The 114,358-nt window shown below is 61.1% G+C and carries 105 protein-coding genes (2 of these 105 cut by a window edge); 47 read left to right on the top strand and 58 right to left on the bottom strand.

Translation table 11 applies throughout. From position 1 onward, the window contains the following. From ACM6JM_RS17125 to ACM6JM_RS17095, 7 genes are all read right to left on the bottom strand, one after another. A protein-coding gene (locus ACM6JM_RS17125) for a chemotaxis response regulator protein-glutamate methylesterase (RefSeq protein ID WP_103386450.1) crosses the window boundary here: on the bottom strand, positions 1 to 979 show its 5' portion. The gene continues 32 nt to the left of window position 1, outside the view; 979 of the gene's 1,011 nt are visible here — the first part of the coding sequence; it begins with the start codon at positions 977 to 979; its stop codon lies beyond the left edge, outside the window. Further along, on the bottom strand, positions 976 to 3,270 hold the full coding sequence (locus ACM6JM_RS17120) for a hybrid sensor histidine kinase/response regulator (protein WP_414882244.1): 2,295 nt from the start codon (positions 3,268 to 3,270) through the stop codon (positions 976 to 978). The genes ACM6JM_RS17125 and ACM6JM_RS17120 overlap by 4 nt, the downstream gene beginning before the upstream one ends. After that, positions 3,267 to 3,950, bottom strand: a complete 684-nt coding sequence (locus ACM6JM_RS17115) for a chemotaxis protein CheW (protein WP_007954679.1) — start codon at positions 3,948 to 3,950, stop codon at positions 3,267 to 3,269. The genes ACM6JM_RS17120 and ACM6JM_RS17115 overlap by 4 nt, the downstream gene beginning before the upstream one ends. Further along, entirely contained in the window at positions 3,947 to 5,224 is a 1,278-nt protein-coding gene (locus tag ACM6JM_RS17110; RefSeq protein ID WP_414882243.1) for a CheR family methyltransferase, read from the bottom strand. Before ACM6JM_RS17110 ends, ACM6JM_RS17115 begins: the two co-directional genes overlap by 4 nt. Further along, positions 5,221 to 5,757 (bottom strand): chemotaxis protein CheW, encoded by a 537-nt coding sequence (locus ACM6JM_RS17105; RefSeq protein ID WP_074691249.1) that lies wholly within the window; start codon positions 5,755 to 5,757, stop codon positions 5,221 to 5,223. The genes ACM6JM_RS17110 and ACM6JM_RS17105 overlap by 4 nt, the downstream gene beginning before the upstream one ends. Next, positions 5,757 to 7,379, bottom strand: a complete 1,623-nt coding sequence (locus tag ACM6JM_RS17100) for a methyl-accepting chemotaxis protein (protein WP_039769604.1) — start codon at positions 7,377 to 7,379, stop codon at positions 5,757 to 5,759. The genes ACM6JM_RS17105 and ACM6JM_RS17100 overlap by 1 nt, the downstream gene beginning before the upstream one ends. Positions 7,380 to 7,638: 259 nt before the next feature. After that, positions 7,639 to 8,361, bottom strand: coding sequence for a tellurite resistance TerB family protein (locus ACM6JM_RS17095; protein WP_039769602.1), 723 nt, complete (start codon positions 8,359 to 8,361; stop codon positions 7,639 to 7,641). Between the two features lie 176 nt (positions 8,362 to 8,537). Here ACM6JM_RS17095 and ACM6JM_RS17090 point away from each other — a divergent pair, with 176 nt between their 5' ends. The 8 genes from ACM6JM_RS17090 to ACM6JM_RS17055 all read left to right on the top strand — a co-directional run bounded on the left by ACM6JM_RS17090 (position 8,538) and on the right by ACM6JM_RS17055 (position 18,460). Then, a complete protein-coding gene (locus ACM6JM_RS17090) occupies positions 8,538 to 9,452 on the top strand; it encodes a LysR family transcriptional regulator (RefSeq protein ID WP_007954670.1) in 915 nt (304 codons plus the stop codon). Between the two features lie 99 nt (positions 9,453 to 9,551). Continuing rightward, positions 9,552 to 11,039: a gamma-aminobutyraldehyde dehydrogenase gene (locus ACM6JM_RS17085; protein WP_039769600.1), complete on the top strand. Its 1,488-nt coding sequence runs from the start codon at positions 9,552 to 9,554 to the stop codon at positions 11,037 to 11,039. 111 nt (positions 11,040 to 11,150) lie between these two features. Further along, on the top strand, positions 11,151 to 12,302 hold the full coding sequence (gene ydcS / locus ACM6JM_RS17080; protein ID WP_074691241.1) for a putative ABC transporter substrate-binding protein YdcS: 1,152 nt from the start codon (positions 11,151 to 11,153) through the stop codon (positions 12,300 to 12,302). Between the two features lie 212 nt (positions 12,303 to 12,514). After that, the gene (locus ACM6JM_RS17075; protein ID WP_074691239.1) at positions 12,515 to 13,552 is read left to right on the top strand and encodes an ABC transporter ATP-binding protein; all 1,038 of its coding nucleotides are present in this window, start codon (positions 12,515 to 12,517) and stop codon (positions 13,550 to 13,552) included. A 1-nt stretch (position 13,553) separates the two neighbouring features. After that, positions 13,554 to 14,489 carry an ABC transporter permease gene (locus ACM6JM_RS17070; protein WP_039769593.1) on the top strand — a complete coding sequence of 312 codons (936 nt, stop codon included), beginning with the start codon at positions 13,554 to 13,556 and terminating at the stop codon, positions 14,487 to 14,489. Then, positions 14,479 to 15,288 carry an ABC transporter permease gene (locus tag ACM6JM_RS17065; protein ID WP_074691237.1) on the top strand — a complete coding sequence of 270 codons (810 nt, stop codon included), beginning with the start codon at positions 14,479 to 14,481 and terminating at the stop codon, positions 15,286 to 15,288. Before ACM6JM_RS17070 ends, ACM6JM_RS17065 begins: the two co-directional genes overlap by 11 nt. 50 nt (positions 15,289 to 15,338) lie before the next feature. Next, positions 15,339 to 16,763 carry a gamma-aminobutyraldehyde dehydrogenase gene (locus tag ACM6JM_RS17060; RefSeq protein WP_103386444.1) on the top strand — a complete coding sequence of 475 codons (1,425 nt, stop codon included), beginning with the start codon at positions 15,339 to 15,341 and terminating at the stop codon, positions 16,761 to 16,763. Between the two features lie 212 nt (positions 16,764 to 16,975). After that, on the top strand, positions 16,976 to 18,460 hold the full coding sequence (locus tag ACM6JM_RS17055; protein WP_039769589.1) for an APC family permease: 1,485 nt from the start codon (positions 16,976 to 16,978) through the stop codon (positions 18,458 to 18,460). Positions 18,461 to 18,518: 58 nt separating this feature from the next. Here ACM6JM_RS17055 and ACM6JM_RS17050 read toward each other — a convergent pair whose 3' ends face one another. Together ACM6JM_RS17050 and ACM6JM_RS17045 are read right to left on the bottom strand one after the other, a co-directional pair. After that, the gene (locus tag ACM6JM_RS17050; RefSeq protein ID WP_039769587.1) at positions 18,519 to 19,076 is read right to left on the bottom strand and encodes a hypothetical protein; all 558 of its coding nucleotides are present in this window, start codon (positions 19,074 to 19,076) and stop codon (positions 18,519 to 18,521) included. Positions 19,077 to 19,081: 5 nt separating this feature from the next. Next, positions 19,082 to 19,663: a ComF family protein gene (locus tag ACM6JM_RS17045; RefSeq protein ID WP_414882242.1), complete on the bottom strand. Its 582-nt coding sequence runs from the start codon at positions 19,661 to 19,663 to the stop codon at positions 19,082 to 19,084. A 488-nt stretch (positions 19,664 to 20,151) separates the two neighbouring features. On the opposite strand from ACM6JM_RS17045, the gene ACM6JM_RS17040 reads away from it, so the two are divergent. Continuing rightward, a complete protein-coding gene (locus ACM6JM_RS17040) occupies positions 20,152 to 20,658 on the top strand; it encodes a Bro-N domain-containing protein (RefSeq protein WP_085666857.1) in 507 nt (168 codons plus the stop codon). Positions 20,659 to 20,758: 100 nt separating this feature from the next. Beyond that, positions 20,759 to 20,962 (top strand): hypothetical protein, encoded by a 204-nt coding sequence (locus ACM6JM_RS17035; RefSeq protein WP_085611443.1) that lies wholly within the window; start codon positions 20,759 to 20,761, stop codon positions 20,960 to 20,962. Positions 20,963 to 20,972: 10 nt separating this feature from the next. Here ACM6JM_RS17035 and ACM6JM_RS17030 read toward each other — a convergent pair whose 3' ends face one another. Continuing rightward, entirely contained in the window at positions 20,973 to 21,158 is a 186-nt protein-coding gene (locus ACM6JM_RS17030) for a hypothetical protein (RefSeq protein WP_039769577.1), read from the bottom strand. Positions 21,159 to 21,561: 403 nt separating this feature from the next. On the opposite strand from ACM6JM_RS17030, the gene ACM6JM_RS17025 reads away from it, so the two are divergent. Next, the gene (locus tag ACM6JM_RS17025; protein ID WP_064593655.1) at positions 21,562 to 23,190 is read left to right on the top strand and encodes a glucan biosynthesis protein D; all 1,629 of its coding nucleotides are present in this window, start codon (positions 21,562 to 21,564) and stop codon (positions 23,188 to 23,190) included. 12 nt (positions 23,191 to 23,202) lie between these two features. Here the strand turns inward: ACM6JM_RS17025 and ACM6JM_RS17020 are convergent, their stop codons facing one another. From ACM6JM_RS17020 to ACM6JM_RS17005, 4 genes are all read right to left on the bottom strand, one after another. Next, on the bottom strand, positions 23,203 to 23,736 hold the full coding sequence (locus ACM6JM_RS17020) for a GNAT family N-acetyltransferase (RefSeq protein WP_074691231.1): 534 nt from the start codon (positions 23,734 to 23,736) through the stop codon (positions 23,203 to 23,205). Between the two features lie 91 nt (positions 23,737 to 23,827). Further along, a complete protein-coding gene (locus tag ACM6JM_RS17015) occupies positions 23,828 to 24,934 on the bottom strand; it encodes an NADH:flavin oxidoreductase/NADH oxidase (RefSeq protein ID WP_039769573.1) in 1,107 nt (368 codons plus the stop codon). A gap of 225 nt (positions 24,935 to 25,159) precedes the next feature. Then, positions 25,160 to 26,869, bottom strand: a complete 1,710-nt coding sequence (recJ, locus tag ACM6JM_RS17010; protein WP_039769572.1) for a single-stranded-DNA-specific exonuclease RecJ — start codon at positions 26,867 to 26,869, stop codon at positions 25,160 to 25,162. Positions 26,870 to 26,923: 54 nt separating this feature from the next. After that, on the bottom strand, positions 26,924 to 27,466 hold the full coding sequence (locus ACM6JM_RS17005; protein WP_064593644.1) for a YaeQ family protein: 543 nt from the start codon (positions 27,464 to 27,466) through the stop codon (positions 26,924 to 26,926). Positions 27,467 to 27,612: 146 nt separating this feature from the next. On the opposite strand from ACM6JM_RS17005, the gene ACM6JM_RS17000 reads away from it, so the two are divergent. Both ACM6JM_RS17000 and ACM6JM_RS16995 read left to right on the top strand, forming a co-directional pair. Further along, positions 27,613 to 28,812 carry a CaiB/BaiF CoA transferase family protein gene (locus ACM6JM_RS17000; protein ID WP_039769570.1) on the top strand — a complete coding sequence of 400 codons (1,200 nt, stop codon included), beginning with the start codon at positions 27,613 to 27,615 and terminating at the stop codon, positions 28,810 to 28,812. 13 nt (positions 28,813 to 28,825) lie between these two features. Beyond that, the gene (locus ACM6JM_RS16995; protein WP_178082859.1) at positions 28,826 to 29,719 is read left to right on the top strand and encodes a TIGR02285 family protein; all 894 of its coding nucleotides are present in this window, start codon (positions 28,826 to 28,828) and stop codon (positions 29,717 to 29,719) included. 174 nt (positions 29,720 to 29,893) lie between these two features. Here ACM6JM_RS16995 and ACM6JM_RS16990 read toward each other — a convergent pair whose 3' ends face one another. The 7 genes from ACM6JM_RS16990 to xerD form a co-directional block, all read right to left on the bottom strand. Next, positions 29,894 to 30,175 carry a DUF3509 domain-containing protein gene (locus ACM6JM_RS16990; protein WP_064382409.1) on the bottom strand — a complete coding sequence of 94 codons (282 nt, stop codon included), beginning with the start codon at positions 30,173 to 30,175 and terminating at the stop codon, positions 29,894 to 29,896. 163 nt (positions 30,176 to 30,338) lie between these two features. After that, the gene (locus ACM6JM_RS16985) at positions 30,339 to 30,746 is read right to left on the bottom strand and encodes a response regulator (protein WP_039769567.1); all 408 of its coding nucleotides are present in this window, start codon (positions 30,744 to 30,746) and stop codon (positions 30,339 to 30,341) included. 118 nt (positions 30,747 to 30,864) lie between these two features. After that, positions 30,865 to 32,235 (bottom strand): transporter substrate-binding domain-containing protein, encoded by a 1,371-nt coding sequence (locus tag ACM6JM_RS16980; RefSeq protein ID WP_039769565.1) that lies wholly within the window; start codon positions 32,233 to 32,235, stop codon positions 30,865 to 30,867. Positions 32,236 to 32,354: 119 nt separating this feature from the next. Further along, a complete protein-coding gene (gene thrC / locus ACM6JM_RS16975; RefSeq protein WP_007954636.1) occupies positions 32,355 to 33,764 on the bottom strand; it encodes a threonine synthase in 1,410 nt (469 codons plus the stop codon). Positions 33,765 to 33,873: 109 nt separating this feature from the next. After that, on the bottom strand, positions 33,874 to 35,178 hold the full coding sequence (locus ACM6JM_RS16970; protein ID WP_074691229.1) for a homoserine dehydrogenase: 1,305 nt from the start codon (positions 35,176 to 35,178) through the stop codon (positions 33,874 to 33,876). A 132-nt stretch (positions 35,179 to 35,310) separates the two neighbouring features. Continuing rightward, positions 35,311 to 36,042 carry a bifunctional protein-disulfide isomerase/oxidoreductase DsbC gene (gene dsbC, locus ACM6JM_RS16965; protein ID WP_039769559.1) on the bottom strand — a complete coding sequence of 244 codons (732 nt, stop codon included), beginning with the start codon at positions 36,040 to 36,042 and terminating at the stop codon, positions 35,311 to 35,313. Between the two features lie 143 nt (positions 36,043 to 36,185). Then, complete coding sequence (xerD, locus tag ACM6JM_RS16960; protein WP_074691227.1) at positions 36,186 to 37,082, bottom strand: site-specific tyrosine recombinase XerD; 897 nt, start codon at positions 37,080 to 37,082, stop codon at positions 36,186 to 36,188. A 107-nt stretch (positions 37,083 to 37,189) separates the two neighbouring features. Here xerD and ACM6JM_RS16955 point away from each other — a divergent pair, with 107 nt between their 5' ends. Further along, positions 37,190 to 39,001 (top strand): cation:proton antiporter, encoded by a 1,812-nt coding sequence (locus ACM6JM_RS16955; RefSeq protein ID WP_039769556.1) that lies wholly within the window; start codon positions 37,190 to 37,192, stop codon positions 38,999 to 39,001. A 24-nt stretch (positions 39,002 to 39,025) separates the two neighbouring features. On the opposite strand, the gene ACM6JM_RS16950 is transcribed toward ACM6JM_RS16955, so the two are convergent. The 6 genes from ACM6JM_RS16950 to ffh form a co-directional block, all read right to left on the bottom strand. After that, a complete protein-coding gene (locus ACM6JM_RS16950) occupies positions 39,026 to 39,439 on the bottom strand; it encodes an acyl-CoA thioesterase (RefSeq protein ID WP_011332614.1) in 414 nt (137 codons plus the stop codon). 91 nt (positions 39,440 to 39,530) lie between these two features. Then, positions 39,531 to 39,881 (bottom strand): 50S ribosomal protein L19, encoded by a 351-nt coding sequence (rplS, locus tag ACM6JM_RS16945; protein WP_003175895.1) that lies wholly within the window; start codon positions 39,879 to 39,881, stop codon positions 39,531 to 39,533. A 45-nt stretch (positions 39,882 to 39,926) separates the two neighbouring features. Further along, positions 39,927 to 40,679 carry a tRNA (guanosine(37)-N1)-methyltransferase TrmD gene (trmD, locus tag ACM6JM_RS16940; protein ID WP_039769553.1) on the bottom strand — a complete coding sequence of 251 codons (753 nt, stop codon included), beginning with the start codon at positions 40,677 to 40,679 and terminating at the stop codon, positions 39,927 to 39,929. Positions 40,680 to 40,682: 3 nt separating this feature from the next. Further along, complete coding sequence (gene rimM, locus ACM6JM_RS16935) at positions 40,683 to 41,219, bottom strand: ribosome maturation factor RimM (protein ID WP_011332613.1); 537 nt, start codon at positions 41,217 to 41,219, stop codon at positions 40,683 to 40,685. Positions 41,220 to 41,224: 5 nt separating this feature from the next. Continuing rightward, complete coding sequence (gene rpsP / locus ACM6JM_RS16930; RefSeq protein ID WP_003185073.1) at positions 41,225 to 41,476, bottom strand: 30S ribosomal protein S16; 252 nt, start codon at positions 41,474 to 41,476, stop codon at positions 41,225 to 41,227. A gap of 249 nt (positions 41,477 to 41,725) precedes the next feature. Further along, complete coding sequence (ffh, locus tag ACM6JM_RS16925; protein WP_039769551.1) at positions 41,726 to 43,102, bottom strand: signal recognition particle protein; 1,377 nt, start codon at positions 43,100 to 43,102, stop codon at positions 41,726 to 41,728. A 209-nt stretch (positions 43,103 to 43,311) separates the two neighbouring features. Here ffh and ACM6JM_RS16920 point away from each other — a divergent pair, with 209 nt between their 5' ends. The 3 genes from ACM6JM_RS16920 to ACM6JM_RS16910 all read left to right on the top strand — a co-directional run bounded on the left by ACM6JM_RS16920 (position 43,312) and on the right by ACM6JM_RS16910 (position 46,930). Beyond that, entirely contained in the window at positions 43,312 to 44,124 is an 813-nt protein-coding gene (locus ACM6JM_RS16920) for an inner membrane protein YpjD (RefSeq protein ID WP_039769548.1), read from the top strand. 12 nt (positions 44,125 to 44,136) lie between these two features. After that, positions 44,137 to 45,378 (top strand): transporter associated domain-containing protein, encoded by a 1,242-nt coding sequence (locus tag ACM6JM_RS16915; RefSeq protein WP_414882241.1) that lies wholly within the window; start codon positions 44,137 to 44,139, stop codon positions 45,376 to 45,378. A 235-nt stretch (positions 45,379 to 45,613) separates the two neighbouring features. Continuing rightward, complete coding sequence (locus ACM6JM_RS16910; protein WP_414882240.1) at positions 45,614 to 46,930, top strand: MFS transporter; 1,317 nt, start codon at positions 45,614 to 45,616, stop codon at positions 46,928 to 46,930. Positions 46,931 to 46,972: 42 nt separating this feature from the next. Here the strand turns inward: ACM6JM_RS16910 and purT are convergent, their stop codons facing one another. The 5 genes from purT to ACM6JM_RS16885 form a co-directional block, all read right to left on the bottom strand. Then, positions 46,973 to 48,154 carry a formate-dependent phosphoribosylglycinamide formyltransferase gene (purT, locus tag ACM6JM_RS16905; protein WP_039769540.1) on the bottom strand — a complete coding sequence of 394 codons (1,182 nt, stop codon included), beginning with the start codon at positions 48,152 to 48,154 and terminating at the stop codon, positions 46,973 to 46,975. 100 nt (positions 48,155 to 48,254) lie between these two features. Beyond that, positions 48,255 to 48,722, bottom strand: a complete 468-nt coding sequence (locus ACM6JM_RS16900) for a preQ0 transporter (RefSeq protein WP_074691220.1) — start codon at positions 48,720 to 48,722, stop codon at positions 48,255 to 48,257. A gap of 65 nt (positions 48,723 to 48,787) precedes the next feature. Continuing rightward, entirely contained in the window at positions 48,788 to 49,003 is a 216-nt protein-coding gene (locus ACM6JM_RS16895; protein ID WP_007954618.1) for a DUF1289 domain-containing protein, read from the bottom strand. Continuing rightward, positions 49,000 to 49,524 carry a gamma carbonic anhydrase family protein gene (locus tag ACM6JM_RS16890; protein WP_025112181.1) on the bottom strand — a complete coding sequence of 175 codons (525 nt, stop codon included), beginning with the start codon at positions 49,522 to 49,524 and terminating at the stop codon, positions 49,000 to 49,002. The genes ACM6JM_RS16895 and ACM6JM_RS16890 overlap by 4 nt, the downstream gene beginning before the upstream one ends. A 47-nt stretch (positions 49,525 to 49,571) precedes the next feature. Further along, on the bottom strand, positions 49,572 to 50,171 hold the full coding sequence (locus ACM6JM_RS16885) for a CoA pyrophosphatase (RefSeq protein WP_039769535.1): 600 nt from the start codon (positions 50,169 to 50,171) through the stop codon (positions 49,572 to 49,574). 147 nt (positions 50,172 to 50,318) lie between these two features. Between ACM6JM_RS16885 and ACM6JM_RS16880 the strand changes: the two genes are divergently transcribed. From ACM6JM_RS16880 to nagE, 7 genes are all read left to right on the top strand, one after another. Next, on the top strand, positions 50,319 to 50,870 hold the full coding sequence (locus tag ACM6JM_RS16880; RefSeq protein WP_039769534.1) for an NUDIX hydrolase: 552 nt from the start codon (positions 50,319 to 50,321) through the stop codon (positions 50,868 to 50,870). Positions 50,871 to 50,972: 102 nt separating this feature from the next. Then, on the top strand, positions 50,973 to 51,488 hold the full coding sequence (locus ACM6JM_RS16875) for a L,D-transpeptidase family protein (protein ID WP_039769532.1): 516 nt from the start codon (positions 50,973 to 50,975) through the stop codon (positions 51,486 to 51,488). Positions 51,489 to 51,818: 330 nt separating this feature from the next. Continuing rightward, positions 51,819 to 52,550: a GntR family transcriptional regulator gene (locus ACM6JM_RS16870; RefSeq protein WP_039769530.1), complete on the top strand. Its 732-nt coding sequence runs from the start codon at positions 51,819 to 51,821 to the stop codon at positions 52,548 to 52,550. 30 nt (positions 52,551 to 52,580) lie between these two features. Then, positions 52,581 to 53,687: an N-acetylglucosamine-6-phosphate deacetylase gene (gene nagA / locus ACM6JM_RS16865; RefSeq protein ID WP_414882239.1), complete on the top strand. Its 1,107-nt coding sequence runs from the start codon at positions 52,581 to 52,583 to the stop codon at positions 53,685 to 53,687. Next, a complete protein-coding gene (locus tag ACM6JM_RS16860) occupies positions 53,668 to 54,690 on the top strand; it encodes an SIS domain-containing protein (RefSeq protein WP_134334043.1) in 1,023 nt (340 codons plus the stop codon). The genes nagA and ACM6JM_RS16860 overlap by 20 nt, the downstream gene beginning before the upstream one ends. Positions 54,691 to 54,725: 35 nt before the next feature. Next, the gene (ptsP, locus tag ACM6JM_RS16855; RefSeq protein ID WP_414882238.1) at positions 54,726 to 57,239 is read left to right on the top strand and encodes a phosphoenolpyruvate--protein phosphotransferase; all 2,514 of its coding nucleotides are present in this window, start codon (positions 54,726 to 54,728) and stop codon (positions 57,237 to 57,239) included. 23 nt (positions 57,240 to 57,262) lie between these two features. After that, complete coding sequence (nagE, locus tag ACM6JM_RS16850) at positions 57,263 to 58,978, top strand: N-acetylglucosamine-specific PTS transporter subunit IIBC (protein ID WP_414882237.1); 1,716 nt, start codon at positions 57,263 to 57,265, stop codon at positions 58,976 to 58,978. Positions 58,979 to 59,664: 686 nt separating this feature from the next. Here the strand turns inward: nagE and ACM6JM_RS16845 are convergent. Beyond that, positions 59,665 to 59,976, bottom strand: a complete 312-nt coding sequence (locus tag ACM6JM_RS16845; RefSeq protein ID WP_414882236.1) for an NGG1p interacting factor NIF3 — start codon at positions 59,974 to 59,976, stop codon at positions 59,665 to 59,667. 5 nt (positions 59,977 to 59,981) lie between these two features. Further along, positions 59,982 to 63,878 carry a phosphoribosylformylglycinamidine synthase gene (purL, locus tag ACM6JM_RS16840; protein WP_074691210.1) on the bottom strand — a complete coding sequence of 1,299 codons (3,897 nt, stop codon included), beginning with the start codon at positions 63,876 to 63,878 and terminating at the stop codon, positions 59,982 to 59,984. Positions 63,879 to 64,163: 285 nt separating this feature from the next. Here purL and mltF point away from each other — a divergent pair, with 285 nt between their 5' ends. Next, positions 64,164 to 65,624 (top strand): membrane-bound lytic murein transglycosylase MltF, encoded by a 1,461-nt coding sequence (mltF, locus tag ACM6JM_RS16835; protein WP_011332593.1) that lies wholly within the window; start codon positions 64,164 to 64,166, stop codon positions 65,622 to 65,624. Between the two features lie 125 nt (positions 65,625 to 65,749). Here the strand turns inward: mltF and pdxJ are convergent, their stop codons facing one another. The 8 genes from pdxJ to lptF all read right to left on the bottom strand — a co-directional run bounded on the left by pdxJ (position 65,750) and on the right by lptF (position 74,173). Further along, positions 65,750 to 66,493 (bottom strand): pyridoxine 5'-phosphate synthase, encoded by a 744-nt coding sequence (pdxJ, locus tag ACM6JM_RS16830; protein WP_064382428.1) that lies wholly within the window; start codon positions 66,491 to 66,493, stop codon positions 65,750 to 65,752. Between the two features lie 47 nt (positions 66,494 to 66,540). Further along, a complete protein-coding gene (recO, locus tag ACM6JM_RS16825; RefSeq protein ID WP_039769514.1) occupies positions 66,541 to 67,230 on the bottom strand; it encodes a DNA repair protein RecO in 690 nt (229 codons plus the stop codon). 167 nt (positions 67,231 to 67,397) lie between these two features. After that, positions 67,398 to 68,300 carry a GTPase Era gene (gene era, locus ACM6JM_RS16820; protein ID WP_007957369.1) on the bottom strand — a complete coding sequence of 301 codons (903 nt, stop codon included), beginning with the start codon at positions 68,298 to 68,300 and terminating at the stop codon, positions 67,398 to 67,400. Further along, positions 68,293 to 68,982: a ribonuclease III gene (gene rnc, locus ACM6JM_RS16815; protein WP_011332589.1), complete on the bottom strand. Its 690-nt coding sequence runs from the start codon at positions 68,980 to 68,982 to the stop codon at positions 68,293 to 68,295. Before rnc ends, era begins: the two co-directional genes overlap by 8 nt. A gap of 182 nt (positions 68,983 to 69,164) precedes the next feature. Next, the gene (lepB, locus tag ACM6JM_RS16810) at positions 69,165 to 70,019 is read right to left on the bottom strand and encodes a signal peptidase I (RefSeq protein ID WP_074691207.1); all 855 of its coding nucleotides are present in this window, start codon (positions 70,017 to 70,019) and stop codon (positions 69,165 to 69,167) included. Between the two features lie 9 nt (positions 70,020 to 70,028). Beyond that, a complete protein-coding gene (gene lepA, locus ACM6JM_RS16805; protein ID WP_039769508.1) occupies positions 70,029 to 71,825 on the bottom strand; it encodes a translation elongation factor 4 in 1,797 nt (598 codons plus the stop codon). Positions 71,826 to 71,997: 172 nt separating this feature from the next. Beyond that, positions 71,998 to 73,059 carry an LPS export ABC transporter permease LptG gene (gene lptG, locus ACM6JM_RS16800; protein ID WP_074691203.1) on the bottom strand — a complete coding sequence of 354 codons (1,062 nt, stop codon included), beginning with the start codon at positions 73,057 to 73,059 and terminating at the stop codon, positions 71,998 to 72,000. Further along, complete coding sequence (gene lptF, locus ACM6JM_RS16795) at positions 73,052 to 74,173, bottom strand: LPS export ABC transporter permease LptF (RefSeq protein WP_039769504.1); 1,122 nt, start codon at positions 74,171 to 74,173, stop codon at positions 73,052 to 73,054. The genes lptG and lptF overlap by 8 nt, the downstream gene beginning before the upstream one ends. Positions 74,174 to 74,480: 307 nt before the next feature. Here lptF and ACM6JM_RS16790 point away from each other — a divergent pair, with 307 nt between their 5' ends. The 5 genes from ACM6JM_RS16790 (at position 74,481) to rlmF (ending at position 81,026) form a co-directional block, all read left to right on the top strand. Then, on the top strand, positions 74,481 to 75,971 hold the full coding sequence (locus tag ACM6JM_RS16790) for a leucyl aminopeptidase (RefSeq protein ID WP_039769503.1): 1,491 nt from the start codon (positions 74,481 to 74,483) through the stop codon (positions 75,969 to 75,971). Between the two features lie 60 nt (positions 75,972 to 76,031). Beyond that, positions 76,032 to 76,460 (top strand): DNA polymerase III subunit chi, encoded by a 429-nt coding sequence (locus ACM6JM_RS16785; RefSeq protein WP_414882235.1) that lies wholly within the window; start codon positions 76,032 to 76,034, stop codon positions 76,458 to 76,460. Between the two features lie 8 nt (positions 76,461 to 76,468). Beyond that, positions 76,469 to 76,873, top strand: a complete 405-nt coding sequence (locus ACM6JM_RS16780) for a DNA polymerase III subunit chi (RefSeq protein ID WP_163974077.1) — start codon at positions 76,469 to 76,471, stop codon at positions 76,871 to 76,873. A 151-nt stretch (positions 76,874 to 77,024) separates the two neighbouring features. After that, on the top strand, positions 77,025 to 79,871 hold the full coding sequence (locus ACM6JM_RS16775) for a valine--tRNA ligase (RefSeq protein ID WP_039769500.1): 2,847 nt from the start codon (positions 77,025 to 77,027) through the stop codon (positions 79,869 to 79,871). A gap of 132 nt (positions 79,872 to 80,003) precedes the next feature. Beyond that, positions 80,004 to 81,026, top strand: coding sequence for a 23S rRNA (adenine(1618)-N(6))-methyltransferase RlmF (gene rlmF, locus ACM6JM_RS16770; RefSeq protein WP_085747006.1), 1,023 nt, complete (start codon positions 80,004 to 80,006; stop codon positions 81,024 to 81,026). A gap of 125 nt (positions 81,027 to 81,151) precedes the next feature. On the opposite strand, the gene ACM6JM_RS16765 is transcribed toward rlmF, so the two are convergent. Next, the gene (locus ACM6JM_RS16765; protein WP_007957357.1) at positions 81,152 to 81,433 is read right to left on the bottom strand and encodes an HU family DNA-binding protein; all 282 of its coding nucleotides are present in this window, start codon (positions 81,431 to 81,433) and stop codon (positions 81,152 to 81,154) included. Positions 81,434 to 81,829: 396 nt separating this feature from the next. Here ACM6JM_RS16765 and yejK point away from each other — a divergent pair, with 396 nt between their 5' ends. Next, complete coding sequence (gene yejK, locus ACM6JM_RS16760) at positions 81,830 to 82,834, top strand: nucleoid-associated protein YejK (protein WP_039769496.1); 1,005 nt, start codon at positions 81,830 to 81,832, stop codon at positions 82,832 to 82,834. Then, a complete protein-coding gene (locus ACM6JM_RS16755; RefSeq protein ID WP_039769495.1) occupies positions 82,834 to 83,184 on the top strand; it encodes a glutaredoxin family protein in 351 nt (116 codons plus the stop codon). The genes yejK and ACM6JM_RS16755 overlap by 1 nt, the downstream gene beginning before the upstream one ends. Positions 83,185 to 83,215: 31 nt before the next feature. Here ACM6JM_RS16755 and ACM6JM_RS16750 read toward each other — a convergent pair whose 3' ends face one another. The 5 genes from ACM6JM_RS16750 to ACM6JM_RS16730 all read right to left on the bottom strand — a co-directional run bounded on the left by ACM6JM_RS16750 (position 83,216) and on the right by ACM6JM_RS16730 (position 87,297). Further along, on the bottom strand, positions 83,216 to 84,151 hold the full coding sequence (locus tag ACM6JM_RS16750) for a glutathione S-transferase family protein (protein WP_414882234.1): 936 nt from the start codon (positions 84,149 to 84,151) through the stop codon (positions 83,216 to 83,218). 276 nt (positions 84,152 to 84,427) lie between these two features. Then, complete coding sequence (locus ACM6JM_RS16745) at positions 84,428 to 84,730, bottom strand: GIY-YIG nuclease family protein (protein WP_163974075.1); 303 nt, start codon at positions 84,728 to 84,730, stop codon at positions 84,428 to 84,430. Between the two features lie 39 nt (positions 84,731 to 84,769). Further along, positions 84,770 to 85,243 (bottom strand): nuclear transport factor 2 family protein, encoded by a 474-nt coding sequence (locus ACM6JM_RS16740; protein ID WP_064593559.1) that lies wholly within the window; start codon positions 85,241 to 85,243, stop codon positions 84,770 to 84,772. A gap of 100 nt (positions 85,244 to 85,343) precedes the next feature. Further along, positions 85,344 to 86,648, bottom strand: coding sequence for a CynX/NimT family MFS transporter (locus ACM6JM_RS16735; protein WP_039769487.1), 1,305 nt, complete (start codon positions 86,646 to 86,648; stop codon positions 85,344 to 85,346). After that, complete coding sequence (locus ACM6JM_RS16730) at positions 86,638 to 87,297, bottom strand: FadR/GntR family transcriptional regulator (protein ID WP_414882233.1); 660 nt, start codon at positions 87,295 to 87,297, stop codon at positions 86,638 to 86,640. The genes ACM6JM_RS16735 and ACM6JM_RS16730 overlap by 11 nt, the downstream gene beginning before the upstream one ends. A 166-nt stretch (positions 87,298 to 87,463) precedes the next feature. Here ACM6JM_RS16730 and ACM6JM_RS16725 point away from each other — a divergent pair, with 166 nt between their 5' ends. Both ACM6JM_RS16725 and ACM6JM_RS16720 read left to right on the top strand, forming a co-directional pair. Then, entirely contained in the window at positions 87,464 to 87,775 is a 312-nt protein-coding gene (locus ACM6JM_RS16725) for a type II toxin-antitoxin system MqsR family toxin (RefSeq protein WP_039769485.1), read from the top strand. Further along, positions 87,772 to 88,263, top strand: a complete 492-nt coding sequence (locus ACM6JM_RS16720; protein WP_074691189.1) for a type II TA system antitoxin MqsA family protein — start codon at positions 87,772 to 87,774, stop codon at positions 88,261 to 88,263. Before ACM6JM_RS16725 ends, ACM6JM_RS16720 begins: the two co-directional genes overlap by 4 nt. A 52-nt stretch (positions 88,264 to 88,315) precedes the next feature. Here the strand turns inward: ACM6JM_RS16720 and ACM6JM_RS16715 are convergent, their stop codons facing one another. The 4 genes from ACM6JM_RS16715 to ACM6JM_RS16700 all read right to left on the bottom strand — a co-directional run bounded on the left by ACM6JM_RS16715 (position 88,316) and on the right by ACM6JM_RS16700 (position 92,478). Further along, positions 88,316 to 89,080 carry an amino acid ABC transporter ATP-binding protein gene (locus ACM6JM_RS16715; protein WP_007957337.1) on the bottom strand — a complete coding sequence of 255 codons (765 nt, stop codon included), beginning with the start codon at positions 89,078 to 89,080 and terminating at the stop codon, positions 88,316 to 88,318. A gap of 11 nt (positions 89,081 to 89,091) precedes the next feature. Further along, complete coding sequence (locus ACM6JM_RS16710) at positions 89,092 to 90,189, bottom strand: amino acid ABC transporter permease (protein WP_007957335.1); 1,098 nt, start codon at positions 90,187 to 90,189, stop codon at positions 89,092 to 89,094. 10 nt (positions 90,190 to 90,199) lie between these two features. Continuing rightward, positions 90,200 to 91,381, bottom strand: a complete 1,182-nt coding sequence (locus tag ACM6JM_RS16705) for an amino acid ABC transporter permease (protein ID WP_414882232.1) — start codon at positions 91,379 to 91,381, stop codon at positions 90,200 to 90,202. Positions 91,382 to 91,446: 65 nt separating this feature from the next. Continuing rightward, entirely contained in the window at positions 91,447 to 92,478 is a 1,032-nt protein-coding gene (locus ACM6JM_RS16700) for an amino acid ABC transporter substrate-binding protein (protein WP_007957332.1), read from the bottom strand. A 467-nt stretch (positions 92,479 to 92,945) separates the two neighbouring features. Between ACM6JM_RS16700 and ACM6JM_RS16695 the strand changes: the two genes are divergently transcribed. From ACM6JM_RS16695 to ACM6JM_RS16675, 5 genes are all read left to right on the top strand, one after another. Next, complete coding sequence (locus ACM6JM_RS16695; RefSeq protein ID WP_039769482.1) at positions 92,946 to 93,602, top strand: alpha/beta hydrolase; 657 nt, start codon at positions 92,946 to 92,948, stop codon at positions 93,600 to 93,602. Positions 93,603 to 93,698: 96 nt separating this feature from the next. Further along, complete coding sequence (gene rhlB / locus ACM6JM_RS16690; RefSeq protein ID WP_103386425.1) at positions 93,699 to 95,165, top strand: ATP-dependent RNA helicase RhlB; 1,467 nt, start codon at positions 93,699 to 93,701, stop codon at positions 95,163 to 95,165. Between the two features lie 124 nt (positions 95,166 to 95,289). Continuing rightward, positions 95,290 to 96,234 carry an ornithine cyclodeaminase family protein gene (locus ACM6JM_RS16685; RefSeq protein WP_039769472.1) on the top strand — a complete coding sequence of 315 codons (945 nt, stop codon included), beginning with the start codon at positions 95,290 to 95,292 and terminating at the stop codon, positions 96,232 to 96,234. Positions 96,235 to 96,248: 14 nt separating this feature from the next. After that, positions 96,249 to 97,376 carry an NAD(P)/FAD-dependent oxidoreductase gene (locus ACM6JM_RS16680; RefSeq protein WP_085666867.1) on the top strand — a complete coding sequence of 376 codons (1,128 nt, stop codon included), beginning with the start codon at positions 96,249 to 96,251 and terminating at the stop codon, positions 97,374 to 97,376. 93 nt (positions 97,377 to 97,469) lie between these two features. Continuing rightward, on the top strand, positions 97,470 to 98,111 hold the full coding sequence (locus tag ACM6JM_RS16675; protein WP_039769469.1) for a transcriptional regulator: 642 nt from the start codon (positions 97,470 to 97,472) through the stop codon (positions 98,109 to 98,111). Between the two features lie 108 nt (positions 98,112 to 98,219). Here ACM6JM_RS16675 and ACM6JM_RS16670 read toward each other — a convergent pair whose 3' ends face one another. From ACM6JM_RS16670 to ACM6JM_RS16645, 6 genes are all read right to left on the bottom strand, one after another. After that, on the bottom strand, positions 98,220 to 98,996 hold the full coding sequence (locus ACM6JM_RS16670; protein WP_085611408.1) for an ABC transporter substrate-binding protein: 777 nt from the start codon (positions 98,994 to 98,996) through the stop codon (positions 98,220 to 98,222). A 200-nt stretch (positions 98,997 to 99,196) separates the two neighbouring features. Beyond that, positions 99,197 to 99,649: a molybdopterin synthase catalytic subunit MoaE gene (gene moaE, locus ACM6JM_RS16665; protein WP_039769465.1), complete on the bottom strand. Its 453-nt coding sequence runs from the start codon at positions 99,647 to 99,649 to the stop codon at positions 99,197 to 99,199. Between the two features lie 3 nt (positions 99,650 to 99,652). Next, positions 99,653 to 99,895 carry a MoaD/ThiS family protein gene (locus tag ACM6JM_RS16660; RefSeq protein ID WP_039769463.1) on the bottom strand — a complete coding sequence of 81 codons (243 nt, stop codon included), beginning with the start codon at positions 99,893 to 99,895 and terminating at the stop codon, positions 99,653 to 99,655. Continuing rightward, entirely contained in the window at positions 99,892 to 100,365 is a 474-nt protein-coding gene (gene moaC, locus ACM6JM_RS16655; RefSeq protein WP_064382454.1) for a cyclic pyranopterin monophosphate synthase MoaC, read from the bottom strand. Before moaC ends, ACM6JM_RS16660 begins: the two co-directional genes overlap by 4 nt. Positions 100,366 to 100,466: 101 nt before the next feature. Further along, entirely contained in the window at positions 100,467 to 101,861 is a 1,395-nt protein-coding gene (locus ACM6JM_RS16650) for a PhoH family protein (protein WP_011332563.1), read from the bottom strand. Positions 101,862 to 102,210: 349 nt separating this feature from the next. Next, a complete protein-coding gene (locus tag ACM6JM_RS16645; protein ID WP_414882231.1) occupies positions 102,211 to 103,335 on the bottom strand; it encodes a polysaccharide deacetylase family protein in 1,125 nt (374 codons plus the stop codon). Positions 103,336 to 103,616: 281 nt separating this feature from the next. On the opposite strand from ACM6JM_RS16645, the gene yaaA reads away from it, so the two are divergent. From yaaA to ACM6JM_RS16605, 8 genes are all read left to right on the top strand, one after another. Continuing rightward, the gene (gene yaaA, locus ACM6JM_RS16640) at positions 103,617 to 104,396 is read left to right on the top strand and encodes a peroxide stress protein YaaA (RefSeq protein WP_011332561.1); all 780 of its coding nucleotides are present in this window, start codon (positions 103,617 to 103,619) and stop codon (positions 104,394 to 104,396) included. 810 nt (positions 104,397 to 105,206) lie between these two features. Beyond that, entirely contained in the window at positions 105,207 to 106,523 is a 1,317-nt protein-coding gene (locus ACM6JM_RS16635; protein ID WP_039769459.1) for a nucleotide sugar dehydrogenase, read from the top strand. Positions 106,524 to 106,629: 106 nt separating this feature from the next. Further along, positions 106,630 to 108,111, top strand: a complete 1,482-nt coding sequence (gene alg8, locus ACM6JM_RS16630; RefSeq protein ID WP_414882230.1) for a mannuronan synthase — start codon at positions 106,630 to 106,632, stop codon at positions 108,109 to 108,111. 35 nt (positions 108,112 to 108,146) lie between these two features. Then, the gene (locus ACM6JM_RS16625) at positions 108,147 to 109,316 is read left to right on the top strand and encodes an alginate biosynthesis protein Alg44 (RefSeq protein WP_074691175.1); all 1,170 of its coding nucleotides are present in this window, start codon (positions 108,147 to 108,149) and stop codon (positions 109,314 to 109,316) included. A 9-nt stretch (positions 109,317 to 109,325) separates the two neighbouring features. After that, the gene (gene algK / locus ACM6JM_RS16620; RefSeq protein WP_163974068.1) at positions 109,326 to 110,732 is read left to right on the top strand and encodes an alginate biosynthesis TPR repeat lipoprotein AlgK; all 1,407 of its coding nucleotides are present in this window, start codon (positions 109,326 to 109,328) and stop codon (positions 110,730 to 110,732) included. Then, on the top strand, positions 110,729 to 112,216 hold the full coding sequence (locus ACM6JM_RS16615) for an alginate export family protein (protein WP_102717126.1): 1,488 nt from the start codon (positions 110,729 to 110,731) through the stop codon (positions 112,214 to 112,216). Before algK ends, ACM6JM_RS16615 begins: the two co-directional genes overlap by 4 nt. A gap of 26 nt (positions 112,217 to 112,242) precedes the next feature. Beyond that, positions 112,243 to 113,814, top strand: coding sequence for a mannuronan 5-epimerase AlgG (gene algG, locus ACM6JM_RS16610; protein ID WP_039769710.1), 1,572 nt, complete (start codon positions 112,243 to 112,245; stop codon positions 113,812 to 113,814). A 10-nt stretch (positions 113,815 to 113,824) separates the two neighbouring features. Then, positions 113,825 to 114,358 carry the 5' portion of an alginate O-acetyltransferase gene (locus ACM6JM_RS16605; RefSeq protein ID WP_074691169.1) on the top strand. The gene runs 918 nt beyond the window's last position, so the window shows 534 of its 1,452 coding nt (coding positions 1-534); it begins with the start codon at positions 113,825 to 113,827; its stop codon lies beyond the right edge, outside the window.

Raw genomic sequence — 114,358 nt, 5'->3', positions numbered from 1 at the left:
CTATCTTTTCCAGTGGACGGATTTCTACGGCCGCATCGATGGCCGCTGCGGCCTTGGGCATGCCGTATACCGCACTGCTTTGCTGATCCTGCGCGATGGTCAGGTAACCCTGTTGGCGCATGAGCTTAAGCCCTTGCGCCCCGTCGCGTCCCATCCCTGTCAATAAAACCCCTACTGCGTCACCGTTCCAGTAATTGGCGACGCTTTCGAAAAACACGTCGATCGAGGGGCGGTAGATCTCGTTGACCGGCTCGGCGGTGTAGGCCAGCGTGCCGTTCTTGAGCAAACGAATATGGTGGTTGGTGCCGGCCAGCAGCACTGCGCCGGCCTGCGGCGGTTCGCCTTCGCGAGCCAGGCGCACGTCCAGGCCGCTGGCGCTGGCCAGCCATTCGGCCATGCCGGCGGCAAACACCTGGTCGACATGCTGCACCAGCACGATGGCCGCCGAAAAGTGGCGCGGCAGGCCTTTGAGCAAGATTTCCAGCGCCGCCGGGCCACCGGCCGAAGAGCCGATCGCCACCAGTCGCTGGCGCGAGGCGGTACTGCGCGGTGCCGCAGGTGCGGGGCGCGAGCGGGCGGTTTTTTCGCCGATCAGCCAGCCGATGTTGAGGATTTTACGCAGCAGCGGCGCCGCCGCTTCCTGAGGATTGCCACCGCCGATGGCCGGGGTATCGACCACGTCCAGCGCGCCGTGGCCCATGGCTTCGAACACCCGGTGCACGTTCTGCTGGCGGTCCACGGTAACGATGACGATCGCGCACGGGCTCTCGGCCATGATCCGGCGGGTGGCCTCGACGCCATCCATCACCGGCATGATCAGGTCCATCAGGATCAGGTCCGGGGTGTTCTCCGCGCACAGCCGTACCGCTTCGGCGCCGTTGTTGGCGACCCACAGCACCTGATGCGCCGGCTCGAAGGCCAGCGCGCGGCGCAGGGCCTCCACTGCCAAAGGCATGTCGTTGACGATTGCGATCTTCATGCCCGCGCTCCTCCGATGAGCTCAACCACTGCGTCGAGCAGGGCGTCGTCATGAAAACTGGCCTTGGCCAGATAATAGTCGGCCCCGGCGTCCAGTCCACGGCGGCGATCTTCCTCGCGATCCTTGTAGGACACCACCATCACCGGCAGCGATTGCAGACGGTTGTCGCGGCGCAGCAGCGAAACCAGCTCGATGCCGTCCATGCGCGGCATGTCGATGTCGGTGATCAGCAGATCGAAATCCTCGGAGCGCAGGGCGTTCCAGCCGTCCATGCCATCCACCGCAACGGCCACGTCGTAGCCGCGATTGAGCAGCAGCTTGCGTTGCAGCTCGCGCACTGTCAGCGAGTCGTCGACCACCAGAATCCGTTTGCGCGCGGCTTCTGCGGCCTGATTACCGTGACGGGCAATGCGCTCCAGACGCCCGGTATTGAGCAGTTTGTCCACCGAACGCAGCATGTCTTCGACATCGACGATCAGCACCACCGAGCCATCGTCGAGCAAGGCCCCGGCGGAAATGTCCTGCACCTTGCCCAGCCGCTCGTCCAGCGGCAGCACCACCAGCGTCCGCTCACCGATGAAGCGTTCGACCGCCACGCCGTAGATCGCATCGCGCTCGCGGATGACCACGACTTTCAGGGTGTCGCCGCTGTTCTGACTGACCGGACGTTGCAATAACTGACTGGCCGCGACGAGCCCGACATGTCGGCCCTCGTGCCAGAAATGCTGGCGCCCTTCGACCTGCACGATGTCCTCCGGCGCCAGGTCGCACATGCGCTCGATGTGCGCCAGCGGGAAGGCGTAGGCCTCGTCACCGACTTCCACCACCAGGCTGCGCACCACCGACAGGGTCAGCGGCACCTCCAGATGGAAACGGCTGCCCTCGCCCGCCGTCTGTTCCAGCACCACCGCGCCGCGCAGCTGGCGAACCATGTGCTGCACGGCATCGAGGCCGACGCCACGACCGGAGACCTCGGTGACCTTGTCGCGCAGGCTGAAACCCGGCAGAAACAGGAAGGTCAGCAGTTCTTCTTCACTCAACTGGGCGGCGGTTTCCGCGGGCGACAACTGGCGTTCGACGATGCTGCGCCGGACCTTTTCCAGATCCACGCCGTTGCCGTCATCGCTCAGTTCCAGTACCAGCAAACCGGCCTGATGCGAGGCGCGCAGACGGATCAGGCCTTCCTCGGACTTGCCCTTGAGCAGGCGTTCCTGTGGGGTTTCAATGCCGTGATCGACCGCATTGCGCAGCAGGTGCGTCAGCGGCGCTTCAAGTTTTTCCAGCACATCGCGGTCGACCTGGGTCTTCTCGCCCTCGATCTCCAGCCGCACCTGTTTGCCGAGGCTGCGACCGAGGTCGCGCACCATCCGCACCTGCCCGGACAGCACATCGGCGAACGGCCGCATGCGGCAGGCCAGTGCGGTGTCGTAAAGCACTTGCGCGCGCTGGCTGGCCTGCCAGGCAAACTCGTCGAGTTCGGCGTTTTTTTCTGCCAGCAGTTGCTGGGATTCGGCGAGCAAACGCCGCGCATCCTCCAGCGCTTCCTGAGCTTCAAGGCTCAGGGCATGTTCCTTGAGGTGCACATTGAGACTCTCCAGTGCCCGCAGACCATTGCTCTGCATGCGCTTGAGGCGCTGCATCGTGGCCAGGTGCGGCTTGAGGCGCTGGGTTTCCACCAGGGATTTGCTCGACAGGTCGAGCAGGCTGTTCAGACGTTCGGCGGTGACCCGCAGCACCCGCTCGCCACCTTCGGTGGCGCGTTTGCTCTTGCGCGGCGCGGGTTCCGGTTCGGCAACCTCGACCGGGATTTCAACCGGCGCAGGCTCCGCCACCGACGGTGGCTGAAGCTGCAACTCGGCCATCAGCGGCGCACTCGCAGCGGCGGGCACTAGTGGCGGCGCCGTCGGATCGAGCAATCCGCCCATCAACGCCACGTAAGCCTCGATGTCCGCCGGTTGCGGGCCGTTGGCCGGGGTGGTGATGCGCATCAGCAAGTCGGTGCCCTGCAACAACGCATCGATATGTTCCGGGCGCAGGAACAACCGGCCTTCCTGCGCACTGACCAGACAATCTTCCATCACGTGGGCGACGCTGACGCCGCTGTCGATACCAACGATCCGCGCCGCGCCTTTCAAAGAGTGCGCCGCACGCATGCACGACTCGAGCTGATCGGCCTGAGTCGGGTTGCGCTCCAGCGCCAGCAATCCGGCGCTGAGCACCTGGGTCTGAGCTTCGGCTTCGAGGCTGAACAGCTCGAGCAAGGAGGCGTCGCGCATTTGCTCGGGGGTCATGTGAGGCTCCGGGACACGGCGGACAGCAACTGTTCTTCATCCAGCCAACGCAGGCTGCGACCTTTGAAAGGCAACACGCCTCGGGTGTATTTGGCGCTGGCCTGTGCGCCGGACCGCGACGCGGCATCGAGGATTCGCTCGTCGATGGCGTGAATCCCGTCGACCTCGTCCACCGGCACCACCACTGGCCCGCCCTGGGCCGAGATGATCAGCATGCGCGGCATGATCCGCGCGCCGGTCGCCGGGGCCGCGTTACTGTCGAGGTCGAGCAGTTCGACCAGCGACAGGCACGCCACCAACGCCCCACGCACGTTCGCCACGCCTAGCAAGGCCCGGGAGCGCTGGTGCGGCAGCGAATGAATCGCCTGCAACGGCGCGACCTCCACCAGGCTGCGGGTGGCCAGGCCGAGCCATTCTTCGCCGAGGCGGAACATCAGCAACGACCGGGTTTTCAGCTCGGTTTCGACCTGGGTCGCCACCGGATCGCGCTCGTCCTGCTGCAACGCATAGCGGTCGAGCAGGCGCGTGGCCGCGGCGGAATACACCGAGCAATTGCGGCAATGGATGTGCTCGTCCAGCAGCGGACAGGACTTGTCGCCGTGGATGCCGATGCGGTTCCAGCAATCGTCGATGGCCCGGGCGTCTTCGTGGGTGACGTTCAAGGTGTCGGACGGGATCATCGTTTACGCTCACTGTCGGCGGTGCGGTCGCTGCGGGCGGCGCGCTCCTGCAATCGTCTGGCGCCGGCCGTGTCGCCCTGGGCCTGCAGCAGCGCAGCCAGGTGCATCAAGGCTTCGGGGTGTTGCGGTTCGAGGTACAGCGCCTTGCGGTAAAAGCCCTGGGCTTCGAGGGCGCTGCCGGCAACATCGCTGAGCAGGCCGAGCCAGTAAAACACCTGGGCCACCGGCTCATGGCTGCGCAAATACTGTTCGCACGCGGACCGGGCTTCGGCGCTTTTGCCTTCGTTGGCCAGGGCGGCGATGTTGGCCAGCAAGGTCGCCGCTTCGGGGTTGGTGCTCTTAGCCGTCGCCGGCAAAGGCGTCACGCCAGCAAACGGACGGTTGCGCACCGGCGGCGGTGGCGTGCTGCGCAGCGGTTGGCGCACAGGCAACGGCACCGGAATCGCGGTCGGCATCGGTAACGGTTCGGGTTGTGGATCGCTGTGACGGCTGAAGGCGAAAGACTGTGGAATCCCGATCGAACGCATGCCGAGCCGCCCAAGCAGACTGCCCTCGGCCGGGCCGATAAACAGCACGCCATCGACATGGGTCAGGCGCTTGAGCACGGCGAACACCTGCTGCTGGGTCGGCTGATCGAAATAGATCAGCAGGTTGCGGCAGAACACGAAATCGAACGGCGGCTCGTTGACCAGCAATGCCGGATCGAGCACGTTGCCGACCTGCAGGCGCACCTGCTCGCGGACGATTTCATTCACCCGATAGCCTTCGTTCTCGGCGAAAAAATGCCGCTCGCGAAAGTCCTGTTCCTGGCCGCGAAATGAGTTCTTGCCGTATAGCGCGCGCCGCGCCTTGTCCACTGACAAGGGGCTGACGTCCATGCCATCCACCTTGAATTGATGGGGCTTGAGGCCCGCATCGAGCAAGGCCATGGCAATCGAATAGGGTTCTTCGCCAGTGGAACACGGCAGGCTGAGGATGCGCAGCGCGCGCATGTTATTCAATTCGCCCAGGCGTTTGCGCGCCAGTTTGCCCAGCGTGGCGAAGGATTCCGGGTAACGGAAAAACCAGGTTTCGGGGACGATCACCGCTTCGATCAGCGCCTGCTGTTCATCCCGCGAGCCTTGCAGCATCTGCCAGTACTCATCGGCATTCACCGTTTGCGACAGGGTGATGCGCTGGCGCACGGCCCGTTCGATGATCGCCGGCCCGACCGAAGCGACGTCGAGGCCGATGCGTTCCTTGAGAAAATCGAAGAAGCGCTGGTCGCTGCTCATGGCTGCTCCTCAAGCCGCGCCGGATCCAGCGGCGGTGTCGGGAACAGCAACGTGCGCACCGACTCGTCCAGCAAGTCGTTGACCCGCACCCACTGCACCAGCCCCTGCGCATCCTCACGCACCGGGCCCAGGTACGGCGCCTGACGATTGTCGAGGCCGTACGGCTGGAAATCAGCCGGGTTGCAGCGCAGGGTATCGGTGGCCTGTTCGAGGATCAGGCCCAGCCATTGCGAGGGTTGCGAGTCATCCACGCGATAATGCACCAGCACCAGTCGCGTGCTGGTACGCGCTTGCGCAGGATGGCCGAAGGTCAGGGCACTGAGGTCGATCACCGGCACCACTGTGCCACGGTAGGCGAACACCCCCGCCACCCAGTGCGGCGCCCGGGCAATCGGTTTCAACGGCAGGCGCGGCAGCACTTCGGCCACTTCCGTGGCGCGCAAGGCGTAGCGTTCGCTGCCGATGCGAAACAGCAGGAACAACGCCTGCTTCGCCACCGGTGCAGCGCTGCGTTTGGCGGTGATTTCGCTCATCAGACTTTGAATCGCGAAACGCCGCTGCGCAGGCCCACGGCCACCTGGCTCAGTTCGTCGATGGCGAAACTGGCCTGACGCAACGACTCGACCGTCTGGCTGCTGGCATCACCCAGCTGCACCAGCGCGTGGTTGATCTGCTCGGCACCGGTGGCCTGGGCCTGCATGCCTTCGTTGACCATCAACACCCGCGGCGCCAGCGCCTGCACCTGATGGATGATCTGCGACAGCTGCTCGCCGACTTGCTGCACCTCAGCCATGCCGCGCCGCACTTCCTCGGAGAACTTGTCCATGCCCATCACCCCGGCGGACACCGCCGACTGGATCTCGCGGACCATCTGTTCGATGTCGTAAGTCGCGACAGCGGTCTGATCCGCCAGACGCCGCACTTCAGTGGCGACCACGGCGAAACCGCGACCGTATTCGCCGGCCTTCTCCGCTTCGATCGCGGCGTTCAGGGACAGCAGGTTGGTCTGGTCGGCGACCTTGACGATGGTCACCACCACCTGATTGATGTTGCCGGCCTTCTCGTTGAGGATCGCCAGTTTGGCGTTCACCAGATCCGCTGCGCCCATCACCGAGTGCATGGTGTCTTCCATCCGCGCCAAACCTTGCTGCCCGGAACCGGCCAGCACCGAGGCCTGATCGGCGGCGGTGGAGACTTCGGTCATGGTGCGCACCAGGTCGCGGGAGGTCGCAGCGATCTCGCGGGACGTCGCGCCGATTTCAGTCGTGGTCGCAGCGGTTTCGGTGGCGGTGGCCTGTTGTTGCTTGGACGTAGCGGCGATCTCGGTCACCGAGGTGGTGACCTGCACCGACGAGCGCTGGGCCTGGGACACCAGCGAGGTGAGCTCGGTCATCATGTCGTTGAAGCCGGTTTCCACGGCGCCGAACTCGTCCTTGCGGTCGAGGTTCAAGCGGCTGCTCAGATCGCCGGTGCGCATGATGTCGAGGATCTGCACGATGCGGTTCATCGGCGCCATGATCGCGCGCATCAGCAGCAGACCGCAGAAACCGGCCGCCAGCACGGCCACCAGCAGCGAGACAAACATGCTGACCTTGGCCGCCGCCACGGCCTCATCAATGTTGGCCATGGCCTTGTCGGCGACTTTCTTGTTCTCGCCAATGATGTCGTTGAGCTTCATCCGGCCCGAGTACCAGGTCGGAGTCAATTGCTCATGGAACAGCTTGACGGCGTCGGCTTCCAGATTGCGCTTGTGCAGATCGAGCACCGCATCCTGAATTTTCAGGTAGGCGTCGTGATATTTCTCGAACGCCGCGAACTCGAGCTTGTCCTCGTCCGTGACTACCGTGCCACGGTAATTGGCCATCTGTTCCTGAAGCCGGGATTCGAAAGCCTTGTAATCGGCCGCGTCTTCGCTGCTGACGCCCTGCCCTTCCTTGAGCCCCAGCAGTTCCTGGGTCTGCAGGTAGCTGTCGACCCACGCGCCACGAATCATCGAGCTGTAATAGACGCCGGGAATCGCGTCGTCACGGACGCTGTTTTCACTGGCCTCGATCTTCAGCAGCCGCGAATACGAGACGACCACCATCAACAGCATGATGGCGATAATCACCGCAAAGCTCGCCAAAATGCGTTGGCGCAACGTCCAGTTCTTCACAGTCAGTCCTCGGGGCGGGTCGAAATGCGGGGGAGTATAGCTGAGGGCGGTGTTTCATTTATAAGACGGTTTGCCGCGCCCAGGCCTTCCGGTCATAAAACACGACGGGCTCTGGACAGGGACTTTCAAGGAATCGGAGGGTGGCGTGCCAGTGACGCAATGGCAAAAAGGGGCGATGGATTGGTCATTTCAGCTGCTGCAACGAAAGAACCCGCCATCCTGTGCGGGATTGCGGGTTCTGATATCGCTGACAACAGTTTTACTGGGTAGCTACACGAACCTGCTTCTCAAGCTCCACCTTCAACCCCGGCTCCAGCTTCAACTGCCGCGCCAGTTCATCCAGATAGCTCTTCTCCATGAAGTTTTCCTCATCCACCATCATCACGCTCGCCACGTACATCTCGGCGGCCATCTCCGGTGTGCTTGCCGCGCGGGCGACATCGGTGGGGTCGAGGGGTTTGTTGAGTTCGGCGTGGAGCCAGTGCTTGAGTTCCTGATCGTTGTCGAGTTTGGTGAATTCACCTTCGATCAGTTGGCGTTCGCGGTCGTCGATGTGGCCGTCGGCCTTGGCGGCGGCGACCAGGGCTTTGAGGATGGCCTGGCTGTGTTGTTCGACTTGTGCCGGTGGCAGGCGATCGAGGGTTTGCGGTTCGCTTTGTGGGGCAGTGCCCTTCTGGGCGTTCCAGTTGCCGTAGGCTTTGTAGGCAATCACGCCCAGTGCGGCGAGGCCGCCGTAGAGGGCGACTTTACCGCCGACCTTGCGGGCCTTTTTACTGCCCAGCAGCAAACCCATGGCGCCGGCCGCCAGGGCACCGCCGCCTGCGCCTGACAGCAAACCGCCGAGTGCGCCATTACTAGAAGATCCGCCCAGCAAGCCGCCCAAACCACCGGTAGCCGGTTTGTTCTGCGCCCCGCCCGCCTTGTTCTGCAGCAGGTCCTGGCCGGACTTGAGGAGTTGATCGAGCAATCCACGGGTGTTCATGTTCCGTCTCCAAACTGGGGTTATCCGGATCAATAAGGCCCTCAGCCTAGTTCGAAAGTGCCCGTGACTTGGGTGCGAGTGTGCTTCCAGATGTTGCCTGGCCCACCGCAGCCCTTCGCGAAAATAGATATACACTCGAGGCAATCTATAAAAACCGCCCACCGGGTAAACCTTCCATGATGACCTTGCGTCAGATCCGCCATTTCATCGCCGTGGCCGAGACCGGCTCGATCTCTGCCGCTGCGCAAACCGCGTTCATTTCCCAATCGACCCTGACCCTGGCCATCCAGCAACTGGAGGAAGAAATCGGCGTCAGCCTGTTCAATCGCCACGCCAAGGGCATGACCCTTACCCATCAGGGGCATCAATTCCTGCGCCAGGCACACCTGATTCTGGCCACCGTGGACAACGCCAAACGCAGCCTGCAACAAAGCACCGATCAGGTCGCCGGGCAGTTGATCGTCGGGGTGACCAGTCTGGTGGCCGGTTATTACCTGGCGGATTTGCTGACCCGTTTCCAGCGCGCCTACCCCAATGTCGAGATCCGGGTGATGGAGGACGAGCGACCGTACATCGAGCATTTGCTGGTCAGTGGCGAGATCGATGTCGGTGTGCTGATCCTCTCCAACCTCGAAGACCGCCACGCCTTGCAGACCGAAGTATTGACCCACTCGCCGCACCGTTTGTGGCTGCCGGCCCAGCATCCGCTGCTGGAACACGACAGCATCAACCTCGCCGACGTCGCCCGGGAGCCGTTGATTCAGCTGAACGTCGACGAGATGGATCGCAACGCCCAACGTCTGTGGCGTGGCGCCGGACTGCAACCAAAAATCACCCTCAGAACCGCGTCCACCGAGGCCGTACGAAGTCTGGTTGCGGCGGGCCTCGGCGTTTCGATCCAGCCCGACATGACCTACCGCCCTTGGTCGCTGGAAGGCGACATCATCGAAGCGCGGCCGATTGCCGATCTCAACCAGACCCTTGACGTCGGTCTGGCCTGGCGTCGTGGCACCGCCCGCCCCGCGCTGGTCGATCCTTTCCTGACCGTGGCCCGCGAGCAGCCCCACGGCGGACGCAAGCCATCTATTTAATCGAATGCCACCTTCAGTATTTAGAATTTGTCGACCCCGGAGCCGCGCACTAGTCTTGCTGCATCGATAAGACGGTCGGCTCCCGGAACAGGGAGCAATATGACCACACAAGAAAAGAGATCCCGGAAAATGGCTGGCGCGCAGACCCACATGCATACCGCGTTGCTGATCGACGGCGAACTGGTCGCAGGACAGGGTTTTGTCGAACCGATCCTCAACCCGGCCACCGGCGAAGTCCTGACCCAGATCGCCGAAGCCAGCACCGAGCAAGTCGAAGCCGCCATCCTTGCCGCCCACCATGCCTTTGCCGAGTGGTCGCGGACCACTCCGCAACAACGCTCGAATTTCCTGCTGGAAATCGCCAACGCCGTCGAAAAACACGCCGATCATCTCGCCCGTCTCGAAGCCCTGAACTGCGGCAAGCCGCTGCATCTGGCGCGGCAAGACGACTTGACCGCCACCGTCGATGTATTCCGCTTCTTCGCCGGCGCCGTGCGCTGCCAGACCGGGCAGCTCAGCGGCGAATACGTGCCGGGCTACACCAGCATGGTGCGCCGCGATCCGATCGGTGTTGTCGCCTCGATTGCACCGTGGAACTACCCGATCATGATGGCCGCGTGGAAGATCGCCCCGGCTCTCGCCGCCGGCAATACGCTGGTGTTCAAGCCGTCCGAGCACACGCCGCTGTCGATTCTGGCGCTGGCGCCAGCCCTGGCCGAGATCCTGCCGCGCGGGGTGATCAACATCGTCTGCGGTGGCGGCGAAGGCGTCGGCAGTCACTTGGTTGGCCACCCGAAAGTGCGGATGGTGTCGCTGACCGGCGATATCGTCACCGGCCAGAAAATCCTCCAGGCCGCCGCCAAAACCCTGAAACGCACCCACCTCGAACTCGGTGGCAAGGCGCCGGTGATCGTTTGTAACGACGCGGATCTGAAAGCGGTGGTCGAAGGCGTGCGCACTTATGGCTATTACAACGCCGGGCAGGATTGCACCGCCGCGTGCCGGATCTACGCCCAGGCCGGAATTCACGACAAGTTGGTGGCCGAACTCGGCGCGGCGGTCAGCAGCCTGCGCTTCGCTGGCAAACGCGATGCCGACAACGAAATCGGCCCGCTGATCAGCACTCGTCAGCGCGACCGCGTGGCCAGTTTCGTCGAGCGCGCCCTCGGTCAGCCACACATCGAGCGGGTAACCGGCGCGGCAGTGCATTCCGGCGCCGGGTTCTTCTATCAGCCAACCCTGCTGGCCGGTTGCAAACAGAGCGATGAAATCGTCCAGCGCGAAGTGTTCGGCCCGGTGGTGACCGTGACCCGCTTCGACGAACTGGCGCAAGCGGTGGACTGGGCCAACGACTCGGAATACGGCCTCGCCTCATCGGTCTGGACCCAGAACCTGGACAAGGCGATGCAGGTCGCCGCGCGGCTGCAATACGGCTGCACCTGGATCAACAGCCATTTCATGCTGGTCAGCGAAATGCCCCACGGCGGGTTGAAACGCTCCGGTTACGGCAAAGACTTATCCAGCGATTCGCTACAGGACTACAGCGTGGTGCGGCACGTAATGGCCCGGCACAGCCGGGAGCTTTAAGCGGCGAGCTACAAGCCGCAAGCCCAAAGCAGATCGCTGTTTCTTGCAGCTTGAAGCTCGTCGCTTGCGACTACTCTTAACAAAAACCTAAAAAACAAAGAGGTGTGTCTCATGTTCGTGCACAAGACCGCACTGCTCAGTGCAATCACCACGGCCCTGCTGGCCAGCGCCAGCCTGCAGGCCGCCGAGCCGCTGAAAGCCGTCGGCGCCGGCGAAGGCCAGCTGGATATCGTCGCCTGGCCCGGCTACATCGAACGCGGTGAAAGCGACAAGGCCTACGACTGGGTGACCGGTTTCGAGAAGGAAACCGGCTGCAAGGTCAATGTGAAAACCGCCGCCACCTCTGACGAAATGGTCAGCCTGATGGCCAAGGGCGGTTACGACCTGGTGACCGCGTCGGGCGATGCCTCGTTGCGGTTGATCGTCGGCAAGCGTGTGCAGCCGATCAACACTGCGTTGATCCCGAACTGGAAATCCCTCGACCCGCGCCTGAAAGACGCGCCGTGGTACGTGGTCAACAGCCAGACCTACGGCACCCCGTACCAGTGGGGCCCGAACGTGCTGATGTACAACACCAACGTCTTCAAGACCGCGCCGACCAGCTGGAACGTGGTGTTCGACGCGCAGAACCTGCCCGATGGCAAGCCGAACAAGGGCCGCGTGCAGGCTTACGACGGCCCGATCTACATCGCCGATGCGGCGCTTTACCTGAAATCCACCAAGCCTGAGCTGGGGATCAAGGATCCGTACCAGCTCACCGAAGATCAGTACAAGGCTGTGCTGGAACTGTTGCGCGCCCAGCAGAAGCTGATCCACCGCTACTGGCACGACACCACCGTGCAGATGAGCGACTTCAAGAACGAAGGCGTGGTCGCGTCCAGCGCCTGGCCGTACCAGGTCAACGGGCTGATCAACGAGAAACAGCCGATCGCTTCGACCGTGCCGAAAGAAGGCGCCACCGGTTGGGCCGACACCACCATGCTGCACGCCGAGGCCAAGCACCCGAACTGCGCGTACAAGTGGATGGACTGGTCGCTGCAGCCGAAAGTCCAGGGTGATGTGGCGGCATGGTTCGGTTCGTTGCCGGCGGTTCCGGCGGCGTGTCAGGGCAGTGAGTTGCTCGGGGCTGAAGGCTGCAAGACCAACGGGTTTGATCAGTTCGACAAGATCGCTTTCTGGAAAACGCCGCAGGCTGAGGGTGGCAAGTTTGTGCCGTATAGCCGGTGGACGCAGGACTACATTTCGATTATGGGCGGTAGGTAATACCCACACACCGATCGTTCCCACGTCGAGGCGTCGAACCGTCCGCGTGGGAATGCATCACCGGACGCTCCGCGTCCATTCGCAAGAGCTGACGCAGAGCGTCACGGGCTGCATTCCCACGCAGAGCGTGGGAACGATCAACTCGAACACTGTTTTTCAGAAGTCCAGGCAGGGCCGCTGCGACGGCCCTCGCCTTTTTGGAGCACCGCACCATGACGCTTGCAGTCCAGTTCACCAACGTTTCCCGGCAGTTCGGCGAAGTGAAAGCCGTTGACCGGGTTTCCATCGATATCCAGGACGGCGAGTTCTTTTCCATGCTCGGCCCCTCCGGTTCGGGCAAGACCACGTGCCTGCGCCTGATCGCCGGGTTCGAGCAACCGAGCGCGGGCTCGATCCGCATTCACGGCGCCGAAGCCGCCGGTCTGCCGCCCTATCAACGCGACGTCAACACGGTGTTTCAGGATTACGCGCTGTTCCCGCACATGAACGTGTTGGACAACGTCGCCTACGGTTTGAAAGTCAAAGGCGTAAACAAAACCGAGCGCCACAAACGCGCCGAAGAAGCCTTGGACATGGTCGCCCTCGGCGGCTACGGTGCCCGTAAACCGGTGCAGTTGTCCGGTGGTCAGCGCCAGCGTGTTGCCCTCGCCCGCGCGCTGGTCAATCGCCCGCGAGTGCTGTTGCTCGACGAACCGTTGGGCGCTCTCGACCTGAAGCTGCGCGAACAGATGCAGAGCGAACTGAAGAAGCTGCAACGCCAACTCGGCATCACTTTCATCTTCGTCACTCACGATCAGACCGAAGCGCTGTCGATGTCCGACCGCGTGGCCGTGTTCAACAAGGGCCGCATCGAGCAGGTCGACACGCCGCGCAATCTGTACATGAAACCCACCACGACTTTCGTCGCCGAATTCGTCGGCACCTCGAACGTGATTCGTGGCGATCTGGCGCGCCAGCTCAGTGGTCATCCGCAGCCGTTTTCGATCCGCCCGGAACACGTGCGATTCGCCGAAGGCCCATTGGCCAGCCACGAGATTGAAGTCAGCGGTCTGCTCCACGACATCCAGTATCAGGGCAGCGCCACGCGCTATGAACTGACCCTGGAAAACGGTCAGACCCTGAGCATCAGCCAGGCCAACAATCAGTGGATCGACAGCAGCGCGCAGCACCAGACCGGTCAGCGCATCAGCGCACGCTGGGCGCGGGAAGCGATGATTCCGTTGCACGACACCGTTGCGAGCGGGGTGTGACATGACCGCCCTCGCCCTCCCTCAATCGGCGCCGTTGCGCAGGTTTTCCAACCTGCTCTATCGCAAGCCGAACCTGTACCTGTCGATGCTGCTGGTGCCGCCGCTTTTGTGGTTTGGCGCGATCTATCTGGGCTCGCTGCTGATGTTGTTGTGGCAAGGTTTCTACACCTTCGACGACTTCACCATGGCAGTCACTCCGGACCTGACCCTGGCCAACTTCGCCGCGCTGTTTCAGCCATCGAATTTCGACATCATCCTGCGCACCCTGAGCATGGCGGTCGTGGTGTCGATCGCCAGCGCCATCGTCGCGTTCCCGATTGCCTACTACATGGCGCGCTACACCACCGGCAAGACCAAGGCATTTTTCTACATCGCCGTAATGATGCCGATGTGGGCCAGTTACATCGTCAAGGCTTACGCCTGGACGCTGCTGCTGGCCAAGGGCGGCGTGGCGCAGTGGTTCGTTCAGCACTTGGGGCTGGAGCCGGTGCTGCAGTTCATTCTGGGGATTCCCGGTGTTGGTGGCAGCACCCTGTCGACCTCGCATCTGGGCCGGTTCATGGTGTTCGTCTACATCTGGCTGCCGTTCATGATCCTGCCGATCCAGGCCTCGCTGGAACGCCTGCCGCCGTCGTTGCTGCAAGCCTCCGCCGACCTCGGGGCCAAGCCGCGCCAGACCTTCATGCAGGTGATTCTGCCGCTGTCGGTGCCGGGCATCGCGGCCGGTTCGATCTTCACCTTTTCGCTGACCTTGGGCGACTTCATCGTGCCGCAACTGGTGGGCCCGCCGGGCTACTTCGTCGGCAGCATGGTCTACGCGCAACAGGGTGCAATCGGCAACATGCCGATGGCCGCAGCGTTCACGCTGGTGCCGATCGTGCTGATCGCCATTTACCTGTCCATCGTCAAACGTCTGGGGGCCTTCGATGCACTCTGAAAAGGCTTCAATAGGCTTGCGCATTGCAGCCTGGGGCGGGCTGGTGTTTCTGCACTTCCCGATCCTGATCATCTTCCTCTACGCCTTCAACACCGAAGACGCGGCGTTCAGCTTTCCACCGAAAGGCTTCACGCTGCACTGGTTCAGTGTGGCGTTTTCGCGGCCGGATGTGCTGGAAGCGATCAAGCTGTCGTTGCAGATCGCGGCCATCGCCACGCTGATCGCGATGGTGCTCGGCACCCTCGCTTCCGCTGCGTTGTACCGCCGGGACTTCTTCGGCAAACAGGGTATTTCGCTGATGCTGATCCTGCCGATTGCACTGCCAGGGATCATCACCGGGATTGCGCTGCTGGCGACCTTCAAGACGCTGGGGATCGAGCCGGGGATGTTCACCATCGTCGTCGGCCACGCGACCTTCTGCGTGGTGATCGTCTACAACAACGTCATCGCCCGTCTGCGCCGTACCTCGCACAGCCTGATCGAAGCGTCGATGGATCTCGGTGCCGACGGCTGGCAGACCTTCCGCTACATCATCCTGCCGAATCTCGGCTCGGCGCTGCTCGCCGGCGGCATGCTGGCGTTTGCGCTGTCGTTCGACGAAATCATCGTCACCACTTTCACCGCCGGTCATGAACGCACCTTGCCACTGTGGTTGCTCAACCAGTTGAGCCGCCCACGGGACGTGCCGGTGACCAACGTCGTGGCGATGCTGGTGATGCTGGTGACCATGCTGCCGATCCTCGGCGCCTACTACCTGACCCGGGGTGGCGAGAGCGTGGCCGGCAGCGGCGGCAAATGATTTCCCTGACTTTTCCCACCCTGAATTTGCAGTAGAAAGAGGACAACAACATGCAAACCAAACTCTTGATCAACGGCCAACTGGTCAACGGCGAAGGCCCGGCGCAACCGGTGCTCAACCCGGCACACGGTGAAGTGCTGGTGGAAATCAACGAGGCCACCGAAGCCCAGGTCGATGCCGCCGTGCGCGCCGCCGACAGTGCCTTCGCCGAATGGTCGCAGACCACGCCGAAAGACCGTTCGCTGCTGCTGCTCAAACTCGCCGACGCCATCGAAGCCCACGGTGAAGAACTGGCCAAACTGGAATCGGACAACTGCGGCAAACCCTACAGCGCCGCGCTGAATGACGAGATCCCGGCGATTGCCGACGTGTTCCGTTTCTTCGCCGGCGCCAGCCGTTGCATGAGCGGTTCGGCCGGCGGCGAATACCTGCCCGGCCACACCTCGATGATCCGCCGCGACCCGGTGGGCGTAATCGCCTCCATCGCGCCGTGGAACTACCCGCTGATGATGGTTGCCTGGAAAATCGCCCCGGCCCTCGCCGCCGGTAATACCGTGGTGCTCAAGCCGTCGGAACAAACCCCGCTGACTGCGTTGCGTCTGGCCGAACTAGCGTCGGATATTTTCCCGGCCGGTGTACTCAATCTGGTGTTCGGGCGTGGGCCGAGCGTAGGCAGCCCGCTGGTGACCCATCCGAAAGTGCGCATGGTGTCGCTGACCGGCTCCATCGCCACTGGTTCGAACATCATTTCCAGCACCGCCGACAGCGTCAAACGCATGCACATGGAATTGGGCGGCAAGGCCCCGGTGATCATCTTCGACGACGCCGACATTGATGCGGCGGTCGAAGGTATTCGCACCTTCGGCTTCTACAACGCCGGCCAGGACTGCACCGCGGCGTGCCGGATCTACGCCCAGCAAGGCATCTACGACAAATTCGTCGAGAAGCTCGGTGCAGCGGTCAGCAGCATCAAGTACGGCTTGCAGGATGATCCGTCGACCGAGCTCGGGCCGTTGATCACCGCCCAGCATCGCGACCGCGTGGCCGGGTTTGTCGAACGCGCCGTGGCGCAACCGCACATTCGCTTGATCACTGGCGGCAAGGCTGTCGAAGGCAATGGTTTCTTCTTTGAGCCGACCGTGCTGGCCGACGCCCAGCAGGACGACGAAATCGTCCGTCGCGAAGTGTTCGGGCCGGTGGTCTCGGTGACCAAATTCACCGATGAGGCCCAGGCGCTGGAGTGGGCCAACGATTCGGACTACGGCCTGGCGTCCTCGGTATGGACGGCCGATGTAGGACGCGCCCATCGCCTGTCCGCGCGTTTGCACTACGGCTGCACCTGGGTGAACACGCACTTCATGCTTGTCAGCGAAATGCCCCACGGCGGTCAGAAACTGTCCGGCTACGGCAAGGACATGTCCATGTACGGGCTGGAGGACTACACCACGGTTCGGCATGTGATGTTCAAGCACTAAAGGCATCGCCAGCAGGCTGGCTTCCACAGGTTCAATACAGTCCTTGTGAGAGCCAGCCTGCTGGCGATGGCGTCACCTCGGTTCCAGGAAGGAAACCGGCATTACGCACCACCAGGCATTCAAAACAATAACTACCGATCCGGGCGGCGCCTTCAAGGCACCGCCACGGCTTCGGCCATCCGAAATCTGCCGATTTCACGGAGCAAACACACATGAGTGCATCACCCGATCTCTCAGCCGCCGTTGCCGACAGCGATGCCGAACAACTGCGTCAACTGGGCTACACCTCCAACTTCAACCGCAGCATGAGCCTGTGGGAAAACTTCGCGTTGGGCTTCACTTATCTGTCGCCGGTCGTAGGGGTTTATACCCTGTTCGGCCTGTGCCTGGCCGCTGGCGGGCCGCCGATGTTCTGGGCCTATTTGCTGGTCGGTTGCGGTCAATTGCTGGTGTGCCTGATCTTCGGCGAAGTGGTGTCGCAGTTCCCGATTTCCGGCGGTGTCTATCCTTGGGCGCGTCGCTTGGTGGGTAAGAAATGGGCATGGATGGTCGGCTGGATCTACTCCATCGCCCTGTGCGTGACCATCGCCGCCGTGGCGGTCGGTGCCGGCCCGTACCTCGCGGCCATGCTGGGTTTTGAGCCGAGTAACAACACCAACATCGTCATCGCCCTGGTGCTGACGCTGTTCGCCACCCTGGTCAACCTCAGCGGCACCAAAGTGCTGGCGCGGATCGCCATGTTCGGCTTCCTCTGCGAACTGGTCGGCGCGGTGATCGTCGGCGTGTACCTGCTGATTTTCGAGCGTCACCAGCCGATCAGCGTGCTGTTCAACACTTTCGATATCAGCGTCGAGGGCTCCTATCTGCCGGCCTTCCTCACCGCGTCGCTGGCGGGGATGTTCCTCTACTACGGCTTCGAGGCCTGCGGTGATGTAGCCGAAGAAACCCCGAACCCGAGCAAGAAAATCCCGGTGGCCATGCGCATGACCATCTATATCGGCGGCATCGCGGCAATGTTCGCTTGCCTGGCGCTGATCCTCGCCGTGCCGGACATGCAAGCGGTGATCAACGGCACCGACAAGGACCCGGTCACCACCATCCTCAACAACGCCTTCGGCCCGATCGGCTCGAAAGTGGTGATGGGCGTGGTGATGATTTCCTTCATCTCCTGCGTCATCAGCCTGCAAGCGGCGGCGAGTCGTCTGCTGTATTCCTACGCCCGCGATGAAATGGTCATCGGCAGCCGACTGCTCAAAAAGATTTCTCCTACGACCCAGGTTCCGGTTGCCGCACTGTTCGTGTCCGGCGTCCTGCCCGGCCTGATCATCGCCCTCGGCTTCTTCCTGCAAGACGCCGTGGCCACCATCGTCAGCTTCGCCGCCATCGGCATCTACCTCGCATTCCAGATGATCGTCCTTGCCGCCCTGTACGCCCGCAGCAAAGGCTGGAAACCCAGCGGCAAATTCACCCTCGGCGCCTGGGGCTGGCCGGTGAACATCGGCGCGCTGGTGTATGGCGTGGGCGCAATCATCAACATGGCCTGGCCCCGCACACCGGATGCAGCGTGGTACATCAACTACGCGATGGTGCTGAGTACGGCGATCGTGATTGGGCTGGGGCTGGTTTACATGTGGATTGGCAAGCCGTATGACCATGGGAAGGCGCCGGCTGGGGATGCCTGGAAGGTGAGTCGCTAAAAAATTTTGGCCCCGGCACCGATAGAGTGCCGGGGTTCAAGAAAGCCGACGCAAAACATCAAAAGAAAAGCTCGGACTGATCGTATTTCAGCGAGGAAATACGATCGAACAGTTTGATTTTTTCGTTGGCTTTTTGCTTGGCGTGGTCAGACATGAATGCAATCAACTCTTCGAGCTGATTGACGTCTCCCACCACTTTGAATTCCTTCTCCTTGTTGACGAAGACAAGGGACTTCTTCTTTCTCGACAACAGTTCTATGACGTTGCTGAGCGTACCGGTGCTCTTCGCATCCCATATCATCAAGCCGTAGTCAGCGGCTTCGGCCATCACCACGTCTTTTTCAGTGAAGAAGGCCCTCGATCCTTTGGAGTGTTTGGAGTCCACTGTTCTGGCGGGCCACTGTCCGAGGTTGTTCCGCGGTGCTGGACCACTACAGAACACTGTAGTTTTGGATCGCTCAAGACTCAGCAGATATTCCTGAATGGAGGTATCGGCACCACCTGCATCACCAACGACCACATCGAATTCAGACGCAACGATATTACTGATACGCTCCTTAACCTTCGGATCAAGGTTCTTGATATTGATAGAGCCAGCAATAAATACAGTCGTCATTGAATTCACTTCCAGGTTAGCGCCGCTACGTAGATCTTCCCCACCTTCGGATATTCACGCAAGACAGCACAAGCCGCGTCCATCGACGCTCCGCTGTCAAACAAATCATCTACGACCAAAACATTCCAGCATCCCTCTGTCGTAATTTCGTCATTGACGCTGAAACTGTTTCCAATCGCAGCAACCTTTTCTGCTTTGGAGTGCAGATCCTTCAGCGACTTTCCCGTAGTCGCCTTTCGAAGCAAATCCGAAAAAACCGGCCGCCCGACAATTCGTCCCAACTCCAGAGCGACCTCAGTTACCGGTTGTCGCTGACGGATATTTGAAGCAGGCATGGGCAGCACAAATCCTACTTGATCCAACATAGGGAACACATTTGTCGCTACCGCTTGGGCCAGTGGGCCGACCTGAGTCCAATCCTTCTGGTATTTGAGCTGGTAGGTCGCCTGACCAATCTCTGTGCGCTGATTATCGAAACAAGGGTTTACGCGATCATCGTTGCCGAGAAAGGTACTACTTACCATGTGCTTGTCCAACACCCATCCCTGATCCCACGGGCCGTTGATCTGTTTGAGGGACACCTTCATTGAATTCTCCATTATTCACAAAAATCCTTTAAGCCCTGAGACCAAGGGCCGAGCACCTGGGGGATGCCTTAGATTCAAATAAATAAAGGAAAAATCACGCTTCAGGTGCAGTCTGGCTGACCGCCTTACAAAAACAGGAAATTCCTACAGATGCAGGCTTCAAGAAGAAGCCACATTTCCTACGCTACGCGTCCACAGCGTAGACTTGGCGCCGCTAGCGCCTGACCGATAGGCTTTACCCCGTCGCTGCCCAATCAGCGGCCCGGGGTCGAAGCCGGTACATCATCAACATGGCGCAACTGCGTCCTCCATAGAAACCGAGGCTTTTTTGCCTTTCGGATTCGCGTTATGGCGGACCGTGTGGCGCGGGCCTCTCGGCTTCCATGTTGATCGAGAATGTTCCGACTTCGAACGCCGCACGGTTCGCCACCCAAATCTGTCGAAGGATTAGTGGCGGCTCTCATTTCAACATGGAGTAGAAATTGACTATGCACGCGCCAAATTCACCAGAGACCCAGACGCACTTTATCCCTACGGTTTTCACCCGCCACAACCGCTTCCTCCACGCCCTCCTGCTTGATCATCAAGCCTGGTTCTGCGCTCAAGATCTGGGCCGCATGATGGGCCATCCCTTGAACCCACGCGTCACGCTCAAACTCGACCCCGACCAACGCCACACCGTTCGGCTGCGCAAGTACGGCAAAGTTGTCGAGACACCGATGGTCAGCGAATCCGGCATGTACGCGCTGCTCGTCCACCATTTCATCCCGGAAAACCGCAACCTTCGACAATGGCTGAGCAATGAGGTGATTCCCATCCTGCGGGAAACCAGCTCAGCAACAGCGGAAAACTGCCCTAGCCTGAGCTCGGTGCATTGGGCAGGCGTCACCGTGCCGCTGTTGCACTGGCAACAACAGGCTTGGGTGAAATGGCGTGATATGCCGGAGTTGGTGCTCAGTCAGCAGCCCTATCAGGTATCGGGGACATGTAGCTGACGGCCTCACTTGGCCCAATGAAAAAAGGGGCGGACTCAAGAGTCAGCCCCTTCAATGTTCACCATCAACCTCGACACATTTCTGAGCGAGTCCCTAACTGATGCGCAACGCCATCCCCGCACTTCAGCCCATTCTCGAAATCATCCCGAGTGACGAGAATTTTGCTGAAGACTACCTGCAAAAACTCGTCAAACAATGTGCGGTTGCCGAGCATCTGCACGCAATCCATGTCGGCATCGCCGACGCTGACGCGGGTAAGTTGATTGATCTGGCCACCGTGAAAGCCAAATGGCTTTCACGGTGAACCTCCTGTTTCAAAACCGCGAAACACTCCTCATCGCATCCACCAGATACCGCATCGCAATCCGGTCGCTCTCCGACAACTCCCGGTAACGCTCCACCAGTTTCAGTTCGTCAGGACTAAGCCGGCGTCTTCGCCGGACGTTGGTGAGGCAGGGAAAGATGCCTAACATTTCGGTGATGCCTTGTCCTTTTGCCATGGACGATGTCCTTTTCCAGTACGTCAGAAATTTTCGAAAACCGCATCGCCCTGCTCCTTTAAGCAGCGATTTGAGCCCTGCCGGTCGGATGAGTCGTGACCGGCGATGCCCATAGAATAGAAATTAAATCGGCGCTGAAAAGTGGTTTTTAGAGTAATTAGTCGAAAAAAGCAGATATGCCCTATAAATCAGAAAAGACTGTGGGATAAGTAACCGTAACGTCTTGTTTCATTGAGACGCTGTCGCCGTGATATCAATGAATTTTGCAAAATCGGCGAACCGATTAAGCTAGCGGGCATCTGTTACTAGTCCGTAGCGTTTGGCCGAAGGCTTGTCCGAACCGTAATTTCTGATCCAGTACGTGCCAGGAACGGCGCGGGATTGTCCACGACAGGTTGTATTTATGCACCGCAGGAATTTGCTCAAAGCGTCCATGGCCATTGCGGCTTACACCGGCCTTTCCGCCTCCGGCCTGCTCGCCGCACGCGCCTGGGCCGCCTCTGGCGGTGCCGCCGACGGTGAAGCCCAGGCTTTCGACTTCGAAACGCTGAAGCGTCAGGCCAAACAACTGGCCGGCAACGCCTATCAGGACACCAAACAGGTGCTGCCGCCGACCCTGGCGACCATGACCCCGCAGAACTTCAACGCGATCCGCTACGACGGCGAGCATTCGCTGTGGAAGGAGAACAAGGGTCAGCTCGACGTACAGTTCTTCCACGTCGGCATGGGTTTCCGTCAGCCGGTGCGCATGTACAGCGTCGATCCAAAGACCCGCACGGCCCGCGAGGTGCATTTCCGCCCTCAGCTGTTCAACTATGAAAACACTTCGGTCGACACCCAGCAGCTCAAGGGCGATCTGGGGTTTGCCGGTTTCAAGCTGTTCAAGGCACCGGAACTGGATCGGCATGACGTGGTGTCGTTCCTCGGCGCCAGCTACTTCCGCGCGGTGGATGCCACTGGCCAATATGGCCTCTCCGCCCGTGGCCTGGCCGTGGACACCTACGCCAAGAAACGCGAAGAATTCCCTGACTTCACCAAATTCTGGTTCGAAACTCCGGATCAGAACGCGACCCGCTTTGTGGTCTACGCCCTGCTCGACTCGCCGAGCGCGACCGGCGCCTATCGCTTCGACATCGACTGCCAGGCCGAGCGCGTGGTGATGGAAGTCGACGCCCACATCAATGCCCGTACCGCTATCGAGCAACTGGGCATCGCCCCGATGACCAGCATGTTCAGCTGCGGCACCCACGAGCGCCGGATGTGCGACACCATTCACCCGCAAATCCATGACTCGGATCGTCTGGCCATGTGGCGCGGCAACGGCGAGTGGATCTGCCGCCCGCTGAACAACCCGGCGACCCTGCAATTCAACGCCTTCGCCGACACCGATCCGAAAGGGTTCGGTCTGGTGCAGACCGACCACGAATTCGCCAACTATCAGGACACCGTCGACTGGTACAGCAAGCGTCCGAGTCTGTGGGTAGAACCTACAACGGCGTGGGGCGAAGGCTCTATCGATCTGCTGGAAATTCCTACAACCGGCGAAACCCTGGACAACATCGTTGCGTTCTGGACGCCGAAGAAACCGGTAGCCGCCGGGGATTCGCTGAACTACGGCTACAAGCTCTACTGGAGCGCCCTGCCGCCGGTCGGCACGCCGCTGGCGCGGGTGCATGCGACCCGTTCGGGTATGGGAGGCTTCGTCGAAGGCTGGGCTCCGGGCGAGCATTACCCGCCGGTCTGGGCCCGTCGCTTTGCTGTGGACTTCACCGGTGGCGGCCTGGATCGCCTGCCGCAGGGCACCGGGATCGAACCGGTGGTGACTTGCTCCAACGGCAAGGTGCAGGACTTCAGCGTGCTGGTGCTGGATGACATCAAGGGTTACAGGATTCTGTTCGACTGGTACCCGACCAATGACAGCGTGGAGCCGGTTGAGCTGCGGCTGTTTATCCGTACCAACGATCGCACACTGAGCGAGACCTGGTTGTACCAGTACTTCCCGCCGGCGCCGGACAAGCGCAAGTACCCTTGATGCGTTGAGCCGTCAGGCCAACGGGCAGTACATGTGGATATCGTGGGGTTCCAGATCAAACAGCTCGGGATCCGGTTGCGCCAGTAACCGGCAGCCCTGGCGCTGATAAAACTCCACGGTATTGCGCGACTCGGTCGCCGAGACGTACAACGCCTCGGCGCCGACCTCTCGGCCATGCTCGCAAGCCAGTGCAAACAATCGCCCGCCCAATCCCTGCCCGCGCCAGGCACGGCTGATGTGCAGAAACTTCAACTGCCGCATCTTCAGGCCCTGATTGTGAATAACCCGGTTATCCACAACCACCGCTGCCACCAGTGTCTCCCCATCGAAAATCCCGTGTAGCCAACCGCCGCTGCGCCAGCATTTTTCCAATACCCGCGCATTCTCCTCCGCCTCCCCTTCGGGCCAGCCGCGCATGTCGAAACGCGCCGGATACAGAATCAGCTCACCGTTCTCTACGCGATAGCACTCCTCAACCAACTCACTGCGGTCGATCAGTGCCAACAATGGCAAGTCCGATTCAGTCAGCTCACGTTCGATCAACATTGCGTTCCATTCCTTTGCAATTCCGGACGGCAGGCAAGAAAAAACCCGCCGGTTCAATGGCGGGCTTTATAGGCTTTGCGACCGGTCGGAATCAATCCCGCAGGTCAGACTCATGAATCGGCTGATCCCGATGGGTCGCACGTTGATACTGCGCCGGCCACACCGCTTTGCGCCCGCCCAGGTCATCGTCGGCATGCAGCGGCCAGTACGGATCACGCAACAGCTCACGGGCGAGGAAGATGATGTCGGCCTGACAGGTCCGCAGGATGTGCTCGGCCTGGGCCGGCTCGGTAATCATTCCCACGGTGCCGGTGGCGATGCCTGACTCCTTGCGCACCCGCTCGGCGAAGCGCGTCTGATATCCCGGACCCACGGGGATTTCCGCGTTGGCTGCCGTGCCGCCCGATGACACATCGATCAAATCAGCCCCCAAGGCTTTCAGGCGTCGCGCCAGCTCCACTGTTTCATCCGGATTCCAGCCGTCCTCGACCCAGTCGGTAGCCGAAAGGCGCACAAACACCGGCAATTCTTCCGGCCACACCGCGCGCACCGCCTCGGTCACTTGCAGCACCAGACGAATGCGGTTTTCGAACGAACCGCCGTATTGATCACGGCGTTGGTTGCTCAGCGGTGACAGAAACTGGTGCAACAGATAACCGTGCGCCGCATGCACCTCGACCACACTGAAACCGGCGGTCAAAGCACGTTTGGCTGCGGCCACGAAGTCCTGAATGACCTGGGCGATCTGCCCTTCATCCAGTTGTTTCGGCTGGGTGTGTTGCGGGTCAAAGGCAATCGGCGAAGGCCCGACCGGCGTCCAGCCACCGTCCTCCGGTTTGACGCTTCCGTGCTTGCCGATCCACGGCCGGTGGGTGCTGGCCTTGCGCCCGGCGTGGGCCAGTTGAATGCCGGCCACTGCGCCTTGGGCGGTGATGAAACGGGTGATGCGTTGCAGTGGTGCGATCTGTTCGTCGTTCCACAGGCCCAGGTCTTCGGCGGTGATCCGCCCGTCGGCCGTGATTGCCGTGGCTTCGGTGAATACCAGGCCAGCGCCGCCCACGGCACGGCTGCCGAGGTGCACCAGATGCCAGTCGTTGGCCAGGCCATCGACGCTGGAGTACTGGCACATGGGCGACACGGCGATGCGGTTGGGCAGGGTCAGTTGGCGAAGGGTAAAGGGTTCAAGCAGCAGACTCATGGGGCACCTCTCAAATCAGTGGGCAGGCTCCAGGGTTCTGTTTGAAAAGTCGACGAGTGACAGGAAAAAGGTGCAGCACCCGCCCCCGCGGGCAAAAAATTTCGACAAGACGTCACAAGGCCAATCAAGCAGTGCTTAGAGCCTAGTCGACATCCGGGGATGAGGGAGGGTTCAGAGTAATTCTGTGTATGTAAGTCCGCCTGCGCGAGCTTGCTCGCGAAGGCGTCAACGCGGTTCGATGTGGGCAATCATCAGTTGCACGGTCTCATTGCCGCGAAACTCGTTCAGATCGAGCTTGTACGCCAGTTCGACCCATTTGATTGTCGGGTTCGGCCAGATATCACGATCGATGCCGAAGGCGATGCCATCCAGCTTCACCGAGCCGCATTCGGTTTTCAGCACTACTTTCAGGTGTCGTTCGCCGACCACCCGCTGCTCGACCAACTGGAACACACCATGAAACAGCGGCTCCGGGAAATGCTGGCCCCACGGCCCGGCGTGACGCAGGGCCCGAGCCAGTTCCAGATGAAACTCCTCGACCGCCAGCGTGCCGTCCGACAGCAGGCGCCCGGTCAGGTCTTCTTCGCGAAGCTGCCTGCGCACCTCGGCGTCAAATGCCTCGGCGAACAACGGAAAATTCTCCTGCGGCAAAGTCAGGCCAGCCGCCATCGCGTGGCCGCCATACTTGCTGATCAGGTCCGGATGCTGCGCTGCCACCACACTCAGCGCATCACGAATATGAAAGCCCTGAACCGAACGCCCAGAGCCCTTGAGCAGACCGTCACCGGCATCGGCGAAGGCGATGGTCGGGCGGAAATAACGCTCCTTCATCCGCGACGCCAGAATACCGATGACACCCTGATGCCATTCCGGATCGAACAGGCACAAACCGAACGGCATCGACTCGACCGGCAAGTCCTTGAGCTGGGCCAGCGCTTCGCGCTGCATGCCTTGCTCGATGGATTTGCGGTCCTGATTCATGCCGTCCAGTTGTGCGGCCATTTCCCGCGCCAGCGCAGGGTCGTGGGTCAGCAGGCATTCGATGCCCAGGCTCATGTCATCCAGACGCCCCGCCGCGTTCAGACGCGGGCCGACGATAAAACCGAGGTCGGTAGACGTAATGCGCGAAGCTTCACGCTTGGCCACTTCCAGGATCGCCTTGATCCCCGGCCGCGCACGTCCGGCGCGAATTCGTTCCAGGCCCTGGTGCACCAGAATCCGGTTGTTGGCATCCAGCGGCACCACGTCGGCAACGCTGCCCAGCGCCACCAGATCCAGCAGTTCGCCGATGTTCGGTTGCGGTTTGCTCTCGTACCAGCCGAGGCTGCGCAGGCGTGCGCGCAAGGCCATCAACACATAGAAAATCACCCCGACCCCGGCCAGCGCCTTGCTCGGAAACTCGCAGCCGGGCTGGTTCGGATTGACCAGTGCATCAGCTTGCGGCAGTTCATCGCCGGGCAAGTGGTGGTCAGTAATCAAGACCTTCAGGCCATGGCGCTTCGCGGCCGCGACACCTTCAACGCTGGAAATACCGTTGTCGACGGTGATCAGCAGCTGCGGCTCGCGGGTCATTGCGACTTCGACGATTTCCGGGGTCAGGCCGTAGCCGTATTCGAAGCGGTTGGGCACCAGATAATCGACGTGCGCCGCGCCCAGCAGGCGCAAACCAAGCACGCCCACGGTGCTGGCCGTCGCGCCGTCGGCGTCAAAGTCGCCGACGATCAGGATCCGCTGACGCTGCTCCAGCGCCGTCACCAGCAGATCGACCGCCGCATCGATCCCTTTGAGCTGCTGGAACGGAATCAGCCGCGCCAGGCTCTTGTCCAGCTCCGCCTCGGACTGCACGCCCCGCGCCGCGTACAGGCGGGTCAGTAGCGGTGGCAGTTCACCGAGAAACGGCAGAGTGGCGGGCAACGGGCGAGGATCGATACGCATGGGGTGACAGGAGCTTCTCTTGGATACGTGGGATTTTTCGGGAGTAGCGCGGACTTAACCGCGCTCGCCTTGCAGCCAGCTGAGCTGGACTTCGTGCTGGCCACGGTCGTCGGTGACGAAGATCGTGCCTTCGCTGATCATCACGTCCCACTTGATGACGCGGGGCATGTCCTTGGCCAGGGTTTCCAGCACTTCCTGCGGAACAGCGGCAATGTTGACGTTCTTCAGGTTCTTGATCGCCGGAATCACCTTGCCTTCCCAGACGCGCAGGCTGCCGTAGGCCAGCAGGCTGGTGCGTTCGGTGCGGCGCGAGCACCAGGTCAGGCGATCGGCATCCGGCTGGCCGACTTCGATCCAGTGCAGGACGCGGTCGTCCAGGCTCTTTTCCCACAGCGCAGGTTCATCCACGTCCGACAGACCACGCCCGAACGACAGTTGCTCGTTGTACCAGAGCGCGTAGGCCAACAGCCGCACGGTCATGCGTTCTTCGGTTTCCGAAGGATGGCGGGCGATGGTCTGCTTCACGTTCTCGTAGACGCTGCGGTCAAGGTCGGTGAGGTTCAGTTCGAATTTGTAGGTAGTGGACGGCTGGGCCATGAACGGGCTTCTTGATACGAGGAAAGTCGGCAAGTCTAACCGATGCTGTAGGCAATCCACGAATTGATGGCGATCAACCTTGCGCGACTGACAGCCGGCTATGTTAAAACGCTGTATCTGCTCAGCCTTGTCCTACAGGATCTCGCATGCCGTTCGCCAACAAACCGCTCAGCGGTCTGAAAGTCATTGAATTGGGTACTTTGATTGCCGGGCCGTTTGCTTCGCGCATCTGCGGCGAGTTCGGCGCCGAAGTGATCAAGATCGAATCGCCGGACGGCGGTGATCCATTGCGCAAATGGCGCAAGCTGTACGAAGGCACCTCGTTGTGGTGGTTCGTCCAGGCGCGCAACAAAAAGTCCCTGACGCTGAACCTGAAACACCCCGATGGCCTGGCGATCCTGAAAAAACTGCTGGGTGAAGCCGACATCCTGATCGAGAACTTCCGCCCCGGCGTGCTGGAAAAACTCGGCCTGGGCTGGGAAACCCTGCACGCGCTGAACCCGAAACTGGTGATGGTGCGCCTGTCCGGTTTCGGCCAGACCGGGCCAATGAAAGATCAGCCAGGTTTCGGTGCGGTCGGCGAATCCATGGGCGGCCTGCGCTACATCACCGGTTTCGAAGACCGCCCGCCGGTACGCACCGGGATTTCCATCGGCGATTCGATTGCGGCTTTGTGGGGCGTGATCGGCGCGTTGATGGCCTTGCGTCATCGCGAGGTCAACGGCGGCCTCGGCCAGGTGGTCGATGTGGCGCTGTACGAAGCGATCTTCGCCATGATGGAAAGCATGGTGCCGGAGTTCGATGTCTTCGGCTTCATTCGTGAGCGCACCGGTAACATCATGCCGGGCATCACCCCGTCGTCGATTCACACCAGTGCCGACGGCAAACACGTGCAGATCGGCGCCAACGGCGATGCGATCTTCAAGCGCTTCATGCTGATCATCGGCCGTGAAGATCTGGCCAATGACCCGGCGCTGGCCAGCAATGACGGGCGCGATACTCGCCGCGATGAGTTGTACGGGGTGATCGACCGCTGGGTCAAGTCGCTGCCGCTGCAAACCGTGCTGGATCTGCTGAATCAGGCCGAAGTGCCGGCCAGCCGGATCTTCAGCGCCGAAGACATGTTCAACGATCCGCAGTACCTGGCCCGGGAAATGTTCCTCCACGCCAAACTGCCGGACGGCAAACCTTTCAAGATGCCGGGCATCGTGCCAAAACTCTCTGAGACACCCGGCACGTCCGAATGGGTCGGACCGCAGCTCGGTGAGCACAATGCGCAGGTACTCCACGATCTTGGCTACGACGAGAAGCAGATCGCCCGGCTGCGCGAAGACGGAGCCATCTGAGCTGAAGCCCCTGATGCCCTCGGCCTCGAGCCGCGCCCACCATTGGTGGACCTGGCGGTTGTTCGGCCTGCTGTTCCTGCTGGTGCTGCCGACGTGGGCGCAGGCCAAACCGACGCTGATCTGGCTGTTGCGCGACCTGCCGCCGCTGACGATTTTCGAAGGCCCGAAAAAGGGCCAGGGCGTTATCGATCAATTGATGCCGATGCTGATTGCCGGCATGCCGCAATACGAACACACCTTGATGCGGGTCAATCGCGCCCGTGGCATTCAAATGCTTCATGAACATCCCTTCGCCTGCGATCCGTCGCTGATCTGGAACAAGGAGAGGGCGCAATGGATCGCCTTCTCCATCCCCGCGTTTCGCGCTGTCAGCAATGGCCTGGTGGTGCGTCAGAGAGATCGCGAAGTGCTGGAGCCGTTTCTGGTCGACGATGAAGTCGATCTGTCGGCATTTCTGGCCAACGGCGAGCGAAAAGTCGGCGTGGTAGCCGAGCGCAGTTATGGCGAGTACATCGATACATTGCTGCATCAGGCACCGCGCGGCGCGCTGACGCCCCATTACGGCAACGATGCGCTCAGCAGCCTGCTGTCGATGCAGCGCCTGGGACGTTTGCAGGTGGTGCTGGGTTACTGGCCGGAAATCCGTTATCAGGCGCGCCAGGCCGAGATCACCGAGGACGAACTGCTGTTCTTCCCGATTCGCGGCACGGGCAAGTACCTGTCGGGCCATGTCGGCTGCACCGACACCACGGCGGGTCGCCAGGCGATCACCGAGATCAATCAGCTGTTGCGCACCCTGCCCCACGATCACCTCAACCAGCTCTACGCCGACTGGCTCGACCCCGAAAGGCGTCAGGATTATCTGGAACAGGCACGGATTTTCTTCCAGCGACAAGCCGCGCAGTAAAATCCGGGCAAAAAGAAACCCCGAGAAGTGGGGAGACGACTCGGGGTTAAACGTGGCCTGTATCAAAGACCCGTAGCAGCAAGCGACAAGCACCGGAGCACAATGCTTGCTCCTGCTGTTACCGGGTCTGACCGACCTGGATGCAGGAAGGTTCCCACAAATGAAAAATCAGTTTCAGAGGGCCGGGTGCTTGTCGAGGGCTGCGTTTCGCAACGCGGCGATCACACAGGGTTCCAGCCGGCCTTCGGCAATCAGGATGTCACGGTGCAGGCCATCGACCACATCCGTCAGTTGGCGCTTGTCGCTCAATTGCGCCTGATTGAATTCGCGCTCCACCACGATCGCGCCGCTGCCGTTCTTCAAGGTCACCAGGCATTCGCCATGGCGACCCCGAGGGGTCAACGTCACTTGATACGGGCTTAGAGCCTCACCGAGCAATAGACTGATACTTTCCATCTCGATCTCCACTCAATAGTCCGAAAACACAGTGCCTGGGGCGTGTTCACAGTAAATGACCACCGGCCCGAGAGGAAAGTTCTGCTTGTCGCCGGCTTCTCCCGGTGCGTCACCGGCCTATCGGAGCATGCATGGGGAAGATGACAGAAAAATAACCGGGGGCTCAGGCGTCGACGGAATGCCTGGGGAGGGTCATGTAGGCATCCAGCAGCGCCCTCATCAACACCGCCGAGACTGGCGTGTGCAAACGCCCCAGCAAGGTGATCCGGTGCTCGCCCAGCAAGGTTTCCAGATCGTCCAGCAGGCTGGGTGCCACGGCCCCCAGCAGAATCATCGCCCGCGCTTTCTGTCGGTCGGCCAGATGCCGAATCAGCGCAAGCCCGTCACCGTTCTGCAATTGTGGATTGCACAGGGTGATGTCCACGGCTCCGCGACGCTCCAGTGAGCGCTTTGCCGAGCCCAGCGACGGCGCGGTCAGAACATCGTAGATACCGATGGCGTTGAGCATCTGGTGCAACGCCATCAGCTGGAACGGATTGGGTTCTAGAATCAGGATCTTGAGCGAGCGCATGGGACGACCTCTGGAGCGACAATCGCGGATTCACGCCGCAGTGGCCTGTCACTCTAGGGCAGTCGTCCTAAGCCTCCCATCAGAAAAGGAATCGCGGTTTATAGGACTTTTCCCATCTTTAATGCAGACATTGACACCCGCTCTCCTTCCGCCGCTCGGTGATGTCGGTCCAGCCTCCGAGCAGGCCACGCAGTTTTCCATCGGCACTGTAAAACGGCACCGTCCACTGATAAATCTGACGGGGGCCGCTCTTGAACATCAGCTGTCGTTTGCTGAAACGTGTTTTACGAGTGCCCAACTGCGCCATGAACTCGTCGTGCAACATCAGTGCCGTGGCCTGTGGAAGCGCATCGATCTCGAACAGCTTCCGGCCCTGTACCTGCTCCAGCCGAACCGACAGCGCATCTTCATAGCTGCGGTTGCACATGATCAACCGCCCCTGCAGATCGCGCACGAACACGGGGTCGGGCATCGCATCGATCAATGCATGTTGAAAAGCCAGTTGATCACTTAGATCTTTTTCGGCCGCACGCCGCTGTTTTACCTCGACCGTCAATCGACGGTTCCACAGCAACGGCAACAGCCCGAACACGCCGAGCCCACCCATCGCCCAGCACCCCCACTTGATCAGGAGCGAGCTGATCGAGGGTACCGGAGCGGGAGAAATGCCATCCAGCCATTTCAGGCGCATGGCGCGCAGTTCGGCTGCCGAGAAAGCGCCCAGTGCCTTGTTGAGGATGCTCACAAGCTCTGGCAGCCCCTTGCGCACCGCCAGATGATCGGCCTCCCACTTGCCTTCCACGAGACCCGAGACCCTGAGCAGGCCGGAGGGAAACAGCTGCGCGCCGATCTCGTTTTCGATGGTGGCGTAGGCCTCACCACTCTCGACCAGCGCCCGGGCCTCGGCATAGGTCTTGACCGAGCGGATCTCGATGGACGGATAGTCGCGTCGAATGCTGTCCTCCAGCGCGTGCCTTGCCGGCAGGACCAACACCCGTTTGGCCAGCGTTTCGAGCGACTTTATCGGCGGCTCGCCCGAACGACCGACGAATACCCAGCCGGCACCGCCGAACGCGTGACTGAAGTCCAGGAATGCCTTGCGCTCGTCATTCATTGCCAACGTCGTGCTGATGTCGGCCACGCCACTCTGGAGCCGTTCCAGCATGTGATCGGTGGAAAACGACTCCTGATGGACGAACTGCAATCCGGTCATGGCGCTGATATGCGTGAGCACATCGTTGTTCAAGCCGCTCCACTGACCATGTTCGTCCTGAAACAGATACAACGGGTATTGCACCGAGGCGACCGTCACCCGGGGATTGTCCCGAATCCACTGACGCTCATTTTCATCCAGCTCGATGGGCTGGACACTCTCCCCCCCTTCGGAATGCCTCGCCAGATGGGCAGCTTCGCTCGACTGCGACAACTCGAAGCCCCCCAATAAAAACAACCAGCACAGAGCTGCTTTCAATCCTGAAAAAAACCGCATTGCCACATCCTTCGTCATCGACTCGCCCGTCCTTCGTGGGCGAAACGCGCGCAGTGTGGCATGCAAAAACAAGAAAGCCCGTCAGGAGACGGGCTTCAAAATGTGACAGCTTTGCGGGCTTAAAGAGGCTTGCCGCGGTTGCCATGCTGACTGACAAAGGCCTGCACGGCTTTCAGCTCGTTTGCCAGCACTGTGCAGCGCTCTTCTCTCTCAAACAAATCAGAAAGATGTGCAGGTAGTTCGAGAGCTTTTCCTACACCAGCTTTCTCCACCGCGTCCGGGAACTTGACCGGATGCGCCGTGCCCAGAATCACCATCGGGATGTCCAGGCTGCGACGGCATTCGCGCGCGGCTTTCACGCCAATGGCGGTGTGCGGATCCAGCACCTCACCGGTCTGCTCGTAGACTTCGGCGATGGTTTCGCAGGTTTGCGCATCGTCCACGGCCAGCGAGTCGAACAGTTTGCGTGCTTCGGTCCAGCGTTCCTGTTCGACGCTGAAACCGCCGCCCTGCTTGAACGAATCCATCAGCCCGGCAATTGCCGCACCGTTGCGGCCGTGCAGGTCGAACAGCAGGCGTTCGAAGTTCGACGAGACCATGATGTCCATCGACGGCGACAGCGTGGCGTGCAGGGTTTCCTTGACGTACTGGTTGCCACTCATGAAGCGGTGCAGGATGTCGTTGCGGTTGGTGGCGACGATCAACTGGTTGATCGGCAGGCCCATGTTGCGCGCCAGATAGCCGGCGAAGATGTCGCCGAAGTTGCCGGTCGGCACCGAGAACGACACCGAACGCGCCGGGCCGCCCAATTGCAGGGCCGCGTGGAAGTAGTAAACGATCTGGGCCATGATCCGTGCCCAGTTGATCGAGTTCACTGCCACCAGGCGGGTGCCCTTGAGGAAGCTCTGGTCGGCGAAGCTGGCCTTGACCATTTCCTGGCAGTCATCGAAGTTGCCTTCGATGGCGATGTTGTGGATGTTCTCACCGAGAATGGTGGTCATCTGCCGACGCTGCACTTCGGACACACGGTTGTGCGGGTGCAGGATGAAGATGTCGACGTTTTCGCAGTGCTTGCAGCCTTCGATGGCGGCCGAACCGGTGTCACCGGAGGTGGCGCCGACGATCACCACGCGCTCGCCGCGCTTTTCCAGCACGTAGTCGAGCAAGCGACCGAGCAGTTGCAGGGCGAAGTCCTTGAACGCCAGGGTCGGGCCGTGGAACAGCTCCAGCACCCATTCGTTGCCGTTCAACTGACGCAGCGGCGCAACGGCGTTGTGGGCGAACACACCGTAGGTTTCTTCAAGAATCTTTTTGAAATCGGCGTCCGGAATGCTGCCGGTGACGAACGGGCGCATGACGCGGAAAGCCAGCTCGTGATACGGCAGGCCGGCCCAGGAAGCGATTTCTTCCTGGGTGAAACGTGGCAGGTTTTCCGGGACGTACAGACCGCCGTCGGTGGCGAGACCGGCCAGCAGGACGTCTTCGAAATTCAGGGCCGGTGCCTGGCCGCGGGTACTGATGTAACGCATAGGGGCAAACCTTCGGTTTGAGCTTCAAGCTACGAGTTACAAGCTTCAAGTAAAAGCCGGACTGCTTTTCTCTTGCTGCTTGCAGCTCGAAGCTTGCAGCTGTTTCTGTTTAGTTCAAGTGCTCGACACGGATCCGCACGACCGGACCGACCACGCCCGCCAGCGCTTCGAGGGCGGCGATCGCATCGTTGATGTGCTGTTCCAGCACGCGGTGTGTCAGCAGGATCATCGGCACCAGGCCGTCGTGTTCCTCGACTTCCTTCTGCATGATCGACTCGATGTTGATGCCGCGCTCCGAGAGGATGCTCGCCACCTGAGCGAGTACGCCCGGATGGTCCTTGGCCTGAATGCGCAGGTAGTAGGCGCTTTCGCAGGCTTCGATCGGCAGGATCGGATGGGCCGACAGCGAGTCCGGCTGGAAGGCCAGGTGCGGCACGCGGTTTTCCGGATCGGAGGTCATGGCGCGAACCACGTCCACCAGATCCGCGATCACCGACGAAGCGGTCGGCTCCATGCCGGCGCCGGCGCCGTAGAACAGGGTCGAACCGGCAGCGTCACCGTTGACCATCACCGCGTTCATCACACCGTTGACGTTGGCGATCAGGCGATCGGCCGGGATCAGCGTCGGGTGTACGCGCAGCTCGATACCGGCGGCGGTGCTGCGTGCCACGCCCAGATGCTTGATGCGGTAGCCCAGCGCTTCGGCGTAATTCACGTCGGCGGTGGTCAGCTTGGTGATGCCTTCGGTGTAAGCCTTGTCGAACTGCAGCGGAACACCGAATGCGATCGACGCCAGGATCGTCAGCTTGTGCGCCGCGTCGATGCCTTCGACGTCGAAGGTCGGATCGGCTTCGGCGTAACCCAGCGCTTGCGCCTCGGCCAGCACGTCTTCGAAGGTGCGACCCTTCTCGCGCATTTCGGTGAGGATGAAGTTGCCGGTGCCGTTGATGATCCCGGCGACCCAGTTGATACGGTTGGCGGACAGGCCTTCACGGATCGCCTTGATCACCGGAATGCCGCCGGCGACCGCCGCTTCGAACGCCACGATCACGCCTTTCTCGCGTGCCCTGGCGAAAATTTCATTACCGTGAACGGCAATCAGAGCCTTGTTCGCGGTGACCACATGCTTGCCATTCTCGATGGCCTTGAGTACCAGCTCGCGGGCAACGGTGTAGCCGCCCATCAGCTCTATGACGATGTCGATCTCAGGGTTCGTGGCCACTTCGAAGACATCGTTGGTAATCGCAATACCGGTCGTCTGGAACTGAGGCTTTGGCGTGCGCGTGGCAATTTGTGCCACTTCGATTCCACGCCCGGCACGACGAGCAATTTCCTCGGCGTTGCGCTGAAGTACGTTGAAGGTTCCGCCACCGACGGTCCCTAACCCACAGATGCCTACTTTGACCGGTTTCACTGTGAACTCCCCATAAAACGGCCGACACGAGGCCGGCCGTGAAAACAACCGCAGGTTCGCGGCTCTCTGTTGATGGCCCGGCAATCCTGCCGCCGGACCACGCTCGTCAACGCCTGAGCGTGACGATGCGAATTACTTCGCGCCCAGCGCCAGTTTGGCGACTTGTGGCGCAGGCTGGTAGCCCGGAATGACTTGTCCGTCGGCCAAAACGATGGCCGGTGTACCGTTCACGCCGATCGACTGACCGAGGGCGAACTGTTTGGAAACCGGGTTATCGCACTTGGCGGCCTTGATTTCCTTGCCATCGACCATTTTGTCCATGGCCGCTTTCTTGTCTTTCGAGCACCACACCGCTTGCAGCTGTTCGTCACCCGGCGAATTCAGGCCCTGACGCGGGAACGCGACGTAACGCACTTCGATGCCGCGCTTGTTCAGCTCGGGCACTTCAGCGTGCAGCTTGTGGCAGTACGGGCAAGTGGTGTCGGTGAAAACGGTGATGTGCGACTTGGTTTCACCCACGGCCGGGTAAACCACGGTCTCGGCTACCGGGATCGCATTGATCAGTTTGGAAATGCCCAGGCGCTCGGTCTTCTCGGTCAAGTTGACCGGTTTGCCGTCCTTGAGCTGGAACATGTAGCCCTGAACGATGTACTGGCCGTCGGCGCTGGCGTAGAGCACGCGACTGCCCTTGAGCTTGACTTCGTACAGGCCTGGCAGCGGACTGGCGGTGATGGTATCGACCGGCACATCGAGCTGGAGGTTTTCCAGGCTTTGGCGAATCGCTTTGTCGGCCGCGTCATCGGCGACGGCAAAGGTGCTGACCAACGCAATGGCTGCGGCGGCGAAAATCTGGGTCAGACGCATGAGAACTCCTGAAGGCGGACAAATGGAACGATCAGAACGCCCGTGCCGGAACACCGGGTCATAACCGCCCATCGTGCAAACCGGCAAAGCCTACCACATAAGGCTCCCGTGGCCGAATGCGCCTGTCGCAAGACAAACGGCGCTCAGCCGCGCGGGTGATGTTTGGCATGCAGATCCTGCAAACGTGCCCGGGCGACGTGAGTGTAGATCTGCGTGGTCGACAGGTCGCTGTGGCCCAACAGCATCTGCACCACCCGCAGGTCGGCGCCATGGTTGAGCAAGTGGGTGGCAAACGCGTGACGCAAGGTGTGCGGCGACAGCGATTTACTGATGCCGGCGACCTTAGCCTGGTGCTTGATGCGGTGCCAGAAGGTCTGCCGAGTCATCTGCTCGCCGCGCTGACTGGGGAACAGCACATCGCTCGGGCGCCCGCCGAGCAGCTCACCGCGACCGTCACGCAGGTAGCGCTCGACCCAGACAATCGCTTCCTCGCCCATCGGCACCAGCCGTTCCTTGCTGCCCTTGCCCATCACCCGCAACACACCCTGACGCAGGTTGACCTGTTCCAGCGTCAGGCTGATCAGCTCGGTGACACGCAGGCCGCAGGCATACAAGACTTCGAGCATGGCGCGATCGCGCTGGCCGATGGCTTCGCTCAAGTCCGGCGCCTTCAGCAGCGCTTCGACGTCGGCTTCCGACAGGGATTTGGGCAGCGGCCGACCGAGTTGCGGCATATCCACGCGCAAAGTCGGATCAACCGAAATCAGTTTTTCCCGCAGCAGATAGCGATAAAAACCACGCACACCGGAGAGAAATCGCGCGGTGGAACGAGGTTTGTAGTTCTGTTCCAGACGCCAGGCCAGGTGATCGAGGATCAGTTCGCGACCGGCATTGACCAGTTCGAGACCTTTCTCCTGCAACCAGCCGTTGAACAGCGCGAGATCACTGCGGTAGGCGTCGCGAGTGTTGTCGGAGAGACCTTTTTCCAGCCAGAGGGCGTCGAGAAACTGGTCGATCAGTGGGTGGTCGATGGCAGGCATGGGCGCTCAAGACACGCAGGTTTGGCACTGCGCGCAAATAAAGAGTGAACGGTTGAAATGGCCGCTAGTCTTTCATAGCCCGCTATTTCAAGGAACAGGGAGCTTCAATGAACGAGCAGCAAATTCTGTTGGCTTTCGGTGGTATCGGCGCTGCCGCACTGGGCTGCCAGTGGCTCGCCTGGCGCCTGAAGCTGCCGGCGATTCTGTTTCTGCTGCTGACCGGCATTCTGGCGGGCCCCGTGCTGGGCTGGCTCGACCCGCAGGAAATGTTCGGCCCGTTGCTGATGCCATTGGTGTCGCTGGCGGTGGCGCTGATTCTGTTTGAAGGCAGCCTGACCCTGCACCTGTCGGAATGGCGCGAGATCGGCAGCGTCGTGCATCGGCTGGTCACAATCGGTGCGCTCTCGACATGGGTAGTGATTGCGGTCGCGACCCACTGGCTGCTGGGCTTCGACTGGCTGTTGGCGATCCTGTTCGGCAGCCTGACCCTGGTGACCGGGCCGACCGTGATCGTGCCGATGCTGCGCGTGGTGCGGCCGAAGGCTTCGATCGCCAACATCCTGCGCTGGGAAGGGATTGTGATCGACCCGATCGGCGCGCTGCTCGCGGTGGTGGTCTACAGCTTCATCATCGCCCGGGCCGAAGGCCACGGCCTGGAACAGAGTCTGCTGACCTTCGGTGGTGTGATTGTCTGCGGCAGTGCGTTCGGCGTTGCCGGTGGCTGGCTGCTCGGCACGATCATCCGGCGCCAATGGCTACCGGAGTATTTGCACAATCTGGCATCGCTCGCCGCGGTGCTGGGGATATTCATCGCCGCCAACCAGGTCATGCACGAATCCGGGCTGTTGGCGGTGACGTTGATGGGCATGTGGCTGGCGAACATGAAGGGGGTGGATGTGCGGCACATCCTGCACTTCAAGGAAAATCTCAGCGTGCTGCTGATTTCCGGACTGTTCATCCTGCTGGCGGCACGACTGGATCTGAACGCGTTGATCGGTCTCGGGCCGCTGGTGTTGATCCTGTTGCTGGTGATTCAGCTGATCGCCCGACCGTTGAACGTGGTGCTGAGCACCGCCGGTTCGAGCCTGAGTTGGCGTGAACGTGCGCTGTTGTGCTGGATTGCCCCGCGCGGGATCGTCGCGGCGGCGGTCTCGGCGATCTTCGCGATTCGCCTGGATGAAGCGGGCCATGAAGGTGCGCTGTTGCTGGTACCGCTGACTTTCGCGGTGATCATAGGCACTGTCGTGCTGCAAAGTGCGACGGCCCGGCCACTGGCGCGCTTGTTGAAGGTTGCGGAACCGGCGCCGAGCGGGTTCCTGATTGTCGGGGCGAACGGGCCTGCGCGCTTGCTCGGCAAGTCGCTGCAACAGCTGGGCAGCCGGGTGCTGCTGACGGATTCAAGCTGGGAAAATATCCGCGCCGCGCGCATGGATGGCTTGCCGACCTACTTCGGCAATCCGGCCTCACAGCACGCCGATGCGCATCTGGACCTGGTCGGACTGGGGCATTTGCTGGCGCTGTCACCGTCGGGCGAACTCAATACACTGGCGGCCATGCGCTTTCGTCATGACTTTGGCCATCAGCGGCTGTTCGGGCTGGCCAGCGGTCAGGAAAGCCGTCGCAGCGACAAGCACCGCGCCAGCCTCGAACATCGAGGCAATCAACTGGGGAGCGAGGCGCTGACTTACGCCAGACTCGCCAGTCAACTGGGGCAAGGTGCCGATCTTTACAGCACGACGCTGACGGACGGGTTTGGCTGGGACGATTACCGCGCGCTGCATGGCAATCGCGCGACGCTGCTGTTCATGCGCGATGACAGCGGCTGGGTGCATGTCGTGACGCCGGAAACCGTGTTGAAGCCGGGGCCTGGGTGGACGTTGCTGGCGCTGATTCAGCCTGAGGCCAACGCCGCTGCATAAATAGATTCGCGGCTCGGTGCTGGATCAGGCCGCGAAACCCGGCAGCACCGGCACCGGACGCTTGTCATCATCGATGGCAACAAAGCTGAACTGCCCATGAATGGCTTTCTCACGCCCGTCACAGCTCATGCTTTCGACGAACACTTCCACCTCGACCTTGAGACTGGTGTTGCCAACCTTGATCACCCGCCCAACCAGCTCGACGATGGAACCTGCCGGGATCGCGTGATTGAAGTCGATGCGATCGGTCGACACCGTCACCAGCGGCAAACGGCAAAACCGGGTGGCGGTGATGAACGACACTTCGTCCATCCAGGCCAGCGCAGTGCCGCCGAACAGGGTGTTGTGGTGGTTGGTGGTCGGCGGGAACACCGCCTTGGTCACGCGGGTCACCGAGAGTTCGGTGCGGCGTTCGATTTCTTGCTCGCGAGGGGTCATGGGTCAGGCCTGAAACAGAAATGCGGTGGATAAATTGCGGGCAACAAAAAAGCAGCCCGTAGGCTGCTTTTTTCTGCATCGGAAGCTGGACTTAAGCCAGTTTTTCCTTGATGCGAGCTGCTTTACCCGACAGGTCGCGCAGGTAGTACAGCTTGGCTTTACGTACGTCACCGCGACGCTTGACAGCCATGCTGTCGATTTGCGGGGAGTAGGTCTGGAAAGTACGTTCTACGCCAACACCGTTGGAGATTTTACGAACGGTGAACGCACTGTTCACGCCGCGGTTACGCTTGGCGATGACAACGCCTTCGAACGCTTGCAGACGGGAACGATCGCCTTCCTTCACTTTCACCTGAACGACGATGGTGTCGCCTGGGGCAAAGGTAGGGATTTCTTTGGTCATCTGCTCTGCTTCGAGTGCAAGGATGATTTTGTTGGTCATGCTGTGCTCCTAAGGTAAATCGTCTGATCTACCATCGATACGTTGTTAACTATCGTCCCGCTCGCGGATGTATTCCTCGAGCAGCTTCTTCTCTTCTCCAGAAAGCGAGCGGCTTTCCAGAAGATCGGCGCGTCGTTCAAAGGTCCTGCCAAGGGACTGCTGTAAACGCCAACGCCGGATATGCGCGTGATTGCCACTCAGCAACACGTCGGGAACACGCTGATCCGCATACACCTCAGGTCGGGTGTAGTGCGGGCAATCCAGCAGACCATCCGTAAAGGAATCTTCCTCAGCGGAATCCGCATGCCCTAAAGCTCCGGGCAGCAGTCGTGTAACCGCATCGATCATGACCATGGCCGGCAGCTCGCCGCCAGACAACACATAGTCACCAATCGACCACTCTTCATCGACATGAGCCTCAATAAAGCGCTCGTCAATGCCTTCATAGCGACCGGCAATCAGGATCAATGCATCCGATTTCGCCAGTTCGCGTACCGCCGACTGAGTCAGTTGACGGCCTTGGGGGGACAGGTAAATCACCTTCGCCGCCTCCCCGGCTGCTGCCTTGGCCTGAACCAGTGCATCTTCCAGGGGCTTGATCTTCATCACCATGCCCGGACCACCGCCAAACGGGCGATCGTCCACAGTGTGATGTCGATCCGTCGTGTAATCCCGCGGATTCCAACAGGTCAGCTGCAAGAGCCCCTGTTTGACCGCACGACTGGTAATGCCGTACTCACTGATGGCCGAGAACATCTCGGGGAACAGCGTAATGACGTCTACGCGCAGGCTGGCCATTGCTTAGAAGTCCGCGTCCCATTCCACCCTCATCACGCCTGCTTCCAGGTCGATTGCCAGCACGCATTGCTCCGTATAGGGCAACAACCGCTCGCGATCATCCAGGCTGCCAACGCAGGGCTTGACCACCAATACATCGTTCGCGCCGGTCTCCAACAGGTGATCAACCTTGCCGAACAATTGTTCGTCCTGGTTGATGACGCTCAGACCTTCCAACTGGTACCAGTAGTACTCGTCGGCGGTCAGGTCGGGCAAAAGGCTTCGCGGGATGCAAATCTCGTAACCGCTCAGAAGACGGGCTTCATCGCGATCGTCGAGGCCTTTGAGCTTCACAACCAGATCCTTTTGAGTGGATCGGCCGCTGACCAGCTCGACCTGTTTCACCACGCCTTCGCGCCGAAGCGTCCAGTTGCGATAGCCCAACAGGTTTTCAATCGGATCGGTAAAGGAAAAGACCTTCACCTCGCCGCGAACGCCGTGAACCGAAAAAATCTTGCCGACAACGATCAGATCATCAGCTTTTTCTGGCGTCGCGCTCATACTGCTCAGGCTGCAGCCTTGGCAGATTCCTTCAGCAACTGAGCAACACGCTCAGAAGGCTGTGCACCAACGCTCAGCCAGTAGGCAACGCGCTCTTGGTTCACGGACAGACGGATTTCCTGACCACGGGCAACAGGGTTGAAGAAGCCAACCTGTTCTTTGTGGGAACCGTCACGCGGGTTGCGGGAGTCGGTTACGGTCAGGTGGTAAAACGGGCGCTTTTTGGAGCCGCCAAGGGCAAGACGGATTGTTAGCATGTGAACATCGTTCCTGTAGTCGGTGCTGCAAATCTAAATGCACAGCGGGCATGGGTGCCCGAAAGGCCGCATATTCTAAGGAATATCCGGACTTTTGCAAATGACTTTTTCCGGCGCCTGTGGCATGCCGTGCAGATTTGCATATGGGGCCGTCGTTCAAAACGGCCAGTCAGCTCCCGCCGAGTGCGGGTTTGCTGTGGATCCCGCTTCCTTGCGGGACTGCGCCGGTGCGACGACCGGCGAGTTCTTTTACATCTTTGGCATGCCGCCGCCGGGCAACATTCCACCCATGCCGCGCATCATTTTCGCCATTCCGCCCTTGGCGGAGAATTTCTTCATCATCTTCTGCATCTGCTTGTGCTGCTTGATCAAGCGACCGATGTCCTGCACCTGGGTGCCGGAACCCATGGCGATCCGGCGCTTGCGCGAACCGCTGATCAGCTCAGGATCGCGGCGCTCGGCCGGGGTCATGGAATTGATGATGGCTTCCATCTGTTTGAACTGCTTCTCTGCGGCGCTCTGGGCATTGCCCATTTGCGAGAGATTGACGCCGCCGATGCTCGGCAGCTTGTCCATGAGCCCGCCGAGGCCACCCATGTTCTTCATCTGTTGCAACTGATCGCGGAAGTCTTCGAGGTCGAAGCCCTTGCCCTTCTTCAGCTTTTTAGCAAGCTTGTCGGCCTTGTCCTTGTCGAGGGTCGCTTCAGCCTGTTCGATCAGGCTGAGCACGTCGCCCATGCCGAGGATCCGCGAAGCGATACGCTCAGGATGGAACGGATCGAGCGCTTCGCTCTTCTCGCCCATACCGATGAACTTGATCGGCTTGCCAGTAATCGCGCGAACCGACAGCGCGGCACCGCCACGGGCATCACCGTCGACCTTGGTCAGGATCACGCCGGTCAGCGGCAGCGCATCACCGAAGGCCTTGGCCGTGTTGGCCGCGTCCTGACCGGTCATGGCGTCGACCACGAACAGGGTTTCAACCGGGTTGATCGCGGCGTGCAGCGCCTTGATCTCGCCCATCATCTCTTCATCGATGTGCAGACGACCGGCGGTGTCGACGATGACCACGTCGATGAATTTCAGTTTTGCTTCTTTAATAGCTGCGCTGGCGATGTCGACCGGTTTCTGGCTCAGGTCGGACGGGAAGAACGTCACGCCGATGTCGTTGGCCAGGGTTTCCAGCTGTTTAATAGCAGCAGGACGGTAGATGTCCGCCGACACGACCATGACCGACTTTTTCTTGCGCTCTTTAAGGAAGCGCGCCAGTTTGCCGGCGGTGGTGGTTTTACCCGCGCCCTGCAGACCGGCCATCAGAATGACGGCGGGCGGCACGGCGCTCAGGTTCAGGTCTTCGTTGGCCGCGCCCATCAGGCTTTCGAGTTCGGCCTGGACGATCTTCACAAACGCCTGGCCGGGCGTCAGGCTGCGCGACACCTCGGTGCCGACAGCGCGCTCCTTGACCGAATTGACGAAATCCTTGACCACCGGCAGGGCGACGTCGGCCTCGAGCAACGCCATGCGCACTTCGCGCAGGGTGTCTTTGATATTGTCCTCGGTCAGCTTCGCCTTGCCGGTGACATGGCGCAGCGTCTGCGAGAGACGGTCGGTTAAGTTTTCAAACATTGCGCGATCCTTTCAGGCCCTGTGTAGACCGGGATAATGGCGGCCCAGACCGGAATCAACATGTGCTCGGCGAGCCTGCGGCGTGGGCAGGTCGCGGATTATAGCGAAGACTGCGGCTGGCGGACACCTCGCTGTCAGCTTGCCGGTCTTTCGTGCAACGGCGGTTCTATGCCAAACTCAGCCCCTTTCGGGCTTGCCTAACAGGATTTATGCTCCCCTTGTCACCGAGTTTGCTGACCACCCTCGCCGCCGCCCTTCTCTACGCCGCTGCGACCCTCTATCAGGGCACCCGCCTGGCCACTGGCGCCAAGGCCAACAAGCGCCTGCTGGTCTCGCTCGGCGTTCTCGCCGTGCTGGCCCACAGCGCCAGCCTGCTTACGCATTTATTGACACCGATCGGTCTGGGCCTGGATTTCTTCAGCGCTTCGAGCCTGATCGCTGCGGCGGTCATTGCCCTGACCCTGCTCGCCTGCTCGCGGATTCCGGTGGAAAACCTGCTGGTGCTGCTGTTCCCGCTGGGTGCGATCACGGTGCTGCTGGCGCAGTTCGCGCCGGCCGGTACGGTGCAGATCATCGATGAAGAACCGGGCATCCTCGCGCACATCCTGTTGTCGATCCTCGCCTACGGCATGTTCACCATCGCGGTGTTTCAGGCCTTGTTGCTGCTGGTGCAGGATCATCAGCTCAAGCACAAGCACCCGTCCGGGCTGATCAAGAACTTCCCGCCACTGCAAACCATGGAAAGCCTGCTGTTCGGCTTCCTCTGGGCCGGCTGGACGCTGCTGTCGCTGTCGCTGATCTCCGGCTGGCTGTTCGTCGAGAACCTGTTTGCCCAGCATCTGGTGCATAAAACCCTGCTGGCCTGCCTGGCCTGGATCGTGTTCAGCGTCCTGCTGTGGGGCCGTAACCGCCTCGGCTGGCGCGGACACAAGGCAATCCGCTGGACCCTCGCCGGTTTCTGCCTGCTGATGCTCGCGTATTTCGGCAGCAAACTGGTCCGTGAATACATCCTGCACATCTGACGGGCGGCATAAATGGACGGTTTGCCCATAGGGCCGATGCTCGCGGTATTTGCCCTGCTGATTCTCTGGTCAGGGCTGTTTACCGCCGTCGAAGCGGCGCAACAGCACCTGCTCGCGCAACGCACCGCATCCCGCGCCAGCGACAAGCCCTTGGCCAGGCTCAGCTTCCCGCTCGACAGCCTGATCCTCTGCAATACCCTGTGCCGCGCCCTCGCCGTCATTCTGGCCACGCTGCTGGCAATCTTTCTCTGTGAAGAAAACGGCCCCTGGGCGGCTTGCCTTGGCGCCGGCGCCCTGCTGCTGGTTTTTGCCGACTATTTCCCCCGCGCCCTTGCCCAGCGTTATCCGGATGCGGTGCTGTCGTTCGGCAATACGCTGCTGGCAGTACCGCTGAAGGTCATTTACCCGCTTGCCTGGCTGCTCAGCCGCGTCAGTGGTTTGCTGATGCGCCCGTTCATCCGCAAGGCCCAGGTGGTGCAACAAAGCGAAGACGATGTGCCGGCGGAGCGTCATGATGACCCCGATCATCCAGTGCGCCCGCACCCGGTTTCGGGCATCCATGCGCTGGATAACATCACGGTCAACGACATTCTGGTGCCGCGCAGCGATGTCGACGGCATCAACCTCGACGATCCGATCGAAGAAATCACCGAGCAACTGCGCCACAACCGTCGTACTCGTCTGCCGCTGTTTCACAGCGATATCAATCAGGTCGAGGCGGTGCTCAACACCCGGCAGGTCCGCCATTTGCTGGACAATGGCAACCTGACCCGCGAAGCCTTGCTGGCGGCCAGTTACGAGCCCTACTTCGTTCCCGAAAGCACCCCGCTGCAACTGCAGCTGCTGAACTTCCACAAGCAGCAGCGGCGGCTGGGCATGGTGGTGGACGAGTACGGCGAAGTGCTGGGGATTGTCACCCTGGAAGACATTCTCGAAGAGATCGTCGGCGAATTCGAAAGCGAGCACAGCCTCGACAATCCGCACATCCACCCGCAGGCCGATGGCCGCATGGTGATCGATGGCGCGGCGTCGATCCGCGAACTGAACAAATGCCTGGGCTGGCACCTGCCCAGCGACGGCCCCCGGACCCTCAACGGCCTGGTGACCGAAGCGCTGGAAACCATCCCGGAAAGCGCGGTCTGCCTGAAGATCGGCCGCTACCGGCTGGAGATTCTCGAAACCGAAGAGAACCGGGTCAGCAAGGTCCTGATCTGGCACACCTCCTCAGCCCCGGCGCTCGCCCCTGCCCGCTAGGCAGCCCCTTGTTCAATCGTTAGCCACCTTCCTATAATCGCGGGGCTTACCCAAGCCCCGCCGAACCGCGTGCTTACCCCGCACCCGACAAATTCCGGCCGGTTCATCGGCAATATCCGCATCACACCGACGACTGTTCCTACCTGAAGCAGCGATCGCGCCTCATCCCACATCCCTGGGTGTTCGACCATAATAATTCGCTCCAACGGAGCTCATGACTGTCAGGGATCACCGCATGACGACCAGTACCGCTTACAGCGACACCACGCCTGCCCAACCGGCCAACTCCGCCACCCGCGTGGCCACGGCAAGCTTCATCGGCACGGCCATCGAGTTCTACGATTTCTATGTCTACGCCACCGCCGCTGCGCTGGTGATCGGGCCGGTGTTCTTCCCGCAGACCTCCGGCACGGCGCAGATGCTCTCGGCATTCCTTACCTTCGGCATCGCCTTCCTTGCACGACCGCTGGGCTCGGCGCTGTTCGGCCACTTCGGCGACCGCATCGGGCGTAAATCCACTTTGGTGGCCTCACTGCTGCTGATGGGTGTCTGCACCACGCTGATCGGCGTGCTGCCGGGTTATGACACTATCGGCGCCTGGGCACCGATCCTGCTCTGCGTGCTGCGCTTCGGCCAGGGCCTGGGATTGGGGGGCGAATGGGGTGGCGCGGCGCTGCTGGCGACCGAAAACGCCCCGAAAGGCAAACGGGCGTGGTTCGGCATGTTCCCGCAACTCGGCCCTTCGATTGGTTTTCTGGCTGCCAACGGTCTGTTCCTGACGTTGGCCATGAGCCTGAGCGACGATCAATTCCGCAGCTGGGGCTGGCGGATTCCGTTCCTGCTCAGCGCCGTGCTGGTGATGGTCGGGCTGTACGTGCGCCTCAAGCTTCACGAAACCCCGGTGTTCGCCAATGCCATTGCCCGCCAGGAACGAGTGAAAGTGCCGCTGGTCGAGCTGTTCAGCCAATACTGGGCACCGACGCTGCTGGGCGCCGCCGCCATGGTGGTGTGTTACGCGCTGTTCTACATCTCGACCGTGTTTTCCCTGAGCTATGGCGTATCCACATTGGGTTACAGCCGCGAGACCTTCCTCGGTCTGCTCTGTTTTGCGGTGCTGTTCATGGCGGCCGCGACGCCGCTGTCGGCATGGGCCAGTGATCGTTATGGACGCAAACCGGTGCTGATCGTCGGCGGTGTGCTGGCGATTCTTTCCGGATTTCTGATGGAGCCGCTGCTGACTCAGGGATCGACCTGGGGCGTGGCGCTGTTCCTGTGCATCGAACTGTTTCTGATGGGCGTGACATTCGCCCCGATGGGAGCATTGCTACCGGAACTGTTTCCGACGCACGTGCGGTATACCGGCGCATCGGCAGCCTACAACCTCGGCGGCATCGTCGGAGCCTCGGCGGCGCCGTTCTTCGCGCAGAAACTGGTGGCGACGGGTGGTTTGAGTTACGTCGGCGGGTATGTGTCGGCGGCCGCGGTGCTCAGCTTGATCGCTGTGCTGTGCCTGAAGGAGACGCGCAATAACGACCTGAATCAGGTGGTGTAAGCGCAAAGATCGCTCCCGGGCGGGAGCGATCAGATGGCGTGATTACAGCTCTACAACAACAGCCTGGGAAGCACGGGTCGCCTTGGCGCGGGCCGCTTCAATCGACTCGTCACGCGCCAGCGCAACACCCATGCGACGCTGACCATTGACTTCAGGCTTGCCGAACAGACGCAGCGCGGTATCCGGCTCGCTCAGTGCAGCACCGAGGTTGGCGAATGCGGTCTGGGTCGACTGGCCTTCCACCAGAATCACCGCCGAAGCCGATGGGCCGAACTGACGGATCAGCGGCACCGGCAGACCGAGGATCGCCCGGGCGTGCAGGGCGAACTGCGACAGGTCCTGGGAAATCAGGGTCACCAGACCGGTGTCGTGCGGGCGCGGCGACACTTCGCTGAACCACACCTGATCGCCTTTGATGAACAGCTCGACGCCGAACAGGCCACGACCGCCCAACGCTTCGGTCACGGCTTTGGCAACGCGCTCGGATTCAGCCAGCGCCACCGGGCTCATCGCCTGAGGCTGCCAGGATTCCTGATAGTCGCCCTTTTCCTGACGGTGGCCGACTGGAGCACAGAACGTCGTGCCGCCGACATGACGCACGGTCAGCAGAGTGATTTCGTAGTCGAAATCGATAAAGCCTTCGATGATCACCCGACCTTTGCCGGCGCGACCGCCCTCTTGCGCGTAATCCCAGGCTTTCTGCACGTCATCGGCGCTGCGCAGCAGGCTTTGGCCCTTGCCCGAAGAACTCATCACCGGTTTTACGACGCACGGAAAGCCGAGGTCCTGAACGGCCTTGCTGTAATCCTCGAAGGTGTCTGCGAAGTGGTACGGCGAAGTCGGCAGGTCCAGCTCTTCGGCAGCCAGTCGACGGATGCCTTCGCGGTTCATGGTCAGTTGCGCGGCGCGAGCGGTCGGGATCACGGTGAAGCCTTCGGCTTCCAGTTCGACCAGGGTGGCGGTGGCGATGGCTTCGATTTCCGGCACGATGAAGTGCGGCTTCTCGGCTTCGATCACTGCACGCAGGGCGGCGCCGTCGAGCATGTTGATCACGTGGCTGCGATGGGCAACCTGCATGGCCGGCGCATTGGCGTAGCGGTCAACGGCGATCACTTCAACGCCCAGGCGTTGCAGCTCGATCACCACTTCCTTGCCCAACTCACCACAGCCACACAGCAATACGCGGGTCGCGGTCGGCGACAATGGAGTTCCGATACGGGTCATCTCAGGTCCTCAAAGAAGCGGATCATCGAGGAAAGCAACGCCAGACGCGCTTTCCATGGGGAGAAAGCGCGGCATTTTACATGAACCTGAGGGTTTGGCTTCAGCCGGCGACAGCCTGTTTGCGTTCGCGCCAGGCCATGATCAGCCAGACGGCGGTAACACCGGCGAACTTCGAGGCCAGCGCGGTGATAAGCACCGGCGGTGTCAGCAGGTCAATCATGCCAAAGAAGATGAAGGTATCGAGGGGAATGCTCAGCGCCGAACTGATCCACAAGCGGTCGCGCAACGGGCGCCTGGTGATGGTGAATACCAGCCAGTCAATGCACTCGGAGACCGCGAACGCCGTGGCGCTGGCCAGCGCAATCGATGGATCGGACGTGACATAAGACAGCACCAGTGCCGCCAGCATCGCCACGATCGCGCCATGACCGAAACGGGTCTGCACCATGTCGCGCAGCACGAACACCAACCCGCCCCAGGCCGACCAGATGATGTCCAGGTGCGGCGCGGTGGAGAAGGCGAAGTTGATCAGCACGACGCTGCTGATGTAAGAGATGAGGAAAATCATGGGGCGTGACCTGTCAATTTGGCGCACAGGTTACTTCAGCCCTTCGATGACGCCAATCAAATCGGCTATTGCCCCGGCGTTTTGCCGATCATCCAGACCAGGCCACTGGCCTTGGCCCGCTCATGGCACAGCCCGAGCACAACCCGGCGTTCATCATTGGTCATGCGGCTCCAGCGAGTGATCTCCTCGACCGTGCGCTGGCAACCGGTGCAAATATCGTCTTCGTCCAGCGCGCAAATGCTCACGCACGGCGAGGCGACAGGTCTTTCCGGGGTTGTCATTCTTCCTGCTCGACCAGATCGCGCGCATAGCGCTGGGAGTTATGCACATAGTGCGCGGCACTGGCTTCGAGCATTTTCTTCTGCGGCTCAGTGAGTTCGCGCACCACCTTGCCCGGCGAGCCCATCACCAGCGAGCCGTCAGGAATTTCCTTGCCTTCGCCGATCAGCGAGTTGGCGCCGATGATGCAGTTCTTGCCGATCTTCGCGCCGTTGAGAATGACTGCGTTGATGCCGATCAGGCTGTAGTCGCCGACCGTGCAGCCGTGGAGCATGGCGTTGTGGCCGATGGTCACGCCGGTGCCGATGGTCAGCGGATAGCCCATGTCGGTGTGCATCACCGTGCCGTCCTGAACATTGCTGTTCTTGCCGATCAGGATCAGTTCGTTGTCGCCGCGCAGCACGGCGTTGAACCAGACGTTGGCGCCCTCTTCCAGTCTGACCTTGCCCACCAGCACGGCATTGGGGGCGACCCAGCTCTGCGGATGGGTGTCGACTCGGGCGTCGCCCAGGCGGTATTTCATCTTGTTTTCCTCAGGGCTCACGATGGCTGGCCATTCGAAGGATGGCTTCAGGTATTGATGAAGCTTTTGGGCGGTTGATGCAGGCTGATTCTGGCGTCATAGAGCAGGTTGATCAACTCGACGATCATGATTGCCGTCAGCCCCCAGATCTTGTATTCGCCGTAACGATAGCTCGGCACGTACCAACTGCGACCCTGATAGTCGATGCGGTGGGTGTGTTCGCGCGGATCCTTGCGGAAGAACTCCAGCGGCACACTGAACACCGCAGCGATCTCGGCATCATTGGCCTGGTATTCGACAAAATCGGGAATCACCCCGACATACGGAGTGACCTTGATGCCATGCAGGGAAATCAGCGGGCTGAGCGGACCGATCACTTCGACCAGTCCCGGCGGCAGGCCGATTTCCTCTTCGGCTTCACGCAGAGCGGTAAACACCAGGTCCGGGTCTTCCGGATCCCGTCGTCCACCGGGGAAGGCGACTTCGCCGCCGTGGGTCGAAAGGCCGCTGGCCCGCAGGGTGAGGACAAGTTCGGGTTCGTCACTACGAGTAATCGGCACCAGGACAGCGGCCTCGGGGAAACGCGTGTCGGTCTCCAGCGTGCGCGGCGTGTGATTGCTTACCCGGTGCAGTAGCTCGTCCAGCATAAGTGTTCTCGATCGGTGCCTTACCCTGCATCATGCACCAATCATTGCGACCGCCCAACCCCCGAACGGGGGTCATGTCGCGAAACGACAACTTGCCGACTGACACCGCTGCACGCCAAGATAGGCGCAGCATTCAGGAACCCCAGCATGAAATTTTGCAGCCAGTGCGGCAACCCGGTGACCCAGCGCATTCCCGAAGGCGACTCGCGGCTGCGATTCGTCTGCGACAGCTGTCAGACGATTCACTACCAGAACCCCAATATCGTGGCCGGTTGTGTACCGACCTGGGGCACCAAGGTCCTGCTGTGTCGCCGCGCCATCGAGCCACGCCTCGGTTACTGGACCCTGCCTGCCGGTTTCATGGAGAACGGCGAGACCATCGAACAGGCCGCCATCCGCGAAACCGCCGAGGAAGCCTGCGCCCGGGTGCGCAACCTGAGCATCTACACCCTGATCGACGTGCCGCACATCAGTCAGGTGCATGTGTTTTTCCGCGCCGAGCTGGCGGATCTGGACTTCGCCGCCGGACCCGAAAGCCTGGAAGTGCAATTGTTCGACGAGAAAGACATTCCCTGGGACGAGCTGGCTTTCCGCACGGTGGGCCGTACTCTGGAATGCTTCTTCGCTGACCGGCGCGTCGAGGTCTATCCGGTTCGCTCCGAATCGATCCCGCCGCTCGCTCAACCGGCCATCACTTGATTTCGGCGGCGGCCGGCCGATAACCGGCTAACGCAGCCCGCGACAGCGCCTGCACACTATCTATAAATAAAGTATCTGCTTCATTTCCGGGGAATCGTTTCAATGCGCTGGTTGCTTGCCCTGTTCTGCCTGTCATTCGTCACCGCCTCCCAAGCGTCATTCGTGACCACCGTGACGCCTTCGAACACCCCATTCATCGAAAAAGTACTGGTGCTCAAATCGGCTCATCAACTGCAGCTCATAGCCGACGGCAAGCCACTCAAGAGCTATCGTATTTCCTTGGGCAAAGGGGCGAAAAAAGGCCCGAAACTGATTGAAGGCGACAAACGCACACCGGAAGGTTTCTATTGGATCGACTGGCGCAAGACCAGTGACAAATTCAACCTGTCGATGCACATCTCCTACCCGAACATCAGCGACTCCGCCCGCGCACGGCGCGAAGGCGTCGAGCCTGGCGGAATGATCATGATCCATGGCACACCCGACTCCGAGGACACCCCGGAACAACTGTTCCACACCCTCGACTGGACCGACGGCTGCATCGCCATGCGCAACATCGACATGCGCGAAGTCTGGAACCTGGTGCCGGATGGCACGATGATCGAAATCCGCCCCTGATTCTTTCACCAGGGTGCCAGCTCTCTGCGGGCCGCGATGCGGCCCTTTCTCCTGACCATTGGTCGCCCGTAAAAAATAAATTCAAAAGATCGCAGCCTGCGGCCAGGCCTGAACGGTGATACCACTTTCACCCGCCAGAACGGCCGCAGACTGCGATCTTTTGCGTTTTACAGTCCACCTCTAATACCACTTGAAACCACCCACCTTGAAACCCTCGAACCCATAGGCCTACAGGCATTTCCGACGCGTTGACATGGTATGCAAGTGGTATTAGTTTTCGCCCGACAACCGAGCGACAACAATCCTACATCAGCGCCGGAAATGCCTTACATGAACGACCTCCACGCCCTACGCCCCGACGACTCCCAGCCGACGCCGCTATACCTGCAACTGGCGCGCAACCTGGAAGCGGCGATCCATGCCGGCCAGTGGAAAGCCGAACAGGCGATGCCGTCGGAGCGCAATCTCAGCGAACTGCTGGGGATTTCCCGAGTGACCGCGCGCAAGGCATTGGAAGTCCTGCTCGACCAAGGTTTGATCCGCCGCCTGCAAGGTTCCGGCACCTTCATCACCCCACGCCTGGAACAACCGCTGTCACGCTTGTCGGGTTTCAGCGAAATGCTGCGCCTCAAGGGCTTCGTACCCAGCTCGCAATGGCTGGAACGGGAAATCACCCTGCCCACCCACGAAGAACTGATCCGCCTCGGCCTGTCACCGAACGACAAGGTTGCTCGCATGAAACGCCTGCGCAAAGCCGACGACACCGTGATGGCCATCGAGATGAGCACCCTGCCCGCCTCGATCATGCCCAAGCCACAGGTGGTGGGCGATTCCCTCTATGAACACCTCGACAGCATCGGCAAACCGATCGTGCGCGCCTTGCAACACATCCAGGCCATCAACGCCTCGGATGAGTTCGCCGCACTGGTCGGCATCGCCCCCGGCACCGCGATGCTGCTGATGACCCGGGTCGGCTACCTGGAAGACAACACGCCGATCGAAGTCACCGACACCTATTGCCGCAACGACTACTACGACTTTGTTGCAGAGCTTCGCCGCTGATCAGCAGCCAGGCCAAACGAGAGAAGCGAAATGTCTGAAGACAACATCCTCACCGCTGGCGGCTGGATTCGCGGCCGGCTGATCCACGAACACGGCAGAGTCGTGTCGATCGAAGGCGAGCCTTGCGATCCGGCGACCAATGACTTGCCGTATCTGCTGCCGGGTTTCATCGACCTGCACGTCCACGGCGGTGGCGGCAAGGACATCATGGAGGGCGCCAGCGCCTTCGAGACCATCACCAAGACCCACGTGCGCTTCGGCACCACCTCGCTGCTGGCCACCACGATGACCGCGCCGAGTGCCGAGATTTCCAGCGTGCTCAAGGAAGTCGGCGAGTTCTGTGAACAGCGCCCGAAAGGCTCCGCCCGAGTCCTCGGCGTTCACCTCGAAGGCCCGTACATCAATCCCGGCAAACTCGGCGCCCAGCCGAACTTCGCCCACACCGCGTTGATGGCCGAAGTCGAAGACTATCTGGCGCTAGCACCGATCCGCGTGATCACCATCGCCCCGGAAATCGCCGGCCATGACGGCTTGATTCGTGAACTCAGCAGCCGTGGCATCCGCATGCAGATCGGCCACACCCTCGGCAGTTACGAGGAAGGCGTCGCCGCCCTCGAAGCCGGCGCCACCAGTTTCACCCACTTGTACAACGCCATGAGCCCGCTGCATCACCGCGAGCCGGGCATCGTCGGCGCCGCCCTCGCCCACGCCACATTCGCCGAGCTGATTCCGGATTTGCTGCACGTGCACCCCGGCGCGATCCGCGTGGCCCTGCGTTCGATTCCGTGCCTGTACTGCGTGACCGACTCGACCGCCGCCGCCGGCATGCCCGACGGCGAGTACAAGCTCGGCAGCCACACCGTCACCAAATGCCTGGGCGGCGTGCGCCTGCCCGACGGCACGCTGGCCGGCAGCACCCTGACCATGGATCAGGCCCTGCGCAATCTGGTGAAAATCGGTCTGCCGATCGCCGAGGCCTCACAGCGTCTTTCGCAATTCCCCGCCGACTACCTCGGCATCACCGAACGCGGGCGCCTTGCACCTGGCGCCTGGGCCGACTGCGTGCGGCTGGATCGCTCACTCACACTGACCGCCGTCATGGTCGAAGGAGAAGACATTGACTTCAAAAATGCTTGAGGAGGCGCTGTCCTCGTTCGAGGCCGTGCAAGCCCAACTGCAGCAGCTCGACCCGCCAATGATCGAGATCGCCGGGCGCCTGCGCCGTCAGCCGCCGCAAGTGGCAATGACCGTCGCCCGAGGCAGCTCCGACCATGCGGCGAGCTACTTCGCCTACCTGACCATGCAGCAACTGGGGGTTCCGGTGGCGTCGCTGCCGATGTCGGTGGTGACCATGCAACAGGCGCCGTTGAAGGTCAGCGGTCAGGTTGCGTTCGCGTTTTCCCAATCGGGGCAGAGCCCGGATCTGGTCAACAGCCTGCGCCTGTTGCGCAAGCGTGGCGCGCTCAGTGTGTCGATGGTCAACGCCGCCGATTCGCCGCTGGAGGCTGCGTGCGAATTCAGCCTGCCATTGCTGGCCGGCACCGAAAGCAGTGTCGCCGCGACCAAGAGTTTCATCGCCACCCTCAGCGCCAGCGCCCGTCTGATCGCGCACTGGAAAGAAGACGCCGAATTGCTGGAGGCGCACAACGCCCTGCCCGAAGGCCTGCGCGAAGCCGCGCAACAGGACTGGAGCCTGGCCATCGACGCCCTGCGCGATTGCGAGCGGTTGATGGTGATCGGCCGTGGCGCCGGTTTCGCCATCGCCCAGGAAGCCGCGCTGAAATTCAAGGAAACCTCGGCGATCCAGGCCGAAGCCTTCAGCAGCGCCGAAGTCCGTCACGGCCCGATGGCCCTGATCGACGAACACTACCCATTGCTGGTGTTCGCCCCGCGCGGCGCCGAACAGGCCGGTCTGCTGAGCCTGGCAGCCGAGATGCGTCAGCGCGGCGCCCGCGTGCTGCTGGCCGCACCGGATGACGTCAGCGAGCGCGACCTGACCCTCAGCCGTGCGGAGCACCCGGCCCTCGATCCGATCCTGGCGATCCAGAGTTTCTACGTGATGGCGGCCGGTCTGGCCGTGGCCCGTGGCATGGACCCGGATCAGCCGCGACACCTGAGCAAAGTCACCCGTACGCACTGAGTCCGAACCGAACGTTTTCCTGATGAGACCGAGCCATGCACAACAACAATAAAGAGCTGACTTTAAGCGCCCCGCTCAGCGGCCCGGTGCTCACGCTCGCCAACGTTCCGGACGCGGTGTTCGCCAGCGGCGCGATGGGCGACGGCATTGCCATCGATCCGCTGAACGACACCCTGTATTCGCCCTGCGCCGGGGTGGTGATCCACGTCGCCCGCACCGGCCATGCGCTGACCGTGCGCGCCGACAACGGCGCCGAGCTGTTGCTGCACCTTGGTCTGGACACGGTGGAGTTGCAGGGCGAAGGCTTCTCGATGCTGGTCAAGGAAGGCGCGCGGGTCAGCAATGGCCAGCCGCTGCTGCGCTATGACCTGGACAAGGTCGGCCGCCAGTGCAAAAGCCTGGTCAGCCTGCTGATCCTGACCAACAGCCAGGATTTCCAGGCGCGCCCCATCACCCTGAAAAAGGTGAAGGTCGGCGAGCCGCTGCTGCACATCATCGCTCGTCACAGCACAGCGGCGAATGCAGAAGAACTCGGCGGCCCGGAAGTTCTCGGTCACGTGCAGGTTGCCCATCGCGGCGGTCTGCATGCGCGCCCGGCGGCGTTGATCCGCCAGACCGCGCAAGGGTTCAAGAGCCAATCGCAGCTGCATTTCGCCGGCAAGTCGGCATCGTGCAACAGCCTCATCGGCTTGATGGGCCTGGCGATTGGCGAGCAGGACGAAGTGCAAGTCAGTTGCCAGGGCCCGGACGCACAGGCTGCGCTGCAAGCCTTGCTCACTGCGCTGGCCACCGCACTGCCCGAAGACCATCATGCCGCCGCACCGGTTGCCGCCGCTCCACGCAATCGCTCGGCCGAGGCTGGCGTGTTGCACGGCGTGTGCGCCGCGCCGGGACTGGTGGGCGGGCCGCTGTTTCGTCTGAACGCGATCAGCCTGCCGGCCGACACCGGCAATCACCAGCCCGAGCATCAACTACAGATTCTCGACACCGCGCTGAATCAGGTTCGCAACGAAATCGACGGCACCCTCGTCCAGGCGAAAAAACAGCGCAATGCCGACGAGGAAGCGATCTTCGCCGCGCACCTGGCCTTGCTGGAAGACCCGGCCTTGCTCGACGCCGCCCAGCAATCGATTGAAACCGGCACGGCGGCGACCCACGCCTGGAGCCAGTCCATCGATGCGCAATGCCAAGTGCTGCAAAACACCGGCAGCCCACTGCTGGCCGAGCGCGCCAACGATCTGCGCGACCTCAGGCAACGAGTGCTGCGCGCCCTGCTCGGCGAAGCCTGGCATTACGACGTGCCGACCGGCGCCATCGTCGCCGCTCACGAACTGACGCCTTCGGACCTGCTGCAACTGAGCGCGCAAGGCGTCGCAGGTTTGTGCATGGCCGAAGGTGGCGCGACTTCCCACGTGGCGATTCTGGCTCGGGGCAAAGGCCTGCCGTGCGTGGTCGCACTGGGCTCGGCGCTGCTCGATCAAGCGCAAGGCCTGTCGGTGGTCCTCGACGCCGACGGCGGTCGCCTCGAGCTGACGCCGAATGCCGAGCGTCTGGCCGAAGTGCAGCAGGCGCAAATCGACCGTCAACAACGGCGCGACGCCCAGCAGGCCCAGGCCCATCTGCCGGCCGAAACCCGCAACGGCGTATCCATCGAAGTGGTCGCCAACGTCGCCTCCAGCCATGAAGCGGCCGATGCGTTTGCCAATGGCGCCGATGGCGTCGGCCTGTTGCGCACCGAATTTCTGTTCGTCGACCGCCAGACTGCGCCGGACGTCGAAGAGCAACGCGCTGCCTATCAAGCGGTGATCGATGCCATGGGCGACAAGTCGGTGATCATCCGCACTATCGACGTCGGCGGCGACAAGCAACTCGACTACCTGCCACTGCCAGTGGAAGCCAACCCGGTGCTCGGCCTGCGCGGCATTCGCCTGGCCCAGGCCCGCCCGGAAATCCTCGATCAGCAACTGCGTGCGCTGCTGCAAGTCAGCCCGTTGCAGCGTTGCCGGATCCTGCTGCCGATGGTCACCGAGGTCGACGAATTGCTGCACATCCGCCAACGGGTAGATGCGCTGTGTCTGGAACTGGGCATCAATCAACGTCCGGAAATCGGCGTGATGATCGAAGTCCCGGCCGCCGCCCTGCAAGCCGAGCAACTGGCCGAGCACGCCGACTTCCTGTCCATCGGCACCAACGACCTGTCGCAATACACCCTGGCCATGGACCGCGACCACGCCGGCCTTGCCGCGCGGGTCGATGCCTTGCACCCGGCGTTGCTGCGCCTGATCGCCATGACCTGCGAAGGCGCGGCGGTGCATAAACGCTGGGTGGGCGTGTGCGGCGCCCTCGCCTCGGATCCGCTGGCGACGCCGGTACTGATCGGCCTGGGCGTGACCGAACTGTCGGTGAGCCCGGTACAGATCGGCGAAATCAAGGACCGCGTGCGCCAGCTGCACGAAGCCGAATGCCAACGCCTCGCCCGGGACTTGCTCAAGCTGAGCAGCGCCGCCGCGGTGCGTCATGCCTGTCATCAACATTGGCCTCTGCGCTAACAAAAACAACAAGGACAAACGCCATGTACCAACTCTTCATCGAAGGCCTGCAACGCCTCGGCCGCGCGCTGATGCTGCCGATCGCGATCCTGCCGATCGCCGGCCTGCTGCTGCGCCTGGGCGACACTGACCTGCTGAACATCGCGATCATCCACGACGCCGGCCAGGTGATCTTCGCCAACCTGGCAATGATCTTCGCCATCGGCATCGCGGTCGGCTTCGCCCGTGACAACAACGGCACCGCCGGCCTCGCCGGAGTGATCGGCTACCTGGTGATGATCTCCACCCTCAAGGTGCTCGACGCCAGCATCAACATGGGCATGCTCGCCGGGATCGTCAGCGGCCTGATGGCCGGCGCGCTGTACAACCGCTTCAAGGACATCAAGCTGCCGGAGTACCTCGCCTTCTTCGGTGGTCGGCGTTTTGTGCCGATCGTCACCGGGTTCGCGGCGGTCGGTCTGGGCGTGGTGTTCGGCTACATCTGGCCGCCGATCCAGCAAGGCATCAACAGCTTCGGCAGCCTGATGATGGAAAGCGGCAGCTTCGGCGCCTTCGTCTTCGGCGTGTTCAACCGCCTGCTGATCGTCACCGGCCTGCACCATATCCTCAACAACATGGCGTGGTTCGTATTCGGCAACTTCACCGACCCGACCACCGGTGCTCTGGTCACTGGCGATCTGTCGCGTTACTTCGCCGGCGATCCCAAGGGCGGCCAGTTCATGACCGGCATGTTCCCGATGATGATCTTCGGCCTGCCGGCCGCGTGCCTGGCGATGTACCGCAACGCCCTGCCGGAACGCCGTAAGGTCATGGGCGGGATCTTCCTGTCGATGGCCCTGACTTCTTTCCTGACCGGGGTGACCGAGCCCATCGAATTTGCCTTCATGTTTCTGGCGCCGCTGCTGTATCTGCTGCATGCGTTGCTGACCGGGTTGTCGATGGCGATCACCAATGCGCTGAACATTCATCTGGGCTTCACCTTCTCCGGCGGTTTCATCGACATGGTGCTGGGCTGGGGACGCTCCACCAACGGCTGGCTGGTGGTGCCGGTGGGACTGGTTTATGCCGTCATCTATTACGCGGTGTTCGACTTCTGTATCCGCCGTTTCAATCTGAAAACGCCGGGACGTGAAGACGTGACCGCTGCCGAGAAATCCGTGCTGACAGAAAACGAGCGCGCCGCTGCGTACATCAAAGCCTTGGGAGGTGCCGAGAATCTGGTCACCGTCGGCGCGTGCACCACGCGGCTGCGACTGGAAATGGTCGATCGCAACAAAGCCTCCGATGCCGATTTGAAAGCACTGGGTGCAATGGCCGTGGTACGTCCGGGCAAGGGCGGCAGTCTGCAGGTGGTCGTCGGGCCGATGGCCGACAGCATTGCCGACGAAATCCGCCTGGCAATGCCCGCATTGGGCCGAGCCGCAGCGACTGCTCCTGTCGCCGTCGTCGAAACCAGCGAGCCCGTTGCTATAGCCGCACCGCAGGCCCAGCAATGGCTGAGCGCCCTGGGCGGCAGCGACAACGTGCTGCAACTCGACTGCATCGCCATGAGCCGGATCCGCCTGCAACTGGCCGATGGCAAAGCGCTGTCGGAAAGCCGATTGAAAGAACTTGGATGTCTGGGTGTGAGCGCGCTGGAAGATGGCGTATGGCACTTGCTGGTGGGGGATCGGGCGCAGAGCCTGAGTGCGGCGTTGGAGGGGTTGGTTAATCGGAGTGAGGTGAGTGCAAAAGTCTGATGGTCGCCATCCAGTTTTGACTTTAAGCGATTACAAACAAGAGACCCGGCCCAGGCCGGGTTTCCTGTTTCATTTGAAGCAACCACCGCAGGACCGGAGCTTCCGAGGGGCAAGCTAAAACCAAATGGGAAGATTCGGTAAAACCCACACATCTTTAAACATTCGAAAATGGAACGCGGAGCGTCCCAGGCTGCATTCCCACGCGGAGCGTGGGAACGATCAAGCAGTACAAAGTTACCTTCTGCTTCCTGCTTCCTGCTTCCGCTTCTGCTTTCGCTCCCCACCACTCAACACGATGAGCGTTAGCTCGAGTAAGGCTTTGACGTGCCGGCCCCATCGGAAGGCTGAGTGGAGGGATTCATCCGGGGGTGGGAGCGCAGCGACCGTGCGGCGCAGCCGCATGCATCGAGAGGAGGTGCAGCGAAGCAAACCGTAGGCGATGCCCCCGGATGAATCCCGGAACGAAGGAACACCGAGCCAAAGCGAGGTGCCGAACGCCGGGGCCCAGCGTTTTTGGTTACTTTTTTCTGGGCCGGCATTCCGGGCGTTTGAAAAAAGTGACTCGCCGTAAGGGCGAAACCGCCAGTGGCAACACCCGAAGCAACGGATATTCACTCAATCCCAAAAACCAAAAAACCCGCTGAAATCACTCTCAGCGGGTTTCCCGTATCAGCAGCCAAGGAAGATCAAAAATCCTCCAACCGCCAAACCTCATAAGCCGGCGTCTCGTAGGGATGGCTCAACTTAAGAGCCGCCACTACCGAGCGAATCAACTCATCGCAAACGACAAGCTCAACCTTCCACTCCTCGACCCGCTCAACCCGCCCCGCCTCACCAATGAACGGCTGACTCCCGTCCAGAGGCCGAAACTGACCCGTACCAAGCACCTGCCACGCACAGTGGTCATAGTCGCCAATCCGCCCACCACCGGCAGCGAATACAGCGTCCTTGACCACCTCGACATGACTGTCAGGAACAAAAAACCCGAGCTTGTACACAGCGCTTAGTTCACCCACACGCGAGCGTTACGGAACATACGCATCCAGGGTGCGTCTTCGTTCCAGTCTTCCGAACGCCACGAGTTCTGCACGGCACGGAACACACGCTCCGGGTGCGGCATCATGATCGTCACGCGACCGTCGCGGCTGGTGAGGCCGGTTATCCCGCGCGGCGAACCGTTCGGGTTGGCAGGGTAAGCTTCGGTGACCTTGCCGTGGTTGTCGACGAAACGCATCGCCACACAACCCGACAAATCGGCTTCGAGCAGTGCCTCTTCGCTTTCGAATTCGGCATGGCCTTCACCGTGAGCGATGGCGATCGGCATGCGCGAACCGGCCATGCCCTGCAGGAAGATCGAGTTCGATTCCTGAACCTGAACCATCGCCACGCGCGCTTCGAACTGCTCGGAGCGGTTGCGCACGAAGTGCGGCCAGAACTCGCTGCCCGGGATCAGCTCGTGCAGGTTGGACATCATCTGGCAACCGTTGCACACGCCGAGGGTGAAGCTGTCGTTACGTTCGAAGAAGCCCTGGAACGCATCGCGGGCACGGCTGTTGAACAGTGCGGACTTGGCCCAGCCCTCACCGGCGCCGAGAACGTCGCCGTAGGAGAAACCACCGCAGGCCACCAGACCCTTGAACTCGTTCAGGTCGACGCGGCCGGCCAGAATGTCGCTCATGTGCACGTCGATCGCGTTGAAACCGGCGCGGTCGAACGCCGCCGCCATTTCCACCTGACCGTTGACGCCCTGCTCACGCAGTACCGCAACCTGTGGGCGGATGCCTTTCTTGATGTAAGGCGCGGCGATGTCCTGGTTGACGTCGTAGCTCAGCTTGACGCTCAGGCCCGGGTTGTCTTCTTCCAGCAGCGCATCGAACTCTTGCTCGGCGCAGTCGGCGTTGTCGCGCAGACGCTGGATCTGGTAGCTGGTCTCGGCCCACTGACGTTGCAGCAGACGACGCTGGCCTTCGAACACGGTGTCACCGTTGAAGGTGATGTTGATCTGGCCATTGTTGATCGGCTGACCGATCACGGAAACGCAGTCGCCCAGACCGGCAGCGCTGAATTGGGCGAGGATGTCCGGGGTCGCGTCCTGGCGAACCTGGATCACGGCACCCAGTTCTTCGTTGAACAGGATGGCGGCGATTTCAGCGGAGCTTTCGGCAACGCTGTCCAGGTTGAGGCTCAGACCACAGTGACCGGCGAAGGCCATTTCCACCACGGAGGTCAGCAGACCACCGTCGGAACGGTCGTGGTAAGCCAGCAGGTGACCGTCGGCGTTGAGGCCCTGGATCACGGCGAAGAACGCTTTCAGGTCTTCGGCGTCGTCGACGTCCGGAGCCTGCTTGCCGAGCTTGCCGTGAACCTGCGCCAGGATCGAGGCGCCCATGCGGTTCTGGCCGCGACCGAGGTCGATCAGGATCAGGTCGGTGGTGCCCTTGTCCATGCGCAGTTCCGGAGTCAGGGTCTGACGGATGTCAGCCACTGGCGCGAAACCGGTCACGATCAGGGACATCGGCGAGGTGACGGTCTTGTCTTCGCCGTTGTCGTTCCAGCGGGTGGCCATGGACATCGAGTCCTTGCCCACCGGAATGGTCAGGCCCAGCTCAGGGCACAGTTCCATGCCGACCGCTTTCACGGTGTCGTACAGACGCGCGTCTTCGCCCGGGTGGCCGGCAGCGGACATCCAGTTCGCCGACAGTTTGATGTCGGAGAGCTTGTTGATGCGCGAGGCGGCAATGTTGGTCAGGGTTTCGCCGATGGCCATGCGGCCCGACGCCGGCGCATCCAGCAGCGCCAGCGGAGTGCGCTCGCCCATCGCCATCGCTTCACCGGTGTAGACGTCGAAACTGGTGGCGGTGACGGCCACGTCGGCCACCGGAACCTGCCAAGGGCCGACCATCTGGTCACGGGCCACGAGGCCGGTGATGGTGCGGTCGCCGATGGTGATCAGGAAGCTTTTGCTTGCCACGGCCGGGTGGTGCAGAACGCGCTCGATGCTTTCGCCGATGTCGAGGTTCGACGGATCGAAGTCATCGCCCAGCTCGGCTTCGCGAACCACCGAACGGTGCATGCGCGGCGCCTTGCCCAGCAACACTTCCAGTGGCATGTCCACCGGGTTGTTGCCGAAGTGGCTGTCGGTCACGGTCAGTTGCGGCTCGGCGGTGGCTTCACCGACAACGGCAAACGGGCAACGCTCACGTTCGCAGATCGCCTTGAAGCGCTCGAAGTCGGCCGGGCCGACCGCCAGAACGTAACGTTCCTGGGATTCGTTGGACCAGATTTCGTGCGGGGCCATGCCCGGTTCGTCGTTTGGAATGTTGCGCAGTTCGAAACGGCCACCACGGTCGCCGTCGTTGACCAGTTCCGGGAAGGCGTTGGACAGACCGCCCGCACCCACGTCGTGGATGAAGCTGATCGGGTTCTTGTCACCCAGCTGCCAGCAACGGTCGATGACTTCCTGGCAGCGACGTTCCATTTCAGGGTTTTCACGCTGAACCGAAGCGAAGTCCAGATCCGCCGAGCTGGTGCCGGTGGCCATGGAGGAAGCAGCGCCGCCGCCCAGGCCGATCAGCATCGCCGGGCCGCCGAGCACGATCAGCTTGGAGCCGACAACGATCTCGCCTTTCTTGACGTGTTCTTCACGGATGTTGCCCATGCCGCCAGCCAGCATGATCGGCTTGTGGTAACCGCGAACCTCGTCACCGTGCGGGGTGGTGATCGACTGTTCGAAGGTACGGAAGTAGCCGGTCAGGGCCGGACGACCGAATTCGTTGTTGAACGCAGCGCCGCCCAGCGGGCCTTCGATCATGATGTCCAGCGCGTTGACGATGCGCTCAGGCTTGCCGTACGGCACTTCCCATGGCTGTTCGAAGCCTGGGATCTGCAGGTTCGACACGGTGAAACCGGTCAGGCCGGCCTTCGGCTTGGCGCCACGGCCGGTTGCACCTTCGTCGCGGATCTCGCCACCGGAACCGGTGGACGCGCCCGGGAACGGAGCGATCGCAGTCGGGTGGTTGTGGGTTTCGACCTTCATCAGGATGTGCACCGGCTCCTGCACCGCGCCGTACTGGCGGGTTTCCGGATCCGGGAAGAAGCGGCCGGCGACGTTGCCGACGATCACCGAGGCGTTGTCCTTGTAAGCGGACAGCACGCCTTCGCTGTGCATCTGATAGGTGTTCTTGATCATGCCGAACAGGCTTTTTTCCTGGCTCTCGCCGTCAATATCCCAACTGGCGTTGAAGATCTTGTGGCGGCAGTGCTCGGAGTTGGCCTGGGCGAACATCATCAGTTCGATGTCGTGCGGGTTGCGCTTGAGACCGTTGAAGGCGTTGACCAGGTAGTCGATCTCGTCTTCGGCCAGGGCCAGGCCCAGTTCGACGTTGGCCTTCTCCAGCGCGGCGCGACCACCGCCGAGGATGTCGATGGCGGTCAGCGGCTTCGGTTCGGCGTGGCTGAACAGACCGGCGGCCTGCTCGAGGTTGGCCAGAACGATCTGGGTCATGCGGTCATGCAGTACGTCTGCAATCTGCTGCGCTTCGGTTTCGCTGAACTGGCCGGCGACGTAGAACGCGATGCCGCGCTCCAGGCGCTGGATCTTGCTCAGGCCGCAGTTGCGGGCGATGTCGCTGGCCTTGCTCGACCATGGCGAGATGGTGCCGAAACGCGGCAACACCAGGAACAGACGACCGGTCGGCTCTTGAACCGGAACGCTTGGACCGTACTTCAGAAGGCGCGCAAGCACCTGCTGTTCGTCGCCGGTCAGGACGCCGGTGACTTCGGCGAAGTGAGCGAATTCAGCATACAGGCCACTGACAGCTGGAACCTTCTGGCTCAGTTGCTCAAGGAGTTTGCTGTGGCGAAAGGCAGAAAGGGCAGGAGCGCCGCGCAGGATCAACATCTTCGGGACAGCCTCGGGAAGGGGTGTGCTTTGAGGCCGTGCATTCTAGCCTAAACCGCCCTCAACATCACCCGAAACGCTACGCACGGTTGCACCCGGATGTCGAGTGGTGTTCCTGCCTTGAGGGTCAAATTTATCGGGTGTTGCAAGGCGGGTTATTTTTTCTGTCACAAAATGCCTTTCGGGCCCGTTTCTGCGGGGTTTCGCGCGGTTTTGTGATGCCTAGCAGACAACCCCTCGACTGTCGAGATATGGCGCCCGTTGTCCTTTGCGTATACTGCGCACATGTTTTCCCCAACGGCTTTGCGTCCGCGATACGCCAAATGGCTGATCGCTACCGGACTCTTCCTGATGCTCAGTGGCTGTGTTGATAAACCCAACACACTCGAGCGCGTAAAGGAGGATGGCGTGCTGCGGGTGGTCACCCGAAACAGCCCCGCCACCTACTTTCAGGATCGCAGCGGTGAAACCGGCTTCGAATACGAGCTGGTGAAGCGCTTTGCCGACGATTTGGGGGTCGAGCTGAAGATCGAAACCGCCGACAACCTCGACGATCTGTTCAATCAGGTCGGCAAGCCGAACGGTCCGGTACTGGCGGCCGCCGGCCTGGTCAGCAGCGAACAGCGCAAGAAGCAGGTGCGCTTCTCCCGCTCCTACCTCGAAGTCACCCCGCAGATCATCTATCGCAACGGCCAGTCACGCCCTACCGACGCCGGCGATCTGGTGGGCAAGAAGATCATGGTGCTCAAGGGCAGCACCCACGCCGAACAACTGGCGGAGCTGAAACAGAAATATCCTGGCATCCAGTACGAAGAGTCCGACGCCGTTGAAGTGGTCGACCTGCTGCGCATGGTCGATGAAGGTCAGATCGACCTGACCCTGGTCGATTCCAACGAAGTGGCGATGAACCAGGTGTACTTCACCAACATCCGCGTGGCCTTCGACCTCGGCGACGCGCGCAGCCAGAGCTGGGCCGTGGCCGCCGGCGAAGACAACAGCCTGCTCAACGAGATCAACAGTTATCTGGACAAGGTGCAGAAGAACGGCACCCTGCAACGCCTGAAGGACCGTTATTACGGCCACGTCGACGTCCTCGGCTATATGGGCGCCACCACCTTCGCCCAACATTTGCAGCAGCGGCTGCCCAAATACGAACAGCACTTCAAGGCCTACGCCAAGAAAGAGAAAGTCGACTGGCGCCTGCTGGCGGCGATCGGTTATCAGGAATCGCTGTGGCAACCGGCGGTCACCTCGAAGACCGGCGTGCGCGGGCTGATGATGCTGACCCAGAACACTGCCCAGGCCATGGGCGTGTCCAACCGCCTCGATCCGAAGCAGAGCATTATGGGCGGCGCCAAGTACCTGGCCTACATGAAGGATCAGCTCGACGAGTCGATCCAGGAACCGGATCGCACCTGGTTTGCCCTGGCGGCCTACAACGTCGGCAGCGGTCATCTGGATGACGCGCGCAAACTGGCGGCCAAGGAAGGGTTGAACCCGGACAAGTGGCTGGATGTGAAAAAGATCCTGCCGCGCCTGTCGCAGAAGCAGTGGTACAGCAAGACCCGCTACGGCTATGCCCGGGGCGGCGAACCGGTGCATTTCGTGGCGAACATCCGTCGCTACTACGACATCCTGACCTGGGTGACCCAGCCGCAGCTTGAAGGCGATCAGGTGGCCGAGGGCAACCTGCATGTGCCGGGGATCGACAAGTCGAAACCCGCTCAAGAGCCCGCCCCGTTGTAACAAACACCCCAAAATAAATGTGGGAGCGAGCCCGCTCGCGAAGGCGTCGTGTCAGCCGTCATCATCGTTGACTGATACAACGCTTTCGCGAGCAGGCTCGCTCCCACAGTTTTTTTTGTTGAGGCTTAGTGTTTGGCGGCGGCCAGGATCAGCGCTTTCATTTCAGAGACAGCAGACTTGAAGCCTACGAACAACGCGTGCGCCACCAGCGCATGACCGATGTTCAGCTCGTTGATGCCCTTGATCGCGGCAACCGCCTCGACGTTGTGATAGTGCAGGCCATGGCCGGCATTGACGATCAGGCCCTGGGCCAGACCGAAGGCCACGCCGTCCGCCACACGCTTGAGCTCTTCAGCCACTTCGGTCGGCGTTTCGGCATCCGCGTAACGCCCGGTGTGCAGCTCGATGGCCGGTGCGCCGACGCGCTTCGACGCAGCGATCTGCCGCTCGTCGGCGTCGATGAACAGCGATACCTCGCTGCCGATCTTCGACAGACGCTCGACCGCCGCCCTGATCCGCTCTTCCTGCCCTGCCACATCCAGACCGCCTTCGGTGGTCAACTCCTGACGAGTCTCCGGGACCAGACAGATGTGCGCCGGACGGATGCGCTCGGCGAACGCCATCATCTCTTCGGTGACGCCCATTTCGAAGTTCATGCGGGTTTGCAGCACATCCTTGAGCAGCAGCACGTCGCGCTCCTGAATGTGCCGACGGTCTTCGCGCAGGTGCACGGTGATGCCGTCAGCGCCCGCCTCTTCCGCGTCCAGCGCTGCCTTGACCGGATCCGGATAGCGCGTGCCCCGGGCCTGACGCAGGGTGGCGACGTGGTCGATGTTCACGCCAAGAAGAATGCGATTGCTGGTGGTCACGGATGCGCTCCTGAATGGAAAGATTCGGCGCACAGCATACGGCGAGATCAGGGCTTGCGAAACAGCTCGCGACTGACGAGAGGACGACCGCCCAGATGCACGGCCAAAGCTTGGCGCATCAAGCGCTTGGCGGCGGACAGCGCGCCCGGTGCCGACCAGTCGGCTTCGGCCATGGCCAGCAGTTCGGTGCCGTTGAACAGGCCGGGTTGCAGCAGATAGACCCGTTCGAGCCCGGCATCCACCTGCAAACGGTATAGGCCATCCGCAGCGATGGGTTCGTCGTTGATGTCGGTGTTCAGGGAGAAGCCGTAACCGAGGTCGTCGAGCAGCCGCCATTCGAAAGAACGCAGCAGCGGCTCCAGCGGCCGGCCTTCGGCCAATGCCAGCAAGGTCGCCGCGTAATGATCGAATACTGCCGGGTGTGGGTCTTCGGCGGGCAACAGGCGAATCAACAGTTCGTTGAGATACAGGCCGCTGAACAGCGCCTCGCCGACCATCCACGTGGCGTTGCCGACACTCTCCATGCGCCCGACGTTCTTCAACTCACCCTTGCCGCGAAACTCCACTTCCAGCGGCACGAACGGCCGCGCCAATGTCCCGGCCTTGCCCCGTGCACTGCGCAACACCGCCCGCAGCCGACCTTGTGGCGTGAGGAAGTCCACCAAGGCGCTGGTTTCGCGGTAGGCGCGGGAGTGGAGGACGTAGGCGGGTTGGGCGGGAGGCGGGCTTTGCGACATTGAGTTCTCGATGACGAAACGCAGTTTTACACACAAACCCAAAACTAATGTGGGAGCGAGCCTGCTCGCGATGAGGGTGTATCAGACAACAAGGATGTCGACTGAAATACCGCTATCGCGAGCAGGCTCGCTCCCACAGTGGGTATCGGTGTTCTCGGGATCAGCGCTTACAGGTCGCCGTAACCCAACGAACGCAGCGCACGCTCGTCGTCGGACCAGCCGCCCTTCACCTTGACCCACAGGTTGAGCATGATCTTGGAGTCGAACAGCAGCTCCATGTCCTTGCGCGCCTCGGTGCCGATGCGCTTGATGCGCTCGCCCTTGTCGCCAATGATGATTTTCTTCTGGCCGTCACGCTCGACGAGGATCAGCGCATGAATGTGCAGCGTCGCCCCCTGCTGCTTGAACTCTTCGATTTCCACAGTGATCTGGTACGGCAGCTCGGCGCCGAGCTGGCGCATGATTTTCTCGCGGACCAGTTCGGCGGCGAGGAAACGGCTGCTGCGGTCGGTGATCTGGTCTTCCGGGAAGAAGTGATCGTTCTCCGGCAGATGGTCGGCGATGACCTTTTCCAGCGCGTCGAGGTTGTGCCCGTGTTGCGCCGAGATCGGAATGATCTGCGCATTCGGCAGCTGTTCCTGCAACCACGACAGGTGCGGCATCAGCTCGGCCTTGTCTTCGATGCGGTCGGTCTTGTTCAGTGCGACGATCAGCGGGCCGGTCACGTACTGCACGCGCTCGAGCACCATCTGGTCTTCGTCGGTCCACTTGGTGCGGTCAACGACGAAAATCACCACATCGACGTCTTTCAACGCGGCCGAAGCAGTCTTGTTCATGTAACGGTTCAGGGCCTTTTCGCCACCCTTGTGCATGCCGGGAGTGTCGACGTAGATCGCCTGCACGTCGCCTTCGGTCTTGATCCCGAGCATGTTGTGGCGAGTGGTCTGCGGCTTGCGCGAGGTGATCGCGAGCTTCTGGCCGAGGATGTGGTTCAGCAGCGTGGACTTGCCCACGTTGGGACGGCCGACGATGGCAACATAGCCACAGCGCGTTGCGTTTGTATCAGTCATTGCCATTCTCCACACCCAGGGCAATCAGTGCTGCGGCGGCCGCTACCTGTTCGGCAATACGACGGCTCACACCCTGACCCCGGCTTTTTTCATTCAATAGGACAACTTCGCACTCGACGAAGAAAGTACGGCAGTGCGGCTCGCCCTGGATATCCACCACTTCATAACGCGGCAATTCGCAGCCGCGCGATTGCAGGAATTCCTGCAGGCGGGTCTTCGGATCCTTGTTGGTGTCGACCAGCGTCAGGCCTTCGAACTCGCCGGCCAGCCAGGCCAGTACACGTTCGCGGGCGACTTCCATGCCGGCGTCGAGGTAGATCGCACCGATCAGCGCTTCAAGGGCGTCGGCCAGAATCGACTCGCGACGGAAACCGCCGCTCTTCAACTCGCCGGACCCCAGACGCAGGTAATCGCCCAGATCGAAACCGCGGGCCAGCACCGCCAGCGTCTCACCTTTCACCAGTCGTGCGCGCAAACGCGACAACTGGCCTTCGCGCGCCAGCGGGAAACGGTCGAACAAGGCTTCGCCGGCAACAAAATTGAGGATCGCATCGCCGAGGAATTCCAGACGCTCGTTGTTGCGTCCGGCAAAGCTGCGGTGCGTAAGGGCCAGGACCATCAGTTCCTGGTCCTTGAAGGTGTAACCGAGCTGACGCTCGAGACGGCTTAGAGAAACGCTCACGGTTTACCCACGCTGAGTTCGTGGCTGGATTCCACTGCCATCGCCGGGATACGGCGCAGGCCTGGGACAATTAACGCTGTGTTCAAAAATGACGTCCTGAATATCGTGGCTTCATGCCCCGGAGCCGGTTGTGCCGACGCCAGAAATGCATTCGGCGCTGTGGTCAACAGCGCCGTGTTTGTTTACTTGATCAGGCCGACCCGCGAGAAGTTCGGCAGGTGGCTGAGTTTCGGTTCCGGCCAGCTCATCCAGACCGCGAAGGCTTTGCCGACGATGTTCTGGTCGGGAACCATGCCCAGCAGATCCTTGGGAATGTTCGGATCATCCCAGTAGCGACTGTCGTTCGAATTGTCGCGGTTGTCGCCCATCATGAAGTAGTGACCGGCCGGCACGGTCCAGCTATGGTCCGGCGTGGCGCGGTAGCGGCTCATTTCCTTGCGGATCAGGTGCTCGGCGGCGCCGAGTTTTTCCTTGTAGAGTTCCGCGCTGCCCAACGTACCCGGCTCGGAGCCGACCAGTTGCTCGGCAATCGACTCGCCGTTGACGAACAGGCGCTTGTCGGCGGTGTACCGCACGGTATCGCCCGGCAGGCCGACCACACGCTTGATGTAATTGACGTTCGGGTCGCTCGGGTAGCGGAACACCATCACATCGCCGCGCTGTGGGTCACCGACTTCGATGATCTTCTTGTCGATCACCGGCAAACGGATCCCGTAGGAAAACTTGTTCACCAGAATGAAGTCGCCGACGTCCAGGGTCGGTTTCATCGAGCCGGACGGAATCTGGAACGGTTCCACCAGGAACGAACGCAGCACCAGCACGATGAACAGCACCGGGAAGAACGACTTGCCATATTCGACCAGCAGCGGTTCCTTGTTCAGCTTCTCGACCACCACCACATCAGGCTGGCTGACGCTGCCCTGATAGGAGGCGATGGCGGCACGCCGACGCGGTGCCAGGATCAACAGATCGAGCAACGCCAACAGACCGCAGACGAACACGGCAATGACCAGCAACAGCGGGAAATTTAGTGACATAGGACCTGACTATTCCAACCTGAGCACGGCGAGGAAGGCTTCTTGCGGGATTTCCACGTTGCCGACCTGTTTCATGCGTTTCTTACCGGCCTTCTGCTTCTCAAGCAGTTTTTTCTTACGGCTGACGTCGCCGCCGTAGCACTTGGCCAATACGTTCTTTCTGAGTGCCTTGACGGTTGTCCGGGCGACGATCTGACCGCCAATGGCAGCCTGGATGGCCACGTCGAACATCTGACGAGGAATCAGCTCTTTCATCTTCTCGGTCAACTGGCGACCTTTGAAGTGCGAATTGTCACGGTGCACGATCAACGCCAGAGCGTCGACCTTGTCGCCGTTGATCAGCACGTCCAGTTTCACCAGATTAGCCGATTGGTAACGATCGAAATGGTAGTCCAGCGAAGCATAGCCGCGGCTGGTGGATTTCAGACGATCGAAGAAGTCCAGCACCACTTCGTTCATCGGCAGGTCGTAGGTCACTTGCACCTGATTGCCGAGGAACAGCATGTCGACCTGCACACCGCGTTTCTCGATGCACAGAGTGATGACGTTGCCCAGATGCTCCTGCGGCACCAGAATGTTGGCGCGCACGATCGGCTCGCGCATATCTTCGATCGACGAGACGTCCGGCAGCTTCGACGGGTTGTCGACGTAAATCGTTTCACCGGTTTTCAGCACCAGTTCGAAGATTACGGTTGGCGCCGTGGTGATCAGGTCCAGGTCGTATTCGCGCTCCAGGCGCTCCTGGATGATTTCCATGTGCAGCATGCCGAGGAAGCCGCAACGGAAGCCGAAGCCCAGCGCGTCGGAGCTTTCCGGGGTGTATTGCAGCGACGAGTCGTTCAGGGTCAGTTTCTGCAGCGCTTCGCGGAAGTCCTCGAAGTCGTCGGAACTGACCGGGAACAGACCGGCGTAAACCTGCGGCTGGATGCGTTTGAAACCTGGCAGCACCGGAACGTCCGGGGTGGAGCTCAGGGTCAGGGTGTCACCGACCGGCGCACCGTGAATGTCCTTGATGCTGGCGATGATGAAGCCCACTTCGCCGGCCTTCAGGTCAGCGGTGGCGGTGTGTTTCGGGTTGAACACACCCACGCTGTCGACCAGATGCACCTTGCCGGTGGACTTGACGAGAATCTTGTCGCCCTTCTTCACGCGGCCATGACGCACGCGCACCAGGGAGACAACGCCCAGGTAGTTGTCGAACCAGGAGTCGATGATCAACGCTTGCAGCGGATCTTCGATGTTGCCGGTCGGCGCAGGAATGGTGGCGACCAGACGCTCGAGCACTTCGTCGACACCCAGGCCGGTCTTGGCGCTGCAGGTGACGGCGTCGGTGGCGTCGATGCCGATGATCTTCTCGATCTCGTCCTTGACGCGATCGGGCTCGGCCTGTGGCAGGTCGATCTTGTTCAGGACCGGCATGACCTCGAGGCCCTGCTCGATGGCGGTGTAGCAGTTGGCCACGGACTGGGCTTCCACGCCCTGCCCCGCATCGACCACCAGCAGCGCACCTTCACAGGCCGCCAGGGAACGGCTGACTTCGTAGGTGAAGTCGACGTGGCCCGGGGTGTCAATGAAGTTCAGCTGATAGGTGACGCCGTCTTTGGCCTTGTAATAGAGGGTAACGCTGTGGGCCTTGATGGTGATCCCGCGTTCGCGCTCCAGATCCATGGAATCCAGTACCTGGGCTTCCATTTCACGCTCGGCCAGGCCACCGCACATCTGGATGAAACGGTCAGCCAGCGTCGACTTGCCATGGTCAATGTGGGCGATGATGGAGAAATTGCGGATATGACTCAAATCACTCACGGATCAACACTCAAAAAGGCTGCAGGCTTGGCCCGCCGAAAAATAGCCGGGAATTGTACCTGATACACGGCGCAAGCGTCACGTTCGCCTGTCACCCGGATTGCATGCAAAAACGCCCCGGTCTGGCGACCGAGGCGTTTTCAAGGCTAAAGCGTGGGTGAAACCTTGTTCATCAACCGGCTCGGCGCAACAGCCAGACACCTGCCAGCGCACACACGCCAGCCGGCACCAGCACCGCGAACAGCGGCGAGAAGCCGAACACCAGACTGGACGGGCCCAGCAGATCCTGGACGATGCGGAAGGTGAAGCCCACCAGCACACCGGTGAACACCCGCTGACCGAGGGTCACCGAACGCAGCGGGCCGAAGATGAAGGAGATTGCCATCAGCACCAGCGCGGCGGTCACCAGCGGCTGCAACACCTTGACCCAAAATGCCAGCCAGTAACGACCGTTGCTCAAGCCCTGATCAGCCAAATAGTGGATGTAACCCCACAGACCGGTAATCGACAGCGATTCCGGCGCCATCACCACGGTGCTCAGCAGTTGCGGGCTCAGGGAAACGTCCCAGCGCTCGACCGGCGTATTGACCACTTCGGTGCTGCGCTCGTGGAATTTGGTGGTGGTCACGTCGGTGAGCTGCCAGTGATCGGTGTCGAACTCGGCGCGCTTGGCGAAGCTCGAGCTGAGCAGATGACGCTCCTTGTCGAAGTGATAGCGGGTCACGCCGTACAGACGACCGTTGGGTTGCACGGAGTTGATGTGAATGAATTCGTCACCCTGGCGGTGCCACATGCCGTGCTTGGCGCTTTGCGCGTCGCCGCTGCCTTGCGCCAGCGAACGGTTGGCCTGGGCCATGCTTTCGGTGGCCGGCGCCACGTATTCGCCGATCAGCACACCGGCCAGCATCAGCACCAGCATCGGCTTCATCACCGCCCAGACGATACGCCCGATGGACACACCGGCGGCGCGCATGACGGTCAGCTCGCTGCTGCTCGCCAGACTGCCGAGACCGATCAGGCAGCCGATCAGCGCCGCCATCGGCAGCATGTCGTAGAGCCGACGCGGCGCGGTCAGGAGCACGAAGCTCAGAACGTCGACCAGGGTGTAGGTGTCACTGACGTCGCCCATCTCGTCGATGAACGCAAACAAGGTGGCCAGGCCGAGAATGATCGCCAGCACTGCGATGATCGCCATGAACACACTGCTGCCGATGTAGCGGTCGAGTTTAACCACGGGCCACCTCCAGCGCTGCGCTGCGACGGCTGGCCAGCTTCAGGCGCAGAGGTTCCCAGTACAGCAGGCCGAGACCGATGACCAGGAAGATCGCATGCACCCACCACAAGCCGAGCGCCGGTGGAATCTTGCCTTTCTCGAGGGCGCCGCGGGCGGCAATCAGGATGGTCAGGTAAGCCATATAAAGAAGAATCGCCGGCAGCAGCTTGAGGAAACGCCCCTGACGCGGGTTGACCCGCGACAGCGGCACCGCCATCAGGGTCACGATGAACACTAGCAACGGCAGCGACAGACGCCATTGCAGTTCGGTTTTCGAGCGGATGTCGTCGCTGCCCAGCAAAGACGAGGTCGGCATGGCGTCACGGTCGGTGACTTCCTCGCTGACATCCGGCTTGGGCAGCAGCACGCCGTAGGTTTCGTAGTGGATGGCGCGATAGTTGGCCTGACCCGGGCTGCCGTCGTAGCGGTAGCCGTTGTCGAGAATCAGGTAGCGGTTGCCGTCGGGACGCACTTCCTGACGACCCTTTTCCGCCACCAGCACGGAAATCCCGCGATCTTTCTGGTTGGCGCCGAGGTTCTTCTGCGAAATGAACACGCTGCCAAGGTTGACCCGATCGTCGCTCAGGGTTTCGGTGTAGGTCACCCGCGTACCGTCGCGCAGGGCCTGGAAGCGGCCTGGCTCGAGGGTGTCGAATTCGGTCAGGGCGTCCTGCTTGTTCAGCAGCAGCTGGAACTGGTTGGCGCCTTGCGGGGCCAGGCTCAGGCTCAGCCACGCAACCACCAGTGCCACCAGGGTGGCCGGGAACAGGGTCATGCGAAACAGCCGTTGCTGACTCATGCCGGTGGCCGAGAGCACGGTCATTTCGCTTTCCAGATACAGCCGGCCGTAGGCCAGCAGAATCCCGAGGAACAACCCCAGCGGCAGGATCAATTGCATGAAGCCCGGCAGACGGTAGCCCATGATCAGGAACAGCGATCCCGGATCGAGCTGGCCCGCGGCGGCCTGGGCAAGGTATTTGATGAAGCGACCGCTCATGATGATGACCAGCAGCACGGCACTTACCGCACTCAGGGTCAACAGGACTTCGCGGGACAGATAACGGAAGACGATCAAACCAGACACTCCAGGGTTGTCAGGCTAAGGCGGCCAAACAAGCAAACGTATCGACGGGCCCGCAAGGCAGAGCCGTCGAAAAAAGATGCGGCATTATCCTGTGATTGAGGGCGCCTGTCACTGCGCACACTCACGCAAGCATGCAATCCGTTGAAGATCGTACAACCGAGGGTTGTCAGGCGCGGTGAGCGAGGTTCAAACTGCCGCCTCTGTCGCAGGCACTGGCCTGCGCCTCTTCTCTCTATAAACAGGCGACGGCGGACACGTCGAACGCCTGCGTGTTGACCATTCATTCAGGGATCCGGACATGGAACTGGTTGTAAAAAGCGTTAGCCCAGAAACGTTGAAAACCGCCACCCTGGTGGTTGCCGTCGGCGAAGGCCGCAAACTCGGCGTTGCCGCCAAACAGGTCGACGAACTGAGCGGCGGCGCCATCAGCGCCGTGCTCAAGCGTGGCGACCTGGCCGGCAAGGTCGGCCAGAGCCTGTTGCTGCACAGCCTGCCGAACCTGAAAGCCGAACGCGTGCTGCTGGTCGGCGTGGGCAAGGATGAAGAACTGGGCGACCGTCCGTTCCGCAAGATCGTCGCCGGCATCCTCAACACGCTTAAAGGCCTGGGTGGCAGCGACGCCGTGCTGGCGCTCGATGAAATCATCATCAAGAACCGCGACAGCTACGGCAAGACCCGTCTGCTGGCCGAAACCCTGGTCGATGGCGAATACACCTTCGACCAGTTCAAGAGCCAGAAAGCCGAACCGCGCGCCCTGAAAAAAATCACCCTGCTGACCATCAAGGCCGCTCAGGCCGAAGTGCAACGCGCCGTGAACCACGCCACCGCGATCGCCAACGGCATGGCGTTCACCCGTAACCTGGGCAACCTGCCGCCGAATATCTGCCACCCGACTTTCCTGGGCGAACAGGCCAAAAACCTCGGCAAAGAGTTCAAGGATCTGAAAGTCGAAGTCCTCGACGAGAAGAAGATCAAATCCCTGGGCATGGGTTCGTTCTACGCCGTCGGCCAGGGCAGCGCCCAGCCGCCGCGCCTGATCGTCATGCAATACAACGGCGGCAAGAAATCCGAGAAGCCGTACGCACTGGTCGGTAAAGGCATCACTTTCGATACTGGCGGTATCAGCCTGAAACCGGGCGCCGGCATGGACGAGATGAAGTACGACATGGGTGGTGCCGCCAGCGTGTTCGGTACCCTTCGCGCCGTGCTGGAACTGAAACTGCCGATCAACCTGGTGTGCATCCTGGCTTGCGCCGAGAACATGCCGAGCGGCACCGCTTCGCGCCCGGGCGACATCGTCACCACCATGAGCGGCCAGACCGTGGAAATCCTCAACACCGACGCCGAAGGCCGTCTGGTGCTGTGCGATGCACTGACCTACTCCGAGCGCTTCAAGCCGCAAGCCGTGATCGACATCGCCACCCTGACCGGTGCCTGCGTCGTTGCGCTGGGCGCCCACACATCGGGCCTGCTGGGCAACAACGACGAACTGATCGAGCAACTGCTGAGCGCCGGCAAGGCTGCCGACGATCGCGCCTGGCAACTGCCGCTGTTCGATGAGTACCAGGAGCAACTGGACAGCCCGTTCGCCGACATCGCCAACATCGGCGGTCCGAAGGCCGGCACCATCACCGCCGCGTGCTTCCTGTCGCGCTTCACCAAGAACCTGAACTGGGCGCACCTGGACATCGCGGGCACCGCCTGGACCAGCGGTGGCAAGGACAAGGGCGCAACCGGCCGTCCGGTTCCGTTGCTGACTCAATACCTGCTGGATCGCGCCAAAGCCTGAAACCGATGAACCTGGGCGGCGCTGCCTTCGGGTGGCGCCGTTCGAGGCTCAGGAACCGCAATGACCAAAGTCGACTTTTATATCCTGCCCAGTGCCGCCCCTTCGGCGCGTCTGGATTTTGCCTGCAAGCTCACCGAGAAAGCCTGGCGCATGGGTCATCGCATCTACCTGCATTGCAGCGATGCCACCCAGCGTGATGATCTCGATGCGCGACTGTGGGCGTTCAAGGGCGAAACCTTCGTGCCTCATGGCCCGGCCGACAGCGAACCGGAAGGACTGATCGTGCTGGGACTGGGCGATGACTGCGGCCAGCACACAGACTTACTGGTCAACCTTGACCTGAAAGTCCCGGTTTTCGCCAATAAATTCGCCCGCGTTGCCGAGGTGGTGGTGGAAGATCCGGCGATCCGCACTGCGGCGCGGGAGAGTTTCCGTTTCTACCGCGAACAGGGCTATCCTCTGCAAGACCACCGTTTACAGCGACTCTGAGTACGCCGATGGACACTCCAAAACCGCTGCAAAAACCCGCGCACCTGCTGGACGACCTCGAGTCGATCCGCCAGTTGCTCGGCGATGACAACCTGCAACCGCCGCTTTTGACCGACACGGTCGATGATGGCGAACAGGAACAGATTCCGATGTTGTTCGATTCGGTCGACAACACACCGCAAGCCGTCGAAGCTGCACCCGCGCCAACGCCTGCTCCGCAACCTGCCGCTGCGCCTGTGGAGAAAGGCCCCGACGCTATCCTGCACCTGGACAGCGAACTGCGCGCCGCTGCGCAACTGATCATGCAGGACGTGATCGACGACTTCGCTCCGCACATCGAAACCGAAATCAAACGTCGCCTCGAGGCGCGGATGGAACGGCTTCTCGCCGCAGCTTCGAGCGGCAAGCTTTAAGCGGCGAGCAAAAGCCGCATACCTTCTGAAATCCACAGCTGCCTGAGTCCGCAGACAATAGCTTGCGGCTCGCAGCTTGTAGCCTGCCGCTGCCCCCCCAGCTATACTTCCCAGCTTTTCCTGAATAAATGCCAATAGGGTCCCGCCGCGCATGGATAAGACCTACCAGCCGCACGCCATTGAAACTTCCTGGTACAACACCTGGGAGTCCGAGAACTACTTCGCCCCGCAAGGCGCGGGCGACTCCTACACCATCATGATTCCGCCGCCGAACGTCACCGGCAGCCTGCACATGGGTCACGGTTTCAACAACGCGATCATGGACGCCCTGATCCGTTTCCGCCGCATGCAGGGTCGCAACACCCTGTGGCAGCCGGGCACCGACCACGCCGGTATCGCCACGCAGATGCTGGTGGAGCGTCAACTCGAAGCCCAGGGCCAGAATCGCCACGATCTGGGCCGCGAAAAATTCCTCGAGAAAGTCTGGGAATGGAAGGATCAGTCCGGCGGCAACATCAGCCGTCAGATCCGCCGTCTCGGCTCGTCCGTGGACTGGAGCCGCGAGCGCTTCACCATGGATGACGGCCTCTCGGAAGCCGTTAAAGAAGCCTTCGTGCGCCTGCACGAAGACGGTCTGATCTATCGCGGCAAGCGTCTGGTCAACTGGGACACCAAACTGCACACGGCGATTTCCGACCTCGAAGTGGAAAACCACGACGAGAAAGGTTTCCTGTGGAATCTGAAATACCCGCTGGCCGACGGCGCGAAAACCGCTGAAGGCAACGATTTCCTGATCGTCGCGACCACCCGTCCGGAAACCATGCTCGGCGACTCCGCCGTCGCGGTGAACCCGAACGACGAGCGCTACAAAGCCCTGATCGGCAAGTTTGTCGAGCTGCCGCTGGTCGGCCGCCGCATTCCGATCATCGCCGACGATTACTGCGATCCTGAATTCGGCACCGGTTGCGTGAAAATCACCCCGGCCCACGATTTCAACGACTACGAAGTCGGCAAGCGCCACAACCTGCCGCTGCTGAACATCTTCGACAAGAACGCCAACGTGCTGCCGGCAGCGCAGGTGTTCAACCTCGACGGCACGCTGAACGACAGCATCGACGGCAAGATTCCGGCCGAGTACGCCGGTCTCGAGCGTTTCGAAGCGCGCAAGCAGATCGTTGCCGCGTTCGACGCCGCCGGCCTGTTGGTCAGCGTCGACGACCACAATCTGAAAGTGCCGAAAGGCGACCGCTCCGGCACCGTCATCGAGCCGTGGCTGACCGATCAGTGGTACGTGTCCACCAAGCCGCTGGCCGAGCCTGCGATTGCTGCCGTTGAAGACGGTCGTATCCAGTTCGTGCCGAAGCAGTACGAAAACATGTACTTCTCGTGGATGCGCGACATCCAGGACTGGTGCATCAGCCGTCAGCTGTGGTGGGGCCACCGGATTCCGGCCTGGTACGACGAGTCGGGCAAGGTCTACGTCGGCCGCGACGAAGCCGAAGTGCGCGCCAAGCACAACCTCGGCCCGGACGTTGCGCTGCAACAGGACAACGACGTTCTCGACACCTGGTTCAGTTCGGGCCTGTGGACGTTCTCCACCCTGGGCTGGCCGGAAAAGACCGAGTTCCTGAAGAAATTCCACTCCACCGACGTGCTGGTGACGGGCTTCGACATCATTTTCTTCTGGGTTGCCCGGATGATCATGCTGACGATGCACCTGATCAAGAACGAGGACGGCACGCCGCAGGTTCCGTTCAAGACCGTTTACGTGCACGGCCTGGTGCGTGATGGCCAAGGCCAGAAGATGTCCAAGTCCAAGGGCAACGTCCTGGACCCGCTGGACATCATCGACGGTATCGAGCTCGAAACCCTGGTGCAGAAACGCACTTCCGGTCTGATGCAGCCGAAACTGGCGAAGAAGATCGAGAAGCAGACCCGCGACGAGTTCGCCGACGGCATCGCCAGCTACGGCACCGACGCCCTGCGCTTCACCTTCTGCTCGCTGGCGTCCACCGGCCGCGACATCAAGTTCGACATGGGCCGCGTCGAAGGCTATCGCAACTTCTGCAACAAGATCTGGAACGCCGCGCGTTATGTTCTGGACAAGGGCGAAGACTGCGGCCAGAACGGCGAAGCCTACGAGCTGTCGCTGGCGGATCGCTGGATCATCTCGCAACTGCAACGCACCGAAGCCGAAGTGACCCGTCAACTGGATCAGTTCCGTTTCGACCTGGCGGCGCAAGCGCTGTACGAGTTCATCTGGAACCAGTACTGCGACTGGTATCTGGAACTGTCCAAACCCGTGCTGTGGGACGAAAACGCACCGATCGAGCGTCAGCGCGGCACCCGTCGCACACTGGTTCGAGTACTGGAAGTGGCCCTGCGTCTGGCCCATCCGTTCATGCCGTTCATCACTGAAGAAATCTGGCAGCGCATCGCGCCGCTGGCCGGCATTCAGGGCAAGACGATCATGCTGCAACCTTGGCCGGTGGCCAACGAAGAGCGTATCGATCCGGCGGCCGAAGACGACATCGAATGGCTCAAGGGTCTGATGCTCGGCACGCGCAACATCCGTGGCGAAATGAACATCGGCCCGGGCAAGCCACTGCCGATCTACCTGAAGAACGTCAGCGCTGAAGACCAGCGTCGCCTGACCGAAAACGAAGCGCTGCTGAAGAAGCTGGCGCGTCTGGAATCGATCACCGTTCTCGCCGCTGGTGAAGAAGCACCGTTGTCCGCCACCGCGCTGGTCGGCGAGATGGAAGTGCTGGTGCCGATGGCCGGTCTGATCGACAAGGGCGCCGAGCTGGCGCGCCTGGACAAGGAAATCCTGCGTCTGCAGGGCGAAGTCCAGCGGGTCGGCGGCAAGCTGTCCAACGCCGGTTTCGTTGACAAGGCCCCGGCCGAAGTCATCGAGAAGGAGCGCGCCAAACTGGCCGAGGCTGAACAGGCCTTGGGCAAACTGGCCGAGCAGCACGCGCGGATTGCCAGCCTGTAACGGCGTATCGCACTGAAAAGGGAGGCCCGCAACGGCCTCCCTTTTTTGTGCCCGGCACTTTTCCGGCCAACAACACGGCTCCCTGTGGGACAATGGCCGCCACTTTCAGCCCTACCCGAATCGACCACGCCCATGAACGCCCCACGTACACCGAAACCTGCGCGCAAGAAGCCTGACTCCGCCACCCCGGCCAAGCCCGTGGCGCCGCGTAAAGAGGCCAGCCTGCATCCGCGCAATCGCCATCAGGGTCGTTACGACTTCCCGGCGCTGATCAAGACCACGCCGGAACTGGCGAAGTTCGTGATCACCAACCCGTACGGCAAGGAAAGCATCGACTTCGCCAGTCCCGATGCAGTGCGTGTGTTCAACCGGGCGCTGCTCAAGTCGTTCTACGGCATCCAGCATTGGGACATCCCGGCCGATTATCTGTGCCCGCCGGTGCCGGGCCGTGCAGACTACATCCACTTCCTGGCTGACCTGCTGGCCAGCAACAACGACGGCGTGGTTCCGCGCGGCGCCATCGTCAACGTGCTGGATATCGGCATGGGCGCCAACTGCGTGTATCCGCTGATCGGCAACAGCGAATATCGCTGGCACTTCCTCGGCTCGGAGATCGATCCGACCGCCGTGGCCGCCGCCAGGGCTATCGTCCAGTCCAACGACCTGAACAAGGTCATCCAGCTGCGCCAGCAGGAGAACCGCAAGCACATCCTCATCGGCCTGCTGGAACCCGGCGAGCGCTTTGACCTGACCATGTGCAACCCGCCGTTCCATGCCTCGATGGAAGAGGCCACCAAGGGCAGCGAGCGTAAATGGCGAGCCCTGGGCAAGGCCGACCCGAAACGCAAACTGCCGGTGCTGAATTTCGGCGGTCAGTCGGCCGAGCTGTGGTGTGAAGGCGGCGAAGCGCGTTTCGTGACGCAACTGATCGCCGAAAGCGCGAACTTTGCGCACAAGGTGCTGTGGTTCAGCACCCTGGTCTCGAAAGCCTCGAACCTGCCTGCCATCGAAACCGCACTGAAGAAGGCCGGCGCGCTGGAAAGCCAGGTGGTGGAGATGTCCCAAGGGCAGAAACAGAGTCGCTTCGTCGCCTGGACTTTCCAGACCAAGTCCGAGCAGCAGATCTGGCGGCGCGAACGCTGGGTGCGCAAGTAATACGTTTCAACTGGGGCGGCGCTAATTCGCAAAGCAGCCGCTGCTACTGCTGAAACACAATCGGCAGGCACAAAAAAACCGTGCCCGGATCACTCCGGTGCACGGTTTTCTTTTATCGCTGCGTCTTACTTGTTCACAGCGTCGGTCAGGCCTTTGGCCACAACCAGCTTGATCACTTTCTTGGCAGGGATTTCGATGGCAGCGCCAGTCGATGGGTTACGGCCAGTGCGGGCAGGACGCTCGGTCACTTTCAGCTTGCCGATACCTGGCAAAGTGATTTCGGCACCGTTTTCCAGCTGATCGGCAACGATTTGGCCCAGTTGGTCCAGAGCGGCACGCGCGGTGGTTTTCGGCGCGTCGATAGCTTCAGCGATGTCGGCGATCAGTTGGTCTTTAGTAAGAGCCATGTAGTGTTCCTTCCCTATCAAATTCATATGGATTGCAGAGTGCAGTGTCAGCCATCGAGCCCGATCTTCTGGATCTGGCACCCTCGGCGATAACCACGACGAGTCGGGGTTATAGATGCCGAAATCAAGGTTTGGTTCGACCTGACAAAAGCTGAATGCATGCTTGTCGCGGTGACTTCGCACAAGACCGGGCAAAACTAGCACAGAGACAAGGAAATATCCGCCTCCAGCTAGCCAAATGGTCAGGTTTATTGCGCTAAATCGGTAAATAAATGCATAAGGGCCGTCGGCTGACCCGGATTTGCCCTTCACCCCGCGCCAAATCCAGTGGTTGCGGTACACTGGGCGCTTTTTCGGGGGAGCCCGCCCTCCTCCCTTCCACCAGCCGAGAAGCCTATGCCGATCCGTCATTGCATCGTCCATTTGATCGACAAAAAACCCGACGGCACACCCGCAGTTCTGCACGCCCGTGACTCCGAACTGGCTGAGTCCGCAGCCATCGAGAACATGCTCGCCGATCTCAACGAGAGCTATAACGCCAAACAGGGCAAAGCCTGGGGGCTGTTCCATCCGGAGTCCGGTGCGTTTCCGTTCAGCGGCTGGCTGAAGGAATACATGGAAGGCGGCAAGGACTTCACCGCGTTCAGTAAAGTCGCGGTCGAGCACCTGCAAAAGCTGATGGAAGAATCGAACCTGTCGGTCGGCGGCCACGTGCTGTTCGCCCACTATCAGCAAGGCATGACCGATTACCTGGCCATCGCCCTGCTGCACCACAGCGAAGGCGTGGCGGTGACCGATGAACTGGATGTGACGCCTTCGCGCCACCTCGACCTCGGTCAACTGCACCTGGCAGCGCGGATCAACGTTTCCGAGTGGCAGAACAACAAGCAGTCCAAGCAGTACATCTCGTTCATCAAGGGCAAGAACGGCAAAAAGGTCTCGGAGTACTTCCGCGACTTCATTGGCTGCCAGGAAGGCGTCGACGGCCCCGGAGAGACCCGCACCCTGCTCAAGGCCTTCAGCGACTTCGTCGAGAGCGAAGACCTGCCGGAAGATTCCGCCCGCGAGAAGACCAAGACCCTGGTCGACTACGCCAGCAGCCAGGCCAAGCTCGGCGAGCCAATGGGCCTGGAAGAACTCTCGGAGTTGATCGACGAAGAACGCCCGAAAGCCTTTTACGATCACATCCGCAACAAGGATTACGGCCTGTCGCCGGAGATCCCGGCGGATAAGCGCACCCTCAACCAGTTCCGCCGCTTCACCGGTCGCGCCGAAGGCCTGTCGATCAGCTTCGAAGCGCACCTGCTGGGCTCGAAAATCGAGTACGACGAAGAAGCCGGGACCCTGGTCATCAAAGGTCTGCCGACCTCGCTGACCGATCAGCTCAAGCGCCGCAACTGATGCTCGGCAATGTGCTGAAAAAGGTTCTGCTGGTTCTGCTGGTGGTTGTGGTCTATCAGAACTGGGGCAAGATCGAGCGGGTGTTCAACCCGTCGCAGATGTCGTCCGAGCAGGTTCGCGCCAACGCCCATGTCGTGCTGTACGCCACGGACTGGTGCGGCTACTGCAAGCAGACCAAGCGCTTTCTCGACCAGAAAGGCATTGCGTTCAAGGAATTCGATATCGAGAAGGATACCGAGGCACGCAAGGCGTATGAAGCGCTGGGCGGTCGCGGGATTCCGCTGATCGACGTCAATGGCACGTTGATTCGCGGGTTCGATCCGGACGAGATTCTCGCTGCACTGAAATGAACGAGGGAGCCAATCGGCTCCCTCAGTTGTTTCAGCGTTTCTCGATCCGGAAACCGAAACGCGGGAAGTGCACGTGCACCACTCCGCCACGTTCGTCCTCACGGCGCAGGATCAGCTCCTCGCGACCGGCAAATACCAACTCACCGGCCACCGGATCAACGCCGTAGTCTGTCGCTGCGATCAGCACCTGCTGACCTGCCACGAACCCGTTTGGATCAGTGAACTCTTCGTCCGGTAACGCCGCTGGCGTCGAATTGCGTGCGACCTCCAGTGCTTCCTCCGAGCTCATCTCGCTGGCCGCGCCATGGCCAAAACCGAGCACACGACCCAGCCACGCCGACACTGCCGGATAAGCATCCACCAACGGCGCCGTCACGTGCGTGGCCTTGAGAAACCACAGCGGATGGGCCATGGCGAAGTCGGCAATCGACGGTTCACCGAACAGGAAGTCACCGTCTTCACGCTGCAACTGCTGCTCCAGACGTGCCATGACAGTCGGCCAGTTGTGTTTGGCCTGCTCGGCCGACAGCCTGGTCGCGCTGCCACCACTGAACAGCCCGGCCCGATCGGCGAGGAAGGCCTTGATCGCTTCCGGCGGCAACTTGCCGAAACGCACCGCCACCGATTCCGGCTGGAACACCAGGCTCACCGCATGCTGGAACACCACCGAATCGGCCCAGGCGGCAAAACTGGCGGCGATCATCTCCTGACCTTCCGGGAAGAACGAAGGCTGGGCCTTTTCCTGCTCGAGGCGGCGGGCGATCAACGCGGTGTCGCAGTAGATATCGGCGCCGATCTGCAGCACCGGGGTCTTGCGGTAGCCACCGGTCAGGGCAGTCAGGTCCGGCTTCGGCATCACCGGCGAGATGTGCACCGAACGCCAGGACAAGCCCTTGAAACCCAACAGCAGCCGGGCCTTTTCGGCAAATGGAGAGGTCGGGTAATGATGCAGAATCAACTCGGACATGCTCGGCTCCGCCGCACAGAAAGTGAGCCCGCAGCTTAGCGCGCAATTCGTTCGCAGCCTACGGATCCGGCTGATGGGAACTGATCAGTCAGGTTGATAATGGGCGCAAAGGCGAATAGTCTTCAGCCACGCCAGTGTATTCAGTGAGATGCACCAAGCGCGGCCGCAAACCGATGCTTGCCGAAAAAACCGCCCCGCAAAGGCGGTTTTTTTTCGCCTGCCGCTTGCCTGAGGCAGCGCCTTCGACATGCAGGGACTTCTACCGCCTGCCCCCGATCAATCAGGCCGATAAGACGCCACCAGACATTCCTTCGCACTCTTCCTGAGCTTCTTGATCAACCGTTCCTGACGCAACGCATCACCCTTGTCGCGACAACGCTCGGTGTAGACCAGCGCCATCGCCGGGCTTGAGAGAAAGAACCGCGCGCCCTTGCCGCTCTGGTGCTTGGCAAAACGGCGCACGGGATCATCGCTGATCCCGCAGTACAGCGAACCGTTGGCGGCGCGTACGAGGTAGACGAACCAGGCCTTGCTCACTGGAACGTCGGCGTCGAGAGGATTTTCGCTGAGGCTGGTCACGGGACAATTCAGGCGTAAGGAAAACAGGCGGCGATCTTATCAGCGACTCGCCTGAAATGCCTTCAGCCCTTTCAGCGCTTGGGCGCGGACGGCGTTGCGCACCAGTGGCGTCCAGCCAAGCAGCAGGCCCTTGAAGCCCAGCGCCTGACGCGACCAGCGCCACAGGTCGAAGTGGTCGTGGTGTTCACAGATCTTGCCGTCACGGAAGACGAAGCGTGCCTGGATGTCGTTGATCACGACGTTGCCGGTCTGGCTGAACAGGTAGGTAGCCACCCAGTGGGCGCCGCCGCTGCGTTCGTCGGCGCGGACGTTGTCGAAGGTCAGGGAGAAGTCCTTGGCGCGGGTGGTGAGCATGCGCCACATGTCGCCGGCATCGCGCCCGCGCAGTTCGCCGAAGGCCGGATCGCTGAACACTACGTCGTCGGTGTAGCAGGCGGCCATGGCCTCGGCGTCGAGGCGCTGGAAAGCCTGGTAGAAACGGGTGATCAGGGCGCTGTGGGCTTCTTCACTCATGGGCAATCTCCAGGAAATGTACAGATTGCCAGCACGATAATCCGCAAACGCCCGAAACACTATCGGCATTCGCATTCCGAATACCGACAATGTGTGCGCGTCAGACCTTTTCGCTTGTCACCTGCACGTACAGCGCGCGACCGGCACCGAGGCCGGCGAGGATTGCCCCGGCACCGATGATGCCGAAGATCCAGCCCACGGCGTTCCAGCCGCCGGTCCAGTCGTGCACCACGCCGACCGCGAACGGCCCCATGGACGCGAGGGTGTAGCCAAAGCCCTGGGACATGCTCGACAGGTTCGCCGCCACGTGGGAATCCCGCGAGCGCAGCACGATCAGGGTCAGCGCCAGGCTGAACGTACCGCCCTGCCCCAGGCCCAGCAGGATCGCCCAGCCCCACAGGCCTTCGATCGGCGCGTAGAGGCAACCGAACAGGCCGCCGAGGGTCAGCGCCATTACTACCACGATCGCCAGGCGCTGATCCTTGCCCCGGGTGGCCAGCCACGGTGCCGCCAGGGAGCTGGCGAGCTGGATGATCACCGAGCCGGACAGCACCAGACCGGCCTGGGTTGGCGTCAGCCCGCGACCGATGAGGATCGACGGCAACCAGCCGAACACGATGTAGGCCAGCGACGATTGCAGGCCCATGTACAAGGTCACTTGCCAGGCCAGCGGATCCCGCAGCAGACCGCGCACCCGGTAGGCAACGTTGTGCGCACCGTGCTTCTGGCCGATTTGCGGCAGCCAGAAAACCGCAGCAACCAGCGCCGGAATCACCCAGAACCCCAATCCCATGGCCCAGCTGTGGTTGAAGTGCTCACTCAGTGGCACGGTGGACCCCGCCGCCATCGCCGCACCCAGGCACAGGGCCATGGTGTAGACACCGGTCATGGTGCCGGCATGCTTGGCGAAGTCACGCTTGACGATGCCCGGCAGCAACACGCCGATGATGCCGATGCTCGCGCCACCCACCACGCTGCCGGCGAACAGACCGATCTCACCGAAATTGCTGCGCAGGATAATGCCGCCGGCCAGTGTCAGAAGAATCCCCAAGACCACCCGCTCGGCACCGAAACGCCGCGCGAGCACCGGGGCCAGCGGGGCGAACAAGCCGAGGCAGAGCACCGGCAATGTCGTCAGCAATCCTGCCTGAGCAGCTGACAAGCCAAGGCTTCTCGACACCTCACTGAGCAACGGCGCCATGCTCGACAGCGCCGGTCGCAGGTTCAACGCCACCAGAATCAGCCCCAGCAGCAACAGCCACGGGCGCCGCACCAGCGGATGGCTTTGCTGCACCTGCTCGTCATCGGCTTCGGCGTCGATCAACAACTCTTCGAGCTCGGCCTTGCGAACGGCAGCCGGGGACACTTCTGGGCGGGACATGGTTTTCTCGGTTTCAAGGTTCATTGATCAACTGCCTCGACAGGGCTTTGGCCCGCTCCGGGTCGCGTTGCTCGACGGCCTCCAGCAAGGCGACGTGCAAATCGAAGACTTCCTGTCGACGGGGGACGATGTTCAGGGTCTGGCGCAGTTGCGCGCCAACGATGCTGGAAAAATAGCGATACAGCTCGCTGAGGGTCGGGTTGTGCGCGGCGTCCACCAGACGGCGGTGGAACACCAGATCGCAGGCGATGTAGCTGTCGAGGTCGCCATGGTAGTGACTGCCGGCGTGCCCCAGTGCCTCGCGCAGAGCCACAAGGTCGTCGTCGGTCCGACGCAAGGCCGCCAGGCCGATGGCCTCGACTTCAAGGATGTGCCGGGTTTCCCGAGCCTGATCCAGCGAGCATCTGGACAGCGCCTTGAGCGTGTCCATCGGATCGACCACCGCCCGCAGGTAACTGCCGTCACCCTGACGGATTTCGATCAACCCGGAAAATGCCAGCACCCGCATCGCCTCGCGCACGGTGTTGCGACTGATGCCGAGTTCGGCGCACAGCTCGGGCTCGGTTGGCAGACGCTGACCGACCTGCCACGTGCCGTCGGTGATGCGTTGGCGCAACTGATCCAAGGCCTGATCGACCAGGGATCGCTTAATAAGTGGAAAAATGTCTGACATAGGATTCGCCCTTTCATCCAATCATGGGATGAATTTTCTGACATGTTAGTCAGCTCCGTGTAGGACGGCAACCACCTAGGGTCAGAGAGAGACAAATGGAGCGGGATTTTCGATTAGTCAAAATTACCCTTTAAGGGTAATTTCAGGGACAGGGTTTTGGTTTCTTATGGAAAAGAACACACCCCATTACAACTTGGCGGTGATCAAGGCAGAGGTCAGGCGACGGGGAAGACAGGCATTCACCAAGAGCGCAGAAAAAACCGGACTGGATCTCGGCTTCAGCATCATAGAGATGCAAGAAATCGTTTTCGAACTGCAGAACAGGATGTTGTACAAGTCGATGACCACCTATGACGATCATCGAGTCTGGCAAGACGTTTATCACACGCACTCACACGATCTGGAGATTTACATCAAGGTGACATACCGCCCCGAAGGTGGCCCACCGGTAATCTCCTTCAAGGAGAAAAACCAATGAAGACCCGGCAATGTTTCAGCTGCGGTGCACGTGAGGGAATGACACATTTCGAGGGCCGCGGCGAAACCATCAGTGTCAAAGGCATGGAACGTCGTATCGATGACCTTGCTGGCTGGGAATGTCGCAAATGCGGTGAGGTCGAGTGGGACGCCGATACCGATAGTGCAGAACGCTACACGCAAGCCGGTGATGATCTGGTGATTGCTGCCCGACAAATGATCGGTAACGAGATGAAGCGCATCCGGCGCAAATTGCACCTGACGCAAAAAGAAACGGTGCAACTGCTGTCTGGTGGCGGACACAACGCATTTTCCCGCTATGAGCGCGGCGAAGTGCTTCCGCCGAAGGCGTTGATGCTGCTGATGCGCCTGCTCGATCGCTATCCGCACTTGCTCGCCGATGCGAAAGCCCTGGGTGAAGGGGCGGATCTGAGGAACGCCTTCAAGTTCACCGAGCACAAAGAACAAGAAGCCCTCACCGCCTCCTGACCCACAAAAAACAAACCCGGCACTAGGCCGGGTTGGTTTTACCCATCAGATATCAATGCAGGATCTGACTCAGGAACAGCTTCGTCCGATCATTCTGTGGATTGTCGAAGAAGTCGTTGGGTGCCGCCTGCTCGACGATTTCGCCCTTGTCCATGAAGATCACGCGGTTGGCCACGGTGCGTGCGAAGCCCATTTCGTGGGTTACGCAGAGCATGGTCATACCGTCTTCGGCGAGGCCGATCATAGTGTCGAGTACTTCTTTCACCATCTCCGGGTCGAGTGCCGAGGTCGGTTCGTCGAACAGCATGATTTTCGGTTTCATGCACAACGCGCGGGCGATCGCCACACGCTGCTGCTGACCGCCGGACAGTTGCCCCGGGTACTTGTGCGCCTGCTCCGGAATGCGTACGCGTTCCAGGTAATGCATGGCGATTTCCTCGGCCTTGCGCTTGGGCATCTTGCGTACCCACATCGGCGCCAGGGTGCAGTTCTGCAGGATGGTCAGGTGCGGGAACAAGTTGAAGTGCTGGAACACCATGCCGACTTCGCGGCGGATCGCTTCGATCTGCTTGAGGTCGTTGGTCAGCTCCACGCCATCGACCACGATGCGGCCCTGCTGGTGCTCTTCCAGACGGTTGAGGCAGCGGATGGTGGTGGATTTGCCGGAACCCGACGGGCCGCACAGCACGATACGCTCGCCCTGACGCACGTTGAGGTTGATGTCTTTCAGCACGTGGAACTGGCCGTACCACTTGTTCACGCCCTGCATCTGAATGATGCCTTCAGGGCCCACTGGCTTTTTGATTGCTTCGCTCATCGAAAAAACTCCTAACGCTTGTGGCCAGTGTCGAGCTTGCGTTCCAGGTGCATGGAATAGCGCGACATACCAAAACAGAAAATCCAGAACACCAGGGCGGCGAACACGTAGCCTTCGGTGGCCATGCCCAGCCATTTCGGATCGGCAGCGGCTTGCTTGACGCTGTTGAGCAGGTCAAAGAGGCCGATGATGATCACCAGGCTGGTGTCCTTGAACAGCGCGATGAAGGTGTTGACGATGCCGGGAATCACCAGCTTCAGGGCTTGCGGCAGAATCACCAGGCCCATGGCGCGCCAGTAACCGAGCCCCATCGCGGCCGCGGCTTCGTACTGGCCCTTGGGGATCGCTTGCAGACCGCCGCGCACCACTTCGGCGACGTACGCCGACTGGAACAGGATCACGCCGATCAGCGCCCGCAGCAGCTTGTCGAAGTTCATGCCTTCGGGCAGGAACAGCGGCAGCATCACCGAGGACATGAACAGCACCGTGATCAACGGCACGCCGCGCCAGAACTCGATGAAGGTCACGCAGACCACACGGATCGCCGGCATGTTCGAACGCCGGCCCAGCGCCAGGACAATCCCCAGCGGCAACGCACCGGCGATGCCGACAGTGGCGATCACCAGGGTCAGCATCAGACCGCCCCACTGGCTGGTCGCCACGGTGTCGAGGCCGAAGACGCCGCCATGCAGCAGGCACCAGGCAACGATCGGGTAGACCACCAGGAAGCTCAGGCCGTACACCGCCTTGTGCGCCACGCGCTTGATGAACAGTGGCGCCACGCCGATGACAGCCAGCCACACCGTCAGGTCCACGCGCCAGCGTAGTTCCGGCGGGTAGTAGCCGTACATGAACTGACCGAAACGCTGCTGGATGAAGACCCAGCAGGCGCCGTCCTTGGTGCAGTCGGCGCGGGTGGTGCCGACCCAGTTGGCATCGATGATCGCCCAGCTGAGGATCGGCGGAATCACCAGATAGATCAGGTAGAACGCGAACAGGGTCAGCAGGGTGTTGAGCCAGCTGGAGAACATGTTCGCGCGGATCCACGCCATCGGGCCGAAGACCTTGGCCGGCGGTGGCATGTCGGGTTTGAAAGTATGAGTACTCATGCGCTATTCCTTACCGCTCGATCAGCGCGATGCGCTTGTTGTACCAGTTCATCAGCAGGGAAATGCTGATACTGATCGCCAGGTACACGCTCATGGTGATGGCAATGACTTCGATCGCCTGACCGGTCTGGTTCAGCACGGTGCCGGCGAACAGCGAAACCATCTCCGGATAACCGATACCGGCCGCCAGTGAGGAGTTCTTCGCCAGATTCAGGTATTGGCTGGTCAGCGGCGGGATGATGACCCGCAGCGCCTGCGGAATGATCACCTTGCGCAGGGTCGGGCCGTTGCGCAGGCCGAGCGAATGCGCCGCCTCGGTCTGGCCATGGCTGACCGACTTAATGCCCGAACGCACGATCTCGGCGATGAACGCGGCGGTGTACACCGTCAGCGCCAGGGTCAAGGCCAGCAGTTCCGGAATCAGCACCCAGCCACCGACGAAGTTGAAGCCCTGCAGCTTCGGCATTTCCCAGTGCACAGGCGCACCGAAGATCAGCACGCACAGCGCCGGGATCACCAGGAACAACGCCAGGCCTGCCCAGAACTTGTGGAACGGCTCGCCGGTGGCTTCAAAGCGCTTGTTGGCCCAGCGGCTCATCAGCACGATGGCGACGATGGCCACCACGATGCTGATCACGAACGCCCAGAAACCGTCGGCCATTTGCGCGGCCGGCATGTTCAGGCCACGGCTGCTGACGAAGAAGGTATCGCCGAAGTTATGGCTGTTGCGCGGCCCCGGCATGGTCAGGAACACCGCGAAGTACCAGAACAGGATCTGCAGCAGTGGCGGGATGTTACGGAAAACCTCCACGTACACCGTTGCCAGTTTGGCGATGATCCAGTTCTTCGACAGGCGCGCGACGCCGACGATGAAGCCGAGGATCGTGGCCAGGATCACGCCAATGAACGTCACCAGCAGCGTGTTGAGCAGGCCGATGACAAACACCCGGGCATAACTGTCCGCTTCGGTGTAGGAGATCAGGTGTTGAGCGATGCCGAACCCGGCACTGCGCTCGAGAAAGTCGAACCCCGAAGTGATACCCCGGTGTTGCAGGTTGGTCTGGGTGTTATCGAACAGATACCAGCCCAGGGAGACCACCGCCACGATGGTGATGATCTGAAATACCCACGCACGCACTCGTGGATCGCTGAGGCTGAGCCTCTGCTTTGGTGCGCCGATTGAATTTTGCATGAAGTGCCCCGGAAATAATGGAACAGAACGTCACCCGGCAGTTGGCCTGCCGGGTGACAGAACCATCAGCGCACTGGTGGTGCGTATTGAATGCCGCCGTTGTTCCACAGCGCGTTCAGGCCGCGGTCGATTTCCAGCGGAGTGCTCTTGCCGAGGTTTTTCTCGAAGATTTCGCCGTAGTTGCCGACTTGCTTGACGATCTGTACGACCCAGTCCTTCGGCAGTTTCAGGTCTTTGCCGTATTCGCCGTCTGCGCCGAGCATACGAGCGACATCCGGGTTCTTGGTGGCTTTGGCTTCAGCTTCGACGTTCTTCGAAGAGATGCCTGCTTCTTCGGTGTTCAGCAGCGCGTACCCAACCCAACGCACGATGGCCAGCCACTCGTCGTCGCCGTTACGCACGACCGGGCCCAGAGGTTCCTTGGAAATGGTTTCCGGCAGAACCACGTAGTCCTTCGGCGAAGCCAGCTTGCTGCGCTGGGCGAACAGCTGGGACTTGTCGGAGGTCAGCACGTCGCAACGACCGGATTCCAGCGACTTGGCGCTTTCATCGGAGGTGTCGAAAGTGATCGGGGTGTATTTCAGACCGTTGCCGCGGAAGTAGTCGGAAACGTTCAGTTCGGTGGTGGTACCGGCCTGGATGCAGATGGTTGCACCGTCCAGCTCTTTGGCACTCTTCACGCCCAGCTTGTTGTTTACCAGGAAGCCGATGCCGTCGTAGTAGGTAATGAAGCCCGGGAATTTCAGGCCCATGCCCGCGTCACGGGAGCTGGTCATGGTGGTGTTGCGCGACAGGATGTCGATCTCGCCCGACTGCAGCGCGGTGAAGCGCTCCTTGGCGTTCAACTGACTGAACTTGACCTTGGTCGCGTCGCCGAACACGGCAGCGGCCACGGCGCGGCAGACGTCAGCATCGATACCCACGATCTTGCCGGTGGAATCCGGAACCGAGAAGCCTGGCAAGCCATCGCTGACGCCGCACTGCACGAATCCTTTCTTCTTCACTGCATCCAGGGTTGCACCCGCCTGAGCGAACCCGCTGACACCCAGTACTGCAGCAGCAGTCACGATCGCCAGAGTGGATTTCAACATCTTCATTCAAACCTCCAGTTTTGCTCTTGTTGTGTCGGAGCTTGAGTCCAGTCGCACCCTTTTGAGGCGTTGTTGACCCGTGTTGGCTTTTTTTGGGGTCAACCGACGCAGGACCTTCGCTATGAGTCTAGTAGGAGACAATCCACATCATGGACAACTCACTTCTCACCAGTCGGCCGAACGGGCGGTAGCCCTTTCACGTTCGCTAAGCCCGTTGCGGCCATTGGCGAACATCCATCACCGGATTCTTTGCTATCCCGTCGCCAGGCGTTCACTGATAGTGTTACCGCCAGGCGCGAGATCGATTGCACGACTACCTCATAGCAAAGCCCGTACCACACCGGCAGCTGAAGCGATTGAGTGACAGGTCAATAGCAAAACTTGCACCCTTGCGACATCTTCTTAACGGATCAGCCGGGCGCGCACGCAAATCACGCACTCAATGAGAGCGCCCGCACACAATTGGAGCAGCCATGACCGAGCCCTTGATTCTTCAGCCTGTTAAGCCCGCAGACGCCTGCGTGATCTGGCTGCACGGCCTCGGCGCCGACCGCTACGACTTTCTGCCGGTGGCCGAAGCGCTTCAGGAAAGCCTGCTGAGCACGCGGTTCGTCCTGCCCCAGGCGCCGACCCGTCCGGTGACGATAAATGGCGGATATGCCATGCCGAGCTGGTACGACATCAAAGCCATGAGCCCGGCCCGGGCAATCGACCGCGATGAGCTGGAAGCGTCCGCCGACCGCATCATCGAATTGATCGAAGAACAGCGAAGCAGCGGAATAGACGCTTCGCGGATTTTCCTCGCCGGCTTTTCCCAGGGCGGCGCCGTGGTCTATCACACCGCATTCCTGAAATGGCAGGGGCCGTTGGGCGGGGTGCTGGCACTATCGACATACGCGCCGACGTTCAGCGATGAACTGGAGTTGTCCGCCAGCCAGCAGCGGATTCCGGTGCTGGCACTGCACGGCCAGTTCGACAACGTGGTGCAGAACTCCATGGGTCGCACGGCTTATGAGTATCTCAAGGCCCATGGTGTCACCGTGACATGGCAGGAATACCCAATGGAGCACGAAGTGTTACCCGAAGAAATTCGCGACATCGGCACATGGTTGAGCGAACGCCTGCGCTGACAATTGCGACAGGGCTCGCCCTTTGATCATCCCACTACGCCGCGCCCGTTTCTTGCATTACACTGGCCGGCGTACATTCCTTAACCAATTGATGAGATGACCGTGCTCAAAGCACTCAAGAAAATGTTCGGTAAAAGCGAGGCTGAGCAGCTCGCGCCAGTCCCCACTGCGCCGTCGCACGCCCCCGGTCATCGCAACGATGCCAGCCAGGCCGACCGCCAGACGCCCAAACGCGAACCGAAACCCGCTCCAGCTGCCGCGCCCGCTACCGAGCCGGCCCGCAGCGAAGCACCGAAACCGGCCAAACCACGTCGCGAACCCAAGCCCAAGGCGCCGGTGATTCCCTGGAAACTCGAAGACTTCGTCGTCGAGCCGCAGGAAGGCAAGACCCGCTTCCACGATTTCAAGCTCGCCCCGGAACTGATGCACGCCATCCACGACCTGGGTTTCCCGTATTGCACACCGATCCAGGCCCAGGTGCTGGGTTATACGCTCGCCGGCAAAGACGCCATCGGCCGCGCCCAGACCGGCACCGGCAAGACTGCCGCGTTCCTGATCTCGATCATCACCCAGCTGTTGCAGACCCCGCCGCCGAAAGAGCGCTACATGGGCGAACCACGGGCGCTGATCATCGCGCCGACCCGCGAGCTGGTGGTGCAGATCGCCAAGGACGCAGCCGACCTGACCAAGTACACCGGCCTCAACGTCATGACGTTCGTCGGCGGCATGGACTTCGACAAGCAGCTCAAGCACCTCGAAGCGCGCCATTGCGACATCCTCGTCGCGACCCCGGGCCGCCTGCTTGACTTCAACCAGCGCGGCGACGTGCACCTGGACATGGTCGAAGTGATGGTGCTGGACGAAGCCGACCGCATGCTCGACATGGGCTTCATCCCGCAGGTCCGACAGATCATTCGCCAGACCCCGCCGAAAAGCGAACGCCAGACTCTGCTGTTCTCCGCGACCTTCACCGACGACGTGATGAACCTCGCCAAGCAGTGGACCACCGATCCTGCGATCGTCGAAATCGAAGTCACCAACGTGGCCAACGAGAACGTCGAGCAGCACATCTACGCGGTGGCCGGTGCCGACAAATACAAACTGTTGTTCAACCTGGTCAACGACAACGGCTGGGAGCGAGTGATCGTGTTCGCCAACCGCAAGGACGAAGTGCGCCGTATCGAAGAACGCCTGGTGCGTGACGGCATCAACGCCGCGCAACTGTCCGGCGACGTGCCGCAGCACAAGCGGATCAAGACGCTCGAAGGCTTCCGCGAAGGCAAGATCCGGGTACTGGTCGCCACCGACGTGGCCGGGCGCGGTATCCACATCGACGGCATCAGCCACGTGATCAACTTCACCCTGCCGGAAGTCCCGGACGACTATGTGCACCGTATCGGTCGTACCGGTCGTGCTGGCGCCGACGGCGTGTCGATCAGCTTCGCCGGTGAGGACGACTCCTATCAGTTGCCGTCCATCGAAGAAAAGCTCGGTCGCAAGATCAGCTGTGAAACGCCGCCGACCCATCTATTGCGGGCGGTTGAGCGCAAGCGTCCACAGTAAGCGACGCTATAAAGCGAAGCGCAGCCGGCAACGGACTGCGCTTTTTTTTCGCCCGGATATTGTTCAACAAAACTAAAAGTCCATAATGGACAAATTAGTTTAGAAACAATCTGCGGAGTCCAACATGTCCAGTACGCCTTACGTGATCGACCAAACCCAGGCCCGCGAGCTGCTGGCCCGGATCGATGTGCCGCAGATCCTGCGCAAGCTGTTCCGCGATCTGGCGGCCGGGCATGCGGTGCAACCGGCGCAGCAACTGGTGGAGTTCCCCCAGGGCGCTGGGGACTTCATCAACTATCTCGGCGTATTGGCCGAAGACGGCGTGTACGGGGTCAAGACTTCGCCGTACATCGTTCGCGAACAAGGCCCGCTGGTGACGGCGTGGACGTTGTTGATGTCGATGCACACCGGCCAGCCGCTGCTGCTCTGCGATGCCGGCGAACTGACCACCGCCCGTACCGCTGCGACCACCGCCGTGGCGGTCGATGCCCTCGCCCCCCTGAAAGCCACGCGACTGGCAATCATCGGCAGCGGCAAGGTCGCCCAGGCGCACCTGCATTACGTCAAAACGTTGCGCGACTGGCAGAGCATCAGTGTGTACTCGCCGACCTTGAGCGACGACCCGGCAACCGCCCGCCAACTGCAAACCCTTGATTCACGGGTGAGCATCGCCGACAGCCGCGAAACCGCCATCGCCGAGGCCGACGTGATCATGCTCTGCACCTCGTCCGCCGGCCCCGTGATCGACCCGGCAACTTTAAGCAAACCGGCGCTCATCACTTCGATAAGCACCAACGCACCGCGCGCCCACGAAGTGCCGCCGCAAAGCCTCAACGACATGCAGGTGTTCTGTGACTATCGTATGACCACCCCGGACTCGGCCGGCGAGATGCTGATCGCCAGCGAACAACATGGCTGGGACCACAGCGCGATCCTCGGTGATCTCGCGGATCTGCTCAGCGAAAAAGTGCAGCGCCCCGATTACAACCGTCACGTGTTTTTCCGCTCCATCGGTCTGGGCCTGGAAGACATCGCCCTGGCCAACGCCGTCTATCAATTGCAGCGCTGACACCGGAGATTTTCATGAGTCATGCAGATTTCATCATCATCGGCGGCGGGATTGCCGGCGCTTCCACCGGTTTTTGGCTGTCGCAACATGGCAAGGTCGTGGTGCTGGAGCGCGAGTCGCACCCGGCCTATCACTCCACCGGGCGTTCGGCTGCGCTGTTCACCGCTGCTTACGGCACTGCGCAGGTCCGGGCGCTGACCCAGGCCAGCCGCGAATTCTTCGACCATCCGCCCAGCGGTTTCTGCGAGCACCCGCTGCTGACCCCGCGCGGCGAAATGACCGTCGACTTCACCGGCGACGCCGCCGAGCTGAACAATCAATACCTCAGCGCCAAGGCCACGGTGCCGCAGATGCAGCTGCTCAGCGCGGATGAAGCCTGCGCGCGGCTGCCGATCCTGCGTCGGGAGAAAGTCCATGGCGCGATCTACGACCCGACCGCCAGCGACATCGACACCGACGCCCTGCATCAGGGCTATCTGCGCGGTATCCGCCGCAACAACGGCCAGGTGCAGACCGATTGCGAAGTGCTCGGAATGAGCCGCGACGCCGACGGCATCTGGCAAGTGCAGACCAACGGCCAGAGCTTCAGCGCTCCCGTCGTGATCAACGCCGCCGGCGCCTGGGCCGACAAGATCGCTGCACTGGCCGGTGCCCGGCCGCTGGGCCTGCAACCGAAACGCCGGGCCGCGTTCATTTTCGCCGGCCCGGAGGGCGTCGACATCCACCATTGGCCGATGCTGGTCAGCCTCGACGAATCCTTCTATATGAAGCCCGACGCCGGCATGTTCCTCGGCTCGCCGGCCAACGCCGACCCGGTCGAACCCCACGACGTACAACCCGAAGAACTGGACATTGCCATGGGCATTTACCAGATCGAGGAAGCGACGACCCTGACCATCCGCCGCCCGACCCGCACCTGGGCCGGCCTGCGTAGTTTCGTGGCTGACGGCGATTTGCTGTCCGGGTTCGATCCGCAGGTGCCGGGGCTGTTCTGGGTCGCGGCCCAGGGTGGTTACGGTATCCAGACCTCCCCGGCCATGGGCCAGGCCAGCGCCGCGCTGGTGCGTGGTGAATCGTTACCCGAACACCTTCAACAATTCGGCCTGACCGCCGCCATGCTCGCCCCTGCCCGCCTGGCCTGAACGTCCGCCCGGATGACGCGCCCGACGGATTGCGGCACACTCGCAACGCCCCCGGATCACGGGGGCGTTGACGTTGCCTGGAGCTCCACAGTTATGACCGCCCCCGAACACACGCCCGAGCTGCATGACGCCGCGCTGGACAACTACCACGCCATCGCCGACGCCATTGCCACGCTGTTCTTTCCCCATGCCGAAGTGGTGTTGCACGACCTGCGCACGCAGAAGGTCGACTACATCGCCAACAACCTGTCGAAACGGGTGATCGGCGATGAATCGTCGCTGGAAGACATGCTCAGCGACGAGGTCAGCGAACGGAACATCGGCCCGTACGAAAAGCTCAATTGGGACGGCCAGAAGATTCGCAGCCTGAGCACCGTGCTGCGCGACAGCGAAGGGCATCCGCTGGCGGTGCTGTGCATCAACCTGAATATTTCGCTGTTCGAAAATGCCAAAGCTGCGCTGGACCTGTTCCTCTCGCCGAGCAAACTGATCCCGCAACCGGACTCGCTGTTTCGCGATGACTGGCAGGAGCGCATCAACACTTTCCTGCACGCCTGGCTACGCGAACGGCAACTGAGCCTGAACCTGCTGACCCGCGATCACAAACGCGAACTGGTATTGGCGCTGCACGCCGAGGGGGCGTTCAAGGGCAAGAGCGCCTCGAACTATGTGGCCAATGTGCTGAACATGGGGCGGGCGACGGTGTACAAGCATTTGAAGGAATTGAAGGGCTGAAGATTTTGCGGTGAATCTGACGGCCTCATCGCTGGCAAGCCAGCTCCCACAGGTTTTGTGTACACCGAAAATCTCTGTGGGAGCTGGCTTGCCAGCGATGGCGGACGATCAGTCGCCGTAGATGTCCGATTTGAAGTACTTCTCGGAAATCTTCTGATATTCGCCACTGGCGCGAATGCCGTCGATGGCAGTGTTCAACTGGCTGACCAGTTCGGTGTTGCCCTTGCGCACCGCAATCCCCGCGCCCTCGCCCACATACTTCGGATCCTTCAGCTCAGGCCCGACAAAGGCGTACCCCTTGCCGCGCGGCATCGACAGGAAGTCGTTCAGCGGGATGGTGTCGGCGAAGATCGCGTCGAGACGCCCGGCCGCCAGGTCCATGTAGATTTCTTCGTTGTTGCCGTAGCGCTTGACGTTGATGCCCTTGGGCTCGAACACCTCGGTGGCGTAACGGTCGGTGGTGGTTGCACGCTGTACGCCGACGGTCTTGCCTTTGAGGCTGGCGTACTGGTCATCGACGCTCGCGCCTTCCTTCATCACCAGCCGCGACGAGGTGAAATAGTACTTGTGGGTGAAGTCCACCGACTTCTTGCGGTCTTCGTTGATGGTCATGGACGACAGCGCCATGTCGATTTTCTTCACTTTCAGGGAAGGAATCAGACCGTCGAACTCGCCCTCGACCCACACGCACTTGACCTGCATCTGCGCGCACAGGGCATTGCCGATGTCGTAGTCGAAACCGACGATTTCACCCTTGTCGGTCTTCGAGGCGAAGGGCGGATACGCCGCTTCGATACCGATGCGCAGGGTTTTCTCGGCGGCGAACGCGCTGCTGCACGCCAACAGGCTCAGTGCCAGACCGGTGATGAGGGGGAATTTCTTCATGTTCGTTCTCTCGCGGGTTGTTGTTGGTTTGGCAAGACGAAGAAGAGCAGCTGCAAGCGGCAAGCCTGAAGCTTCAAGCATGAGACTATTTTTGTACTTGTAAATCCATATTGGACTTTCATGTACAAATCGTCAATCAGGCAAAAGCCATCGGCATCAGCCAATGGTCGGCTGATGCACTAGAGGGGATAAAAGAAGATTTACTGCTTCCAGCGATCCGCCGCCGCATGATCGCTGTCACGGCCTTCGACCCAGCGCGGGCCGTCGCTGGTGTTCTCTTTCTTCCAGAACGGTGCACGGGTCTTCAGGTAATCCATGACGAAGGCGCAGGCGTCGAACGCTGCCTGGCGGTGGGCACTGGCAGCGGCGACAAACACGATCGGCTCACCCGGTTCCAGCGCGCCGATGCGGTGCAGCACTTCCAGTTTCAACAGCGGCCAACGCTCCTCGGCTTCAACGGCGATCTTGCCGAGGGCCTTTTCGGTCATGCCCGGATAGTGTTCGAGGAACATTCCGGCGACATCGAGGCCATCGTTGAAGTCGCGCACGTAGCCGACAAAACTCACCACCGCGCCGACGCCGACATTGGCCGCGTGCATCGCGTTGACTTCGGCACCCGGATCGAACGGTTCGGACTGCACCCGAATGTGCATGGCTCAGCCTCCGGTCACGGTGGGGAAAAACGCCACTTCGTCGCCATCCACCACCGGCTCGTCGAGCTGGCAGAGGTCTTCGTTGCGTGCGCACATCAGGTTCTGTTCGCTCAGCACCTCGGCCCCCTCACGCTGCGCCAGCAACGCACGAACGTCATCGACGGTGAAGAAATCACCCTCGACCTTCACCGAATCCACGCCCAGCGCCTCGCGGTAACGGGCAAAAAACTTCACGGTCAGGTTCATGGCTGCTCCGCCTGGAAATGCCCGCTCTTGCCGCCGACTTTCTCCAGCAGGCGCACACTTTCGATGGTCATGCCGCGATCCACGGCCTTGCACATGTCGTAGATCGTCAGCGCGGCGACGCTGGCGGCGGTCAGTGCTTCCATCTCGACGCCGGTCTGCCCGGACAGTTTGCAGCGAGCCACGATGCGTACCGTGTCATCGCCTTCGGCGCTGAGTTCGACCTTGACGCCGGTCAGCATCAGCGGATGGCACAGGGGAATCAGGTCACTGGTTTTCTTCGCCGCCTGAATGCCGGCAATGCGCGCCACGGCGAACACGTCGCCCTTGGGATGGCCGCCGCTGACAATCATCTGCAGGGTATCGGGCAGCATGCGCACCAGCGCTTGGGCCGTCGCTTCACGGAACGTCACGGCTTTTTCGGTGACGTCGACCATGTTGGCGCGACCTTGGGAATCGAGATGAGTCAGCACGGGATTACTCCTGATCAGGAGCGTCGATTGTAAACCTGGGGGTCAGAATTGCGCACATAAAAAACCGGGCGACTTTGCAGTCGCCCGGTTCGGTTTGACGGTTACAGATGCGATTCGGCGTATTCGGCCAGGATCGAGCGAGGCACCCCTTGCAGGGTGATGTGCACACCGTTGGGGAAATCCTTGAAGCGTTCGGTCAGGTAAGTCAGCCCGGAGCTGGTCGCGGACAGGTAAGGGGTGTCGATCTGTGCCAGGTTGCCCAGGCACACCACTTTGGAACCGGCGCCGGCCCGGGTGATGATGGTTTTCATCTGGTGCGGCGTGAGGTTCTGGCATTCGTCGATCAGGATCAGGCTCTGCTGGAAGCTGCGACCGCGAATGTAGTTGAGCGATTTGAACTGCAACGGCACTTTGCTGAGGATGTAGTCGACGCTGCCATGGGTGTTTTCGTCATCCATGTGCAAGGCTTCGAGGTTGTCGGTGATAGCGCCGAGCCAAGGCTCCATTTTTTCCGCCTCGGTGCCGGGCAGGAAGCCGATTTCCTGGTCCAGGCCCTGCACGCTGCGGGTGGCGATGATACGGCGATAACGCTTGCTGACCATGGTCTGCTCGATTGCCGCGGCCAGCGCCAGAATGGTTTTACCCGAGCCGGCGGCGCCGGACAGGTTGACCAGGTGAATGTCCGGATCCAGCAGCGCGTACAGCGCCAGGCTCTGATAGATGTCCCGTGGCTTGAGGCCCCAGGCTTCCTGGTGCAACAGCGGTTCCTGGTGCAGGTCGAGGATCAGCAGCTTGTCTTCTTCGATCTCCTTGATCCAGCCGACGAAGCCCTGCTCATCAATGATGAATTCGTTGATATGCACGGCAGGCAGGTTGTCGATCAGTTGGACCTGATGCCAGGTGCGACCGTGGTCCTGACGGGTTTCGACCTTGCTCACGCGGTCCCAGAAAGAGCCGGTCATGTTGTGATAGCCGTTGGGCAGCAGGGACACGTCGTCGACCAGTTGGTCGGTGCTGTAGTCCTCGGCGTCGATCCCGCAGGCGCGCGCCTTGAGGCGCATGTTGATGTCTTTGGTGACCAGCACCACCGGTTTGCTCGGTTCGCGGGTGTGCAGGTCAATCAGCTGGTTGATGATTTTGTTGTCGTTCAGATGCTCGGGCAGAATCAGGTTCGATTCGGCCTGCTTGCTCATCAGAATCGACAGCAAGCCCTTCGGACCGCCCTTGCCACGCTGGATCGGCACGCCCTGTTCGACATCATCGGGTGAGGCATCGCCCAGGGTCTTGTCGATCAGCCGGATCGCCTGACGGCATTCGGCGGCCACGCTGTGATGCCCGCTCTTGAGCTTGTCCAGCTCTTCAAGCACGGTCATCGGGATCGCGACGTGGTGTTCTTCGAAATTCAGCAGGGCGTTCGGATCGTGAATCAGTACGTTGGTATCGAGTACATAAAGGATTGGCTGGTTGGAGGAAGGGCTACGTCCGTGATCATCCATACTCGGTCACCTTTGTGGGAGCCATTCGACGCAATACCTCGGCGGTGCTGCGCCTCGAAGTGACTGCCGAATCCACCTGCACAGCTTTTGTCGGGATAGCAGGTGAACCGCACACAAAATGGGTCTTGGAAGACGCCACCTGTGTTGCAGGTTTCGGCGGTCTGACTTCGTAATACTCCAAAACCCGTGACAGAAAAAAGCTCTTTGACGCTTTTTTGAAGTTTATTTTGCAAAGTGACGAAAAGCCCTTGGCGGACCGCCCTGCCCCCGTTAGAGTCGGAAGTCCGCCTGAATCGAATTCTGCAAAAAATTCACCCCAAGCCCAATGTTTCCGGGCTCTTGCCGTTTTTCAGCGAAACGCGTCCTGACAGTCTTCCCAGCCGATGCCGCTTTGCGCGGTTTGCGTGATCAGCCACGGCAACGCGGTCTTCACCGCATCCTGTTTCATGTTGAAATTGATCACCCCGTGCCGCCACAGCAGCATCAGGGTCAGCACCCGCTGCGCGCTCGGAGCGCCCTTGAGCTTGCCGGCGCCGTCCTGGGCATCGATGTCCCACAGCGCCACTTGCAGGCCCTGGCTGTTGAAAAAGCTCCGGGCATCGCTGCGACGTTGCCCTTCCGGTGGACGGAACAGCGGCACGTAGTTTTCCGGCAGCTTGTTGCGGACCAGATCGGCACTGCGCCGCACCGAATCCTGCCAGTCCTGCCAGTGGCTGTGGGACCTGAATTCCCAGCCCTGCACGCCGACGCACTGCTGCGAAAACGCCGCTTGCAGGCTGCTGACGGAACGGTCGGCCAATCGCGCCTGAACATCCTTGCCCAACATGAAGAAGGTGCCGCTCAGGTTCGACTTGCGCAGGTACTCGGCGAGCCAGTCGGTATTGTCCGGCTGCAGGTTGGCGGCGCTGTCGAAAGTCAGCAGAAACAGGCGATCGTGCATGTCGTCGCCGTTGCGCTCGTAGTCTCCGAAATGATCGATTTCGCTGCTGGCCTGCGGTGACAGCGCAGCCTTGCGCATCAGTTCATCGAGATATTGCAGATGGAAGATCCGGCTCGGCTCGGCCCACTTGGTGTAATAGCTTTCGTCGCTGACCACGAATTTGGCGGCCTGCTCGCGCAGGGTCGGCAGGTCCTCGACGAGGAAGCAGAACGAGGCGTCCTGATCGCAGCTTTGCTGGGCGAAGTTGTAGTTGGCGAGCAGACGCTGCCACAGCCGCTCGCGCAGGCTGTTGATCGCATCCAGATTGACCGTGCGCAGCCCCAGACGCTGAGCCAGCGCAGCCTCATCCAGCGCTTCGGTGCCGAGCAGGCCTCGGGCGAACATCAGAATTTCCGCCCGCGAGGCGACGTCGAACAGCGTCGGGTTGTCGAGCTTTTCCGGCCAGGTGCTGCGATCCAGCGTCGCGATATCGCCCGGCGCCGCAACGGCACCGACGCTCAACAGCCACGCGGTGAAGAAAAGAACAATGCGCAAAGGGTGTCTCCATTACAAAACCCGCGCCGCACTATAGCCGATCCGACAGTAATTCCTGCAGGCACACAGATGATCGTTCCCACGCTCTGCGTGGTAACGCCTCCCCGGACGCGCTGCGTCCGCTGCCGGGGTGACGCAGAGCGTCACTGACTACATTCCCATGCAGAGCGTGGAAACGATCAGGGTTGGGTGGCACACCGCCGATCACCTATGGACCTGATAGCTGGAGTCATCCGCCCCAACCCCCTAGAATCGCCCCCACGATTAAAGGAGACGACTTCATGCTGATGGTGATTTCCCCCGCCAAGACCCTCGATTACGAAACACCGCCGGCGACCCAGCGCTTCACTCAGCCGCAATACCTCGACCATTCCCAGGAACTGATCCAGCAACTGCGCGAACTGAGCCCGGCGCAGATCAGCGAACTGATGCACGTGTCCGACAAGATCGGCGGCCTCAACGCCGCGCGTTTCGGCAGCTGGACACCAGCGTTCACGCCGGAAAACGCCAAGCAGGCGCTGCTCGCGTTCAAGGGTGACGTCTACACCGGTCTCGACGCGCAATCCTTCAGTGAAGCCAATTTCGATTACGCGCAAAAACACCTGCGCATGCTCTCCGGCCTCTATGGCCTGCTGCGCCCGCTCGACCTGATGCAGCCATATCGCCTGGAAATGGGCACCAAACTGGCCAACGCCCGGGGCAAAGACTTGTACGCCTTCTGGGGCACGCGCATCAGCGAGTGGCTGAACGAAGCGCTGGCCGATCAGGGCGATGACGTGCTGTTGAACCTGGCATCCAACGAGTACTTCTCGGCGGTCAAGCGCACGGCCCTGAACGCGCGGATCATCAACACCGAATTCAAGGATCAGAAGAACGGCCAATACAAGATCATCAGCTTCTACGCGAAAAAGGCCCGAGGCCTGATGAGCCGTTTCGTGATCCAGGAAAAAATCAACGATCCGGCCCTGCTCAAACAGTTCGATGTGCAGGGTTATCGCTACAGCGCCGAGCAATCGAAACCGGATAATCTGGTGTTTCTACGCGATCACGCCCCCGAATAAAGCATGCCTAATGCACGACTCTTTATATGAAGAGTCGTGCAGCTCGCACGATGTCAAAAAACCCTCGCCACATTTCGCCATTTTAATGGCGCCAGAAAAACCTCCCTGCCTTTTCTAAGATTAGTTTCACTCGACACTGATCATTTTTTTCAGTAGTGGCACCTAAATTTTTTCACCGTAGTGGCACAAAACTATCTAACGTGATTTTTCGCCTGTTATTAAAGGTCGAAAACGAAATTGCTATCAAATTGATACTGGTGCCATCTCTGACAATATTTCAAGAAATTTCAGATTTCGCGATGAGCGGACAGGAACTTCGTCCGAATGCATAGCTCATACCACCGGTAACGATTCTCGCCGAGTTTGTACGAGATAACTTACGCGGAGCAGATAGCCATGTAACCAAGTTGTCACAGCAACTTGCCTAGATGACTAACTAGTCTCAAAGCAGACGATGGACAGGAGATACGCACCATTAATATCCCCTACAAAGGCCATGGCCGCGCCCTTATAAACGTGCTCGCCTGAGCACCCAACCGCTTGATTTACGGGACTTTCATCCTGCCATCGAGCGCGCAAGACGATTGCACAAGAGTCTTCTCCAAAGAAGATCGGCTGCATAACAGGGCACGTCATAACAACAAGGCCTGGTTACGCACATCTTGAGTGCACTTATTTAGACACTCGAAACTTAGTATGCCTGCACACGGCATTGTGGCGCCTGTATGCCGCACTTTCGAGTGCACTAATGAACGCTGAACACCATTAACTCCGGCCCTCTAAGGCCTGATATATACAGAGGTAATTGCGATGCGCATCAGCATATTTGGTTTGGGTTACGTTGGCGCAGTATGTGCCGGTTGCCTGTCTGCTCGGGGCCACGACGTGGTGGGCGTCGATGTTGCCAAAGACAAGATCGACATGATCAACGCTGGCAAATCTCCCATTGTTGAACCGGGCCTGGGTGAGTTGCTCGCACAAGGTATCCAGACCGGTCGTCTGCGCGGTACGACCAACTTCGCCGAAGCGATTCGCGACACCGACCTGTCGATGATCTGCGTCGGTACGCCGAGCAAGAAGAACGGCGACCTGGAACTGAACTACATCGAAGCGGTGTGCCGCGAGATCGGTTTTGTCCTGCGTGAAAAATCCACCCGTCACACCATCGTCGTGCGCAGCACCGTACTGCCGGGCACCGTGGCAAACGTTGTCATCCCGATTCTCGAAGACTGCTCCGGCAAGAAAGCCGGCGTCGATTTCGGCGTGGCGGTCAACCCAGAGTTCCTGCGTGAATCCACCGCGATCGCCGACTACGACCAGCCACCGATGACCGTCATCGGCGAGTTCGACAAGGCGTCGGGTGACGTTCTGCAATCGCTGTACGAAGAACTCGACGCACCGATCATCCGCAAGGACATCGCCGTCGCCGAGATGATCAAGTACACCTGCAACGTCTGGCACGCCACCAAAGTGACCTTCGCCAACGAGATCGGCAACATCGCCAAAGCGGTGGGCGTCGATGGCCGCGAAGTGATGGACGTGGTCTGCCAGGACAAGACCCTCAACCTGTCCCAGTACTACATGCGCCCGGGCTTCGCCTTCGGTGGTTCGTGCCTGCCGAAAGATGTGCGCGCCCTGACCTACCGCGCCGGCTCCCTGGACGTCGAAGCGCCGCTGCTCAACTCGCTGATGCGCAGCAACGAATCGCAAGTGCAGAACGCCTTCGATATCGTTGAAAGCCACGACAAACGCAAAGTCGCCCTGCTGGGCCTGAGCTTCAAGGCCGGCACCGACGACCTGCGCGAAAGTCCGCTGGTGGAGCTGGCCGAGATGCTGATCGGCAAGGGCTACGACCTGAGCATCTACGACAGCAACGTCCAGTACGCCCGTGTCCACGGCGCGAACAAGGACTACATCGAGTCGAAGATCCCGCACGTATCGTCCCTGCTCAATTCGGACTTCGATTCGGTGATCGACAACTCCGACGTGATCATCCTGGGCAACCGCGACGAGAAGTTCCGCGCCCTCGCCGAAGAAGCGCCGCAGGGCAAGCAGGTGATCGACCTGGTGGGCTTCATGTCCAAGGCCACCAGTGCCGGTAGCCGCACTGAAGGCATCTGCTGGTAACTCGGCCCTAAGCGACAAGCCTCGAGCTGCAAGCCAAAGCGTTTCACTTGCAGCTCGAAGCTTGAAGCTTGTCGCTTAAAGCTCCCATCACCTTCGGATGACGGTCATGTCCAAGCTCAAACATTTTTTTCTGCAATCCGCCGGCTGGCTTTTGTTTCTGAACCTGCTGATGGGCCTGGCCCTGATGCTGCCCACGTCCACATTCGACTCCGAGTCGAAGGACTTCATTTTCCTGATTGGCGCCGTAGGTATCTGGCGCTACTCGATGGGTGCCACGCACTTTGTGCGCGGCATGATTTTTCTCTACATCGTCTACCCGCACCTGCGCCGCAAGGTTCGCAAGCTGGGTAAGGCGGCGGACCCGTCCCATGTGTTTCTGATGGTCACCAGTTTTCGCATCGACGCGTTGACCACCGCGCAGGTTTACAGCTCGGTGATCCGCGAAGCCATCGACTGCGAACTGCCAACCACCGTGGTCTGCTCCATCGTCGAAATGTCCGATGAGTTGCTGGTCAAGGCACTGTGGGCGCGGATGAATCCGCCAGACCGCGTGAAACTCGACTTCGTACGCATTCCCGGCACCGGCAAACGCGATGGCCTGGCCTATGGTTTCCGCGCGATCTCCCGTCACCTGCCGGACGACCGCGCCGTGGTGGCCGTGATCGATGGCGACACCGTGCTCGGCGAAGGCGTCGTGCGCAAAACCGTGCCATGGTTCCAGATGTTCGGCAACGTCGGCGGCCTGACCACCAACGAGTTCTGCGAAGTGCGCGGCGGCTACATCATGAGCGAATGGCACAAGCTGCGTTTCGCCCAGCGCCACATCAACATGTGCTCGATGGCCCTGTCCAAACGCGTGCTGACCATGACCGGGCGCATGTCGGTGTTCCGCGCCACCGTGGTCACCAACCCGGAATTCATCGCCGACGTTGAAAGCGACTCGCTGCAACACTGGCGCCTGGGCCGTTTCAAATTCCTGACCGGCGACGACAAGTCGAGCTGGTTCAGCCTGATGCGCCTGGGCTACGACACCTTCTACGTGCCGGATGCGGCGATCAACACCGTTGAACACCCGCCGGAAAAGAGCTTCATCAAGGCCAGCCGCAAACTGATGTTCCGCTGGTACGGCAACAACCTGCGCCAGAACTCCCGGGCTCTGGGTCTGGGTGTAAAACGCCTCGGCGCCTTCACCTCGGTGGTGCTGTTCGACCAGCGCGTATCGATGTGGACATCCTTGCTCGGCCTGACCGTGGCAATCATCGCCAGCTTCAAGTACGGCACCGCGTTCATCCTGGTTTACCTGCTGTGGATCGGCATCACCCGTCTGATTCTGACGCTGCTGCTGTCCTGCTCCGGCCACCGGATCGGCCCGGCTTACCCGGCAATTCTCTATTACAACCAGATCGTCGGTGCGCTGGTGAAGATCTACGTGTTCTTCCGCCTCGACCAACAATCCTGGACTCGCCAACCCACTTCCCTGACCCGTGATCTCGCCAGCTTTCAACGTTGGTTCAACACCTGGTCGTCTCGGACCATGACCTTCTCCGCCGGCAGCATTTTCGTCGCCGTGCTGCTGATGATGGTCTGACCTGCCCCTATTGAATTAACAAGGAAATCGCCCCCATGAATACCGCCGTCAACGCCAACGTAGTGCATGAATCCGAAGCCCAGCGCCAGCACGCCCGTGTGAAAATCCCGGCCAAGCTGCGTTTCTTCGGCCCCGACCGGAGTCCGGTTGAAGCGCGGGTCCTCGACCTGTCCGCCGGTGGTCTGGCGTTCAACGCCGGACAACTGCCGCTGACCGTCGGCGAGGTGTACAAGGCGCGTCTGCAGTTCGTCATCGACAACCTCGGCCTGGCCATGGACGTTGAACTGCAAGTGCGCTCCTACGACCGCCAGACGGGTCGTGCTGGCTGCCAGTTCCAGAACCTCGAGCCGCAGGACATTTCCACCCTGCGCCACCTGATCACTTCGCACCTGGCCGGCGACATCGTCAGCATCGGCGAAGTGCTGGCAACCCTGCAGCGCGACAACTTCACCAAGGCCCGCAAGGTCAAGGACGGCGACTCCGGCATGACCCCGTTCGGGCGTCTGAAAGCGGTGACGTTCAGCGCCGGTATCTTCGCGGTCGGCCTGGTGGCGGCGGGTTTCATTTTCAAATCGGTGTACAGCATGTACTTCGTCAGCCATGCGCAGGCCGGTCTGGTCAGCGTGCCGGGGATGAACATCACCATGCCGCGCGACGGTACCGTACAAAGCCTGGTGAAGTCCGACGGCGTCGCCGCCAAGGGCGCTCCACTGGCAACGTTCAGTACCAGCATGCTCGACGTACTCAAAGGTCACCTGGAAGAAGATCAACTGTCTCCGGCCAAGGTTGAAGAACTTTTCGGCAAGCAGATGACCGGCACCCTGACCTCGCCGTGCGATTGCACCGTGGCCCAGCAACTGGTGGCCGACGGTCAATACGCGAGCAAGGGCGACGTGATCTTCCAGCTGGTGCCGCGCAACACCCAGGCCACCGTCGATGCGCGCTTCTCCTATCGCCAGTTCGGCGACGTGCGTCCGGGCACCCCGGTGAGCTTCCAGATCGCCGGCGAAGACAAGACCCGCACCGGCAAGATCGTCAGCAGCACCAGCCTGAAAAGTGCCGACCTGTCCTCCGACATCCGCGTGCAGATCCAGCCTGACGAGCCGCTGGACAGCCGCTTCGCCGGCCGCCCGGTGGAAGTCAACAGCGACCGTGGTCCTAACCTGAACTGGCTGATCGACAAAGCCATGGCTGCCGGTCTTTAAGTCGAGGACATGCCCGTGACGAGCCCTATCAGAATCCTGCCGGTCCCGCTGACCCTGGCCATGGCAATCGCCCTGGCCGGTTGCGCCGGCCTGCCCGACCAGCGTCTGGCCAACGAAGCGCTCAAGCGCGGTGACACCGCGACCGCCGCGCAGAACTACCGTGCGCTGGCCGATCTGGGTTACAGCGAAGCCCAGGTGGGCCTCGCCGATATTCAGGTCGACAGCCGCGACCCGGAACAAATGAAACAGGCCGAAGCCACCTACCGCGCCGCCGCCAGTGTTTCGCCGCGTGCCCAGGCCCGACTCGGTCGTTTGCTGGTGGCCAAGCCCGGCTCCACCGAAGCCGAGCATCAGGAAGCCGAAAGCCTGCTGAAGAAAGCCGCCGCCAGTGGCGAAGGCAACACACTGATCCCGCTCGCGATGCTGTACCTGCAATACCCGCACAGTTTCCCGAACATCAATGCCCAGCAGCAGATCGACCAGTGGCGCAAATCCGGTTACCCGGAAGCAGGTCTCGCACAAGTGCTGCTGTATCGCACCCAGGGCACTTACGACCAGCATCTGGATGACGTGGAAAAAATCTGCAAGGCCGCGCTCAACACCACCGACATCTGCTACGTCGAGCTGGCCACGGTCTATCAGAAACGTGGCGCGCCGGAGCAACAGGCCGAGCTGATCAAGCAGCTGCAGGCCGGTTACAGCCGCGGCACCGTCAGTGCTCAGCGGGTGGACTCCGTGGCCCGTGTGCTGGCCGATTCGACCCTGGGCAAGACCGACGAAAAAACCGCGCAGTCGCTGCTCGAGCCGATCGCGCCGGGTTACCCCGCGTCGTGGGTCACCCTCGCGCAACTGCTCTACGACTTCCCGGAACTGGGCGACGTCGACCAGATGATGAAGTACCTGGACAACGGCCGCGCCGCCGATCAGCCGCGCGCCGAACTGCTGCTGGGCAAGCTCTACTACGAAGGCAAACTGGTCCCGGCCGACGCCAAAGTCGCCGAGGAACATTTCCAGAAAGCCGTCGGCCGCGAAGTCGCTGCCGATTACTACCTCGGCCAGATCTACCGCCGTGGCTACCTGGGCAAGGTCTATCCGCAGAAGGCCCTCGACCATCTGCTGACCGCTGCGCGCAACGGCCAGAACAGCGCCGATTTCGCCATCGCCCAGCTGTTTTCCCAAGGCAAGGGCACCAAGCCCGACCCGCTCAATGCCTATGTGTTCAGCCAGTTGGCCAAGGCGCAAAACACCCCGCAAGCCGATGAGCTGGCGACCACCCTCGCCGCCCAACTGCCGCCCGAGCGCCTGGCCGAAGCCCAGCGCCTGCTGCAACAGGAACAGGCGACCCGTGGCGCCCTGAGCCAGAACACGCTGCAACTGCACGCCCTGCAAGAAGAAGACGGCGAGGAAAAATTATGAAATTGAATCCCTTTGTGAAGGCCGGCATTGGCCTCACGTTCGCGCTGATCTGGTCTTGCCCGACCCTGGCCGCGATGACTGAATCGAAGAACTTCGGCCTCGAAGTGAAAATCACCGGCCAGTCCGAAGACGACCGCGACCTCGGCACCGCCAGCGGCGGCGACGTCAACGGCCTCGGCCTCGACCTGCGCCCGTGGGTCTACGGCGAAAGCGGCGCGTGGAGCGCCTATGCCATGGGCCAGGCCGTGACCTCGACTGACATCATCGAGACCGACACCCTGCAGCAGTCCGACAGCGAGGGCACCCAGACCACCGACAACGGTGACCGCAAGACCAAGAAAAACTACCTGGCGATGCGTGAGTTCTGGGTCGGCTACAGCGGCCTGACGCCCTACCCCGGCGAGATCCTCAAGTTCGGTCGCCAGCGCCTGCGCAATGACGACGGCCAGTGGCGCGACACCAACATCGAAGCCCTGAACTGGACCTTCGACACCACCCTGCTGCGCGCCAACGCCGGTGTTGCCGAGCGCTTCAGCGAATACCGTACCGATTTGAAAGAGCTGGCACCGAAAGACAAGGATCGCCTGCACGCCTACGCCGATGCCGCTTACCAGTGGACACCGGGCAACTGGGTCGGGATTCGCGGTCACCACACCCACGACGACGGCAAGCTCGACTATCCGGAGCCGGGCGTGGCCGGCGATTCGCTGGACAAGAAAGAAAACGGCGACATCAGCTGGCTCGGCTTGACCGCCGACAGCGACGCCTACAACTGGCGCAACACCAACACCGTCAACTACTGGGGCAGTATCACCGGCATGAGCGGCGACCGCGACACGGTCAACGCCCTCAACGCCGATGGCACTCGTCCGGCGCAAGCCAAGCGCAGTGACAACGTCGACGGCTGGGCCACCGACATCGGTGTGCGTCTGCGCCTCGATCCGCAATGGCAGGTCGGTGCGGCGTACGCCCGTGCCAGCGCCGATTACGAACAGAACGGCCTGGAAAGCAACCGCTCGAACTACACCGGTACTCGCTCGCGGGTTCACCGTTTCGGCGAGGCGTTCCGTGGCGAAATGAACAACATGCAGACCGCCACCCTGTTCGGTTCGTGGATGCTCAACGACCAGTACGACGCCAGCCTGATCTACCACAAGTTCTGGCGTGTGGACGGCAACAAGCCGGTGGGCAGCAACGGCATCAACGCCGTGGAGAACAACACCGACGACGTCACCGGCGCGATCCTTTCCAGCACTTCCCTGCCACTGCAGGACGGCAACAAGGATCTGGGCCAGGAAATGGATCTGGTGGTCACCAAGTACTTCAAGCAAGGCTTGCTGCCGGCGGCGCTGAGCCAGTCGATCGACGAACCGTCGGCGCTGGTGCGTTTCCGTGGCGGCGTGTTCAAGCCGGGTGATGCCTACGGCAGCCAGGTCGATTCGTACATGCACCGCGCGTTCATCGACGTGATCTGGCGCTTCTGATGCTGACCGCCAAGGGAGTGCCCGACATGAACAGTGCCCGCAAAGGCTCACTCAGCCTGCTGGCCGGCGCGATGCTGCTGGCCTCGGCCGGCGCCTTCGCCAGTGTGGAACCGGCCAAACCCGCGACCACCGCCAAGGAGCTGCAACAGGCCAAGACCTACACCGTCAGCAGCGCGCCGACCGAAGCGCTGGAACTGGCCAAGCCGAAATTGCCCGACCTCTCCGGCTACACCGCCGAAGCCGCCGCCGCGAAAATCGTGCGCAGCAAACCGGGCAAGATCAGCGTGCGCCGGATGATGCAGGAAGACGCCCTGAAGGACTTCATCGGCGGCGACAACAAGATGGCCGAATGGGTGGTGCGTCAGCACGGCATCCCGCAGGCGATCTTCGTCGACGACGGCTACATGAACCTGAAAGAGCTGGCGCAGAAACTGCCCAAGCAGTACTTCAGCGAAACCTCGCCGGGCGTCTACCTGGCCAAGTTGCCGATCGTGGTCGGCCGTAAAGGCATCCTCGAAATCGACGGCCAGACTCAGGAATTGCGCCTGTCCCAGGAGGCCGGCTCGTTCCTGGTCAACGACGGCCAGCTGTTCGTGCGTGACACCAGGGTCACCGGCTGGCGCGAGAAGGAAAACGGCCCGGCGACCTTCCGTTCGCCGAAGGAATTCCGCCCGTTCCTGCTGGCCTGGGGCGGCACCGAGACTTACATCGTCAACAGCAAGATGGCCAGCTTCGGCTACGCCAACAGTAAGTCATACGGGGTGAGTATTTCCCAGTACACGCCGAACATGGCCAAGGTGCTCAAGCGTCCCGAGCCGACCGGCTGGATCGTCGGCTCAGAGTTCTCGGACATGTGGTACGGCTTCTACTGCTACGAGACCCGCGACTTCGTGGTCAAGGGCAACACCTACAAGGACAACATCGTCTACGGCATCGACCCGCACGACCGTTCCCACGGTCTGATCATTGCCGAGAACACGGTGTACGGCACGAAGAAGAAGCACGGGATCATCATTTCCCGTGAGGTCAACGACAGCTTCATCTTCAACAACAAAAGCTACGACAACCACCTCTCGGGGCTGGTGATCGACCGTAACAGCGTGAACAACCTGATCGCCTACAACGAGATCTACAAGAACCACACCGACGGCATCACCCTCTACGAGTCCGCCGACAACCTGCTGTGGGGCAACAAGGTCATCAGCAACAAGCGCCACGGCATCCGCATTCGTAACAGCGTGAACATCCGCCTCTACGAAAACGTCGCCATGGCCAACGGCCTGACCGGCGTCTACGGGCACATCAAGGACCTGACCGACACCGACCGTGACATCAAGCTTGACCCGTTCGACGCCCAGGTCTCGCTGATCGTGGTCGGCGGTGAACTGGCGGCCAACGGCAGCGGCCCGCTGTCGATCGATTCGCCGTTGAGTGTCGAGCTGTATCGCGTGTCGATGCTGGCGCCGACCAAATCCAGCGGCATCAGCTTCAACGGCATCCTCGGCGAGCGCCAGGATGAAATTCTCGACCTGCTGGTGCGCCAGCAGAAAGCCGTGCTGATCGACCCTGTCGAACGCCAGACCGAATTGCAGGACTGAGGATAATTTTATGCACCCACACCTGATCAAATTACTCAGCCTGTCGGCCCTGACCGTGGGCATCCTGGCGGCCGGCAACGGCGCCCGCGCGGACGAAGTGAAAGCGCCAACGTTCACCGCCGAACCGTGCTGCAGCCTGTGCCCGGCCGCCCATGACGCGAAGAACTACACCACCCGCTATCAGCAGAACTTCACCACTCTGGTGCAAGCGCAGGGCGACTGGTTGTTCCGGACCCAGGAAGACCTGCGCACCGAGTTCAACACCACCCCGGCCGGTTACAAACGCCTGCAACAGCTGCACGATGCGTTCAAGGCCAAAGGCGTCGAACTGGTGATCGTCTACCAGCCGACCCGTGGCCTGGTGAACCGCAACAAGCTCAACCCGGCGGAAAAAGCCGCGTTCGATTACGAGAAAGCGCTGGGCAACTACAAGACCATGCTCGGCCGTTTCGCCAAGATGGGTTACGTGGTGCCGGACCTGTCGCCACTGACCAACGAGTCGCTGCCGGAGACCCTGCCCGCCCACGATTTCTACTTCCGCGGC

The organism is Pseudomonas sp. IT-P2 (genome assembly GCF_949767575.1).
In the GTDB taxonomy this organism is placed as follows: domain Bacteria; phylum Pseudomonadota; class Gammaproteobacteria; order Pseudomonadales; family Pseudomonadaceae; genus Aquipseudomonas; species Aquipseudomonas pharyngis.
Note: the sequence above shows the minus strand (reverse complement) of the source record. Positions and strands in the feature narration are given on the sequence as shown.

Coding starts and splice junctions, on each gene's coding strand:
- ACM6JM_RS17120 (WP_414882244.1), bottom strand. CDS start 3,270: ATGACCCCCGAGCAAATGCGCGACGCCTCCTTGCTCGAGCTGTTCAGC.
- ACM6JM_RS17115 (WP_007954679.1), bottom strand. CDS start 3,950: ATGATCCCGTCCGACACCTTGAACGTCACCCACGAAGACGCCCGGGCC.
- ACM6JM_RS17110 (WP_414882243.1), bottom strand. CDS start 5,224: ATGAGCAGCGACCAGCGCTTCTTCGATTTTCTCAAGGAACGCATCGGC.
- ACM6JM_RS17105 (WP_074691249.1), bottom strand. CDS start 5,757: ATGAGCGAAATCACCGCCAAACGCAGCGCTGCACCGGTGGCGAAGCAG.
- ACM6JM_RS17095 (WP_039769602.1), bottom strand. CDS start 8,361: ATGAACACCCGTGGATTGCTCGATCAACTCCTCAAGTCCGGCCAGGAC.
- ACM6JM_RS17090 (WP_007954670.1), top strand. CDS start 8,538: ATGATGACCTTGCGTCAGATCCGCCATTTCATCGCCGTGGCCGAGACC.
- ACM6JM_RS17085 (WP_039769600.1), top strand. CDS start 9,552: ATGACCACACAAGAAAAGAGATCCCGGAAAATGGCTGGCGCGCAGACC.
- ydcS (WP_074691241.1), top strand. CDS start 11,151: ATGTTCGTGCACAAGACCGCACTGCTCAGTGCAATCACCACGGCCCTG.
- ACM6JM_RS17075 (WP_074691239.1), top strand. CDS start 12,515: ATGACGCTTGCAGTCCAGTTCACCAACGTTTCCCGGCAGTTCGGCGAA.
- ACM6JM_RS17070 (WP_039769593.1), top strand. CDS start 13,554: ATGACCGCCCTCGCCCTCCCTCAATCGGCGCCGTTGCGCAGGTTTTCC.
- ACM6JM_RS17065 (WP_074691237.1), top strand. CDS start 14,479: ATGCACTCTGAAAAGGCTTCAATAGGCTTGCGCATTGCAGCCTGGGGC.
- ACM6JM_RS17060 (WP_103386444.1), top strand. CDS start 15,339: ATGCAAACCAAACTCTTGATCAACGGCCAACTGGTCAACGGCGAAGGC.
- ACM6JM_RS17055 (WP_039769589.1), top strand. CDS start 16,976: ATGAGTGCATCACCCGATCTCTCAGCCGCCGTTGCCGACAGCGATGCC.
- ACM6JM_RS17050 (WP_039769587.1), bottom strand. CDS start 19,076: ATGACGACTGTATTTATTGCTGGCTCTATCAATATCAAGAACCTTGAT.
- ACM6JM_RS17045 (WP_414882242.1), bottom strand. CDS start 19,663: ATGAAGGTGTCCCTCAAACAGATCAACGGCCCGTGGGATCAGGGATGG.
- ACM6JM_RS17040 (WP_085666857.1), top strand. CDS start 20,152: ATGCACGCGCCAAATTCACCAGAGACCCAGACGCACTTTATCCCTACG.
- ACM6JM_RS17035 (WP_085611443.1), top strand. CDS start 20,759: ATGCGCAACGCCATCCCCGCACTTCAGCCCATTCTCGAAATCATCCCG.
- ACM6JM_RS17030 (WP_039769577.1), bottom strand. CDS start 21,158: ATGGCAAAAGGACAAGGCATCACCGAAATGTTAGGCATCTTTCCCTGC.
- ACM6JM_RS17025 (WP_064593655.1), top strand. CDS start 21,562: ATGCACCGCAGGAATTTGCTCAAAGCGTCCATGGCCATTGCGGCTTAC.
- ACM6JM_RS17020 (WP_074691231.1), bottom strand. CDS start 23,736: ATGTTGATCGAACGTGAGCTGACTGAATCGGACTTGCCATTGTTGGCA.
- ACM6JM_RS17015 (WP_039769573.1), bottom strand. CDS start 24,934: ATGAGTCTGCTGCTTGAACCCTTTACCCTTCGCCAACTGACCCTGCCC.
- recJ (WP_039769572.1), bottom strand. CDS start 26,869: ATGCGTATCGATCCTCGCCCGTTGCCCGCCACTCTGCCGTTTCTCGGT.
- ACM6JM_RS17005 (WP_064593644.1), bottom strand. CDS start 27,466: ATGGCCCAGCCGTCCACTACCTACAAATTCGAACTGAACCTCACCGAC.
- ACM6JM_RS17000 (WP_039769570.1), top strand. CDS start 27,613: ATGCCGTTCGCCAACAAACCGCTCAGCGGTCTGAAAGTCATTGAATTG.
- ACM6JM_RS16995 (WP_178082859.1), top strand. CDS start 28,826: ATGCCCTCGGCCTCGAGCCGCGCCCACCATTGGTGGACCTGGCGGTTG.
- ACM6JM_RS16990 (WP_064382409.1), bottom strand. CDS start 30,175: ATGGAAAGTATCAGTCTATTGCTCGGTGAGGCTCTAAGCCCGTATCAA.
- ACM6JM_RS16985 (WP_039769567.1), bottom strand. CDS start 30,746: ATGCGCTCGCTCAAGATCCTGATTCTAGAACCCAATCCGTTCCAGCTG.
- ACM6JM_RS16980 (WP_039769565.1), bottom strand. CDS start 32,235: ATGCGGTTTTTTTCAGGATTGAAAGCAGCTCTGTGCTGGTTGTTTTTA.
- thrC (WP_007954636.1), bottom strand. CDS start 33,764: ATGCGTTACATCAGTACCCGCGGCCAGGCACCGGCCCTGAATTTCGAA.
- dsbC (WP_039769559.1), bottom strand. CDS start 36,042: ATGCGTCTGACCCAGATTTTCGCCGCCGCAGCCATTGCGTTGGTCAGC.
- xerD (WP_074691227.1), bottom strand. CDS start 37,082: ATGCCTGCCATCGACCACCCACTGATCGACCAGTTTCTCGACGCCCTC.
- ACM6JM_RS16955 (WP_039769556.1), top strand. CDS start 37,190: ATGAACGAGCAGCAAATTCTGTTGGCTTTCGGTGGTATCGGCGCTGCC.
- ACM6JM_RS16950 (WP_011332614.1), bottom strand. CDS start 39,439: ATGACCCCTCGCGAGCAAGAAATCGAACGCCGCACCGAACTCTCGGTG.
- rplS (WP_003175895.1), bottom strand. CDS start 39,881: ATGACCAACAAAATCATCCTTGCACTCGAAGCAGAGCAGATGACCAAA.
- trmD (WP_039769553.1), bottom strand. CDS start 40,679: ATGGCCAGCCTGCGCGTAGACGTCATTACGCTGTTCCCCGAGATGTTC.
- rimM (WP_011332613.1), bottom strand. CDS start 41,219: ATGAGCGCGACGCCAGAAAAAGCTGATGATCTGATCGTTGTCGGCAAG.
- rpsP (WP_003185073.1), bottom strand. CDS start 41,476: ATGCTAACAATCCGTCTTGCCCTTGGCGGCTCCAAAAAGCGCCCGTTT.
- ffh (WP_039769551.1), bottom strand. CDS start 43,102: ATGTTTGAAAACTTAACCGACCGTCTCTCGCAGACGCTGCGCCATGTC.
- ACM6JM_RS16920 (WP_039769548.1), top strand. CDS start 43,312: ATGCTCCCCTTGTCACCGAGTTTGCTGACCACCCTCGCCGCCGCCCTT.
- ACM6JM_RS16915 (WP_414882241.1), top strand. CDS start 44,137: ATGGACGGTTTGCCCATAGGGCCGATGCTCGCGGTATTTGCCCTGCTG.
- ACM6JM_RS16910 (WP_414882240.1), top strand. CDS start 45,614: ATGACGACCAGTACCGCTTACAGCGACACCACGCCTGCCCAACCGGCC.
- purT (WP_039769540.1), bottom strand. CDS start 48,154: ATGACCCGTATCGGAACTCCATTGTCGCCGACCGCGACCCGCGTATTG.
- ACM6JM_RS16900 (WP_074691220.1), bottom strand. CDS start 48,722: ATGATTTTCCTCATCTCTTACATCAGCAGCGTCGTGCTGATCAACTTC.
- ACM6JM_RS16895 (WP_007954618.1), bottom strand. CDS start 49,003: ATGACAACCCCGGAAAGACCTGTCGCCTCGCCGTGCGTGAGCATTTGC.
- ACM6JM_RS16890 (WP_025112181.1), bottom strand. CDS start 49,524: ATGAAATACCGCCTGGGCGACGCCCGAGTCGACACCCATCCGCAGAGC.
- ACM6JM_RS16885 (WP_039769535.1), bottom strand. CDS start 50,171: ATGCTGGACGAGCTACTGCACCGGGTAAGCAATCACACGCCGCGCACG.
- ACM6JM_RS16880 (WP_039769534.1), top strand. CDS start 50,319: ATGAAATTTTGCAGCCAGTGCGGCAACCCGGTGACCCAGCGCATTCCC.
- ACM6JM_RS16875 (WP_039769532.1), top strand. CDS start 50,973: ATGCGCTGGTTGCTTGCCCTGTTCTGCCTGTCATTCGTCACCGCCTCC.
- ACM6JM_RS16870 (WP_039769530.1), top strand. CDS start 51,819: ATGAACGACCTCCACGCCCTACGCCCCGACGACTCCCAGCCGACGCCG.
- nagA (WP_414882239.1), top strand. CDS start 52,581: ATGTCTGAAGACAACATCCTCACCGCTGGCGGCTGGATTCGCGGCCGG.
- ptsP (WP_414882238.1), top strand. CDS start 54,726: ATGCACAACAACAATAAAGAGCTGACTTTAAGCGCCCCGCTCAGCGGC.
- nagE (WP_414882237.1), top strand. CDS start 57,263: ATGTACCAACTCTTCATCGAAGGCCTGCAACGCCTCGGCCGCGCGCTG.
- purL (WP_074691210.1), bottom strand. CDS start 63,878: ATGTTGATCCTGCGCGGCGCTCCTGCCCTTTCTGCCTTTCGCCACAGC.
- mltF (WP_011332593.1), top strand. CDS start 64,164: ATGTTTTCCCCAACGGCTTTGCGTCCGCGATACGCCAAATGGCTGATC.
- recO (WP_039769514.1), bottom strand. CDS start 67,230: ATGTCGCAAAGCCCGCCTCCCGCCCAACCCGCCTACGTCCTCCACTCC.
- era (WP_007957369.1), bottom strand. CDS start 68,300: ATGACTGATACAAACGCAACGCGCTGTGGCTATGTTGCCATCGTCGGC.
- lepB (WP_074691207.1), bottom strand. CDS start 70,019: ATGTCACTAAATTTCCCGCTGTTGCTGGTCATTGCCGTGTTCGTCTGC.
- ACM6JM_RS16790 (WP_039769503.1), top strand. CDS start 74,481: ATGGAACTGGTTGTAAAAAGCGTTAGCCCAGAAACGTTGAAAACCGCC.
- ACM6JM_RS16785 (WP_414882235.1), top strand. CDS start 76,032: ATGACCAAAGTCGACTTTTATATCCTGCCCAGTGCCGCCCCTTCGGCG.
- ACM6JM_RS16780 (WP_163974077.1), top strand. CDS start 76,469: ATGGACACTCCAAAACCGCTGCAAAAACCCGCGCACCTGCTGGACGAC.
- ACM6JM_RS16775 (WP_039769500.1), top strand. CDS start 77,025: ATGGATAAGACCTACCAGCCGCACGCCATTGAAACTTCCTGGTACAAC.
- rlmF (WP_085747006.1), top strand. CDS start 80,004: ATGAACGCCCCACGTACACCGAAACCTGCGCGCAAGAAGCCTGACTCC.
- ACM6JM_RS16765 (WP_007957357.1), bottom strand. CDS start 81,433: ATGGCTCTTACTAAAGACCAACTGATCGCCGACATCGCTGAAGCTATC.
- yejK (WP_039769496.1), top strand. CDS start 81,830: ATGCCGATCCGTCATTGCATCGTCCATTTGATCGACAAAAAACCCGAC.
- ACM6JM_RS16755 (WP_039769495.1), top strand. CDS start 82,834: ATGCTCGGCAATGTGCTGAAAAAGGTTCTGCTGGTTCTGCTGGTGGTT.
- ACM6JM_RS16750 (WP_414882234.1), bottom strand. CDS start 84,151: ATGTCCGAGTTGATTCTGCATCATTACCCGACCTCTCCATTTGCCGAA.
- ACM6JM_RS16740 (WP_064593559.1), bottom strand. CDS start 85,243: ATGAGTGAAGAAGCCCACAGCGCCCTGATCACCCGTTTCTACCAGGCT.
- ACM6JM_RS16735 (WP_039769487.1), bottom strand. CDS start 86,648: ATGAACCTTGAAACCGAGAAAACCATGTCCCGCCCAGAAGTGTCCCCG.
- ACM6JM_RS16730 (WP_414882233.1), bottom strand. CDS start 87,297: ATGTCAGACATTTTTCCACTTATTAAGCGATCCCTGGTCGATCAGGCC.
- ACM6JM_RS16725 (WP_039769485.1), top strand. CDS start 87,464: ATGGAAAAGAACACACCCCATTACAACTTGGCGGTGATCAAGGCAGAG.
- ACM6JM_RS16720 (WP_074691189.1), top strand. CDS start 87,772: ATGAAGACCCGGCAATGTTTCAGCTGCGGTGCACGTGAGGGAATGACA.
- ACM6JM_RS16715 (WP_007957337.1), bottom strand. CDS start 89,080: ATGAGCGAAGCAATCAAAAAGCCAGTGGGCCCTGAAGGCATCATTCAG.
- ACM6JM_RS16710 (WP_007957335.1), bottom strand. CDS start 90,189: ATGAGTACTCATACTTTCAAACCCGACATGCCACCGCCGGCCAAGGTC.
- ACM6JM_RS16705 (WP_414882232.1), bottom strand. CDS start 91,381: ATGCAAAATTCAATCGGCGCACCAAAGCAGAGGCTCAGCCTCAGCGAT.
- ACM6JM_RS16700 (WP_007957332.1), bottom strand. CDS start 92,478: ATGAAGATGTTGAAATCCACTCTGGCGATCGTGACTGCTGCTGCAGTA.
- ACM6JM_RS16695 (WP_039769482.1), top strand. CDS start 92,946: ATGACCGAGCCCTTGATTCTTCAGCCTGTTAAGCCCGCAGACGCCTGC.
- rhlB (WP_103386425.1), top strand. CDS start 93,699: ATGACCGTGCTCAAAGCACTCAAGAAAATGTTCGGTAAAAGCGAGGCT.
- ACM6JM_RS16685 (WP_039769472.1), top strand. CDS start 95,290: ATGTCCAGTACGCCTTACGTGATCGACCAAACCCAGGCCCGCGAGCTG.
- ACM6JM_RS16680 (WP_085666867.1), top strand. CDS start 96,249: ATGAGTCATGCAGATTTCATCATCATCGGCGGCGGGATTGCCGGCGCT.
- ACM6JM_RS16675 (WP_039769469.1), top strand. CDS start 97,470: ATGACCGCCCCCGAACACACGCCCGAGCTGCATGACGCCGCGCTGGAC.
- ACM6JM_RS16670 (WP_085611408.1), bottom strand. CDS start 98,996: ATGAAGAAATTCCCCCTCATCACCGGTCTGGCACTGAGCCTGTTGGCG.
- moaE (WP_039769465.1), bottom strand. CDS start 99,649: ATGCACATTCGGGTGCAGTCCGAACCGTTCGATCCGGGTGCCGAAGTC.
- ACM6JM_RS16660 (WP_039769463.1), bottom strand. CDS start 99,895: ATGAACCTGACCGTGAAGTTTTTTGCCCGTTACCGCGAGGCGCTGGGC.
- ACM6JM_RS16650 (WP_011332563.1), bottom strand. CDS start 101,861: ATGGATGATCACGGACGTAGCCCTTCCTCCAACCAGCCAATCCTTTAT.
- yaaA (WP_011332561.1), top strand. CDS start 103,617: ATGCTGATGGTGATTTCCCCCGCCAAGACCCTCGATTACGAAACACCG.
- ACM6JM_RS16635 (WP_039769459.1), top strand. CDS start 105,207: ATGCGCATCAGCATATTTGGTTTGGGTTACGTTGGCGCAGTATGTGCC.
- alg8 (WP_414882230.1), top strand. CDS start 106,630: ATGTCCAAGCTCAAACATTTTTTTCTGCAATCCGCCGGCTGGCTTTTG.
- ACM6JM_RS16625 (WP_074691175.1), top strand. CDS start 108,147: ATGAATACCGCCGTCAACGCCAACGTAGTGCATGAATCCGAAGCCCAG.
- algK (WP_163974068.1), top strand. CDS start 109,326: ATGCCCGTGACGAGCCCTATCAGAATCCTGCCGGTCCCGCTGACCCTG.
- ACM6JM_RS16615 (WP_102717126.1), top strand. CDS start 110,729: ATGAAATTGAATCCCTTTGTGAAGGCCGGCATTGGCCTCACGTTCGCG.
- algG (WP_039769710.1), top strand. CDS start 112,243: ATGAACAGTGCCCGCAAAGGCTCACTCAGCCTGCTGGCCGGCGCGATG.